At 66.7% G+C, this 114,519-nt stretch carries 97 protein-coding genes, 1 tRNA gene and 1 pseudogene (2 of these 99 cut by a window edge); 41 read left to right on the top strand and 58 right to left on the bottom strand.

The genetic code is table 11. The annotated features are described in order from the left end of the window. The 5 genes in view from AC5P6S_RS02590 to AC5P6S_RS02610 are tightly spaced (at most 37 nt apart) and all read left to right on the top strand, a layout consistent with a single transcriptional unit that may run on beyond the window. Positions 1-44: the 3' portion of a YggS family pyridoxal phosphate-dependent enzyme gene (locus tag AC5P6S_RS02590; protein ID WP_320524242.1), read on the top strand. 760 nt of this gene lie to the left of the window's left edge; the window shows 44 of its 804 coding nt (coding positions 761-804); its start codon lies off the left edge, out of view; it ends in the stop codon at positions 42-44. Further along, the gene (locus tag AC5P6S_RS02595) at positions 41-754 is read left to right on the top strand and encodes a glutamine amidotransferase (RefSeq protein WP_320524241.1); all 714 of its coding nucleotides are present in this window, start codon (positions 41-43) and stop codon (positions 752-754) included. Before AC5P6S_RS02590 ends, AC5P6S_RS02595 begins: the two co-directional genes overlap by 4 nt. Continuing rightward, on the top strand, positions 755-1,597 hold the full coding sequence (locus AC5P6S_RS02600) for a PfkB family carbohydrate kinase (protein WP_150084259.1): 843 nt from the start codon (positions 755-757) through the stop codon (positions 1,595-1,597). Then, positions 1,594-1,869: a hypothetical protein gene (locus AC5P6S_RS02605; RefSeq protein ID WP_024889575.1), complete on the top strand. Its 276-nt coding sequence runs from the start codon at positions 1,594-1,596 to the stop codon at positions 1,867-1,869. Before AC5P6S_RS02600 ends, AC5P6S_RS02605 begins: the two co-directional genes overlap by 4 nt. A gap of 37 nt (positions 1,870-1,906) precedes the next feature. Beyond that, positions 1,907-2,815: a LysR family transcriptional regulator gene (locus AC5P6S_RS02610; RefSeq protein WP_029578113.1), complete on the top strand. Its 909-nt coding sequence runs from the start codon at positions 1,907-1,909 to the stop codon at positions 2,813-2,815. 103 nt (positions 2,816-2,918) lie between these two features. Here the strand turns inward: AC5P6S_RS02610 and AC5P6S_RS02615 are convergent, their stop codons facing one another. Further along, a complete protein-coding gene (locus AC5P6S_RS02615) occupies positions 2,919-3,806 on the bottom strand; it encodes a PhzF family phenazine biosynthesis protein (RefSeq protein ID WP_134552533.1) in 888 nt (295 codons plus the stop codon). 61 nt (positions 3,807-3,867) lie between these two features. Further along, complete coding sequence (locus AC5P6S_RS02620; RefSeq protein ID WP_020649383.1) at positions 3,868-4,527, bottom strand: LysE family translocator; 660 nt, start codon at positions 4,525-4,527, stop codon at positions 3,868-3,870. A gap of 185 nt (positions 4,528-4,712) precedes the next feature. Here AC5P6S_RS02620 and AC5P6S_RS02625 point away from each other — a divergent pair, with 185 nt between their 5' ends. The 12 genes from AC5P6S_RS02625 to AC5P6S_RS02680 all read left to right on the top strand — a co-directional run bounded on the left by AC5P6S_RS02625 (position 4,713) and on the right by AC5P6S_RS02680 (position 15,271). Beyond that, positions 4,713-5,324 (top strand): RBBP9/YdeN family alpha/beta hydrolase, encoded by a 612-nt coding sequence (locus AC5P6S_RS02625; RefSeq protein WP_024889571.1) that lies wholly within the window; start codon positions 4,713-4,715, stop codon positions 5,322-5,324. Further along, entirely contained in the window at positions 5,321-5,533 is a 213-nt protein-coding gene (locus AC5P6S_RS02630; protein WP_221886791.1) for a DUF1737 domain-containing protein, read from the top strand. Before AC5P6S_RS02625 ends, AC5P6S_RS02630 begins: the two co-directional genes overlap by 4 nt. A gap of 13 nt (positions 5,534-5,546) precedes the next feature. Continuing rightward, positions 5,547-6,182: a LysE family translocator gene (locus AC5P6S_RS02635; protein WP_024889569.1), complete on the top strand. Its 636-nt coding sequence runs from the start codon at positions 5,547-5,549 to the stop codon at positions 6,180-6,182. 12 nt (positions 6,183-6,194) lie between these two features. Beyond that, entirely contained in the window at positions 6,195-6,953 is a 759-nt protein-coding gene (locus AC5P6S_RS02640) for a sulfite exporter TauE/SafE family protein (RefSeq protein ID WP_034365203.1), read from the top strand. A 214-nt stretch (positions 6,954-7,167) separates the two neighbouring features. Further along, a complete protein-coding gene (locus AC5P6S_RS02645) occupies positions 7,168-8,544 on the top strand; it encodes a CoA transferase (RefSeq protein ID WP_274753547.1) in 1,377 nt (458 codons plus the stop codon). Between the two features lie 44 nt (positions 8,545-8,588). Continuing rightward, positions 8,589-9,809 carry an MFS transporter gene (locus AC5P6S_RS02650; protein WP_495204461.1) on the top strand — a complete coding sequence of 407 codons (1,221 nt, stop codon included), beginning with the start codon at positions 8,589-8,591 and terminating at the stop codon, positions 9,807-9,809. Further along, positions 9,799-10,389 carry an AAA family ATPase gene (locus tag AC5P6S_RS02655; protein WP_495204462.1) on the top strand — a complete coding sequence of 197 codons (591 nt, stop codon included), beginning with the start codon at positions 9,799-9,801 and terminating at the stop codon, positions 10,387-10,389. The genes AC5P6S_RS02650 and AC5P6S_RS02655 overlap by 11 nt, the downstream gene beginning before the upstream one ends. Positions 10,390-10,593: 204 nt before the next feature. Continuing rightward, positions 10,594-11,031: a TIGR03757 family integrating conjugative element protein gene (locus AC5P6S_RS02660; protein WP_034365193.1), complete on the top strand. Its 438-nt coding sequence runs from the start codon at positions 10,594-10,596 to the stop codon at positions 11,029-11,031. Continuing rightward, complete coding sequence (locus AC5P6S_RS02665) at positions 11,028-11,978, top strand: TIGR03756 family integrating conjugative element protein (protein WP_031635008.1); 951 nt, start codon at positions 11,028-11,030, stop codon at positions 11,976-11,978. Before AC5P6S_RS02660 ends, AC5P6S_RS02665 begins: the two co-directional genes overlap by 4 nt. 11 nt (positions 11,979-11,989) lie before the next feature. Next, on the top strand, positions 11,990-13,387 hold the full coding sequence (locus AC5P6S_RS02670) for an integrating conjugative element protein (protein ID WP_009618111.1): 1,398 nt from the start codon (positions 11,990-11,992) through the stop codon (positions 13,385-13,387). Then, positions 13,384-13,734, top strand: coding sequence for a hypothetical protein (locus AC5P6S_RS02675; RefSeq protein WP_009618109.1), 351 nt, complete (start codon positions 13,384-13,386; stop codon positions 13,732-13,734). The genes AC5P6S_RS02670 and AC5P6S_RS02675 overlap by 4 nt, the downstream gene beginning before the upstream one ends. Before the next feature lie 13 nt (positions 13,735-13,747). Then, the gene (locus tag AC5P6S_RS02680; protein ID WP_024889562.1) at positions 13,748-15,271 is read left to right on the top strand and encodes a conjugal transfer protein TraG N-terminal domain-containing protein; all 1,524 of its coding nucleotides are present in this window, start codon (positions 13,748-13,750) and stop codon (positions 15,269-15,271) included. Positions 15,272-15,285: 14 nt separating this feature from the next. On the opposite strand, the gene AC5P6S_RS02685 is transcribed toward AC5P6S_RS02680, so the two are convergent. From AC5P6S_RS02685 to AC5P6S_RS02695, 3 genes are read right to left on the bottom strand one after another with little or no spacing between them, the layout of a single operon-like run. After that, complete coding sequence (locus AC5P6S_RS02685) at positions 15,286-15,657, bottom strand: DUF3742 family protein (RefSeq protein ID WP_024889561.1); 372 nt, start codon at positions 15,655-15,657, stop codon at positions 15,286-15,288. A gap of 56 nt (positions 15,658-15,713) precedes the next feature. After that, complete coding sequence (locus AC5P6S_RS02690) at positions 15,714-16,127, bottom strand: putative toxin-antitoxin system toxin component, PIN family (protein WP_020649368.1); 414 nt, start codon at positions 16,125-16,127, stop codon at positions 15,714-15,716. Continuing rightward, entirely contained in the window at positions 16,127-16,345 is a 219-nt protein-coding gene (locus tag AC5P6S_RS02695; RefSeq protein WP_021205410.1) for an AbrB/MazE/SpoVT family DNA-binding domain-containing protein, read from the bottom strand. Before AC5P6S_RS02695 ends, AC5P6S_RS02690 begins: the two co-directional genes overlap by 1 nt. Positions 16,346-16,676: 331 nt before the next feature. Here AC5P6S_RS02695 and mobH point away from each other — a divergent pair, with 331 nt between their 5' ends. Then, positions 16,677-18,506 carry a MobH family relaxase gene (gene mobH, locus AC5P6S_RS02700; protein WP_495204463.1) on the top strand — a complete coding sequence of 610 codons (1,830 nt, stop codon included), beginning with the start codon at positions 16,677-16,679 and terminating at the stop codon, positions 18,504-18,506. Here mobH and pdxR read toward each other — a convergent pair. Beyond that, the gene (gene pdxR / locus AC5P6S_RS02705) at positions 18,498-20,021 is read right to left on the bottom strand and encodes a MocR-like pyridoxine biosynthesis transcription factor PdxR (RefSeq protein WP_034365169.1); all 1,524 of its coding nucleotides are present in this window, start codon (positions 20,019-20,021) and stop codon (positions 18,498-18,500) included. The genes mobH and pdxR overlap by 9 nt on opposite strands. A gap of 102 nt (positions 20,022-20,123) precedes the next feature. Between pdxR and AC5P6S_RS02710 the strand changes: the two genes are divergently transcribed. From AC5P6S_RS02710 to glyA, 3 genes are read left to right on the top strand one after another with little or no spacing between them, the layout of a single operon-like run. Further along, positions 20,124-21,365: a benzoate/H(+) symporter BenE family transporter gene (locus AC5P6S_RS02710; RefSeq protein WP_495204464.1), complete on the top strand. Its 1,242-nt coding sequence runs from the start codon at positions 20,124-20,126 to the stop codon at positions 21,363-21,365. After that, positions 21,365-22,663 (top strand): aspartate aminotransferase family protein, encoded by a 1,299-nt coding sequence (locus AC5P6S_RS02715; RefSeq protein WP_329916241.1) that lies wholly within the window; start codon positions 21,365-21,367, stop codon positions 22,661-22,663. Before AC5P6S_RS02710 ends, AC5P6S_RS02715 begins: the two co-directional genes overlap by 1 nt. A gap of 42 nt (positions 22,664-22,705) precedes the next feature. After that, positions 22,706-23,977 (top strand): serine hydroxymethyltransferase, encoded by a 1,272-nt coding sequence (gene glyA, locus AC5P6S_RS02720; protein ID WP_024889556.1) that lies wholly within the window; start codon positions 22,706-22,708, stop codon positions 23,975-23,977. A 66-nt stretch (positions 23,978-24,043) separates the two neighbouring features. On the opposite strand, the gene AC5P6S_RS02725 is transcribed toward glyA, so the two are convergent. Further along, a complete protein-coding gene (locus AC5P6S_RS02725) occupies positions 24,044-24,343 on the bottom strand; it encodes a helix-turn-helix domain-containing protein (RefSeq protein WP_024889555.1) in 300 nt (99 codons plus the stop codon). Positions 24,344-24,447: 104 nt separating this feature from the next. Here AC5P6S_RS02725 and AC5P6S_RS02730 point away from each other — a divergent pair, with 104 nt between their 5' ends. Beyond that, positions 24,448-25,071, top strand: coding sequence for a LysR family substrate-binding domain-containing protein (locus tag AC5P6S_RS02730; protein ID WP_313466143.1), 624 nt, complete (start codon positions 24,448-24,450; stop codon positions 25,069-25,071). Positions 25,072-25,098: 27 nt separating this feature from the next. Here AC5P6S_RS02730 and AC5P6S_RS02735 read toward each other — a convergent pair whose 3' ends face one another. From AC5P6S_RS02735 to AC5P6S_RS02745, 3 genes are all read right to left on the bottom strand, one after another. Continuing rightward, on the bottom strand, positions 25,099-27,024 hold the full coding sequence (locus AC5P6S_RS02735) for a tyrosine-type recombinase/integrase (RefSeq protein ID WP_320524238.1): 1,926 nt from the start codon (positions 27,022-27,024) through the stop codon (positions 25,099-25,101). Between the two features lie 238 nt (positions 27,025-27,262). After that, positions 27,263-27,336, bottom strand: a tRNA-Gly gene (locus AC5P6S_RS02740). A 115-nt stretch (positions 27,337-27,451) separates the two neighbouring features. Then, entirely contained in the window at positions 27,452-29,287 is a 1,836-nt protein-coding gene (locus AC5P6S_RS02745; RefSeq protein ID WP_049460991.1) for an autotransporter domain-containing esterase, read from the bottom strand. Positions 29,288-29,493: 206 nt separating this feature from the next. On the opposite strand from AC5P6S_RS02745, the gene thiS reads away from it, so the two are divergent. From thiS to AC5P6S_RS02765, 4 genes are all read left to right on the top strand, one after another. After that, positions 29,494-29,694, top strand: coding sequence for a sulfur carrier protein ThiS (gene thiS / locus AC5P6S_RS02750; RefSeq protein ID WP_005410812.1), 201 nt, complete (start codon positions 29,494-29,496; stop codon positions 29,692-29,694). 151 nt (positions 29,695-29,845) lie between these two features. Further along, entirely contained in the window at positions 29,846-30,640 is a 795-nt protein-coding gene (locus AC5P6S_RS02755) for a thiazole synthase (RefSeq protein ID WP_107231715.1), read from the top strand. After that, on the top strand, positions 30,640-31,374 hold the full coding sequence (trmB, locus tag AC5P6S_RS02760) for a tRNA (guanosine(46)-N7)-methyltransferase TrmB (protein ID WP_005410814.1): 735 nt from the start codon (positions 30,640-30,642) through the stop codon (positions 31,372-31,374). The genes AC5P6S_RS02755 and trmB overlap by 1 nt, the downstream gene beginning before the upstream one ends. Positions 31,375-31,401: 27 nt before the next feature. Then, positions 31,402-33,249: an SLC13 family permease gene (locus tag AC5P6S_RS02765; protein WP_005414317.1), complete on the top strand. Its 1,848-nt coding sequence runs from the start codon at positions 31,402-31,404 to the stop codon at positions 33,247-33,249. Between the two features lie 376 nt (positions 33,250-33,625). Here the strand turns inward: AC5P6S_RS02765 and AC5P6S_RS02770 are convergent, their stop codons facing one another. Next, positions 33,626-33,961 (bottom strand): Rieske (2Fe-2S) protein, encoded by a 336-nt coding sequence (locus AC5P6S_RS02770; RefSeq protein WP_049448786.1) that lies wholly within the window; start codon positions 33,959-33,961, stop codon positions 33,626-33,628. Positions 33,962-34,139: 178 nt separating this feature from the next. Between AC5P6S_RS02770 and AC5P6S_RS02775 the strand changes: the two genes are divergently transcribed. The 4 genes from AC5P6S_RS02775 to AC5P6S_RS02790 all read left to right on the top strand — a co-directional run bounded on the left by AC5P6S_RS02775 (position 34,140) and on the right by AC5P6S_RS02790 (position 37,318). Beyond that, a complete protein-coding gene (locus tag AC5P6S_RS02775; RefSeq protein ID WP_005410817.1) occupies positions 34,140-34,421 on the top strand; it encodes a hypothetical protein in 282 nt (93 codons plus the stop codon). A 75-nt stretch (positions 34,422-34,496) separates the two neighbouring features. Next, the gene (locus tag AC5P6S_RS02780) at positions 34,497-35,213 is read left to right on the top strand and encodes a fumarylacetoacetate hydrolase family protein (RefSeq protein ID WP_087802752.1); all 717 of its coding nucleotides are present in this window, start codon (positions 34,497-34,499) and stop codon (positions 35,211-35,213) included. A 54-nt stretch (positions 35,214-35,267) separates the two neighbouring features. Continuing rightward, positions 35,268-35,672, top strand: a complete 405-nt coding sequence (gene mscL / locus AC5P6S_RS02785; protein WP_014038282.1) for a large-conductance mechanosensitive channel protein MscL — start codon at positions 35,268-35,270, stop codon at positions 35,670-35,672. A 224-nt stretch (positions 35,673-35,896) separates the two neighbouring features. Continuing rightward, the gene (locus tag AC5P6S_RS02790) at positions 35,897-37,318 is read left to right on the top strand and encodes a M28 family peptidase (protein ID WP_111198262.1); all 1,422 of its coding nucleotides are present in this window, start codon (positions 35,897-35,899) and stop codon (positions 37,316-37,318) included. A 161-nt stretch (positions 37,319-37,479) separates the two neighbouring features. Here the strand turns inward: AC5P6S_RS02790 and AC5P6S_RS02795 are convergent, their stop codons facing one another. The 8 genes from AC5P6S_RS02795 to AC5P6S_RS02830 form a co-directional block, all read right to left on the bottom strand. Next, complete coding sequence (locus AC5P6S_RS02795) at positions 37,480-38,313, bottom strand: TrmH family RNA methyltransferase (RefSeq protein ID WP_111189391.1); 834 nt, start codon at positions 38,311-38,313, stop codon at positions 37,480-37,482. Next, entirely contained in the window at positions 38,306-39,826 is a 1,521-nt protein-coding gene (locus AC5P6S_RS02800) for an alanine/glycine:cation symporter family protein (RefSeq protein ID WP_495204465.1), read from the bottom strand. Before AC5P6S_RS02800 ends, AC5P6S_RS02795 begins: the two co-directional genes overlap by 8 nt. A gap of 211 nt (positions 39,827-40,037) precedes the next feature. After that, positions 40,038-40,622, bottom strand: coding sequence for a GNAT family N-acetyltransferase (locus AC5P6S_RS02805; RefSeq protein WP_012481118.1), 585 nt, complete (start codon positions 40,620-40,622; stop codon positions 40,038-40,040). Next, positions 40,615-43,740 carry an efflux RND transporter permease subunit gene (locus tag AC5P6S_RS02810; protein ID WP_049448776.1) on the bottom strand — a complete coding sequence of 1,042 codons (3,126 nt, stop codon included), beginning with the start codon at positions 43,738-43,740 and terminating at the stop codon, positions 40,615-40,617. The genes AC5P6S_RS02805 and AC5P6S_RS02810 overlap by 8 nt, the downstream gene beginning before the upstream one ends. Further along, positions 43,737-44,843 carry an efflux RND transporter periplasmic adaptor subunit gene (locus AC5P6S_RS02815; RefSeq protein WP_012481120.1) on the bottom strand — a complete coding sequence of 369 codons (1,107 nt, stop codon included), beginning with the start codon at positions 44,841-44,843 and terminating at the stop codon, positions 43,737-43,739. The genes AC5P6S_RS02810 and AC5P6S_RS02815 overlap by 4 nt, the downstream gene beginning before the upstream one ends. A gap of 274 nt (positions 44,844-45,117) precedes the next feature. Continuing rightward, positions 45,118-47,187, bottom strand: coding sequence for a TonB-dependent copper receptor (locus AC5P6S_RS02820; protein ID WP_414489825.1), 2,070 nt, complete (start codon positions 47,185-47,187; stop codon positions 45,118-45,120). A gap of 71 nt (positions 47,188-47,258) precedes the next feature. Beyond that, positions 47,259-47,690, bottom strand: a complete 432-nt coding sequence (locus tag AC5P6S_RS02825; RefSeq protein WP_201861979.1) for a DUF2946 domain-containing protein — start codon at positions 47,688-47,690, stop codon at positions 47,259-47,261. A gap of 611 nt (positions 47,691-48,301) precedes the next feature. Then, positions 48,302-49,285 carry a LysR family transcriptional regulator gene (locus tag AC5P6S_RS02830; protein WP_024958695.1) on the bottom strand — a complete coding sequence of 328 codons (984 nt, stop codon included), beginning with the start codon at positions 49,283-49,285 and terminating at the stop codon, positions 48,302-48,304. A 207-nt stretch (positions 49,286-49,492) separates the two neighbouring features. Between AC5P6S_RS02830 and cysK the strand changes: the two genes are divergently transcribed. Both cysK and AC5P6S_RS02840 read left to right on the top strand, forming a co-directional pair. After that, positions 49,493-50,452 (top strand): cysteine synthase A, encoded by a 960-nt coding sequence (cysK, locus tag AC5P6S_RS02835; RefSeq protein WP_012481123.1) that lies wholly within the window; start codon positions 49,493-49,495, stop codon positions 50,450-50,452. Between the two features lie 212 nt (positions 50,453-50,664). Beyond that, the gene (locus AC5P6S_RS02840; protein ID WP_049406609.1) at positions 50,665-51,264 is read left to right on the top strand and encodes an O-acetyl-ADP-ribose deacetylase; all 600 of its coding nucleotides are present in this window, start codon (positions 50,665-50,667) and stop codon (positions 51,262-51,264) included. Positions 51,265-51,356: 92 nt separating this feature from the next. On the opposite strand, the gene AC5P6S_RS02845 is transcribed toward AC5P6S_RS02840, so the two are convergent. The 8 genes and pseudogenes from AC5P6S_RS02845 to gap form a co-directional block, all read right to left on the bottom strand. After that, a complete protein-coding gene (locus tag AC5P6S_RS02845; RefSeq protein WP_043034326.1) occupies positions 51,357-52,502 on the bottom strand; it encodes a hypothetical protein in 1,146 nt (381 codons plus the stop codon). Positions 52,503-52,631: 129 nt separating this feature from the next. Beyond that, complete coding sequence (locus AC5P6S_RS02850) at positions 52,632-53,636, bottom strand: class I fructose-bisphosphate aldolase (protein ID WP_005410832.1); 1,005 nt, start codon at positions 53,634-53,636, stop codon at positions 52,632-52,634. A gap of 196 nt (positions 53,637-53,832) precedes the next feature. Further along, on the bottom strand, positions 53,833-55,299 hold the full coding sequence (gene pyk, locus AC5P6S_RS02855) for a pyruvate kinase (RefSeq protein WP_005410833.1): 1,467 nt from the start codon (positions 55,297-55,299) through the stop codon (positions 53,833-53,835). Between the two features lie 217 nt (positions 55,300-55,516). Further along, positions 55,517-56,170: pseudogene (locus tag AC5P6S_RS02860) on the bottom strand (HAD hydrolase-like protein). Then, positions 56,167-57,342 carry a phosphoglycerate kinase gene (locus AC5P6S_RS02865; protein WP_012481128.1) on the bottom strand — a complete coding sequence of 392 codons (1,176 nt, stop codon included), beginning with the start codon at positions 57,340-57,342 and terminating at the stop codon, positions 56,167-56,169. The pseudogene AC5P6S_RS02860 and the gene AC5P6S_RS02865 overlap by 4 nt, the downstream one beginning before the upstream one ends. A 710-nt stretch (positions 57,343-58,052) precedes the next feature. Beyond that, the gene (locus AC5P6S_RS02870; RefSeq protein ID WP_495204466.1) at positions 58,053-59,429 is read right to left on the bottom strand and encodes a DUF3999 domain-containing protein; all 1,377 of its coding nucleotides are present in this window, start codon (positions 59,427-59,429) and stop codon (positions 58,053-58,055) included. Next, positions 59,426-62,089 carry a DUF2339 domain-containing protein gene (locus tag AC5P6S_RS02875; protein WP_197596194.1) on the bottom strand — a complete coding sequence of 888 codons (2,664 nt, stop codon included), beginning with the start codon at positions 62,087-62,089 and terminating at the stop codon, positions 59,426-59,428. The genes AC5P6S_RS02870 and AC5P6S_RS02875 overlap by 4 nt, the downstream gene beginning before the upstream one ends. Before the next feature lie 125 nt (positions 62,090-62,214). Beyond that, positions 62,215-63,219, bottom strand: coding sequence for a type I glyceraldehyde-3-phosphate dehydrogenase (gene gap, locus AC5P6S_RS02880; protein WP_005414333.1), 1,005 nt, complete (start codon positions 63,217-63,219; stop codon positions 62,215-62,217). A gap of 191 nt (positions 63,220-63,410) precedes the next feature. On the opposite strand from gap, the gene AC5P6S_RS02885 reads away from it, so the two are divergent. The 3 genes from AC5P6S_RS02885 to AC5P6S_RS02895 all read left to right on the top strand — a co-directional run bounded on the left by AC5P6S_RS02885 (position 63,411) and on the right by AC5P6S_RS02895 (position 65,902). Continuing rightward, on the top strand, positions 63,411-64,040 hold the full coding sequence (locus AC5P6S_RS02885) for an OmpW/AlkL family protein (RefSeq protein WP_005410839.1): 630 nt from the start codon (positions 63,411-63,413) through the stop codon (positions 64,038-64,040). A 231-nt stretch (positions 64,041-64,271) separates the two neighbouring features. After that, positions 64,272-65,090 (top strand): S1/P1 nuclease, encoded by an 819-nt coding sequence (locus AC5P6S_RS02890; RefSeq protein ID WP_012481131.1) that lies wholly within the window; start codon positions 64,272-64,274, stop codon positions 65,088-65,090. An 11-nt stretch (positions 65,091-65,101) separates the two neighbouring features. After that, a complete protein-coding gene (locus AC5P6S_RS02895) occupies positions 65,102-65,902 on the top strand; it encodes an MBL fold metallo-hydrolase (RefSeq protein WP_114619130.1) in 801 nt (266 codons plus the stop codon). 55 nt (positions 65,903-65,957) lie between these two features. Here the strand turns inward: AC5P6S_RS02895 and AC5P6S_RS02900 are convergent, their stop codons facing one another. From AC5P6S_RS02900 to AC5P6S_RS02910, 3 genes are read right to left on the bottom strand one after another with little or no spacing between them, the layout of a single operon-like run. Then, a complete protein-coding gene (locus tag AC5P6S_RS02900) occupies positions 65,958-66,521 on the bottom strand; it encodes a hypothetical protein (RefSeq protein WP_012481133.1) in 564 nt (187 codons plus the stop codon). Continuing rightward, a complete protein-coding gene (locus tag AC5P6S_RS02905) occupies positions 66,518-67,717 on the bottom strand; it encodes a M56 family metallopeptidase (RefSeq protein ID WP_099527297.1) in 1,200 nt (399 codons plus the stop codon). The genes AC5P6S_RS02900 and AC5P6S_RS02905 overlap by 4 nt, the downstream gene beginning before the upstream one ends. Beyond that, positions 67,710-68,075, bottom strand: coding sequence for a BlaI/MecI/CopY family transcriptional regulator (locus AC5P6S_RS02910; protein ID WP_012481135.1), 366 nt, complete (start codon positions 68,073-68,075; stop codon positions 67,710-67,712). The genes AC5P6S_RS02905 and AC5P6S_RS02910 overlap by 8 nt, the downstream gene beginning before the upstream one ends. Positions 68,076-68,193: 118 nt before the next feature. Between AC5P6S_RS02910 and AC5P6S_RS02915 the strand changes: the two genes are divergently transcribed. Both AC5P6S_RS02915 and AC5P6S_RS02920 read left to right on the top strand, forming a co-directional pair. Next, positions 68,194-68,751 carry a flavin reductase family protein gene (locus AC5P6S_RS02915; RefSeq protein ID WP_049406605.1) on the top strand — a complete coding sequence of 186 codons (558 nt, stop codon included), beginning with the start codon at positions 68,194-68,196 and terminating at the stop codon, positions 68,749-68,751. 34 nt (positions 68,752-68,785) lie between these two features. Then, positions 68,786-70,738 carry an acetyl-CoA hydrolase/transferase C-terminal domain-containing protein gene (locus AC5P6S_RS02920; protein WP_065183870.1) on the top strand — a complete coding sequence of 651 codons (1,953 nt, stop codon included), beginning with the start codon at positions 68,786-68,788 and terminating at the stop codon, positions 70,736-70,738. 125 nt (positions 70,739-70,863) lie between these two features. On the opposite strand, the gene tkt is transcribed toward AC5P6S_RS02920, so the two are convergent. The 13 genes from tkt to AC5P6S_RS02985 form a co-directional block, all read right to left on the bottom strand. Then, positions 70,864-72,861 carry a transketolase gene (gene tkt / locus AC5P6S_RS02925; RefSeq protein WP_005410847.1) on the bottom strand — a complete coding sequence of 666 codons (1,998 nt, stop codon included), beginning with the start codon at positions 72,859-72,861 and terminating at the stop codon, positions 70,864-70,866. Positions 72,862-73,076: 215 nt separating this feature from the next. Then, positions 73,077-74,396: a dicarboxylate/amino acid:cation symporter gene (locus tag AC5P6S_RS02930; protein WP_024958479.1), complete on the bottom strand. Its 1,320-nt coding sequence runs from the start codon at positions 74,394-74,396 to the stop codon at positions 73,077-73,079. A 57-nt stretch (positions 74,397-74,453) separates the two neighbouring features. Further along, entirely contained in the window at positions 74,454-76,169 is a 1,716-nt protein-coding gene (locus tag AC5P6S_RS02935) for a BatD family protein (RefSeq protein ID WP_180874389.1), read from the bottom strand. Continuing rightward, entirely contained in the window at positions 76,166-78,010 is a 1,845-nt protein-coding gene (locus tag AC5P6S_RS02940) for a VWA domain-containing protein (RefSeq protein ID WP_099561580.1), read from the bottom strand. Before AC5P6S_RS02940 ends, AC5P6S_RS02935 begins: the two co-directional genes overlap by 4 nt. After that, on the bottom strand, positions 78,007-79,011 hold the full coding sequence (locus tag AC5P6S_RS02945; protein ID WP_024958482.1) for a vWA domain-containing protein: 1,005 nt from the start codon (positions 79,009-79,011) through the stop codon (positions 78,007-78,009). Before AC5P6S_RS02945 ends, AC5P6S_RS02940 begins: the two co-directional genes overlap by 4 nt. Next, positions 79,008-79,457, bottom strand: coding sequence for a DUF4381 family protein (locus AC5P6S_RS02950; protein WP_076739771.1), 450 nt, complete (start codon positions 79,455-79,457; stop codon positions 79,008-79,010). Before AC5P6S_RS02950 ends, AC5P6S_RS02945 begins: the two co-directional genes overlap by 4 nt. After that, positions 79,454-80,383, bottom strand: a complete 930-nt coding sequence (locus AC5P6S_RS02955; protein ID WP_005414346.1) for a DUF58 domain-containing protein — start codon at positions 80,381-80,383, stop codon at positions 79,454-79,456. Before AC5P6S_RS02955 ends, AC5P6S_RS02950 begins: the two co-directional genes overlap by 4 nt. An 8-nt stretch (positions 80,384-80,391) precedes the next feature. Beyond that, entirely contained in the window at positions 80,392-81,417 is a 1,026-nt protein-coding gene (locus tag AC5P6S_RS02960; RefSeq protein WP_005410854.1) for an AAA family ATPase, read from the bottom strand. A 198-nt stretch (positions 81,418-81,615) separates the two neighbouring features. After that, positions 81,616-83,583, bottom strand: a complete 1,968-nt coding sequence (locus tag AC5P6S_RS02965) for a type IV pilus secretin PilQ (RefSeq protein ID WP_005410855.1) — start codon at positions 83,581-83,583, stop codon at positions 81,616-81,618. Positions 83,584-83,604: 21 nt separating this feature from the next. Beyond that, positions 83,605-84,108 (bottom strand): pilus assembly protein PilP, encoded by a 504-nt coding sequence (locus AC5P6S_RS02970; RefSeq protein WP_044571441.1) that lies wholly within the window; start codon positions 84,106-84,108, stop codon positions 83,605-83,607. A 26-nt stretch (positions 84,109-84,134) separates the two neighbouring features. Next, positions 84,135-84,791 (bottom strand): type IV pilus inner membrane component PilO, encoded by a 657-nt coding sequence (locus AC5P6S_RS02975; RefSeq protein WP_005410857.1) that lies wholly within the window; start codon positions 84,789-84,791, stop codon positions 84,135-84,137. Then, positions 84,788-85,660 carry a PilN domain-containing protein gene (locus tag AC5P6S_RS02980; RefSeq protein ID WP_049396146.1) on the bottom strand — a complete coding sequence of 291 codons (873 nt, stop codon included), beginning with the start codon at positions 85,658-85,660 and terminating at the stop codon, positions 84,788-84,790. The genes AC5P6S_RS02975 and AC5P6S_RS02980 overlap by 4 nt, the downstream gene beginning before the upstream one ends. Continuing rightward, positions 85,660-86,718, bottom strand: a complete 1,059-nt coding sequence (locus AC5P6S_RS02985; protein WP_005410860.1) for a pilus assembly protein PilM — start codon at positions 86,716-86,718, stop codon at positions 85,660-85,662. The genes AC5P6S_RS02980 and AC5P6S_RS02985 overlap by 1 nt, the downstream gene beginning before the upstream one ends. A gap of 219 nt (positions 86,719-86,937) precedes the next feature. Here AC5P6S_RS02985 and AC5P6S_RS02990 point away from each other — a divergent pair, with 219 nt between their 5' ends. Both AC5P6S_RS02990 and AC5P6S_RS02995 read left to right on the top strand, forming a co-directional pair. Then, on the top strand, positions 86,938-89,361 hold the full coding sequence (locus AC5P6S_RS02990) for a penicillin-binding protein 1A (protein ID WP_242875087.1): 2,424 nt from the start codon (positions 86,938-86,940) through the stop codon (positions 89,359-89,361). 210 nt (positions 89,362-89,571) lie between these two features. Then, a complete protein-coding gene (locus AC5P6S_RS02995) occupies positions 89,572-90,216 on the top strand; it encodes a hypothetical protein (protein WP_021203700.1) in 645 nt (214 codons plus the stop codon). Between the two features lie 177 nt (positions 90,217-90,393). Here AC5P6S_RS02995 and AC5P6S_RS03000 read toward each other — a convergent pair whose 3' ends face one another. From AC5P6S_RS03000 to gmk, 15 genes are all read right to left on the bottom strand, one after another. Beyond that, the gene (locus AC5P6S_RS03000; RefSeq protein ID WP_060380572.1) at positions 90,394-91,137 is read right to left on the bottom strand and encodes a hypothetical protein; all 744 of its coding nucleotides are present in this window, start codon (positions 91,135-91,137) and stop codon (positions 90,394-90,396) included. Between the two features lie 69 nt (positions 91,138-91,206). Further along, positions 91,207-95,640 carry an ESPR-type extended signal peptide-containing protein gene (locus AC5P6S_RS03005; RefSeq protein WP_495204467.1) on the bottom strand — a complete coding sequence of 1,478 codons (4,434 nt, stop codon included), beginning with the start codon at positions 95,638-95,640 and terminating at the stop codon, positions 91,207-91,209. A gap of 67 nt (positions 95,641-95,707) precedes the next feature. Continuing rightward, complete coding sequence (locus AC5P6S_RS03010) at positions 95,708-96,415, bottom strand: pilus assembly protein (protein ID WP_043034091.1); 708 nt, start codon at positions 96,413-96,415, stop codon at positions 95,708-95,710. A 16-nt stretch (positions 96,416-96,431) separates the two neighbouring features. Continuing rightward, positions 96,432-97,571, bottom strand: a complete 1,140-nt coding sequence (locus AC5P6S_RS03015; protein WP_495204468.1) for a CblD like pilus biogenesis initiator family protein — start codon at positions 97,569-97,571, stop codon at positions 96,432-96,434. Then, positions 97,568-100,294: a TcfC E-set like domain-containing protein gene (locus AC5P6S_RS03020; RefSeq protein WP_495204469.1), complete on the bottom strand. Its 2,727-nt coding sequence runs from the start codon at positions 100,292-100,294 to the stop codon at positions 97,568-97,570. Before AC5P6S_RS03020 ends, AC5P6S_RS03015 begins: the two co-directional genes overlap by 4 nt. Positions 100,295-100,344: 50 nt before the next feature. Beyond that, positions 100,345-100,854 carry a CS1 type fimbrial major subunit gene (locus AC5P6S_RS03025; protein WP_012481149.1) on the bottom strand — a complete coding sequence of 170 codons (510 nt, stop codon included), beginning with the start codon at positions 100,852-100,854 and terminating at the stop codon, positions 100,345-100,347. A gap of 281 nt (positions 100,855-101,135) precedes the next feature. Continuing rightward, positions 101,136-101,498: a NirD/YgiW/YdeI family stress tolerance protein gene (locus tag AC5P6S_RS03030; protein WP_005418949.1), complete on the bottom strand. Its 363-nt coding sequence runs from the start codon at positions 101,496-101,498 to the stop codon at positions 101,136-101,138. Positions 101,499-101,737: 239 nt separating this feature from the next. Then, complete coding sequence (locus tag AC5P6S_RS03035) at positions 101,738-103,015, bottom strand: citrate synthase (RefSeq protein ID WP_005418950.1); 1,278 nt, start codon at positions 103,013-103,015, stop codon at positions 101,738-101,740. 296 nt (positions 103,016-103,311) lie between these two features. Then, positions 103,312-103,554: a type B 50S ribosomal protein L31 gene (locus tag AC5P6S_RS03040; protein ID WP_005410871.1), complete on the bottom strand. Its 243-nt coding sequence runs from the start codon at positions 103,552-103,554 to the stop codon at positions 103,312-103,314. Positions 103,555-103,642: 88 nt separating this feature from the next. Beyond that, entirely contained in the window at positions 103,643-104,581 is a 939-nt protein-coding gene (locus tag AC5P6S_RS03045) for a nucleoside hydrolase (RefSeq protein ID WP_005410872.1), read from the bottom strand. A 453-nt stretch (positions 104,582-105,034) separates the two neighbouring features. Beyond that, the gene (gene recG, locus AC5P6S_RS03050) at positions 105,035-107,146 is read right to left on the bottom strand and encodes an ATP-dependent DNA helicase RecG (RefSeq protein WP_076739916.1); all 2,112 of its coding nucleotides are present in this window, start codon (positions 107,144-107,146) and stop codon (positions 105,035-105,037) included. Positions 107,147-107,153: 7 nt separating this feature from the next. Then, on the bottom strand, positions 107,154-107,540 hold the full coding sequence (locus AC5P6S_RS03055) for a RidA family protein (RefSeq protein ID WP_005410875.1): 387 nt from the start codon (positions 107,538-107,540) through the stop codon (positions 107,154-107,156). A 183-nt stretch (positions 107,541-107,723) separates the two neighbouring features. Continuing rightward, positions 107,724-109,886, bottom strand: a complete 2,163-nt coding sequence (locus AC5P6S_RS03060; RefSeq protein ID WP_005410876.1) for a RelA/SpoT family protein — start codon at positions 109,884-109,886, stop codon at positions 107,724-107,726. Between the two features lie 105 nt (positions 109,887-109,991). Beyond that, positions 109,992-110,291, bottom strand: coding sequence for a DNA-directed RNA polymerase subunit omega (rpoZ, locus tag AC5P6S_RS03065; protein ID WP_005410877.1), 300 nt, complete (start codon positions 110,289-110,291; stop codon positions 109,992-109,994). 110 nt (positions 110,292-110,401) lie between these two features. Continuing rightward, positions 110,402-111,067 (bottom strand): guanylate kinase, encoded by a 666-nt coding sequence (gene gmk / locus AC5P6S_RS03070; RefSeq protein ID WP_019661981.1) that lies wholly within the window; start codon positions 111,065-111,067, stop codon positions 110,402-110,404. A gap of 291 nt (positions 111,068-111,358) precedes the next feature. On the opposite strand from gmk, the gene fdnG reads away from it, so the two are divergent. Further along, positions 111,359-114,427: a formate dehydrogenase-N subunit alpha gene (gene fdnG, locus AC5P6S_RS03075; protein WP_171953540.1), complete on the top strand. Its 3,069-nt coding sequence runs from the start codon at positions 111,359-111,361 to the stop codon at positions 114,425-114,427. 10 nt (positions 114,428-114,437) lie between these two features. Beyond that, a protein-coding gene (fdxH, locus tag AC5P6S_RS03080; protein WP_005410881.1) for a formate dehydrogenase subunit beta crosses the window boundary here: on the top strand, positions 114,438-114,519 show its 5' portion. Its footprint extends 836 nt past the window's final position; the window shows 82 of its 918 coding nt (coding positions 1-82); the start codon lies at positions 114,438-114,440; its stop codon lies off the right edge, out of view.

Genomic DNA, 114,519 nt, shown 5'->3' on the forward strand with positions numbered 1-114,519 from the left:
ACGACCGGGCTGCGACATCGACCGCATCGGAGCAGACCGCATGAAGACCGCCCTGGCCCTGCGCCACATCCATTTCGAAGACCTCGGCACGCTCGAACCGCTGCTGCGCGAGCGTGGATTCGACGTGCGCTACCTCGACCCCGCGACGGACGACCTGGCCGGTGAGGAGGCCGCGGCAAGCGATCTTCTCATTGCACTGGGTGGGCCGATCGGCGCCTTCGACGAGCGGGCCTATCCCTTTCTTGCCGACGAACTGCGTCTGCTCGAACGGCGCTTGGCCAGCGGCCGGCCGCTGCTCGGCATTTGTTTGGGCGCGCAATTGATCGCGCGCCTGCTCGGCGCCGCCGTCGCCCCCATGGGCTTCAAGGAGATCGGCTTCGGCGCGCTGACGCTGACGGATGCGGGCCGCCGCTCGGTGCTGGCACCGCTGGCCGGCGTGCCGGTGCTGCATTGGCACGGCGACCGCTTCGAGCTGCCTGAGGGCAGTGAACTGCTGGCGAGCACCGAAAGCTGCGTGCAGCAGGCCTACGCGGTCGGCAACTGGGTGCTGGGTCTGCAGTTCCACCTGGAAGCCGATGCCAGCCGAATCGAACGCTGGCTGGTCGGCCATTGCTGCGAGCTGGGCCAGGCCGGCGTCGATCCGCGCACGCTGCGCGCGGATGCCGAGCGGCATGGGGCAACGCTGAAGGCTGCGGCCCACCACACGATCGGCGCGTGGCTGGACCGGCAGCAGGACACGGGGGGGGCGTCCTGAATGACGGTGACCCAACCTGTGCCCATCGATGTCATCAGCATCCAGTCCCAGGTGGTCTACGGGCGGGTCGGCAACAACGCGGCGATTCCCGCGTTGGAAGCCTGCGGGCTGCTTACGACCGCGGTGCCGACCGCGCTGCTCAGCAACACCCCGCACTATCCCTCGGTCCATGGCGGTGCGGTGCCCGACGCGTGGTTCGCTGGCTGGTTGGATGACCTGGAGGCGCGCGGCATCCCCGCGTGCGCTCGCGTTGTGCAGGTCGGCTTCCTCGGCGCGCCGTCGCAGGCACGGATCCTCGCATCCTGGTGGTCGACGATGCGCGAGCGCCACCCGCAACTGCGCCTGCACCTGGATCCGGTCATTGGCGACTACGACCAAGGCGTGTATGCGGCGGCTGGCATGGCCGAGGCCTGGCGCACGCTGCTGATTCCAGAAGCCCACGGCCTCGTCCCCAATCGGTTCGAGCTGGAACAGGTCACCGGCAGAACGCTGCAGGGTCTGGCGGATTGCCGCGAGGCTGCCCGTGCGCTGTTGCGCGGCCCCACCCAATGGGTGGTGGTGACCAGTGTCCAGGATGATCCTGAAAGCGCCGTCGTCCAGACGCTGCTGGAGACGCGAGAGGGGGTATCGCGCCTCTTCGAGCATCCCCACGTGCCCTGCGTGGTGAAAGGGGCCGGCGACTACTTCGCCGCGCGCCTGACCGGCCATTGCCTGCTTGGCATAGAGATGCCTCAGGCCGTCGAGCGCGCCTGCGGCGAAACCGCCGAGCAACTGACCCGCACCCGGCGCCTGGGCTGGGAGGAAATGGCCATCCACGCTATGGCCGGGAGCGTCCGGCCATGAATGCCTACCGCCTCGTGATTTCCCGGCATAGCCGGCTGCTGGGTCAGTTCGACAGCGAAACGCCCTGGGCGGGCGACGCGATCCGCGACCTGCTACAGCGACTTCCCGAATGCGATGGCTATCGCACCGAACTGTTCGTCGCGCGCGAAGAGCGCCGATTGCTCGAAAGCGGTCCTGGCGGCCTGAAGGTCCTCGGCCGCGAGCTCTTGTTCCAACCCTTGCCGATCACGGCGCTGCTGTCTGGCACGGCGCCCGAGGAGCCGCTCGCGTGAATCAAGCTCCCGGCCTCATGTACGCGTAGGTGGCGCGATGGAGCTGCGACACCTGCGCTGTTTCGTGGCAGTGGCCGAGGAACTGCACTTCACGCGTGCGGCGGTGCGGCTCCATATCGAGCAGTCTCCGCTGTCGCGCACCATCCGGGAGCTGGAGTCTGACCTCGGCGCCACGCTGTTCGAGCGCAATCGGCGCGGCACCCAGCTCACCTGGGCGGGCCAGGTCCTGCTGGAAGATGCCCGCCGCGTGTTCGCGGTGCTGGAACAGGCACGAACCAACGTCCGGGCCGCCGCCACGGGCTATCGCGGCATGCTGCGCCTCGCGCTGTCGGACGGTATCGCGCAGACACGCCTCGCGGCACTCCTGGCCCTGTGCCGGGAGGAGGAGCCCGATGTGGAAATCCGCCTGTTCGAGACGCCGCTCGCATCGCAAGTGCGCGGGTTGCGCGACGACACTTTCGATGCCGGGTTTGCGCAGTCTGACGAGGCTGGAGAGGGCATCCTGTGCGAGGCGGTCTGGTCCGATCCCATCCTGGTGGCCATTCCGACGCGCCATCCTTTGCTGGCCTTCAGGCAGGTCCCTCTGGATGAACTGCTGCGCTATCCCCTGATCAAGTGCCACCCGGAAACCTGCGAGGGTGCGTACCGGCAGATCAAACGGCTGCTCCGGACGGCCGCCATCCAGCCCCGGATCGCAGAGCGGGTCGCGACACTGGAATTGATGCTGACGCTGGTGGCCGCGGGCTACGGACTGGGTTTCGCCACGGCGGCGCAGATTTCGGTCTGCCGTCATCCCGAGGTCATTGCGCGGCCCCTGTCGGACCCGTCGGCATGCATGACCACCTACTTGTTGCGGCCGGACAGTGAGCCCTCGGAACCGCTGCAGCACTTCATCGAACGCGCCATGCTCTCGCGCGACGACAGTCCCGCCGTCGATCCGATCTAGCCCTGGGCAACAGCGTTCCTCGCAGCGCAGACCTTCGTCGGGGACGCCGCGCAGGTGCCATGGCAAGCCATGGGCGACCGAGCGGCTGAACGTGCCGCCGCGTCTACAGATGCAGGGTGCCGCTGGCGACGGTCACGGCCTGGCCACCGACGCGCACCGTCAGTTCGTCGCCGTTTCGGGTCCATTCGACGTGGATCAGGCCATCGCGTCCCATCTCGATGCCTTGCTCCGCAAGGTAGCCACCCTGGAGAGCCGATGCGTGCCGGTGCCTTGCCAGGAATGCCGCGACACACCCGTTTCCAGACCCGCAGACGGGGTCCTCGGCCACGCCTTCGCCTGGCGCAAACGTGCGCAGGCGCAAGCGTACCGGCGCGTCGGCCTCGTGCTCGGCAAAGACGGTCACGCCGACGGCACCCGATGCGCGGCAGCGTTCGGCGATGCGAGGCAGGTTGGGACGCAGCGACGCCAGGGCGGCGACGCTGCGCAGCTCGGCGATCAGCCACGGGATGCCGGTGGAGACGACTTCTACCGGCATCGCGGCCAGCATGTTCGCATCGCAGCCCAGCAGGGCCGACATTTCCCCAGGACCGATGGCCGTGTTGCGGAACTGCGGGCTGGCCTGGGTCATCCAGTAGATCGGCGAGCCCTCGGTCGGAACGACTTCGACAGGCACGATGCCGATGCCGCAGGCCTGCCGCAGCAGACTTGCATCGACCAGATCGCCACGGTGCGCACGCACCGCGCTCGCAGTGGCGATGGTGGGGTGCCCCGCGAACGGTAGCTCGCTGGAGGGCGTGAAGATGCGCACCCGATAGTCGGTGTCGGGCGATTCCGGGGCCAGCACGAAGACCGTCTCGGACAGGTTCATCTCGCGCGCGATCCGCTGCATGGTCCGCGCATCGAGGTCGTCGGCATCGAACACGACGGCAGCCGGGTTGCCCCTGAGCGGCTGGCTCGTGAACACATCGACTTGCAGGAAGGATTTGTTCATCGCTTCTCCAGGTTCGGTCGCACCGCCTGTGCTCGGTTGCGTGCGCGTGGCCGGGAATGAATCACGCGGCCAGGGCCTTGGCGCCGCTCGACGGTCTCCACAACAGAATCCATGCGGCGAATCCGAGGAAGCCGATGCCCGCCAAGCGCGTGCAGCGCTGGCGCCAGACGGAAGTGCCCAATGCTCCCCGCACCCGGCTTGCAATGGCGGCATAGCCGGTCAAGGTGGCGCCGCTGAGGATCACGAAGATCGCGGTCAGGCCCATGAACTGAGGGATGAGCGCCTGGTCGGCCCGGATGAACTGGGGGAAGAAGGCGGTGAAGAAGAGGATCGACTTCGGATTGGATGTCGCCACCAGGAATCCTTCCTTCGCCAGCGCGAAGGCCTGCACCGGCCCTGCGTCATGGGCACCGGCGTCCGGCGGCCGTGTGTGTCTGCCCTGCACAAGCAGGCGAAGACCGAGGTACGCCAGGTAGGCGGCGCCGGCCAGCCGCAGTGCGGTCATCGCGTGGGCGGATGCAAGCAGGAACAGGCCGACGCCCCACGCGGCCGCCGCGGAAACCACGAGCAACCCCAACATGTTGCCCAGCGTCGACCACAGGCTCGCGACCACGCCCTGGCGAGCGCCATTGCGCATCGCCAGCAGGATGGCCGGGCCGGGCGTAAGGATGGACAGCCAGGCCGCCAGGACGTAGGAAATCAGGAGCGGGATATCGGACATGGCGAACTCGGGGGGCTTCTTCGTCGGTTGTGAAGGAAGTGCACTTCGACGATAGCCAAGGCCATTCGAGCTGACCATTGAGCTTTTCTCGACGCTTGCTGAGACCTTCTCACTCGGCAATTCGACGCATCGGTCTTAAGGTTTCCAGCCAGACAACCTCACCCCGGATATCCGCGCACGCCACCATGAGCCACCTTCAGACCGTTCGCCTCTTGATGCTTCCCGGTATCGGCAATTCCGGGCCGGAGCATTGGCAGACGCGCTGGGCGTCGCGCCAGGAGCATGGCCGGCGATTCCAGCCTGCCGACTGGGACAGGCCGGACCTGGCCGACTGGCTGCAGGCACTCGATGCGGCTATCGACGAGTGCGGTGCGCCCGTCGTCTTGGTCGCACACAGCCTTTCGTGCCTGCTCGTCGCGCACTGGGCATCGCGGCCGGGAATCGGAGAAGACATCCAGCATCGGATCGCCCAGGTCCGGGGCGCCTTCCTGGTTGCCGTCCCTGACCCCGGCGCACCGGCGTTTCCAGGCGAGGCGAGCGAGTTCGGCCCGCCACCGACCGAACCCCTGCCGTTTCCCGCACTGGTGGTCGCCAGCAGCGACGACCCCTATGGCTCGCCGGAGCACGCCCGGCGCATGGCCATGGGTTGGGCAGCGGGATGCTTGGAAGTCGGCGCCCTCGGGCATATCAATGCCGCCAGCGGCGTGGGCGACTGGGACACCGGCTGGCATCTGCTGCAGGCATTCGGAGCGGGGCTGCGCGTCCAGATGCCGGCATCGAATCGACCGGGAGCATGAGCATGCGCGCGTACCGCTACCTGACCGGCATCGACGACGCGGCGTTCTGCCACCGCGTCACCGCGGCCCTGAACAGCGGCTGGGAGCTGTATGGCGCGCCGAGCCTGACCTACGACGCGGCGCGTGGCGCAGTGATCTGCGGCCAAGCCATCGTCAAGACCATCGAATCGACGACGTACAGCGAGTCACTGGACTTGTCTGTGCTCTGACGGAGATCCCCCAATGGATGCATCGACTGCGATCCTGGGCTTCACGCTGACGGCGCTGCTGCTCACCTTGACCCCCGGCCTGGACACGGCGCTGGTACTTCGCACGGCCGCTGTGGAAGGGGGGCGCAAGGCGATGAGGGCGGGCGGCGGCATCGTGACCGGCGTGCTGATCTGGGGGCTGATCGCGGCCCTCGGGCTCGGCGCGGTGCTCGCGGTCTCCCGACTCGCCTACACCCTGCTGCAGATCGCGGGCGCGGCCTATCTGCTCTGGCTCGGCTGGAAGCTGATCTCTGGCGCGCTCAAGAGCCGGCCGACGCTGCCCGCAGACGATCCGCCGCTCGTGCGTGGCGAGCGCTGGTTCCTGCGCGGTCTGCTGACGAATCTGCTCAATCCCAAGGTCGGGGTGTTCTACGTGAGCCTCCTGCCACAGTTCGTTCCCGCCGATGTGCCGGTGGTCGCGTTCAGCGTGCTGTTGGCCGGCATCCACGCCGCGATGGGACTGCTCTGGTTCGCCGCACTGGTGCTGGCCACGCGGCCCCTGGCACGCTGGCTGCGCCGGCCCACGGTGATGCGCTCGCTCGATGCGCTCACCGGCCTGGCACTGATGGGGTTTGGCCTGCGTCTGGCCCTGTCCAGGCCGACGAGCTGAGGTGCGAGCGGCATGGACATCGGAACCTTCCTGCTGCTGGCCGGTGCCGGCATGATCGGCGGCATCTGCAATGCGGTGGCCGGCGGCGGCACATTCTTCACCTTTCCCGCGCTGCTGGCTGCCGGCGTACCACCCGTGGTGGCCAACGCCACCAGCGCGGTGTCGATCTGGCCGGGGCATGCGAGCAGTCTGCTCGGCTATCGCAGCGAACTCGGGCGCCACCGCGCCGCGTTGCGGCGCAGCCTGCCCGTGGTCGGTGCCGGTTCGCTGGTGGGCGCCGCACTGTTGGTGTTCACCGGAGATGCGCAGTTCAGCCGTCTGGTGCCGTGGCTGATCCTCGTCGCGACCGTTCTGTTCGCCCTGGGGCCCTGGCTGCGCCAGGCCATCGAGCGGCATGCTCGCGGTCAGGTGCCGCACCTGGTGGCGGCGGGGGCGGAGTTCCTGACCGCACTCTATGGCGGCTACTTCGGAGCCGGCCTGGGCATCATGCTGATGGCGATCCTGACCTTGCTGGGTGTGCGCGATGTCCAGGAGGCCAACGCCGTCAAAAATGCGATGGCTACCGTCGTGACCAGTGCCGCGGTGATGCTCTTCGTCGCCACCGGGTCCATCGCCTGGACGCAAGGCAGTGCGGTCCTGCTGGGCGCGATCGTGGGGGGCTATACCGGCGCGCGGTTGGCGCGCTGGATTCCGCCGCTGGCGCTGCGTTGGACGATCGTGGCGACCGGCCTGGCGCTCTCTGCGTACTTCGGGCTGAAGGCGGGCGCATGATGGATCGCTTGCAGCGGGCGCGCGACGCCCACGCCTGTGCGAATACGGCGCTCCCCGGCATCGCCAATGGCGCGCGATGCTGCTTTCCGCGGTCCGCTGCGTTTGCGGACAACGCGGCGCCGACCCTGCCTCCCGCCTGGATCTGCCAACCCGACTCGGCCGACGGGGTAGCTTGTCGATTTAGTTGGCGAACTTTCTGTGAGGAGTCCATTCGATGAATCCACTCGATGCACTGACTGCGCTCTGGTCGCTGGGCGGGCTGCCGCCGCAGGCGCTGGCCGGGATCGCGCTGACGGGCAGCGACCCGGTGTTCCCCTCATCCTTCGCCGTCGGCACCGCCGCGCAGACCAGCATTGCCGCGGCTGCGCTCGCCGCCTGCGAACTCGGCCATGAGCGGGGTGCTCCGCGCCAGCGTGTCGCCGTGGACATGGCTCACGCCGCCGCCGAATGCACCGGCTGGTTCACGCTCGACGGCCAGGAGCCCGAGCTGTGGGACCCGTTCGCCGGCCTGTACCGCTGCGCCGATGGCTACGTGCGTGTACACACCAACTTCCCGCACCACCGCGATGGCGCGCTGCGCCTGCTGGGCCTGGACCCCGCAACTGCCACACGCGCCGACGCAGAGCAGGCCCTGCGGGGTTGGAAGGCGCTGGACTTCGAGCAGGCCGCGGCCGACCACGCGCTGGTGGCCACGGCGTTGCGCAGCTTCGCCGAGTGGGATGCCACGCCCCAGGGTCAGGCGGTGGCCTCGCAACCCTTGATGACCATCACCCGAATCGCCGATGCGCCACCGCGCGCACTGCCGCCCCTGGCGGCCGATGAGCGGCCGCTCGCCGGCCTGCGCGTGCTCGACCTCACGCGCATCCTGGCCGGCCCCGTCGGTGGGCGGGCGATGGCGTCGTTCGGCGCGGACGTGATGCTGGTCAACTCACCGAACCTGCCCAACATCGCCGCTATTGCCGAAACCAGCCGCGGCAAGCGCTCGGCGCACATCGACCTGCGCAGCGAGGCCGGGCGCGAAGCGCTGTGGCAGCTCCTGGAAGACGCCCACGTGTTCTCGCAGGGGTACCGGCCCGGCGGCCTGGCCGCGCTCGGCTTCTCGCCCGAGGCCCTGGCCGCGCGCCGGCCCGGCATCGTCGCCGTGTCGCTGACCGCCTACGGCACGCAAGGGCCCTGGGCCGACCGGCGCGGTTTCGATTCGCTGGTGCAGACGGCAATGGGCTTCAACCACGCCGAGGGCGAGGCGGCGGGCGACGGCAAGCCGCGCGCGCTGCCGATGCAGATCCTCGACCAGGCCAGCGGCTTCCTGATGGCTTTCGGCGCCGCCGCCGCGCTGTGGCGACAGTCGCGCGAAGGGGGAAGCTGGCACGTGCAGGTGTCGCTGGCGCAGACCGGGCACTGGCTGCGCGGGCTGGGGCGCATCGAAGAGGGTCTGCGGGCCGGCAGGCCGGACCTCAGCCCCTGGCTCGCCGACGAAGTCTCCGGCTTCGGCCTGCTGCGCGCCGTGCGCCCCAGCGCGCAAATGGCGCGAACACCGGCCGGCTATGCGCGACCGTCAGTGCCGCCGGGAACGGATCGCCCGAACTGGTGAGAGCTTGTCCGCAAGCCGAGAGTTGATACGGCCGGACCCCTTGAATGAGCAATATCCCAGGTCACCCCGGCGATGCATCGCGTGCCGCACCGATGCCTGCCACGTCAGCCTTGCCCTCCCATCTGCTGTGGACCATTGCCCTGGCGGCGGGCGCATCCGTGGCCAACAGCTACTACAACCAGCCGCTTCTCGGCGAATTGAGCCGGGAGTTCGCGCTCTCTGCGGGGACCGTGACCTGGCTGCCCGTGCTCACCCAGGCGGGCAATGCCCTGGGCGTGCTGTTCCTGGCACCACTGGGTGACCGCCTGGAGCGCAAGTCGCTCATCCTGCGAACGCTGGCGGCGCTGGTGCTCTCCCTGGTGCTGGCAGCCGCGTCCTCCGGCTTCGTTCAATTGGCACTGGCGAGCCTCGCCGTGGGTTTGTGCGCCACCGTGGCGCAACAACTGGTTCCCTTGGCCATCCACCTGGCACCCTCCCACCGCAAGGGGCAGGTGCTCGGCGTGGTGACGGGCGGCATCCTGATCGGCATCCTGGCGGCCCGTGTGGTGAGCGGCTGGATGACCGAGCTTTGGGGCTGGCGGTCCGTCTTCGGCTTTTCTGCGGCACTGATGCTGGTACTGGGCTTTCGGCTGGCATGGACGCTGCCGGTGGTACCACCGTCCTCCGATCTCGGCTATGGACGATTGCTGCTGTCGATGTGGCATTTGGTGCGCAAGCACGCTTCCTTGCGCCAGGCTGTGGCCGTCCAGTTCCTGCTGTTTGCCAGCATGATCGGCTTCTGGGCAACGTTCGCGCTCTGGCTGGAGCGGCCGCCACTGCAGCTCGGCGCGGTATCCGCCGGCCTGTTCGCGCTGGTCGGCGTGTGCGGCGCGTTGGCTGCACCGGCGGCTGGCCGGTTTGCCGACCGACGCGGACATGACGCAGTCGTTCGTGCAGGCGCGGTGGGAACCGCAACGGCATTTGCCGTGCTGTACCTGGGAGGCTCATCGATCCCCGCACTCGTCCTCGGCATCTTCTTGCTCGACGTGGCCGTGCAGTCGGCCCAGGTGGCGAACCAGACCATGGTCTATGCATTGGATGCGGGTGCGCGCAGCCGGCTGAACACCGTGTTCATGGGCACGATGCTGCTTGGCGGGGCCTTCGGCGCTGCTGCATGCGGGTGGGCCTTCACTGCCCATGGATGGGCCGGGGTCTGCGCCCTTGGCATGCTCAGCACCACCATTGCGTGGGGCCTGTCTCTTCGGCTAACCATTGATGACAAGTGAATTGACAAACCGTCTGCTGGTCGAAGCAAACCCTGACATGACGCCGATGCCACCTCAGGTGGTCATATCGGGGTGCTCCGGCGGCGGCAAGTCGACCCTGCTCGGGGAACTGCGGCGGCGTGGTCATGCGACCGTCGCCGAACCCGGGCGGAGGATCATCGCCGAGCAGATTCGACAGGGCGGCAACGCCCTGCCATGGACCGACATGGCGGCCTTTCTGCGCGAGGCGCTGAGCGTCGCCGCCATGGATTTCGAAGGCGCGGCACGGGACGCTGGTCCGGTTTTCTTCGACCGAGGGCTAATCGACGCAGCCGCAGCGCTTCAGCGACTGTTCGGTGTACCTCTGTCGGAAAGCCTGGGCGAATCCCGCCCCTATGGGCGGCTCGTGTTCCTCGCTCCGCCCTGGCCGGACATCTATTGCGCCGACGAGGCGCGGCGGCACGGCTTTCCCGAGGCTGAGGCGGAATACGCCCACCTGGATGCAACCTACCGGGCACTCGGCTACGAAGTCAGGTTGCTTCCGCGCGCCAGTGTGGCCGAACGGGCCGACTTCGTTCTCCAGGCGATTCATCGCCGCTGAAGGCGAGACCGACTTGTGGCGGCCGCCTTGGCTGTCGATCCGAACGCGGCCTTGTCGCAGGCGCACTCGCAGGCACCGTTTGGGGTGATCACGCGATGACAGGGATGGCGAAAACGGGATGAGGCGGTCTCCGGATTGTTTGTCGTGTCGAAGCCGGATTTCGGTTCGACTGTCACCGGATTGGCTTCCCTCCGGTGTTGTCTCATGGACTCTTGCGCTGTTCCTCATGCCACTCGCACCCGCCCAGCATGGCTTGCTCCGGGCATTGCCATCCTGACGTTGGCCACCCGCGCCGCCGCAGCGGAAGTATGGGTCGTTACCGACTCGCATCATCCGGTCCTTGGCCAGGCTGACCGACACCTCATCTTGGACGCGGCCGCGGTGCTCGAAGCGGAGCTGGCCGACAACCTGCCCACCGATCCTGAGCGCGCCAGCGCCATCGTCCAGCAACGCCTGAAGCTGGGCGGTACAGACCTGCAGCGAAGGATCGGCACCGCCTACCAGGGCGTTGCCGATGCCTGGAGCCTTGGCGTCGCCAAGGTTCCGGCCATCGTGGTGGATCGCCGATACGTGGTCTATGGCGAGACGGACGTGGCCCGTGCGGTTTCCCGCATCGACCAATACCGGAGGACGCAGCCATGACGAGGCGTCCGTTCGCACCATCCCGGCGCCAGCGGTTGGCCATCGCAGCGCTGTTGCTGGGGTGTTCCGCATCGTCCTTTGCACTGAACACCGCCACCATCGTGGCCTCCACCCTGTCGCCGGATTGCCTGGAGTACCGCGTCACCGGCATCTGCTACTGGCTCTATTGCACCTGGACGGGATGCACCGTGCGCACCTCGGTCAAGGTGCGCCACTACATCCCGGATGCCGTGGTGTCGAGCTACTCGAACACCGGCGAGAACCCTTGGGTCGAGGTGCGGGCGATGAGCCTGCCGAACCCGACCGCGAAGGCCGGCGGCGACGGCACCACCAACGAGGATCACGAGAACAACCTGGCGAAGTTCAAGAACGCCGACGTCATCGGCCATCCCGGTGGCCATGTGTTCAGCCAGTTCGCCAGCGCGTCCGGCTACACCTGCGAGGGCGCAGGCACCGCCTTCATGCCCTATCTGCTGAGCACGCTCGACACGCTGGCATGGCGCTACAACATCCCCGAGGCGCTGTATCCGGAAGCACTGATTCCCGGCCGGCGCGAGATCGGCACGCGCACGGCCATGAATCTCTGGGGCAACGTCTATCCGCGTGGCGGCTTCCTGCACCAGGTGGATGACCACAAGGCCGCAGCCGTGGTCGCCCAGCGCGCGGGTGACATCGTGACGCGCCGCAACCAGATCCACGTCTACCAACCGCTGCTCGCCAGTTCGCGCGATGGCTACTGGCCGGCCGGCGCCCTGATGGAAACCGATGCCGCCACGGGCAAGTGGCAGGAGCTGACCCCCACGCTGTCCAGCAGTTGCGCGGTATTCCCCCACGGCAATGCCAAGGTGCAGGCCCGGCAAGGCGACTACGCCTGGGCATTGTGGCGTCCTTATAGCTGCTGCCAGCGCCGCGGCCAGGTGTTCCTCGGCAGCGTCGATTTCCTGTGAGACCCGATGCCATGACGACTTCATTTCCGAGCGCCCGTCGATTTCTGTACGTCGCATTGGCCGTTGTCGCAGCGTTGTGCTACTCCAGCGCCGGGGCGCAGACCAGCGTCAACGAGTACGGCGTCCAGCATCAAGGCAGCGTGATAGGCGACGACGTGCTCTACAGCATTGGGGGCGGCCGCGCGGTGTCCATGAGCGGTGCGGCCAACATGCACTCCATCGGCGTTGGCGTCGGCTGGAACAGCAACCTGATCTGTGGCGACATGAGCATCACCACCACGCTGCAGAACCAGTTGAACGGCATCACCAATGGCTTCCAGGCCATCATGTCCTCGGTGATCCAGAACGCCACCGCTGCCGTGGCGTCGCTGCCCGCCTTGATCATCCAGCGCGCCGATCCAGGGCTGTACAACCTGTTGACCAATGGGGTGCTGCAAGCCAGGCTGGATTTCGATCGCAGCAAGCTGACCTGCCGTGCCATCGCCAATCGCATGGCCGACATGGCGGGTGGGCAGCTCGGCTGGGACCAGCTCGCCGAAGGCATGGCGCTGAAGCAGGCCGTCGCGAGCACCGATGCGGTCTCAGCGATCGACGACGCCGAGGCGAACCGTGGCAACAATGGCGTGCCGTGGGTCGGCGGAGACAACGCTGGCGGCGCGGGCCAACGTCCGGTGCGTGTGGTCGGCGACGTGACCCGCGCCGGCTACAACCTGCTCAATGGCCGTGGCGTCGGCGATGCCAGTTCGATTCCGCAAGCCAGTTGCAGCGGCAACCTGGCATGCCAGACCTGGAGTTCGCCCGATGCCGCCGCAGCCTGGGCCATTCGCGTGCTGGGCGAGCAGGAGCAGCGCACCTGCGATGCATGCACCAAGACCGTCACCACGCCGGGCGTTGGCCTGACCCCGCTGATTCAGGAGGAATACGAGGACAAGCTGCAGGCCCTGCAGGAGCTGGTCGCCGGCAGCCGTCCGACCACGGCGCAGAACCTGCAGGCTGCGAGTAGCGCGTCGCTGCCCATCACCCGTGGCGTGATCGAGGCGCTGCGCGACGAGACGGACCAGGACATCCTGGCTCGGCGCCTGGCCTCGGAGGTTGCGCTGGCCAGCGTGCTGGAGAAGGCGCTGCTGCTGCAACGCACGCTGCTGACCGGGCGCAAGGAGCCCAACGTGGCCGCCAACGAACTGGCCCAGAAGGCCGTCACCCACGAAAGCGACATCCTCGATCGCGAGATTCACAACCTGAAAGCAGAGCTGGAGCTGCGCCGCGAACTGGCCAGCAATTCGCCGATGGCGATCATCCAGCGCCACAGCACCCGCGCCGCCGGTGCGCGTGGCATCTACGAGGGTGACCCGGTGCGCAATCGGGTCGATGAACTGCAGCGGCCGCCGTCTGGCGGAAGCCATCCATGAATACCGTGGGGCGGTGCCTGCGCTGGCTGTCCAGCCGGCGTGCCATCCTGGTGCTGGTGTGGGCGGTGTCGCTGCTGATCGCCGCGACCGCCGTCAATGTGGTCGGCATCCGCATCGCGGGCGGCATCGAGGGCTGGCAGCGCTGGATGGCGGCGCAATCCGGGGCCTTCCTGGCCTGGCGGTTGTTGCTCTACGCCGCCACCGCCTGGGGTTGGCTCTGGATGCGACGTCGCCTGCGCGCGCGGGAACCGGAGCGCGCTGCCGGGCAACGGCTGCTGCGCGCGGAGGTTGCGGCCATCGTCGCCGTGATCGTGCTGGAAGCCAGCCTGCTGATGCAGGCACGGTAGCGCGAGGTTCGCCATGACGCTGTACACCACCGACTACCTGGAGTACTACCTGACGCTGGTGTCCTGGGTGGTCCACAACGGCATCTGGTCGGTGCTGGTCGCCAGCGGCGTGTTCGCCGTCCCGTTCCTGGCGATCGTCATCCAGGAATGGTTGAAGGCCCGCGCGGAAGGCGCGGACGAAGGCAACAAGGGCGTGCTGTCCTCGGCTCGCATCGAGAACCGCGTCTTCGTCGCCATCGTGGTGATCATGTTCGCGGGCATTCCCTTCATCGACGTCGATTTCAACACCATCAAGTACGACCGTTCGCGTTCGACCCAATGCCAAGTAAATGTCCCAGAGCCGACCGATACGGGCTGGTCGCAATCGTTTAGCACGATCAACAACCAGTCGGCCAAGGTGCCGGTGTGGTGGTTCGCCATGCACGCGATCTCGCGCGCGATCACCGGCGCTTCGGTCGCGGCCATTCCTTGCGGCACCGACCTGCGGCAGATCCGCATGGACATCGACGCGACCCGCATCGACGACCCGGTGCTGGCCCAGGAGATCAGCGACTTCACCCGCGACTGCTACGGCCCCGCCCGCGCCAAGCTGTTCATGACCCGGCCCAGCCTGAGCGAGGAGCAGATGCACGACGTCACCTGGATCGGCTCCAGCTACTTCGTCGGCACCGCCGGCTTCTACGACAGCTACCGCTCCAGGACTCCGCGCGATGCCTGGCCGTTCGACGCCACGCGCGACGCCGGCCTAGCCCAGGTGCCCGGCGGGGGCGGCTACCCGACCTGCCGGCAGTGGTGGTCCGACGGCGACCACGGCCTGCGGGCACGACTGCTGGCCCAGGTCGATCCCAGCCTGCTGACGCGACTGGTCGGCTGGGCGGGCTTCCTGAGCCAGTCCGAGGTCAACGACTCGGTGATCCGCGCCGTCGCAAGCCCTCGCCAGCAGAAGCTCAACCAGGGGGCGGTCTACACGGACTACGGTGGCCAGATCGACATGACGCTGCCCAATATCGTCACCCGCGCCGCCAGCGACGTGGGGCTGACCGTCGGATCACTGGGCTATTTCCCGGCGATGGACGTGGTGCGGCAGGCGCTGCCGATGGTGCTGTCCCTGCTCAAGATGGCGCTGGTCATCTGCATCCCGCTGGTGATGCTGACCGGCACCTATGACCTCAAGACCGTGGTCACGGTGAGCGTGGTGCAGTTCGCGCTGTTCTTCACCGAATTCTGGTTTCAGCTCGCCCGCTGGATCGACTCGACGATCCTCGATGCACTCTACGGCTGGGGGTGGGGCTGGAACCGGCCGCACACGAACTTCGATCCGCTGGTGGGCCTCAACAACACCTTCGGAGACATGCTGCTGAACTTCGTGATGGCCACGATGTTTTTGATCTTGCCCACGTTCTGGGTGGCGGCATTGGCCTGGGCTGGTATCCGTGCAGGCAACGTGCTTCAAGGATTGAGTACTGGCACGCGGGATGCCGGACAAGCCGGTGGCAGGGGCGGCGGCTTGATGATCGGTGCGGCCAAGCAGAAATAGCTCCAACCGCCGGTTCAATCGTCTTCGAATCGTGGATCTGGGTCATCGCTGTAGTTGATGGGGTCGTAGGCAAGGCTTTCGCGATGATCCAGCTCTTCGGCCTTGCGTCCGAGGAAATCATCGTCACCTTGCGGCGCTTGCTCCGCCATCCTGGCTGCCACAGCGAGAGCGACCAGCAACAGCGCCGCCCAGACCGAGACATACAGCAACACGCCGAGGGTCGCCAGCTTGACCCCCCAGATCAGCACCGCTGCACCGCCCGCCGGCAGTCCTTGCGCCATCAGCCATTGATGCACCCGACGCTCCGCGCGCAGGCAACCGCCCCATACACCGCCCAGCCAGCGGCCGAGTCGCGCTGCGGTGGTCATGCGTGCGGTGTGCTTCATGGTTGGCTACCTCATGGTCGTTCCACGGTCGTTGGGCAAGGCCGTGCCGGTTTCCTTCATGCCTGTCGCGCCGCGAATGCTTCGGCGGTCATGATCAAGCCGGGAAAGTCCTCTCGCATGGCGAGAATGTCCGCATCCCCCGTGATCAACGCATCCGCCTTGCCGACATGCGCGAGCACCAGGAACACCTGGTCCTTCTTGTCGCGGCAGACCGGCAGGTCTGGCCATGGCGCAGGCAGTTCCACCACATCGGCGTAGGGCAGAAAGTCCGCCAGCAACTCCTGCTGTTCCGAGGTCGACAGCTTGAACTTGGGATAGGCCAGGACGCGCAGGAGTTCACTGGCCGTCTCCCGGCAGACCAGCGGCTGCAACTGCTGGTGCTGCCAGGCGTGGCGTATCCAGGCCAGGCGTCCGGCACTGAAGATCAGCGCCGACAGCACGATGTTGGTGTCGAGGACGACCCTGCGCATCACTGCCGTGCCCAGGCCACGGCATCCTCAACGTCCTGCTCGGTGATCCCGAGTTGCTCCAGCTTCTCGCGCACAGCCTGTGCCTTCTGGACGCGCACGGGGGTCAGGACGATCCGACCGCCCTCGACGGTGACGTCGAAGTACTCCGCCGCATCCACGCCGGACACGGCCGCCTTGGGCAGCGTGATCTGATTTTTCGATGTGAGCTTGGCAAGCATGGGAGGCCTCCATAAGTTTCAAAGGAAATCTTACTTCCTTACTTCATTCTCGACAAGCATGCCTTCGGGCGCAGGGGTTTCAGGGCCTGCTGCGCTTTCAGCGCCGGTTGAAACGGACTGATCTGGTGAAAACACAGTGCCTGTTCCGCTCGATCCTGGAGCGCACCGGCTCCGCATTGATTGCGGCACACGAAGCCGACTGCCCCTATATCAAAGGGCTTGTCGAAGGCCAAAGGGCTGGGGATGGAGCAAGGGAATGGCCTCAAGGGGAAAGGCCCTACCCGAAAAGGCCAAAAGGCTCCTCCGGCCAGCCCATCACCAGGATGTCGCCATGCTTTCGCTGTTCCAGCGCAAACGGGTGCCGCTGGCCACCGCCGCCGCGCCACCTCCTGCCGAGCCTGCCAAAGGGCTGACGCCACCGCAGTCGGCCGCAGCGCTGCTGGCGGAGCCGCGCCGGCAGCGGCTGCTGGAACACATCTGGCAGCGCACCTCGCTGTCGCGTCGGCAGTTCCGCTCGCTGTACCTCGCGCCGCTGGAGCGCTACGCCGAGCTGGTCCAGCAGTTCCCGGCCTCGGAGGCGTATCACCATGCATGGCCGGGCGGCATGCTGGACCACGGCCTGGAGATCGTGGCCTACGCGCTCAAACTGAGGCAGTCCCACTTGCTTCCGGCCGGCGCCTCGCCCGAGGCCCAGGCCGCGCAAGCCGAGGCCTGGACCGCCGGGACCGCCTACGCCGCGTTGCTGCACGACATTGGCAAGATCGCGGTCGACCTGCACGTCGAGCAGGCCGATGGCCTGGTCTGGCACCCCTGGCACGGGCCGCTGCGGCAGCCGTACCGCTTTCGTTACCGGACGGATCGCGAGTACCGGCTGCATGGCGCCGCCACGGGACTGCTCTACACCCGTGTGCTCGATGCCGGCATCCTCGACTGGCTGAGCGACTACCAGGACCTGTGGTCGGCGCTGCTGTACGTGCTGGCGGGCCAGTACGAGCATGCCGGCACGCTTGGAGAGCTGGTCGTCAAGGCTGACCAGGCATCGGTGGCCTTGGCGCTCGGCGGTGATCCGGCCAGGGCGATGGCGGCGCCGAAGCATGCGTTGCAGCGCAAGCTGCTGGATGGCCTGCGCTACCTGCTGCGCGAGGAATTCAAGCTGAACCAGCCCGGCGGCCCGTCGGATGGATGGCTGACCCCGGAGGCACTCTGGCTCGTCAGCAAGACGGTCAGCGACAAGCTGCGCGCGCACCTCCTGTCGCAGGGCATCGAAGGCATTCCATCGAACAACACCGCCGTCTTCACGGTGCTCCAGGACCATGGGATCGTGCAGCCCGCCCCGGATGGGAAGGCGATCTGGCGGGCCACCGTCACGAGCGGCACCGGCTGGTCGCACAGCTTTACCTTCCTGCGCCTGTCGCCGGCCTTGATCTGGGAGTCCGGCGAGCGTCCCGCACCGTTCGCCGGCACGGTCACGACGGAAGAGGCCCTCCCTGGCGATGAGGCAGCGCCGGCCTCCGCCGGCATCCCGGCCACCTCACCGTCCCCTGGGGTGGCGGATTCCCCGGCCGGGATCGCGGACCCGGTCTCCGATCTGCTGTCGATGCTTGATGCGTCCGACGCAACCACCACCAGTGCATCGTCCGCCAGCGCGGAACCGCCATCACCATCCGCCGCCGCAACTGCGGCAGTGACTCATTTGGCGCCGACCAGTCCTGCCACCATGCCGGCTCCCACCAAGGCCACGCCGTCCGGGGAAGACTTCATTGCCTGGCTCAAGCAAGGCATCGAATCGCGCAAGCTCATCATCAACGATGCGAACGCACTGGTGCATACCGTCGTTGGCACGGCGTACCTGGTCAGCCCCGGCGTTTTCCAGCGCTACGTGCAGGAACATCCGGAGATCCAGGTGCTGGCCCGGCAGGACAATCTGCACGACTGGCAATGGGTGCAGAAGCGCTTCGAGAAGCTGGGACTGCACCGCAAACAGGACAGCGGCCTGAACATCTGGACCTGCGAAGTCACCGGGCCGCGCAAGTCGCGGCGGTTGCACGGCTATCTGTTGGCGACGCCTTCGACATTGTTCGCGGAAGTCCCGCCGGACAACCCCTACCTGTCCCTGACGCGGAGCTGGCAGCACGAAAGGCGCCAGCGCGCCTCATGGTGATCGGCGACACAGCGCACGCAGCACGCTTGCCAGCTTCTTGACAGCGATCTCCAGTTCATGGGGTGCATGGGCAGCAAATCCCATGAGGAAACCGGCCCCATCCCTGCCCGATGCATGGCGGCGCGATGCATGCAGCGCGGTCAGCCCCAGCAGGTCGATGCCGACCCGCCGTGCCGATTCCACCGCCTCGCGCTCGGGAATGTCGCGGATGAACACGCAAGGCATCTGCATCCCGCCAGCGGGCACCCTGGGCTCCACGAAGTCGGCCAGGTGCTGGCGCACCAGCTGCGCCAGCACATCGCGGCGTTCCGCATAGACGGCCCGCATGGTTCGCACATGGGCTCCGAAATGCCCACCCTCGATGAAGCGAGCCAGGGTGAGCTGCGGGATCGGTGCGCTGTGCCCATCCAGCAGGGTGCGGGCCACGGTCATGGGCGACACCAGAGCCTCCGGCAGCACCATGTAGCCGATGCGCAGGCCGGGGAACAGCGACTTGGTGAAGGTGCCGATGTAGATCGTGCGGCCGTGGGGGTCGAGCCCCTGTACGCATGCGGTGGGCTTTCCTTCGTAGTGGAATTCGCTGTCGTAGTCGTCCTCGATGATCCAAGCCTGGTGCTGGCGGGCCCATTCGATGACGGCCAGGCGCCGGTCCAACGCCAGCGTAGCCCCGGTTGGGAACTGGTGCGAGGGCGTCAGGAACACCACCCGGGCGGCATTGCAAGGGGTCTGCGCCTTTGCCAGCAGGTGCGCTATCTGCATGCCTTGGTCATCCATCGGCACGGGCACGCAATCCAACCCGGCGGCGTCAAATGCCTTGCGCGCCCCGTGGTACACGGGGTCTTCGATGAAGATGCGCTCGCCAGCATCGAGCAGCACGGTGGCGCACAGGGTCATGGCCTGTTGGGAACTGGTCAGCACCAGCACGCGCTCGGGTGTGGCCTGCGCGCCTCGTTCGAGGTTGACGTAGGCGGCAATGGCGCGTCGCAACGGCTCCATGCCCTGCGGTGGGCTGTGCAGCAGCGCCAGGGTGCCGTACTCCTTCAACACCTGCCGCTGCAAGCGCTCCCAGGTTGGCAGCGGAAAGCTGCGCGTCTCCGGCACGCCGGGCGCGAAGGGGCGCGACATCAGGAAGTCGCGCACGCCGCCGCCCTGGAGCATGGCATCGCCGCGCCGGCTCAGGCGCAGGGGTGCCTTGCGATCCACGCTCGTGCGCCGTGGTCTGCCGCGCCCGGGCAGCCACCGGGCCTGCTCGGACACGAAGCTGCCACTGCCGACCCGCCGCTCAATGAAACCTTCGGCGTGCAACTGGCCATAGGCCGACTCCACCGTGTCGCGGGACACCCCCAGCGACTTCGCCAACGCGCGCGACGCGGGCAGGGGGCGGCCTACATCGAGCGCGCCATCCAGGATCAACTGGCGAATGGCCCGCTGTACCCGTGCATGCAGGGGCAACGCGCCGTGCGCGGGGTCGCCGAGCCAGGCTTTGACGGATTCAAGTTGGGCATGCTTGAACAATTGGTAGGTACTTCATCTGGAAATTGGTAGGGAACATCATGCCATTACAAGTCTATCGTCTCATGGTCATTTCATCCCCATGCCAGGAGCCCAATTCAGATCATGCCGTCGGATCCTTCAGCTTCGCCCGTTCGTTGGAACGATCTCACCCATCCCGTCGTGGCCGGACTGATTTCGGTCATCGTCAACTATGGCGGCACTTTCATCCTGGTGTTCCAGGCAGCCAAGGTCGCGGGCCTGAGCCCGGAGCTGACGGCCTCGTGGGTGTGGTCGATTTCCATTGGCGTGGGCGTGACAGGCATCATCTTGAGCTGGGTATCCCGCGAACCGATCATCACCGCCTGGTCCACGCCGGCAGCGGCGTTTCTGGTCACAGCACTGGCAACCACACCTTATGCCGAGGCCGTCGGGGCATACCTGATCTCGGCTGCCGCCTTTGTGCTGCTGGGCCTGTCGGGTTGGTTCGAGCGCGTTATCCGTTTGATACCGCCAGGCGTGGCTGCCGGGCTGCTGGCCGGCATCCTGCTGCAATTCGGCACTGGCGCCTTCGGCGGCTTGAGCGTCGATCCGCTGCTGGCGGGACTGCTGATCGCCGCCTATCTGGTGTTCAAGCGCTATTCCGCGCGCTATGCGGTGGTGGGCATCCTGGTGCTGGGATTGGTATTCCTGCTGGCGCAGGGCCGCGTCGATCTGTCGGGACTGAGCCTGAAACTGGCCGCGCCGGTGTTCACCATGCCCGCGTTCTCGCTCAACGCCTTGTTGAGCGTGGCGTTGCCGCTGTTCCTCATTACCCTGACCGGGCAGTACATGCCGGGCATGCTGGTATTGCGCAATGACGGCTTCAAGACCAGCGCCAACCCCATCGTGACCATCACGGGCCTGGGTTCGCTGCTGATGGCGCCGTTCGGTTCGCACGCCTTCAACATCGCGGCGATCACCGCCGCCATCTGCACGGGCCGGGAGGCACACGAAGACCCGTCCAGGCGTTGGATCGCGGGGATGGCCGCTGGGGTGTTCTACGTTCTGATCGGCGTGTTCGGGGTGACGTTGGCCGCGGTCTTCATGGCCTTCCCGGCGACCTTCATCACCACGCTGGCGGGCCTGGCCCTGCTGGGGACGATCGGCGGCAGCCTAGCCACCGCCATGTCCGATGCCAGGACCCGGGAAGCCTCACTGATCACGTTTCTGGCGGCCGCCGCCAACATCACCCTGCTGGGCATTGGCGGGGCGTTCTGGGGGTTGGTGCTAGGGCTGGCGGCGCATGCTGTGCTCAACGGGCGGGTGCTGCTGCGGGTACGTACATCGGTCATTACGCCTACGCCTGCAAACGAGAGGGTGAAGTGATGACCGAGGCTTTCAACACACGGACTGACGGTTACGCCAACCGTGCCGAATTCGAGGAATCTCCCATGCAGACGACCGCCCCTCACCTGATGCGCGCCTACGCCCGCCAACCTGTCTCTTTCGTGCGCGGTAACGGCGCGCGGCTCTGGGACGATCAGGGTGTGGAGTACCTAGATGCCATTGCCGGTGTCGCGGTTACCAGCCTGGGTCATGCCCACCCGGAAATCGCGGCCGTCATCGCCGAACAGGCCGGGGCGCTGCTGCACACTTCCAACGTGTTCCGCATCGACTGGCAGGAGCAGTTGGGGGAACGCCTGTGTGCGCTGACCGGGATGGAAAGCGCCTTCTTCTGCAACTCGGGTGCGGAAGCCAACGAAACCGCCCTCAAGTTGGCCAGGCTGCATGCCCATCGCAGGCAGGTGGCACGACCGCAGATCCTAGTCATGGGCAACGCCTTCCATGGCCGCACGCTGGCCACGCTCGCCGCCACAGACAACGCGGCCAACCAGCAGGGTTTCGGGCCGTTGCTGCCTGGCTTTCTGCGTGCTCCCTACGGTGATATCAGCGCGGTACGCCAGGCGGCAGAACAATCCCCGGACATCGTGGCGGTGTTGATCGAATCTGTACAGGGCGAGGGCGGCATTCGGGTGGCCAGTGCCGAATACTTGCGCGAACTGCGCGCTTTATGCGACCAGAGGGACTGGTTGCTGATGCTCGACGAGATCCAGGCCGGCATGGGGCGCACCGGCGCGTGGTTCGGATACGCGCACGCGGGCATCTCACCGGATGTGGTGACCCTGGCGAAAGCGCTGGGCAATGGCTTTCCCATCGGCGCGTGCCTGGCGCGCGGTATTGCGGCAGACCTGTTCTCGCCGGGCCAGCACGGCTCGACCTTCGGCGGCAATCCGCTGGCTTGCCGGGTGGCCTGCACCGTCCTCGACATCATGGCCCGTGACAGGATGCCCGAGCGCGCCATGGTGCTGGGCGCTCGCTTGCTGGTGGGCCTGCGCAAGGCGCTGGCAGGTCACCCGCACGTCCTCGCCATTCGCGGCCTGGGACTGATGGTGGGTATCGAACTGGACCGGCCCTGCAAGGAACTAGTTGGGCGCGCGCTGGCTGAGCAGCGCCTGCTCATCACCGTGACCCGAGACACCGTGATCAGGCTATTGCCACCATTCGTTTGCGACGAGCGTCAGATTGACGACATCGTGGTGCGTGTAGCGCGCCTGCTTTCATCGGACCTGGTTGATTGCGAGGTTTGGTCTGTTCCGGCTCAGCCGATGGACATCACCGTATGACGTCCAACCCCAACCGCTATCCGCCCGACCAGGACGCACACCATGTATGACACTTCTGTTGCCCTCGCCGATTTCGACCCGGAACTTGCCCTGGCAGTCCACCACGAAGCGCGCCGTCAGGAGGATCATGTCGAACTGATCGCCTCCGAGAACTACGCGAGCCCTTTGGTGATGGCCATCCAGAATTCGGTGTTCACCAACAAGTACGCCGAGGGTTACCCAGGCAAGCGCTACTACAGCGGCTGCGAGCATGTGGACGTGGCCGAACGCTTAGCCATCGAGCGGCTCAAGGTGCTATTCGACTGTGATTGGGCCAACGTCCAGCCCCATGCCGGCGCCCAGGCCAACGCAGCCGTGTTTCTGGCGCTGGCCAACCCCGGCGATACCGTGATGGGCATGAACTTGGCTCAGGGTGGCCACCTGACCCACGGTAACCCATCCAACTTCTCCGGCCGCCATTACAAGATCGTGCCCTATGGACTCGACCCCCTAACCGGGCTGATTGACTACGACGAGATGGAGCGCATCGCGATGCAGGCACGGCCGAAACTGCTGATCGGCGGCTTCTCCGCCTATTCGCGGCACAAGGACTGGGCACGCATGCGCGCCATCGCCGACAGGGCGGGTGCCATCTTCTGGGTGGACATGGCCCATGTCGCCGGCCTGGTGGCGACAGGCGAGTATCCTGACCCGTTGCCCCACGCTCACGTGGTCACCAGCACCACCCATAAGACCCTGCGCGGCCCGCGTGGCGGTATCATTCTCTCGAAAGGGCAGGACGAGGGCCTTTACAGAAAGCTCGACTCCGCCGTATTCCCCGGCGTCCAGGGCGGGCCGCTGATGCATGTTATCGCCGCCAAGGCGGTGGCGTTCAAGGAGGCGCTGCAACCTGCATTCAAGGCCTACCAGCGCCAGGTGGTGGCGAACGCTCGCGCCATGGCCGCCGTGATCCAGCAGCGCGGCCACAAAATCGTTTCGGGCGGTACCGACAATCACCTGATGCTGATCGACCTGTCCGCCAGGCCCTACACCGGTAAGGATGCGGACGCGGCGCTGGCCGATGCCTGGATCACCACCAACAAGAACAGCGTGCCGGGCGACCCGCGTTCGCCGTTTGTGACCTCTGGCGTGCGCATCGGCACGCCCGCCGTGACCACGCGCGGCTTCGGCGTGGCCGAGTGCGAGGAACTGGCCGGCTGGTTGTGCGACGTGCTGGATGCATTGGAAACCGGTGGTGTTGGATTAATTGCCGTGCGGGATCGAGTAAGACAGCAGGTGGCGGATCTGTGCCGTCGCCATCCCGTCTATCGATAGGTAGTCACTGACGGCAATGCGGCGCCTGCGTACTACCTCGTTGTAGGTGAGAGACGCAACGCCGACCTAGACAGCGTCTTCCTGTTTTTCGGACAGTTGCGCCTCGGTCGCAGCCATCAGTGCCGCGGCCGAGCAACCCAGCCCCTTCGCGATCCGCAGGATCAACACTAGCGTGGGCATGTGCTCGCCGCGCTCGATCTTGCCCATGTGCGATCGCGCGATACCCGCCTGTTCCGCCAGCACCTCCTGCGCCAGCGCCTTCGCGGACCGTGCCTCGCGCACGGCAACGCCGAAAGCGCGCGCTGGCTCGCTTTCATAGGTTCTTGTTCCCGCAGGTCTCCCGCGTTGCACTGATCGCTTCTGCATCAACAGAAGCGTCACGTTTCACGCGAATTTAAACCACGTTAAACTTATCTCATTGACCGATGGCACGCGGTTTTTTCCAGTGTCGGCGTTGTGCGGGTGACACGATGATCGCTTCCGATCCTTTGAACATTGCCCTGTCGGACTGCCTGGCCTATCCTAGGTTGTCGGTACCGATGGCGGTACACCGTCGGCGCTATCCGGACAACCCGATTCGTCTTCACGAAGAGCGCTTGGAGGATCAGCATCGAGGACTGCTCGCGGGGGCTTTCGAGGCAGGCCTCTGCCAATCGCCCGCAGCCCCTGAAGGCATCGATGTCCGACCCGTCTGGCGCGATGCGCTGGCATTGGCCGTGTCGGCCCATCACCCCTTGCTGGCCTTTGCGTCAGTGTCCCTGGAGCAGGCGGCCGACCACCATTGGATCGCCCTGGATGGGCGCGACTGTGTCGGCTACTGTGGGCAAATCGACTCACTGCTGACGGCAGCCGGCGTCGTCCCCTCGGCCGTCACGACGGCCACATCGTTCGGGTTGATGATGACCTTGGTGGCCGCCGGCTACGGTATCTGCTTGGCACCCGCCACCCGCATTGAGGGCCATCGTTCCCTTGGCGTTGTCCAGCGTCCCTTGCAAGAGGGCGCGCTGACGCTCACCACGTACTTCCTGAGCCGTCGAGATACGGGCAGCGCCCGCCTGGAGCCGTTCTTCCACGCGCTCCAGGCAAGCGCCTGACCGAACTTCGGCGCGCCCCTGGCTTGATCAGTCTCCGGGCGCCACTTCGGCGGCATCGGCAGCGACGGCTTCGCGCACCAGCCGCTGCACGCTTTGCCGGACCTGCTCAGGGAACTCTGTCGTCACGACTGGCTCGCTCGCCTGCATGCACTGTGCGGCCACCAGCCGCGCGGCAAGGTGCAGGTTCGTTGGGTTGACGGCTTCGATGGCCGGCCGTGTCCCGAGAGCCTCGTACGAGCGCAGGAGTGCGTGGTAGATGTCCCAGGTGTCGACGCCCCGTGGCAGTTGCTTCAGGACAGACTGGACCAGCCTGCGCTTGAGCGGATCGAGCTGCCAGTCTGGCACGCGCTGCCCGCGGTGCCCCATGTGGATCGACAGCAGGTTGCCGGCCTGGATCTCGTAGGTGATCCAGCGGCGCGACTTGCCCGCGAGCTTGGCGTAGTCCGCCACCGAGAGGTTGTGCGGCGCCTCGAAGGTCTCCAGCACCTGCAGGCGTCCGCGCTGCACCTCCGACAGGCGCGGCCGCGCGTACTCGGGCATGCGCACGGCCGACAGCCGCTGCACCGATGCCGGCGCTTCGGGTTGGTTGGACGTCGGCGCGGTCACGATCAGCTGCGGCGCGGTGAGGTCGACCACCGGCGGCTGCACGGCCCCCTGGCCGGCGATGGTCGGCAGGCCCTGGAGCGTGATGGTCAGATGCCGGCTGGCAACCTCGACCTGGTTCTGCTCGAACAGGTCCAGGCGATCAGCCCAGTCCTGCATCATGACGCGGCGTTGCTCGACGTATTCGGCATGGTTGTAGGTCGCGCTGATCTTGTCTGGATCGGCATGCGATAGCTGGGCATCCACCCATTTCTTCGGGTAGCCGAGTTCGTTCAGCGCCGTCGAGATCGTCGCCCGGATGCCATGCCCCGTGAGCTGGTCCTCGTAGCCCATGCGCTTGAGCGCGGCGTTGAGCGTGTTCTCGCTGATCGGGTTCTTCAGGCACCAGTCGCCTGGGATGAGATGGACCTGGGCAGGCTTGCATTGGTCCAACAGGTGGCGAACGATCTCCTGCGCCTGCACCGACAGCGGCACGATGTAGGGCGGGATGTCGATGAGACGCTTGCGCTTCTTCTTGGTCAGCAGCGCGCGCTGCTTGAGCCTGGCCACCGGGATGACCCACAGGCCCCGGTCGAGGTCGAACTGATCGGGCGTGGCGAAGCGAAGCTCGCCGGTGCGCACACCAGTGAGCATCAGCAGCCGGATGCCCAACTGCGTGTTCAGGCGCCCGCGGTACTTGCGCAGTGTCTGCAGCATAACCGGCAGCTCGTGCATGCGCAGGAACGGGTTGTGTTCGACAGGCGGCAATGGCAGCGCGACCACTTCCAGGTCCCTGGACGGGTTATCGCCCATGTTGGGAATCGCCACCGTGGCGTAGGTGAACAACTGGGTGAACCAGGTCCTCAGCTTCTCGGCCACGGACAGCGAGCCGCGCTTCTCCACCTTGCCGATGATGTCCAGCAGGTGCGCGCGGGTGATTTCGTAGATGGTCAGGTGCCGTAGCGAGGGGAACACATCTTTCTTGAAGACGCGCCCGATCTGTTCCAGGCTGGTCTGCCGTCCTTCCTCCAGCGAGAGCCGGCGATGGGCCAGCCATTGCTCGTAGACGGCCATGAAGGTGTGCTCGCCGGCCAGGACGATCGCGTGCCGCTTGCGCTTGCGTTCGCTGTGGGGATTGACGCCCTTGGCGAGCAGCGAGCGGGCTTCATCGCGAAGTGCACGGGCGTCCTTCAGGGAAAGCGCCGGATAGTTGCCTAGGGTGATGCGCTCACGCTTGCCAAACCACGAATAGCGGAAGTGCCAAGCCTTGGTGCCGATGGCGGAAACGTAGAGATAGAGGCCGTCGAAGTCGGCCAGTGCGTATGGCTTGCCGGTGGACTTGGCCTGCCGGGCCATGAGGTCTGAAAGCATGATCCCAACTCCATGAAAGCGAGTTGAGTGCCATGTTTCCCATCGGACCTCGGCTCCTCCAGCAACAATGCGGCAGGGGAAGTTCGCGCATTGTTTGGGCCACTTTTTGTACCAGTTTGGGCCGGCCGTCAGTGGATTTCGCTGGACGTCACTGGAACGGCTTTTCTGGAAAAGCCGAACCGTGACAATGACTTGCAACACTCCATGGACGTCCTTGGAACACCATGGAAAGCTGAAGTGGAGCGGGCGATGGGAATCGAACCCACGTCAGTAGCTTGGGAAGCTACAGCTCTACCATTGAGCTACGCCCGCGTTGCGGTGGGAAGTCTATGCGCTGGGCCCCGTGTTGCGCAATGGTGCCCATCGCATCAGGCCGGGGGTCAAAGCCCTCTCGTTGCCGAGAGGGCCGACCCCGCCTGGTTTCTGCTTAGAAGGTGCCGCTGAAGTTGGCGAACAGCGTTGCGTCCTGGGCACGCTTCTGCCCGGCCGAAGCGCTCAGGCCGAAGTTGCTCTGCAGCCCGAACAGTTCGGTGCGGGCGCCCAGCACGACGGTCGCGTAGTCCTTGTCGAACTTCAGGCCCGGCACACGGTAGCTGCCCAGTTCCGGCAGGGTCTGCAGCCACGCGCTGCCCTGCTTGGTGTCTTCGAACTCATGGTCGTAGGTCAGCTGCGCGTACGGCTTGAGGGTGCCGCCATCGAAGCGGGCCTGCCAACCGATGCGACCAACGGTCGAATCAACGTTCTGGCGGTCGTAGCCCAGCGCGGTGGCCAGGGTGCCTGCCGCAGCGCTTTCGGTGTAACCATCGATCTTCACCTTCTGCCAGATCACCGAAGCGATCGGGCCGTGGCGGAAGCCGCCTTCGGTGCCGAACTCGTAACCGGCGTTCAAGGCGGCGGTCAGGTTGCTGCCGTCCGGCGAACCACCGTGCTCGCGGGTGGCCGGGCCGAGCTGGACCTTGCGGTTCACGTCATACGACAGCCAGGTGTAGCTGACCTGGCCGTTCACCCAGATGCGATCGCCGTACCAGCCGGCGAACAGACCGGCGGTGGTGTCCTTCTGGGTGAAATCGCCACGGCTGTTGCCGAAGTCGGCGTTGAGGCGGCCGAAGCCGGCGAAGCCGCCGACCACCATGCCGTCGCGCGCCCAGTCGATGCCGAACAGGCCGGCCGGCGCCAGGCCATCGTACAGATCCGCGTGGTCGTAGCGCTGCAGGTCACCGCGGACGCCGCCCCACCAGGACAGGCCGTCGGCCGGACGACCGCCCAGGTGCATGCTGACCTGATCGGCACGCGAACGACCGATGGTCTGTGCCGAGTGGCTCAGCACCTGCTGCAGGCGCGGGGCTTCCAGCACAGAGACCGCGTACTGGCCCAGCAGCTGGTGGCCCGCCGTGGTCGGATGCACGCCATCGGCGAACAGATAGGTGTTGGCCGCATCCGGGCTGACGTAGCTGGTCGGATTGCAGGTCAGGATGCTCTGGGTCGAATTGGCCGGATCGATCTTGCAGGCGGTGCTGGTGACGTTGGTGAAGCCGTACATGGCCGGATTGGCGGCGACTTCGCCCAGCACGGTGAAGGTATCGAGCGGGATGAACTCGATGCCGGCCTGCTTCAGGCCACCATAAAGAGCCTTGTTGTAGCCGGCTGACAGCGCGGTGGCGGTGGCCGCGTTCGGGCCGCGGAAGGCCGGGGTCAGGCCGACGTTCGGCAGGTTCGGCACCAGCACGTACTGCGCACCGGCCTGCTTCAGCGCACCCACCAGAGCGATCTGGTCGGTGACGGCGGCGCCGATGATGGCCTGTGCCTGCGTCGGCGCAGCTGCGGCGGCGAACAGGTCATTGGCGCCGCCCCACACCGTGTACAGGACATTGCCGTCAGCCTTGCCGCCGTTGGCGGCCAGATAACGGGCCGCCTGCGACTTCAGCGAGGGGATAGTCCCCATTGCGCTCGGCACGTCCACGCCAACGCGGGCACCACCGACCGCGTAATTGTCACCGTTCTGGCCGTTGCCATTGGCGGCGCCATTGAGGCCATAGTAGTTGGCGACCTGCTGCGACCACACCCAGCCCGGGTTGGTGGTGAACTGGCCGGTCACCGGACGCACATCGGCCGGCAGCAGCGGGCGGAAATAGCCGGCATCGGTCAGGCTGTCGCCGAAGAACACGGCCTTGGAATACGGGGATTCGCCTGCCATGGCCGGAAGCGCGGCCAGCGCGATCGCGGCCGCCATCAGGGTGCGGATCGGGCGTTTGCTGAGCAGCATGAAAAAACTCCTGTGGGGATATCGTTGAGGACCCGGCGGACGTACGCCGGCGCACGGTGAATGGTTTCACTGCGCCGCGTTTTGCTCACGCTGCGCCGCCGCATGGATTGTCGCCCGATCGCCGGGAAACCTGCTGTGCCGGAGCTGGCGCCCCGTTCAATTTGCAAGTGTTCCGATCCCGGCGGGCTATCGGCGACAATGCACGGATGAACATCCAGCTCAATGGCGAACCCCGCGCCCTGCCCGCTTCGGCAACCCTCCACGACCTGCTCGAGGCCGAACAGTTGCTGCAGCGCCGGGTGGCGGTCGAGGTCAACGGCGAGATCGTCAGCCGCAGCCGCCACGGCGAGCACGTCCTGGCCGAAGGCGACGTGGTGGAGATCGTGCACGCGTTGGGCGGGGGCTGAGACCTCCGGGTGGTGCTGGCCGCTGGCCGGCAATCCGACGCTGTCAGGCACCCTGCATGTGCCGGCCAGCGGCCGGCTCTACCCTCGCTCTCCTGCGGACAGCACCGCCTTGCGTGATCCCATCTTCAGGCGGATAGGCGATAATCGCGCCATGAACGCTCATGTCTCCCCCGATTCGCTGGTGATCGCCGGCAAGACCTATGGCTCGCGGCTGCTGACCGGCACCGGCAAGTTCAAGGATCTGGAAGAAACCCGCCTGGCCACCGAGGCCGCGGGCGCCCAGATCGTCACCGTGGCGATCCGCCGCACCAACATCGGGCAGAACCCGGGCGAGCCGAACCTGCTCGACGTGCTGCCGCCGGAGCGCTACACCATCCTGCCCAACACCGCCGGCTGCTACACCGCCGAAGACGCCGTGCGCACCTGCCGCCTGGCCCGTGAGCTGCTGGACGGCCATAACCTGACCAAGCTGGAAGTGCTGGGCGACCAGAAGTCGCTGTACCCGGACGTGGTGCAGACCCTCAAGGCTGCCGAGCAGCTGGTCAAGGACGGCTTCGAAGTGATGGTCTACACCTCCGACGATCCGATCCTGGCCAAGCGCCTGGAAGAGATCGGCTGCGCTGCGGTGATGCCGCTGGCCGCGCCGATCGGTTCGGGCCTGGGCATCCAGAACAAGTACAACCTGCTGCAGATCATCGAAGACGCCAAGGTGCCGATCATCGTCGACGCCGGCGTCGGTACCGCGTCGGATGCCGCGATTGCGATGGAACTGGGCTGCGACGGCGTGCTGATGAACACGGCCATTGCCGGTGCGCGCCACCCGGTGCTGATGGCCAGTGCCATGCGCAAGGCGGTCGAGGCCGGCCGCGAGGCCTTCCTGGCCGGGCGCATCCCGCGCAAGCGCTACGCCAGCGCCTCCTCGCCGGTGGATGGGCTGATCGGCTGATGACCAATCCTTTCGACAGCGCCGGTTCCAAGGCTCCGCCCAAGCCCTTCACCGTGAGCGAGGGCCGCCGCGAGGTGCGCAGCTTCGTGTTGCGCCAAGGCCGCTTCACCCCCGCCCAGCAGCGCGCGTTCGACGAACGCTGGCCGCGCTTCGGCCTCGACTACACCGGCCAACCGCGTGACCTGGACGCCACCTTCGGCCGCCCGGCACACAAGGTGCTGGAAATCGGCTTCGGCAACGGTGCCGCGCTGCGCTTCGCCGCCCAGCACGACCCGTCACGCGATTACATCGGCATCGAAGTGCACGCCCCGGGCGTGGGCAGGCTGCTGAACGCGCTGGCCGACGACAACGCCGACCACGTGCGCCTGTACCACCACGACGCGGTTGAAGTGCTGCAGAACGAGATCGCCGATGGCGCGCTCGATGAAGTGCGCATCTACTTCCCGGACCCGTGGCACAAGAAGCGCCACAACAAGCGCCGCCTGCTGCAGCCGGCGTTCGCCGAACTGCTGGTGCGCAAGCTGCGCCCGGGCGGCCGCCTGCACTGTGCCACCGACTGGGAGGACTACGCCGAGCAGATGTGGGACGTGCTCGATGCCACCGCGGGCCTGGTCAACCGTGCCGGCCCGCGTGGCAGCGTGCCGCGCCCGGACTGGCGCCCGCAGACCCACTTCGAGACCCGCGGCCAGAAGCTCGGCCATGGCGTCTGGGACCTGCTGTACGACCGCACCTGACGATCGCCTGAGGACGCCGCGCCCCACATGGATACCGCGCTGACGCTGACCAACGACATGAAGCTCGTGCTCGGGCTGGTCGGCTTCACGATGGCGATGTTCCTGTTCGAGCGCATCCGCGCCGACGTGGTCGCGCTGGTGGTACTGGTGGTGCTCGGTGTCACCGGGCTGATCGCGCCGGAGGAAATCTTCGGCGGCTTCTCCGGTAACGCGGTGATGAGCATCATCGCCACCACCATCCTCGGTGCCGGCCTGGACCGCACCGGGGCGCTGAACCGGCTGGCCGCGTGGCTGCTGCGACGCGGTCATGGCGTCGAGCAGCGGCTGCTGATGATGACCACGGCCATTGCCGGCCTGAACTCGTCCTTCATGCAGAACCCGTCGGTGATGGCGCTGTACCTGCCGGTGGCTTCGCGACTGGCAGCGCGCACCGGCCTGACCCTGCAGCGCCTGCTGCTGCCGATTTCGGCGGCGATCGTGATGGGCGGTGCGCTGACCATGGTCGGCAATTCACCGCTGATCCTGCTGAACGACCTGCTGGCCTCGGCCAACAACAACCTGCCCTCGGGCCTGGCCACCATCGAGCCGCTGCGCATGTTCGCGCCGCTGCCGATCGGCGTGGCGCTGCTGATCGCCTCGCTGCTGTACTTCCGCTACTACGGCGACCGCAAGCTGATCGAGGAAGAGAACCTGGCCAACGACGGGGTCACCCCGGCGCGCACCGAAAGCTACTTCGCCAAGACCTATGGCATCGAAGGCGATGTGTTCGAGCTGGTGGTCAGTGCCGAAAGCCCGCTGGTGGGCATGACCCTGGGCGAGGCCGAGAACCTGCACGATGCCCCGCTGCTGCTGGCCCTGAAAACCGGCAACGACACACGCCTGGCGCCGCCGGCGGAGATGCGCATCTGGGTGGGCAGCGTGCTCGGCGCAATGGGTCCGCGCGAGCAGATCAACGACTTCGCGCAGAACCAGTTCCTGCGCATGTCTTCGCGCCTGAAGCACCTGGGTGACCTGTTCAACCCGAGCCGCGCCGGCATTTCCGAGGCGGTGGTACCGCCGACCTCGAATGTGATCGGCAAGAGCGCGGCCGACCTGCGCCTGCGCAAGGAGCGCGGCATCAGCCTGCTGGCGATCAACCGCGACAAGCAGGTGATCCGCGAGGACGCGCGCGACGTGCAGTTGCGTGCCGGCGACATGCTGGTCTTCCACAGCATCTGGACCGACCTGGCACAGGCGGCCAAGAGCCGCGACTTCGTGGTGGTGACCGACTACCCGACCGGCGAACAACGCCCGCACAAGTTCAAGATCGCCATGGCGATCTTCGCGTTGACCATCCTGATCGCGCTGACCAGCAAGCTGCCGGTGGCGCTGACGCTGATGACCGGCGTGGCCGGCATGCTGCTGACCGGCGTGCTGCGCATGGACGAGGCCTATGCCTCGATCAACTGGAAAACGGTGTTCATGATGGCCGGGCTGATCCCGCTCGGCTGGGCGATGGACTCCAGTGGTGCGGCGGCATGGGTGGCCGGCCACACCATCGACAAGCTGCCCACCGGCATCCCGGTGTGGGTGCTGGAGGTGGCGCTGGCGCTGCTGACCACGGCGTTCTCGCTGGTGATCAGCCATGTGGGCGCGACCATCGTGATGGTGCCGATCGCGGTGAACCTGGCACTGGCGGCGGGCGGCAACCCGACCGCGTTCGCGCTGATCGTGGCGCTGTCGGCGTCCAACAATCTGATGACGGCCTCCAACCCGGTGATCTCGATGATCACCGGCCCGGCCAACTACACCCCGCGCGAGATGTGGCGGGTCGGCGGACCGCTGTCGCTGATCTACACCTGCGTGGTGGTGTTGATGATCAACCTGATGTTCTGAGGGTTGGGTTTGTTGGCAGGGCTGCGCCCTGCACCCGCCGAATCAACGTCAACGTCAACGTCAACGTCGAAGGCTGGCATTCCGTGGGATGACGGGGTGGGTCCGGTTGCGGGGGACGCCGTAAACCCGTCCGTGGGGGCTTGGCCGCGGCATCCATGCCGCGGCCCCCCCCGCAACCGGACCCACCCCGCCTTCGACAGTTTCACGCGGCTGGTGGTGGGTGCCGACCGTTGGTCGGCACCGATCTCGCTCTGGTAGCTGTCGACTTGGTCGACACCGTAGATCCACGCCATGCGTGGATGAATCTCTGGATACCCATTGATGTGGATACCCATTGAGCCTGTGGGTGCGAACCTTGGTTCGCACACCGGTTGCCTCAAGCCAGGTAAACCTGCCCGTCGCGCACGTCCACCGGCACCACGCGCAGGCGGTCGCCCTTGCAGGGTCCGGCGATGCAGTCGCCGCTGTCCAGCGCGAACGAGGCGCCATGCGCGGCGCAGACCAGGTGGCCTTCACGGCTCTTCAGGAACTGGCCCGGGGCCCAGTCCAGGCGGCGGCCGGCGTGCGGGCAGATGTTCAGGAACGCACGCACCTGCGCGCCGTCGCGGTACAGCACCAGCGATTCGGCATCGCCATCAACCACCGCTTCGACCTCGGCAAACGCGCCATCGGCAATGGCATCAAGGGCGATCAGGGCGGCAGGGGCAGTCATGGCGAAGGCTCGGACAGTAAACCCGCATTGTCGCACGCCCACTCAGGTGACTGGCTGCGACATGAACACAAGTCATTGATCCGTAATAAGCACAGGCTATATTTAACGAGTTTTTCACTCAATGACAGTGGCGCGTACCGATACTCTGGTTTCGCTGATCCCAGCCTATCGAGCCGCCATGTTCAATCGCGCATCCGCCTTCAACCAGTTCCGCACCCTGTTCGCGCCGCGCAAGCCGCGCCACCCGCTGGTGCGCGTTGCCGTGGGCCTGCTTGGCCTGGCGATCCTGGCCGCGATGGTGTTCATCGGCGTGTTCGTCGGTGCGGCGATGATCCTGGTGGGCCTGGCGTGGAAGCTGCTGGCCTCGCGCAAGCCGGGTGTTGCCCGTCCGGTCGACCCGACCGTGGTCGAAGGCGAGTACCGCGTGGTACGCAAGCCGGTGTTGCCGGCCTCGCGCTGATCCACCTCCTGCGCGCCCGCTGACGGCGGGCGCCATGCGTTCTAGACTGCGGGCATGCCCTTCCTGGATGCCCGCATGTCCGATGTCTCCGATGTGATCCCTGCCATAGCCCTGCCGCGTGTACCGGTGGTGGGCGGTGGCAGTTTCCCCGTGCACCGCATCTACTGCGTCGGCCGCAACTTCGCCGACCACGCCCGCGAGATGGGCGCGGCGGTGCCGGCAGCCGATGACCGCGGCCGCCCGATGTTCTTCAGCAAGCCGGCCGATGCGATCGTGGTCGGCCATGACGATGCCATCCCCTACCCGCCGGCGACCGCCAACCTGCACCACGAAGTGGAGCTGGTGGTGGCGATCGGCCGTGATGCGCCCGCTGGCGAACTGGCCGTGGCCGATGCCGAAGCACTGGTCTACGGCTACGCCGTCGGCCTGGACCTGACCCGCCGCGACCTGCAGGCTGCGGCCAAGGACAAGGGCCACCCGTGGGATGCCGCAAAGGGCTTCGACGCCTCCGCGCCGATCAGCGAAATCGTCCACGCCGAAGAGGTCGGCGACCTGGCCGCGCTCAACCTGTCGCTAGAGGTCAACGGCGAGGTGCGCCAGCAGGCGCTGCTGGACCAGATGATCTGGAACGTGCCGGAGATCCTGCACGAGCTGTCCAAGCTGTGGCAGCTGCGTGCCGGCGACCTGGTGTTCATGGGCACCCCGTCCGGCGTGGCTGCACTGAAGCCCGGCGACCGCTTCAGCGCGCGCCTGGAAAATGTGGCCGAGCGCCACGGCGTGATCGCCGGCTGACATTACCTGCGCTACCCTGCGCGCTGTCCACTTCCCCACCGGAGAAAAACAACAATGGGAATGCTCACCGAGTTCAAGGAATTCGCGATGCGCGGCAACGTCATCGACCTCGCCGTCGGCGTGGTGATCGGCGCGGCCTTCGGCAAGATCGTGACGGCGCTGGTCGAGAAGATCATCATGCCGCCGCTGGGCTACCTGATCGGCCGCGTGGACTTCTCCAGCCTGGCCTGGACCCTGTCGCCGGCCCACCTGGGTCCGGATGGCAAGGAGATTCCGGCCGTGGTGGTTGGCTACGGCGACTTCATCAATACCATCATCCAGTTCGTGATCGTGGCCTTCGCCATCTTCATCGTGGTCAAGGCGATCAACCGCCTCTCGCGCAAGCAGGAGGCTGCACCGGCCGCACCGGCCGAGGAAGTGGTGCTGCTGCGCGAGATCCGCGACAGCCTGAAGAAATAAGGCGGCAGAACGGTAGTGCCGGCCGCTGGCCGGCAATGTCGGAACATGCGGAAGCCGGCCAGCGGCCGGCACTGCCGCGACTGCGCGAAAGCCCCGCTCCGGCGGGGCTTTCGCATTGCCGGACATGGCGGAAAACAGCGTTCGCGCCAGCCATGACCTCCCGCCCATGCGCCGGGCTGAACGACTGTTAAGCTCCAAGGCTTGGTCCCTTCCCGGAGCTGTCCATGCGTCGCCGCGTCCTTGCCATCGCATCCTCCCTCGCCCTGCTGGCCACCCCGGCCTTCGCGGCGCCGCATACCACCACCCTGCCCCCGGCGTCGCTGGCCACCGCCGCACAGCTGCGCGACCAGGCGCTGGCCGATGACACCGGCTGGAAGGTGGTCGAATCGCTCACCACCGAAATCGGCCCGCGCATCGCCGGCAGCGAGGCCGACGCCCGCGCCGTGGCCTGGGCCGAAGCCAAGTTCAAGGCATTGGGCTTCGACAAGGTGTGGAAGGAACCGGTGACCTTCCCGAAGTGGGAGCGCCGCAGTGAACACGCTGCCGTGACCGGCAGGAACCCGCAGCCGCTGCAGATCACTGCGCTGGGCGGCAGCCCGGGCGGCACGGTGGAAGCGGAGGTGGTGCGCTTCGCCGATCTGGCCGCCTTGCAGGCGGCACCGGCCGGTTCGCTGAAGGGCAAGATCGCCTTCGTCGATTACCAGATGCTGCCGTTCCGCGATGGCCGCGACTACGGCCGCGGCGGTGCAATCCGCAGCAAGGGACCGTCAGAAGCGATCCGCAAGGGCGCGGTGGGCTTCCTGATGCGCTCGGCCGGTACCGACTCCCACCGCGTGCCGCACACCGGCATCACCCGTTTCGATGATGGCCTGACCCCGGTGCCGTCGGCGGCACTGTCGGTGCCCGATGCCGACCAGCTGGCGCGCCTGCTGGCACGTGGCAGCACCACGGTGAAGGTGGCGCTGGACTGTGGCTGGGATGGTACGGCGACCTCGTACAACGTGATCGGCGAGATCACCGGCCGCAGCCTGCCGAAGGAAGTTGTGGTGATCGGCGGCCATCTGGATTCGTGGGACCTGGGCACCGGCGCGGTCGATGACGGCGCGGGCGTGGGCATCACCATGGCCGCCGGCCACCTGATCGGCCAGCTCAAGCAGGCACCGAAGCGCACCATCCGCGTGATCGCCTTCGCCAACGAGGAACAGGGCCTCTACGGCGGCAAGGCCTATGCCGAGGCACACGCCAAGGACGTGGCCCTGCACCAGCTGGCCGCCGAGAGCGACTTCGGCGCAGGCCGCATCTACGCCTTCAATACCGGTTCACCGAATCCGGAAGGCTCACGTGAAGCGACGAAGCAGATTGCCGAAGTGATGAAGCCGCTGGGCATCGAGTACCAGGCCGACAAGGGTGGCCCGGGCCCGGACGTCGGCCCGCTGGCCGCCAAGGGCGGTGCGTGGGCGTGGCTGGCGCAGGACGGCTCGGACTACTTCCACCTGCACCACACCGCCGACGACACGCTGGACAAGATCGACCCGAAGGCGCTGGCGCAGAACGTGGCCGCGTATACGGTGTTCGCGTACCTGGCGGCGGAAGCCGATGGCAGTTTCGGCAGCGAAGCCAAGGCGACCACGCCACCGAACGAGTGATGCGGTAGTGCCGGGCCGTGCCCGGCAAGCGCAGCGGCAGGAGCGGTGCGAACCAAGGTTCGCACCCATCAAGGCGGGTCCTGAATCAGGAACCCGGCAGGGTCAGAGCCCTCGCCTGCGGCGAGGGATCCGACCCCGATCATGCGAGCCCGGATACGGGATCACCCGCGTCGACTGGCCCACTGCGCCAGCAGCACGGCCGTGGCCGAGGCCACGTTCAGGCTCTCCACCGCGCCACTGCCGGGAATCGAGACCCGCATGTCGCATTCGCTGGCCAGGCCGCGGTCCATGCCCTCGCCTTCGGCGCCCATCACGTACACCAGCCGCTCCGGCAGCGACGCACGGAACACGTCGTCGCCACCCTCAACGAGGGTCGCCGCCAGCCCGAAGCCGGCCGCACGCAGCTGCGCCATCGCCTGAGCAGTCTCCGGCAGCTGCACCAGCGGCACCGACTCCGCCCCGCCTTCGGCCACACGTGCGGCAGCACCGGACAGCGCCAGCGTGCTGCCGGCCGGCAGCAGCAGCGCCTTGACGCCGAAATGCGCGGCCGAGCGCAGGATCGCGCCGAAGTTGTGCGGGTTGCCGACACCATCCAGCCACAACGCCAGCACCGGGCCCTGCTCCAGATCGGCCAGCCACTGCGCCAGCGGCACGACCGGCGCACGCAGCACGTCGGCCACCAGGCCTTCGTGATGGGTCGTGGCAGCCAGCTTGTTGAGATCGCCTTCCTCCACCACGCGATAGCCCACGCGGTTGGCCACGCACCACTTCAGCACCGGCTGCATGCGCGGAATCAGCGCGTCCACCAGGTACAGCTTGCGCAGCGCCTGCGGGCGATTGGCGAACAGGGCCTGTACGGCGTTCCAGCCATACAGGCGCAGTTCGTCGTTGCCGCGCCCCGGCGGCGGCGGGGTGCCGCCCTCACGCGGTGGCAGCGGGGTGGCCCGCGGCGGTCGCGACGACGGGCGGCGGGCATTCTTCCAGGGATCATTCACTACGGGACAACTCCAGCTTGCGTTGACGCCAGAAATCGGCGTTCTTGATGCCCAGGGCATCGGGGTCGAAGATTGGATCGAGGCCGAGCTTCTTCTGTCGTTCGTAATCACGCAGGGCGAGCATGGCCGGCTTCTGGATGATGAGGATGGCAATGATGTTCAGCCAGGCCATCAGGCCGACGCCGATGTCACCCAGCGCCCAGGCCAGGGTTGCATTATGGAACGCGCCGAACACCACCATGCCGATGATGCCCAGGCGCAGCACCAGCACGGTCAGCGGGCGCTTCCTGTTGTGGTTCACATAGCTGAGGTTGGTCTCGGCCATGTAGTAGTACGCCATGATGGTGGTGAAGGCGAAGAAGAAGATGGCGATGGACACGAACGCCGAACCCCAGCCCGGCAGCACGGCTTCCACGCCGGCCTGGGCGTAACCGGCGCCTTCGGGAATGCCGGCCAGGCCCTGGAAGATCGGCGGGGCGCCGGCACCTGCCGGCGAGTACACGTTGTAGGTGCCGCTGGCCAGGATCAGGAAGGCGGTGGCGGTGCACACCATCATGGTGTCGAAGTAGATGGCGAAGGCCTGCACGTAGCCCTGCTTGGCCGGGTGCGAGACTTCCGAGGCGGCCGCTGCATGCGGGCCCGAACCCTGGCCGGCTTCGTTGGCGTAGATGCCGCGCTTGATGCCCCACTCCACTGCCAGGCCCATCATCGCGCCGAACGCGGCGTGGGTGCCGAAGGCGCTGCTGAAGATGATGTTGAACATCTCCGGCACGCGGTCGTAGTTGATGATCATGATGATGATGGCCATCAGGATGAAGCCGGCGGCCATGAACGGCACCACCACTTCGGCGAAGTTGGCGATGCGCTTGACGCCGCCGAAGATCACCACGCCCAGCAGCAGCGCGACCACGATGCCGATGCCCAGCTTCAGCGCCTGCACCGATTCCATGCCGAAGGCCTGGCCATCGAGCGGCCCGCACAGCGCGGTGCCGCGGCAGGCGTTGATGATGCTGTCGGCGATCGCGTTGGCCTGCACGCCCGGCATCAGGAAGCCGGCGGCGATGATCGTGGCGATGGCGAAGGCCAGCGCGTACCACTTCAGGCCCATGGCCTTTTCGATGTAGTAGGCCGGGCCACCGCGGTAGCGGCCTTCAGCGTCCTTGGTCTTGTAGATCTGCGCCAGGGTGCATTCCACGTACGACGTGGACGCGCCGAGGAAGCCCATCACCCACATCCAGAAGATCGCACCGGGGCCGCCGAAGGCGATGGCGGTGGCCACGCCGGCGATGTTGCCGATGCCCATGCGGCCGGCCATCGACATGGCCAGCGCCTGGAACGAGGACACACCGGCGTCGGATTTCTCCCCCCTGACGGTGAGGCGGCACATCTCGAAGAAGCCACGGATCTGCATGAAGCGGGTGCGCAGGCTGAAGAACAGGCCGGCGCCCAGGCACACGAAGATCAGTGCCTTGCTCCAGATGATGCTGTTGATGAAGTGTACGGTTGCTTCCACGCGCGCTCTCTCCAGTCGGCGGGTTGTAAGGACGTCCCGTCGGCTGGAGGGGACCGGTCGATTCTCCCTGATCGCAGGCCGCTGCGGTAGCGCCAGAAGACAAGGGGTCGGATCCCTTGCGCGCCGCGCGAGGGCTCCGACCCCGGTTCGCCCTTATGGCGGGTTGGGGTCAGAGCCCTTTTCTGGCGAAAAGGGATCTGACCCCGAGGGCTCACGGCAGTTGCGTGCGCACCCGGGCGAAACGGCGCAGGTCGTGCAGCACGCCGCGCTTGTAGACCGCGCAACGCTCCACGCCCTCTTCCTGGAAGCCGTTCTTCTCCAGCACCCGGGCCGAGCCGAGGTTGAAGTCGACCACGGTGGCCTGGAGCCTGAACAGGCGCAGCTCATCCATCACCCACGGGGCGAACAGGCCGACCACGCGGGTCATCACGCCTTGGCCCCAGTAGGCCTGGCCGAGCCAGTAACCCAGTTCGGCGGTATGCCCACGCTCGGCCACGCCCTGCTGGGCACCGACGCTGCCGCAGGCCTGGCCGTCGATCTCGATGGCCAGGTTCAGCGTGCCAGGGGCCAGCACGCGGCCCGCCAGGAAGGCCTCGCCATCCTCGCGCGTGTACGGGTACGGAAAGCGATCACGCAGGCCCCGCGATACCTCGGCGTCGTTGGCATGGCGCAGCAGGGATTCCAGGTCTTCCGGGCGCCAGGGGCGCAGTCGGAAACCTTCTCCCTGTAGTGGCGGGGTCAGAGCCCTTTCCCTTTGGGAAAGGGATCCGACCCCGTCGGCGTGCCGGTCAGGCATGCCCGCCCACCGAGGGCGATTCGGCTTCCTGCTTCTCCAGTTCGCGCTTCACCGCTTCCGGCGAGCGGGTGTACGGGGCTAGCCGCGCGTAGAACGCCGGCACCACGAACAGCGACAGGAACGTCGAAAGAGTCACGCCGAAGATGATCACGATGCCGATCGTGCCACGGCTGGCCGAGCCGGGGCCACCGGCCACCACCAGCGGAATCGCGCCGACCACGGTGGCGATCGAGGTCATCAGGATCGGGCGCAGGCGCACCATCGCCGATTCGATGATCGCCTCGCGCACGGTTCTTCCGTCGTCGCGCAGCTGGTTGGCGAATTCGACGATGAGGATGCCGTTCTTCGCTGCCAGGCCGACCAGCATGACGATGCCGATCTGGCTGAACAGGTTCACCGTGCCGCCGCTCACCCACAACCCGACCAAGGCACCGAGCACGCCCAGCGGCACGGTCAGCATGATGGTGAGCGGGTGGATGAAGCTCTCGAACTGCGCGGCCAGCACCAGGTAAACCACCAGCAGGGCCATGGCGAAGGTCAGCAGCACCGCGCCACCCGCACTCTGGTACTCGCGCGATTCGCCCTTCCAGTTCACCTGCGCGTACTGCGGCAGTTCCTCGCGGGCCACGTTCTGCGCCCAGGCGATGGCCTCGCCCAGCGGATAGCCCGGTGCCAGGCCGGCGGTGATGGTGATCGAGCGCAGGCGGTTGAAGCGGTTCAGCGTGCCCGCCTCGGCCACTTCACTGAGCGTGACCAGGTTGGACAGCGGCACCAGTTCGCCGGAGGTGGCGCGCACGCGGATCGCGGCCAGGTCGGCCGGGCTGGCACGGCCATCGCGACCGGCCTGCACCAGCACGTCGTACTCCTCGCCGTTGTCGACGAAGGTGGTAACGCGACGCGAACCCATCATGGTTTCCAGCGCCGAACCGATCGCGGTGACCGGCACGCCGAGATCCGCCGCACGCTGGCGGTCGATGTTCACCCGCATCTGCGGCCGGGTTTCCTTGTAGTCCGAATCCGGGCCGACCAGGCCGGGATTGTCGGCCATGCGCAGCAGGATGCGGTCACGCCACTGCGCGATCTCGGCGTATTCCGGGCCGCCCAGCACGATCTGGAATGGCTGGCCGCCACTGCGCACCAGCCCGCCGCCCACCTGCGTACGCACGCGCACGCCGCGGATGGTGTCCAGTTCCTTCTGCAGTGCGTTGGCCACGTCCGGCGTGGCCTCGCTGCGCTGGCGCCACGGCTGCAGGAAGATGCTGACGCGGCCGGTGTGCATTTCCTCGCTGGCACCGAAGCCGCCGGGCACGCGGGGGTTGGCACGCACGATCGGCTTGTCCGGGCCGACGTGAGGGGCCAGCAGCGCTTCCACCTGCTGTACCTGCTGCACGGTGTAGTCGTAGCCGGCGCCTTCCGGGCCGTCGATCATGATCTGGAACGAACCGCGGTCTTCGGCCGGCGCCAGCTCCGACGGCAGCAGTTTCAGCAGGCCCCAGCTGGCGGCCAGCGCGGCCACCATCACCAGCAGGTAGATCCAGGTGCGGTCCACGTGATGGTCGAGCACGCGACCATAGCCGGAGGCCAGGCGCTCCAGGTTGCGGTTGACGAAGCCATGCAGGCCGCGCGGTGCCTGCCCGGTGTGCGGCTTGAGCAGCTTGGAGGCCATCATCGGCGTCAGCGTCAGCGCCACGAACGCGGACAACGCAACCGCCGCCGCCAGCGCCACCGCCAGTTCGCGGAACAGGCGGCCGGTATTGCCTTCCAGGAAACCGACCGGCAGGAACACCGCCACCAGCACCGCGGTGGTGGCGATCACCGCGAAGGCGACCTGCGTGGTGCCACGCTTGGAGGCCACCAGCGGGGGCTCGCCCAGGTCGATGCGGCGCTGCACGTTTTCCACCACCACGATCGCATCGTCCACCACCAGGCCGATGCACAGCACCAGGGCCAGCAGGGTCAGCAGGTTGATCGAGAAATCGAACGCATACAGCGCGATGAACGCCGCGACCAGGCAGACCGGCACGGTCACGGCCGGAATCAGCGCAGCGCGGAAACTGCCAAGGAACAGCCAGATCACCGCCAGCACCAGGATCATCGCTTCCACCAGCGTGGCGTAGACGCGATCCACCGCCGCTTCGATGAAGGTGGTGTTGTCGAAGGCGACGAAGATCTGCGTGCCCTTGGGCAGGGTCAGCGCCACCCGCTCGGCTTCAGCGCGCGCGGTACGCGCCACGTCCAGCGAGTTGGCAGTGGAGGTCTTGACGATGCCCAGGCCGATGCCCGGCTCGCCGTTGCTGCGGTAGTACGCGCGACGCTCGGCCGAAGCCAGTTCGATCTTCGCCACGTCGCCCATGCGCACCACGTAACCGTCGCGGCCCTTGCCCAGCGGGATGGTCGCAAAGTCTTCCGGCTTGATGTAGTTGCGCTCCACGCGCAGGGTGAAGTCGCGGTCGGTCGACTCGATGCGGCCGGCCGGCAATTCCACATTCTCGTTGCGCAGCGCGGTTTCCACGTCGCCAGTGGTCAGCCCGCGTGCGGCCAGCTGGTCACGGTCCAGCCAGATGCGCATCGCGTAGCGCTGGCGGCCACCGATGCGGACCTGGGCCACGCCATCGAGGCTGGAGAAACGATCGACCACGTAGCGGTCGGCGTAGTCGCTCAGCTCCAGCGTGTCCATGGTCGAGGAGACCATGTTGAACCAGATGATGGGGTCGGCATCGCTCTCGACCTTGGCGATTTCCGGCGGACGCGCTTCTTCGGGCATGCGGTCGGCGACGCGGCTGACCGCATCGCGCACGTCATTGGCCGCCGCTTCGATATCGCGGTTGGAGGTGAACTCGATGCTGACCTGCGAGCGGCCGTTGGTGCTGCGCGCATTGATCGTATCGATGCCTTCGATGCCGGCCAGCGCATCTTCCAGCACCTGGGTGATGCGGCTTTCGATGACCGCCGCCGAGGCGCCGGTGTAGTCCACCGACACCGACACGATCGGCGGATCGATGGCGGGCAGTTCGCGCAGGGTCAGGCGGGTGAAGGACATCACGCCCAGCACCAGCAGCAACAGGCTCATCACCACGGCGAACACCGGCCGCTGGATGGAGATGTCGGACAGCTTCATCCGCCGTGGCCCTCGGCCGCGACCGGCACCGGTGCATCCGCCGGCTTGGCACCGCTGGCCGGGGCCGCATCCTTGGCCGCGACCTTCAAACCCGGGCGCAGCTTGCCGGTGCCATCGACCACGATACGCTGGCCGGCTTCCAGGCCCTGCTTGATCTCAACCACGCCGGCGCGGCGCGCACCGGTCACCACGTCCACGCGCTCGACGCTGTCGTCGCTCTTGATGCGGTACACGAACGTGTCGCGGCCCACCTGCACCACGGCGATTTCCGGCACCACCAGCGCCGGGCGCTCGGGGCGGAACAGGCGCACGTCCAGCAGCATGCCCGGGCGCAGCGCATGGTCGCTGTTGGCGAAATCGCCGCGCACGGTCACCGCACGGGTCGCCGGGTCGATGCGTGCGTCGATGGTACTGACCACGCCCTCGAAGGTGCGGCCCGGCCACGCCACGCTGGTGGCGCTGACCTTGTCACCGACGCCCAGTGCGGCCAGTTCCACTTCCGGCACCTGGAAATCGATGTGCATGTGCTCGATGTCGTCGAGCGTGGCAATGACCGTGGTCGGGGTCACCAGCGAGCCGGGGCTGACCTGGCGGATGCCGAGCACGCCGGCGAACGGTGCGCGCACACGCCGATCACCGATGTCGGCCTGCATCTGCATCACGCGCGCCTCGGCGGCATCACGGATCGACTTCTGCGTATCCAGCGTGGCGCTGGACACCAGCCGCTGGGAGGCCAGCTCGCGCTGGCGCTTGTACAACTGGTCGGCCTCGTGGAAGGTGGCCTGCGCCTGCACCAGCGCCGCTTCCTGGGCCTGCCCGCGCAGCGTCACGATCGGTGCGCCGGCGGCGATGTGCTGGCCGCTTTCGAAATGCACCTTCTCGACGATTTCGCTGACCTTGGCGGTGACGCTGATCGACTCGCGCGCCTTGGCCGTGCCCAGCGCCTGCAGGGTGTCGTTCCACTGCATGGGCTGCACCACCTGCGCCGTGACCGGCACTGCTTCGCCCTGCCGACGCGCGGCGGCCTCCTGTTTGCCTGCGCACCCGGCCAACACGGCCAGGCTGAGGCCAAGGGCCAGGGTCGAAGCGATACGAGCCAACATGAATGGTCCTGATTGATCCACGGCCGCCGAGTGTAGGCAAGGCCCCGCAAAAGCGGTATGTGCCAAGCGTTTACCATCGTGGAACCGAAGCCGTGATAGCGCCTTGAACCCGTTCCGTGCAAGGCTGCCCTTGGCGGTGTCGGCGTGTGTCGGGGTGTATCCAGCCGTGCACCACGGGCGTTGCCATCGTAGAGTCGAAGCTGCCCGACAGAGGGCGTCGGGCGGGGACGGATCCTGGCGGGGATCCGGCCCCGGTTTTTTTTCACCCGGCGGATCAGTACCGGTAGTTCACCTTCATCCACAGGCTGCGCCCGGGCTCGTTGATGCGCACCGGGTCGGCCGGGAAGCCGAAGTCGGCACTGCCGGCCAGGTTCAGGTGCTCGCTGTAGGCGCGGTCGAACAGGTTGTCGACGCCCGCGCTGAGCTGCAGCTGCGAACTGAAACGGTACGCGGCGTTGAGCGCGAACGTGGCGAAACCTGCACTCGGCCCGAGGTCCTGTGCGACCACGTTGCCCTGGCCCTCGGCCACGCGGTGCTGGTGGGTCACCGCACGCAGCAGTGCCCCGGCACTCCAGCTCTGGCCTTCCCAGTTCGCGCTCAGGCGTGCTTCCAGTGGTGGCATCTGCGGCAGCGGACGCTGCTGGTCGCGGTTCTCGCCCCAGGCATAGGCCAGCGTGCCGCCCAGCTTCCACTGCCCGGCCAGGCTCACTTCCAGGCCCGCCTCGGCACCGGCGATGCGCGCGTCGACATTGCGGGCCTGGCTCATGCCCATCATGCCGCTGCCGTGGTACGTGAACAGGATGTAGTCCTGGATCTGCCCGGCGTACGCCGAAACCCACGTCTGCACGCGCGGTCCCTTGTACTGCAGGCCGACGTCGAGCTGGGTGGTGCGTTCGGGCTGCACGCCGGTGAACGCGTTCACTGCGCCGGCCGGGCCATGGTTGGGCGAGAACAGCTCCCAGTAGTCGGGCATGCGTTCACTGTGGCCGAGCCCGGCGTACCAGGTCAGGCCGTCGGCCAGGTCCTGCTCGTAACGCAGGAAACCACTGCCCAGCCATTCCTTGCGGCGCTGGCCCGCAGTCGGATTGGGCCTGTTCCCCATCATTCCGCGGATCGATTGCCGCTCATCGCGGACGCTGGCGCGGTCGATGCGCAGGCCACTGATCCACCGCTGATCGGTGCCGGCGCCGAGGGTCAACTCGGTGAACACGCCGTAGCGGCGGAACTTGGCATCGGTCTCCCAGGCGGCCTGGCGGTAGGTGTTGCGGCCCATGCCCATGCGGCCACGATGGCGACTGTCTTCGCCGTCCACACCCGCCACCAGTTGCACGTCCTGCCAGTGCCACTCGGAACTGACCCGGCCGCCCTGGGTACGGCGGTCCACGTTCGACGCCATCGGCATCGGCATCGGCATCATGCTGTTGGGATTCGGCGTGCGCAGCGTGTAGTTGTCCATCACGTGGTCGGCTTCGTTGTAGTACACGTTGGCCTGCAACGTGTCCCACGCACCGGGCAGATTTCGTTTTTCGAAGCGCGCGGCATAGCTGGTGCGTTCGAACGCGGCACCGTCCATGCCGCGCCCGGCGTAACGCGCGATGGCATCGCCGGCACCGGCGGAAATCTCCAGCAGCGTGTCGGCATCCGGCGTCCAGCCGATGGCCACGTCACCGTTCCACTTGCGCCACTTCGACGGCACCACGTCACCGTGGCCGTCCTTGTAGTCATCGGCTTCGGAGCGGTTGCCGCTGGCACGCACGTAGCCTGTCGGGTTGCCCAGGGTCAGGTCCAGCACCTGGTCATTGCGGTTGCGCGAACCGACCAGCGCACTGGCATCGGCACGCAGGCCGGGTTCATCGAAGCGCGGCGTGTCGCGCTCGAAGCGCACGGTACCGGCCGAGGCACCTGCGCCCCAGCGCACGCTCTGCGGGCCCTTGATGATGGTCAACCGGTCGAAGCTTTCCGGCGCGATGTAGGACAGCGGATTGTCCATGCGCGACGGGCAGGCACCGATCAGGTTGCCGTCGTTGCTGAGGATGTTCAGGCGCGAACCGAACATGCCGCGCAGCACCGGGTCGCCGTTGGTGCCGCCATTGCGGATGGCAGAGAAGCCGGGAACGGTTTTCAGGTAATCGGCACCATCACTGGCCGGCACCGGCTGCCGCGGCAGGCGCGGATCGGTCACCCAGTGCAGCGGCGAGGACGGTGCGGCGGCGGTGACCACCATCGTGTCGAGGGTGCGCGCCTCTTCGGCGGGCGCAGCGTAGGCCAGTGACGTGGCCACGGCCAGGCCAAGGGCAACCGGCAGGCGCGCGCAGGCGCCCGCGGGGCGGGAAGTCATTTTCATCGGAACAGCTCCAAGGTACGCACGCGCGCACGGCGCCCGGTCAGGCGTCGTGCGGCAGATCCACGGGGATATCAGCGGACGATGGAGACGCGCGGTGGCCCACGTGCGGCGTGTGCGGGCCAGTGCGGTGCGGGCAGCACCTGTTGCGACCACGGGAACACCAGGCGCGGCCGCCACAGCAACGGCAACAGCAGTACCAGCACCGCCAGCCAGGGCAGCAGGCGCATGGCCAGTACACAGTATTCGCAGGCCTCGCCATGCATGGCGTGGGGATCGGCCGGGCGGTCAGGCGCTGCCGGCGCGGCGCCGTGCTGATCGTGCCCGGCCATGGCCATGTCGTGCATGTCATGGCCCATGGTGGCGTGGTCCATGCCCGCCATTGCAGTGTGGTCCATCGGCGGCGCCTGCAGCGCGCGGCTGACCAGCGGCGCAAGCACCATCAGCAGCGTCGCCAGGATGGCGAGCTGGAGCAGAAGACGCTGCGGGCGGGACAGGCGGGTCACCCCGCTAGTGTAGAGGCGGGTCCAGGGTTGCCCGTGCGACGAACCGTCGCAGGAGGGGGTTTATCGGCAGGGCTGCGCCCTGCACCCGCTGCGAGCTGGAGCAACAGCAAGAGCCGAAGCAACATCAAAAGCTGGCTTCCTGTGAGTTAGGCGGGGTGGGTCCGGTTGCGGGGGGCGCTGCAAGTACGTCCATGTAAGCTCGGTCGCCGCATCCATGCGGCTCACGCCCCCGCAACCGGACCCACCCCGCCATCGACAGATTCTCGCGATCTGCTGTAGATCCACGCCATGCGTGGATGAATCTCCATCGGAATCGAATATTTCGAACTGGAATCGAAAAGCATCCACGCATGGCGTGGATCTACCGTGTCGACCAAGGTCGACACCTACCAACAGCCGCCGGAATCTGTCAGAGGTGGGGCGGTGTCGGAGTGCGGGGTGTCAGCCGCATGGATGCGGCTGCCAAGCTTACAGGGACGTACTTGCAGCGTCCCCGCACTCCGACACCGCCCCGCCAACCCACGGAATGCCGCTTCTGCTGTTGCTGTTGCTGTTGCTGTTGCCTTTGTCCGCAGCAGGTGCAGGGCTGCAAGCCCTGCTCGACCAACCCCTCACACCGTGATGGTCTGGGTCAGTGACTCCCAGGTCGGTGGCACCGGCCACGCGGCGGCCTGGTTGCCATCCAGCACCCTGCGCAGATCGCGCGGATCAATCTGCGGTGCCAGCACGTGCACCAGCTCCAGCGCGTAATCGCGCAGCACCCGGTCGCGCGGCAACACCGCCCAGGCAATGCACTCGCTGATCGGGTCCGGCGCCGGCCACGAGCGCAGGTCTTCGTCGTTGGAACTGACCGCCATCTCGGCCAGCAGGCCCACGCCCAGCCCGGTACGCACATAGGTCTTGATCAGGTCCGCATCGAGCGCGGTCAGCGCCAGGTCCGGCGCCAGGCCGTTTGCAGCGAAGGCGCGCTGCAACGAGGAATTCGGGCGGGTCGAGGATTCGTAGCTGATCAGCGGCTGCCGGGCCAACGCGGCCAGGTCCGGTGCGCGGCCGGCGCGGTCCAGCGGGTGCCCCTTGGGTACCACCACCAGGCGTCGCCAGCGGAACAGCGGCACCGCGATGCCATCGGTGGGCTCACTGCCGGCGGTGCTGATGATCGCGATATCCGCGTCACCCTGGTTCAAGCGGTCCAGCGCGTCGGTTTCACCGGCCTGCTGCAGGTGCACGCTCACCTGGGGATAGGCCTGCTTGATCGCTGCCACCGCCGGCGGCAGCACGAAGCGCGCCTGGGTGTGGGTGGTGGTCAGGATCAGCTGGCCCTGGCTCTCGCGGCGCTGGTTGGCCGCGTAGGTGCGGATGTTGTTGGCCTCGGCCAGCACCGCGCGGGCACGAGCGATCACCTCGGTGCCGGCCGGGGTGACCGACTCCAGGCTGCGGCCCTTGCGCACGAACAACAGGAAGCCGAGCTCGTCTTCCAGCTGCTTGAGCTGCTTGGACAGGCCGGGCTGGGTGGCGTGCACGCGCGAGGCGGCCAGCGTGATGTTCAGCTCGGCGTCGGCGATGGCGACCAGGTAGCGCAGCTGGGTCAGCGTCATGGGAGGCGGGCGGCGTGGGGCGGAGGTCCACTCTAGGGTCAATTGCCGTCACCAGCTTATAACCAAAGGTTGTTTAAGAAAGGTATCTGGTCATTTCCGGGCGTCATATGCCGGCGCTACGGTCAGCCGGCAGCCGCTGGCCTGAACAGCCAGCCCTCCCCTTCTGCCCGCCGGCGTCCGGCGCGGCCCTGTTTCCGGAGCGCTTCCATGGCCCTGTACGACTCCATCCTCGATACCGTCGGCAACACCCCCATCGTCAAGCTGCAGCGCCTGGCGCCGCCGCAGGTCAGCGTCTACGCCAAGGTCGAGTCGTTCAACCCGGGCGGCTCGGTCAAGGACCGCCTGGCGCTGGCGATCATCCTCGACGCCGAAGCACGTGGCCTGCTCAAGCCGGGCGACACCATCGTCGAAGCCACTTCTGGCAACACCGGCGTGGCGCTGGCGATGGTCGCCGCCGCGCGCGGCTACAAGTTCGTGGCGACCATGGTCGAGACCTTCTCGGTGGAGCGCCGCAAGCTGATGCGCGCCTATGGCGCCAAGGTGATCCTGACCCCGGCCGCCGAACGCGGCAGCGGCATGGTGCGCAAGGCGCGCGAACTGGCCGAGCAGCACGGCTGGTTCCTGGCCAGCCAGTTCGCCAACCCGGCCAATCCGGCGTATCACCGCAACACCACCGCCGCCGAAATCCTGCGCGACTTCGCCGGCAAGCGGCTGGACTACTTCGTCAGCGGCTGGGGCACGGGCGGCACGCTCACCGGCGTGGGCGAAGTGCTGAAGGTCGCGCGTCCGCAGACCCGCATCATCGCCACCGAGCCAGCCGGCGCCGCACTGCTGAAGGGCGATGACTGGAAGCCGCACAAGATCCAGGGCTGGACCCCGGACTTCGTGCCCGACGTGCTCAACCGTGATGTGGTGGATGAACTGGTGACGGTGGAAGATGACCGCGCGATCGCCACCGCGCGCCGACTGGCTGCGGAAGAAGGCATCTTCGTCGGCATCTCCGCCGGCGCTACCGTGGCCAGCGCACTGGATGTGGCCGCACGTGCCGAACCGGGTTCAGTGATCCTGGCGATGCTGCCGGACACCGGTGAACGCTACTTCTCCACGCCGCTGTTTGCCGACGTGAACGAGGGTTCCGACGACGACTGGTTGGCCGGCCTGCCGTAACACCCCGGGGTCGGATCCCTTTTCCGCAGGGAAAGGGCTCCGACCCCCTTCTGCTTCAGCCTGCATGAAGGCGTCGCCCGCCATCGTGCGTGAAGGCCGTCGGATCGCAGCGCGTGAGACGGTCATGACGCAGTATCGATGCCCTGTCCCCTACCGTGGGAACAGCCGGCGCAGATGCTGCGCGGATCACCTCACAGGCAGGAGACGGACGCATGAAGATCGAAGTTTGGCAGGGCGACATCACGACCCTGGCGGTGGATGCGATCGTCAACGCGGCCAATGAAACGCTGCTCGGTGGTGGCGGTGTCGACGGCGCGATCCATCGTGCGGCCGGGCCCGCGTTGCTGGCCGAATGCGCGCAGCTGCCGGAACTGCGCCCGGGCGTACGTTGCCCGACCGGAGAAGTGCGCGCCACCAGTGCTTACGCTTTGCCTGCACGCTACGTACTGCACACGGTGGGCCCGGTCTGGCACGACGGCCAGCGCGATGAACCGGCGTTGCTCGCCAACTGCTACTGGAAGTCGCTGCAGCTGGCCGAATCGCTGGGCGTGCAGTCGATCGCATTCCCAGCCATCAGCTGCGGCGTATACGGCTATCCGCTGTACCAGGCCGCGCAGATCGCAGTGACCGAAACACTGGCCTGGCAGCGCAGCCACGCGCAACCGATGCGCATCGTGCTGGTGGCGTTCAATACCGCTACGGCCAAGGCCTACCAGCAGGCGTTGAGTGCCGCCGGGCAAAGCGCCGACAGCGAACCGCGCGGGTCGATGCTGCCGCCCCTGGGTGACGCGGGTTTTGCCGCCGCGCATTGAATCGCGATGCAGCGCGAAAAGGAAAAGGCCGGGCATTGCCCGGCCTTCTCAGTTACACCATTGATGTCATCCACGCATGGCGTGGATCACGCTCAACGACTGGCAGCTTCCACCGCAGCGGCGTCATCGGCCACGGCGGCTGCAGCGTCGGCAGCGGCACGTGCAGCCGATGCCGCAGCACCCTCGGCGCTGGCCCCTTCCACCTGCACGCGCACCTCGACCATGCCTGCGCCATTGTTCAGGCTGGACACGTCGACGGTGTAATGACCGGCCGGCAGAGTCTCCTCCAGGCGCGAGTTGGTACCGTTGCCACCGTCGTCGTCGGTCAGCTCGACATCGCCACCGACCACGCGCAGCACGGTATCGACCTGGCTGGAAATCGCGTCCAGGCGCACGTCGGCCGGCCGGTCCAGGGTCAGCAGGAAGCGGCGACGGCCTTCGTTGTCCAGCATGGTGTACACGCTGCCCGACTTCGGCAGGGCGGTGCCATCGCGCTCGACCAGATTCCCCGGCAGTTCGATGCGGGTGGCAGACAGGGTGAACATGCCATTGACACCGCTGCCGAGGCCGCGCGCGGTCAGGGTGTACTTGCCCGGCTTCAGCGACAGGGTCAGCCGCGAGTTGGTGCTGTCGTTGCCATCGTCGTTTTCGGCTTCAACGCCCTGGCCCGACAGCTTCAGCACCGGATCGAAGACATCCGACACCAGGCGGATTTCGTACAGGCCGGCCTTGTCCACCTGCAGGGTGTAGTCCTGCGAATCACTGGCCAGCATGTCCACGATTTCGCCACTGCCCGCCAACGGCTTGCCGTCGTAAGGTTTCAGCTTCTCGGCTCGCAGGCGATACGGACCAAAGGCGGTCGGGCCATCGGCATTGACCGCCACCTGGTAGGTGCCGCCGCCATTGGCACGGAACGCCAGCGAGACGTCGCCTTCGCGTTCGTAACCGGTGTTGCTGGTGGAAACAAGACTGCCGTTGTTGAACACGGCGATCGAGCCGCTGAGGGCACCAGTAAGTTTCAGGCCGACCAGATCCTTGTCTTCCAGCTTGATCTGGTAGAGCTGGTGATGGCTGCCATCATTGAAGTTGATGCCGCTGCGCGAGGTGATCTCGCCGGACACCGGCTTGTCGAAATCGAGCGACGCGGCCTTGCCTGCCTCTGCGCCGCCGCCGATGCGGTTGCACCCGCCGGCGACCAGGACCGTGGCTACGGCCAGTGTGATTGCTGCCAAACGCATGTTGTTTCTCCTTGGCCTTCCATGTGGTTCCCGCGTACCGGCCGGGCACGCGGGGGCGGAAAAGATACCCGCAAAAGCAAACGCCGGCGTGATGCCGGCGCTGCCTTGTTCATCCAGCGATGGGACGGATCAACCGTTCCACTTGCCCAGCGCAGCCAGGCCGTTGTCCTTGGCACGCTCGTACACGGTCTTCTGGGCGGCTGCGTAGTTGCCCTTCATGTCCTTGGCCCACAGCTTCAGCGCGGCCTGCTGCATGGCGCGACCGTAGGAGAAGCTCAGCGGCCACGGCAGGTTGCCCAGCTGGTTCATCGCGTTCAGGTGCTCGGTGGACTGCTCGTCGCTCTGGCCACCGGACAGGAACACCACGCCCGGCAGGATGGCCGGCACGGTGCTCTTCAGGCACATCACGGTCGACTCGGCCACTTCCTCGACGTCGGCCTGCTCATCGCAGTTCTTGCCGGAGATGACCATGGACGCCTTCAGGATGGTGCCTTCCAGCAGCACGTTCTGCTGGTACAGCGCGTCGAACAGCGAACGCAGGGTGGCTTCGGTGACTTCGTAGCAGGTCTCGATGTCGTGGTCGCCGTCCATGATCACTTCCGGCTCGACCATCGGCACCAGGCCGCATTCCTGGCACAGGGCGGCATAACGGGCCAGCGCATGGGCGTTGGACTCGATGCAGGTGCCCGACGGAATGCTCTCGCCGATGTTGATGACCGCACGCCACTTGGCGAAGCGCGCACCCAGCTTGTAGTACTCCTGCAGGCGCTCGCGCAGGCCGTCCAGGCCTTCGGTGACCAGCTCGCCCGGGCAGCCGGCCAGCGGGTGCGCACCCTTGTCCACCTTGATGCCCGGAATCATGCCGTGGTCGGCCATGTACTTGGCGAACGGCACGCCGTCCCTGGTCGACTGGCGGATGGTTTCGTCGTACAGGATGGCGCCGGAAATGTGCTCGTTGAGCTTCGGCGTGGTCAGCAGCAGCTCGCGGTAGGCACGACGGTTCTCCTCGGTGTTCTCGATACCGACGCCGGCGAAACGCTTGGCGATGGTAGCGGTGGATTCGTCGATCGCGATGATGCCCTTGCCCGGGGCGACCATGGCCTGGGCGGTTTCGGCCAGCTGTTCGATGCTCATGTATTTCCTGTGGCGGGTGCGGGAAAAACGTAAGTATAGCCCCGCCGCCCGTTGCCCCGGTGTCGAGGCCAGGATGGAAACGATTCCAATGTCCACGCAGGACAAGGGATGTCCTGCGGCATGGGGTCAGAGCCCCTTTGGGGATCTGACCCCGGGTCGGATGCGCGCAGCGGCTCCGACCCGAGGCCGACTGGGTTTACAGATCGCCCAGCCCAATGGCGCGGCCGTCTTCACCCACTTCCAGCAGGCGCAGGGTATTGGTGGCACCGTGGGTTTCCATGTGCTCGCCGCTGGTGAACACGACGCGGTCACCGGCCTGCAGCAGTTCGGCTTCCACCAGCAGGCGGATGCTGCCGCGCGCGGCTTCGCGCGGGGTCAGGCCGCGGCTGTCGAAGTTGATCGGGAACACATCGCGCATCAGCGCCATCTGCCGGCGCGCGCCGTCATGGCGGGTCACCGCGAACACCGGCGCCTTGGCGCGGAAACGCGACAGGTAACGCGCGGTGCCACCGGACTCGGTCATTGCCACGATCGCGCGCACGCCCACGTGCTGGGACAAGAACATGGTGGCCATGGCAATGGCCTGGTCGGCACGCTCGAGGTTGCGCGGCGAAGCGTTGAAGTCGGTCTCGGTCTGGAACTGGCGCTCGGCCCCCAGGCAGATGCGCGCCATTGCTTCGACCGCCTTGACCGGCCAGGCACCTGCAGCGGTCTCGGCCGACAGCATCACCGCATCGGTGCCGTCGATGACCGAGTTGGCCACGTCCAGCACTTCGGCACGGGTCGGAATCGGGCTTTCCACCATCGACTGCAGCATCTGCGTGGCGGTGATCACCACCTTGTTCTGTGCCAGCGAGGCCTTGATGATCTTCTTCTGCAGGCCCGGCAGTTCGGCATCGCCGATCTCCACGCCAAGGTCGCCACGGGCGACCATCACCACGTCGCTGGCCTCGACGATTTCTTCCAGGTTCTCGATGGCCTCGGTGCGCTCGATCTTCGACACCAGCGCAGCATCACAGCCATGCGAGCGGGCGATGTCACGCGCATCGTTCATGTCCTGTGCGTTGCGGCAGAACGACACGGCGATGAAGTCGACACCGATCTTGGCGACGATGCCGATCAGCTCCTTGTCGCGCTCGGTCAGCGCGCCCAGCGAGAGGCCGCCGCCCTGCTTGTTCAGGCCCTTGCGGTCGGACAGCACACCGTCGTTCAGTACGGTATTGATGATGCGTTCGCCCTGCACCTCCACCACCTGCAGCTGCATCAGGCCGTCGTCGAGCAGCAGGACGTCGCCCGGACCCACGTCCTGCGGCAGGCCGAGGTAGCTCACACCCACCTGGGTGGCATCACCCGGGCCGGCGCTGGTGCTGGCGATCAGGTCGAAGCGGTTGCCCGCCTTCAGCTGCACCTTGCCTTCTGCGAAGCGCTCGATGCGGATCTTCGGGCCCGGCAGGTCGGCCAGGATGCCCACTTCCACGCCGACGCGGGCGGCGGCGGCACGCACTTCGGCGGCACGCTTGGCCTGGCCGGACGGGTCACCATGGCTGAAGTTGAGGCGCACCACGTTGACGCCGGCGCGGAACAGATCCTCCAGCACGCCCGGCGGATCAGTGGCCGGACCGAGGGTGGCAAGGATCTTGGTGCGACGCTGACGCTCGAACATGGTGAATGGGCCTCTCCCGATAAAGAACGGAAATTAGCACATCCTTCACGCCGCATGTATACGGTTACAGCCTTGTGCTGCCTGACTTCGCGGGTCATGGATCGGACATCACCCGGACATACGCTGGCGCAGGGCGTTCTGTAGAGCCGGGCCCATGCCCGGCTGCGCCGTTGGCCGCAATCAGCCGAGCGTGGGGCCAGCTCTCCAGGCGGGGCGGCTAGGCCAACAGCGTCGTCAGCTGTGCCGGCTCGCGAGCCAGCTGGCCCGCACCGGCTTCGGTCAGTTCGGCCTCACCGCCAAAGCCCCACAGCACGCCCACGCTGCGCAGGCCGTGGTGGCGTGCGCCCTCGATGTCCATGCGGCGGTCGCCGATCATCCAGCACTGTGCGGGCTGCAGCTGCAGGCGGCGCAGTGCCTCCCCGACCAGCTCGGGCTTGTGGCTGCGCGAGCCGTCCAGGGTCGAACCGACGATCTCCTCGAACAGCCCGCCAAACGGCAGGTGCGCAAGGATGCGGCGCGCATGCGGCTCGTTCTTGGCGGTGACCACCGCCAGGCGGTGGCCTCGGCCATGCAGCGTGCGCAGGGTGTCTTCCACCTGCGGGTACACCGTGTGTTCGCGCCAGCCTTCGGCATCGAAGCGCTCGCGGTAATAGCCCACCGCCTGCTACACCCGCGCTGGTTCGACGAACAGTGGCGTGAAGGTGGTACGCAGCGAAGGACCGATCCAGCCCAGCAGCGTCTCCTGCGGCGGCACCGGATGGTCCATCTTCTGCAGCGCATAGGCGATGCAGGCGGTGATGCCCACCTGCGAGTCGATCAGCGTGCCGTCCAGGTCGAAGAACAGGACATCCTTGCCGTGCCCGGCACTCATGCGCCGCGCGCGTCGAGTGCGGCCACCGCCGGCAGGGTCTTGCCCTCCAGGAACTCCAGGAACGCACCACCGCCGGTGGAGATGTAGCTGACCTGCTGGGCGATATCGAACTTGTCGACCGCCGCCAGGGTGTCGCCGCCACCGGCGATGGAGAACGCCCTGGAGCTGGCGATGGCGCGGGCCAGTGCTTCGGTGCCCTTGCTGAAGGCCTCGAACTCGAACACACCGACCGGGCCGTTCCAGACCACGGTACCGGCCTTGTCGATCAGCTGCGCGTACTGCGCCGCGGTCTGCGGGCCGATGTCCAGGATCAGATCATCTTCGGCAACGGCGTCGACTGCCTTCACCTCGGCGACCGCGTCGGGCATGAACTGCTTGGCGGTCACCACGTCCACCGGCAGCGGGATGTCGGCGCCGCGCGCCTTGGCATCGGCCACGATCTTCTTCGCGGTGTCCAGCAGGTCCGGCTCGTACAGCGACTTGCCGACGTTGTAACCGGCGGCAGCGATGAAGGTGTTGGCGATGCCACCACCGACGATCAGCTGGTCGACCTTGCCGACCAGGTTGGCCAGCAGTTCCAGCTTGGTGCTGACCTTGCTGCCGGCCACGATGGCCAGCAGCGGCTTGGCCGGTGCATCCAGCGCCTGCGCCAGCGCGTCCAGTTCGGCCATCAGCAGCGGGCCACCGGCAGCAACCGGGGCGAAGCGGATGACACCGTGTGTGGAGGCCTGCGCACGGTGCGCGGTGCCGAAGGCGTCCATCACGAACACATCGCACAGGGCGGCGTACTTCTTCGACAGGGCTTCATCGTCCTTGCCCTCGCCGACGTTCATGCGGCAGTTTTCCAGCAGCACCAGCTGGCCCGGCTGGACCTCGACGCCGTCGACCCAGTCGCGCACCAGCGGAACCTCGCGACCGAGCAGCTCGGACAGGCGCTGGGCCACCGGCGCCAGCGAATCGGCTTCGCTCCAAACACCTTCCTTCGGGCGCCCCAGGTGCGAGGTGACCATCACCGCCGCGCCCTGCTCCAGCGCGCGCTTGAGCGTCGGCAGCGAAGCGGTGATGCGCTGTTCGGAAGTGATGCGGCCATTCTCGATCGGCACGTTCAGATCCTGGCGGATCAGCACGCGCTTGCCGGAGAGGTCGAGGTCGGTCATGCGGACGATGGACATGGGCAACTCTTTGGCTCGGGGACAGGATGCCGGGATGCGGCAGGCGGCCATTGTATCGGGTGCGGGTGGAGGGAGGGCCGATGCCTGCGGCAGGCAGAGGCGCACAGCAACAGCAACGGCAACAGCAACTGCCAAAGCGCTGACGCTTCATGATGCTGGGGGTGGGCCGGGGCGGTGTGGGCTGGCAGGGGGCGCCGTGAATCCGTCCATGGAGGCTTGGCAGCCGCATCCATGCGGCTGACACCCCTGCCAACCCACACCGCCCCGGCCTCGACAGGTTCATGTGACGGAGCGGATGGCAAAGGCAAGAGCGGTTTCTGATGTCGGATGGAGAAAGAAGGGGTCAGATCCGTTTTCCTGCGGAAAACGGATCTGACCCCGAGGGCCCCGCTGTTCTGTAGAGCCGAGCCCATGCTCGGCTGGAGATTTCGCGGAGAGCAGCCGAGCGTGGGCTCGGCTCTACAAGAAGCGCCCAGCGAAGCTGCTTTGCTCTTGCTCTTCTTCTTTCTCTTCCGTGGGTGGAAGCAACCGGAAACTGTCAGAGGCCGGGCGGGGTGGGTTCGCGGGGGTGTCAGCCGCATGGATGCGGCTGCCAAGCCTACAAGGACGTACTTGCGGCGTCCCCCGCGAACCCGCCCCGCCCGGCCAAGCGCTGCTTTTGCTTTGCACGACCACCCCCACCCACGAGGGGCTGCGCCGTTCGCCGGAACCTACGCCGAAGGCGCCGGCTTCTGCCGAAGCAGGCTGACCGCCAGGCCGCCAACAATCAACACACCCAGCCCCAGCAACGCCCACAGCAACCACGCCTTCCAATCGTGCTGCGGCTTCAGCGCCGCGTCACCGGCCAGCGGCTCCGGGCTGCCCTCCAGGCGCGCGAGCGTCGGCTGCCACGACGGATCATTGCGCTGCCGCAGTTCCTCGATCAACACACCAATCGGCGCTTCCATGCGGCGCGCGGTCGCGCTGCCCACTGCCAGTGCATACGGCGCTGCCCCTTGGCTCAGGAACACCAGTACTTCCGGCTGGTAGCCCAAGCGCAGGGTCGGTGCGGTCGCAGTTTCCGCCGGGTTCGCCACCAGCTTCCAGTAGCGGTCACGATGCACGCCCCCCAGCGGCTGGGCCGCTGATTGCTGGCGCTGGCCCTGCGCGCCCTGCTGCAGTTGGTACGCAATCCATGGCGCACTGCGGCGCTGCCATTCCGCACTCTCGTCATCGCGGCTGAACAACGTCCACTGCACCAGGCTGTTGTCGGTGCTGGCCACATCCGCGCGCGCTACCGGGAAACGGCCGTCGAGTTCGAAGGTGTATTCACCCTTGCCCTTCGAGGTCGGTTCCAGCGACAGCCACTCCCACGGCAGCGTGGCCGGCGCCGGCGGCAGCTCGGCCAGCACGCTGCGCAGCGTCGGCAGGCGCGCATCGCCCTGCGCCAGCACGCGCAGATAGCGCGCCTCGCCGTCCACCTGCAGGCGGCGCTGCAGCAGGCGCTTGCCAGCACGCTGCAGGTCGACCAGCGGGATGTCACGCCCGATCGGACGCCAGTGCTGCAGGTCGTCGCTGGCATCCAGCTGCACCTGCGACTGCAACGGCTGTCCGCTGTCAGCCCAGTCCAGCACCAGTGCCGCCAACGGTTGCTGGCCGAGCACGCTGGCATCGATCAGCCAACCACCCTGCCCGTTCGCTGCCGCACCGCCGCTCACGCGTGCTTCGACGCGACGGACACGGCCATCGGTATCGCGCTCGGTCAGCAACTGCAGATCGTTGCGCTGTGCTTCGGCCAGCGGCGGCAGCGCGAACCACGGCAGCTCACGCTGCACCGGCGGCTGTGCCAGCGGCTGGTCGGGCGCCAGCAGCGCCGATGGCAACGATTGGCCGGCGGCGTTGAACACCTGCAGGTCACCCAGGTCTGCGGCACCTGCACGGCGATAGATCGTCGGTTCCAGAACCACCCTGTACGCACCGGACTGTGCGCTGGACAGCGTCAACGGCCACTGCTCGGCGTACTGCGTGCGGTAGTCGGCGGCCTGCACCGCGACGGCGGCCAGCATGCCGAACATCGCCGGCAGCAGCGCCCTGCTCCACTTCCTCATTGTTTTTCCTCCACGGACGGCGCCGCGCTGGGCGGTGCCGGTGCCAGATAACCCACGACCGTGCACAGCAGGCCGTAGGCGATGAACGATGCGATGCCCAGCAGGTTGCCCAGATGCTGGCGATCGACGATGACCAGCTTGGCCAGCACCACGCCCATCAGCACGGCACCGACCATCCACAACACGCGCTGGCCACGGCGCGATCCCCACACCCAGGCAATCACGCCGAGCACGCTCCACAGCACGGTCAGGCTGGTCTGCGCCAGGCTGGAACGCATCATCGACGCACTCCACGACAGGCCGCCCCACTGATGCACGCCATGCAGCACCACGCTGGTCAGCGCGACGAACGTTGCCAGTGACAGCAGCGGCATGCGGATTCCCGACAGGGTCTTCGGCGCCTGATCGCTGTACAGCCAGCGTGCAAGCAGCAACAGGCTCAGCCACTGTCCGAGCTCGGCCGGATTCAATACCGGCAGCCAGAGCAGCGGCGCAGCATCGCCCGGCAGCAGCTGTCCGAACAGCCAGCCGATCGACAACAGGCCGAACAGCACGCACTGCAGCGGCTGGCGCACGCGATCGAACGCTGCACCCAGCGGCCAGCGCAGCGCATTCCAGCGCCACAGCGACAGCGCCGCCATCAGCAGCCACGGCACCGTCACCAGCAACGTGGTCCAGCCCTGTGCCAGCCCGGCCTCGCCACCGCCCCACAGGGCCAGCAGCGAAAGCAGAGACGGCCACAACAGCCACCACAGGAACTGCGCGATGCGCGCCACGCTGTCGCCCCCCTGGCGCAGGCAGAGCAGCGTGCGCACGCCCATCACCGCGAACACCGCCCAGGCCAGCGCACCGTAGCCGGCGAACGGCTGATGGTGCGCGTCGCTCTGCATCAGCGCCAGCGGGAAGCCCAACGCCAGCATGGCCAGCGCGGTCACGCCCAGTGCGCGTGCCGGCTGACGGCGCTGCATTTCGGCGGCCAGCCAGGCAGTGACGGCGGCCAGCACCAGCAACGCGTCCACTTCGGTGCGGTACGGGAAGAAGCGGGTGATCTCATGCACCATGCCGCCCAGCCACCACAGCAGGCCCCACAGGTAGTAGACCAGGGCGATCTCGTGGCGCGACCTGCGCTGGTAGCTCCAGGCCGACGCGAAGCCGGCCAGGGCCAGCAGCAGCGCCCCGATGGCAGTCGGATTGATCAGGAAGCGCAGGTCCTCATGCCAGTGATCGCCACCGGCCACGAAGGCGAACGCAGCGCCCATCTGCAGCAGCGCGCCGGACACCTGCGGCAGCCAGCGCTTCTGGCGCAGGCCCAACCAGGCCAGTCCGGCGCCTTCCAGCGCGAAGACCGCGCCGGTGGCCCGCGCCGACAAGGCCAGCGGCACCGCCAGCGTGGCAAAGCCCACCGCCAGCACCGCGTGCGACTGCGCCAGCACGGTGTACGACGCGCGCCTGATCAACGCCCACGCCAGCGCCGCGTAGATCGCGGCCAGGCCCAGTGCGCACAGCGCCAGCGTCATCGGCTGCTGGTACAGCATCCCCGCCTGCAACGAGAACGCGACCAACGGCGTACCGAACACCAGGCTGCCATCGACCAGGTCACGCTGCCCGGCGGGCTGCCGGCGTGCGTAGAGCAATGGGATCAGCAGGTAGAAGGCGAAGAACAGCAGCAGGAACGGCTCGGTGCTGCTGAACTTGTCAGGCGCGTACTGCAGCACGCCCCAGAACGTGCCGATACCGAAGGTGAAGGCGAAGCCCAGCAGGTTCAGCGCGCGCCACGGTCGGAACCAGGCAATGGCGAAGATACCGGCGTTGAGCACGGCGTAGTAGCTGAACAACCCCACGTGGTTGCCGCTGCCGGTGGACAGCCACAGCGGTGCCATGAAGCCGGCGAGGATGCCCAGCACCGCCAGCGTGCGCGAGTTCTGCACGACCGCCAGCACGCACAGCGCGGCCACCAGTGCAATGGAGCTGACGAAGGCGAAGCCCGGCGGAATCAGCTCGAAACGCTTGAAGGCCGCGAAGATGGTCAGCAGCAGCACGCCGATGGCACCGCCCTGCAAGGCCAGCGCAAACAGGCGCCGGCGCTCGCGCTGGTGCCAGCCGAACGCCAGCAGGCCCAGTGCACCGACGGTGACACCGGCCAGGCGCAGCTCGATCGGTAGCACCAGCCAGCCCTGGTCGCTGACGTACTTCAGCAGCGCAGCGACACCGGCCAGCAGCACCAGCATGCCGATCTTCACCGGCACGTTGCCCTCGGTGAACCAGCGCTTGACCGCGCCAATGCCGCGCTCGATGAAGTTCGGCAGCGCCGGTCCGGAAGGCAACGGTGGCTGCATCGGCGCGGGTGGCACCGGCGGTGGTGCGATCGCGCGCGGCGCCTCCGTTGCCGCAGGCACCGCTTCGCGCACCGGCGTTGGCTGAGGCGGAGGCGGAGGCGGTGCAGCAGCCGCCACCGGCCGCAGGAACGGTGGATCGGCACTGGCCACAGGGGGGGCCGCAGGCCGTTCAGGCGCGTGCATGGCGGCGACCGGCGCGGCAGCCATGGCGCTTTCCAGCGCGGCGACGCGGCGGCGCAGGCCGGCAATCATCACCAGCGCCACCCCCAGCAGCAGCGGGATGGCCAGCAGGACCAGTACGACCAGGGCAATCAGTGCTTCCATTGCGTGCTTCCATAGCGTTCCCGCGCCCCAGCGGCAGCGGTCGACCGGCCCATGCTACGACAGGGCCGGCCCCATAAACGACGAACCCCGGCCAGGCCGGGGTCCGTGTGCGATCTTCGCCGGCCTTACTTGGCGGCGATGACCTTGGCCATTTCCAGGCACTTGTTCGAGTAGCCCCACTCGTTGTCGTACCAGGTGACCAGCTTGACGAAGGTGCCGTCCAGGGCGATGCCAGCGTCGGCGTCGAACACCGAAGTGCAGGTTTCGCCGCGGAAATCGGTGGCCACCACCTTGTCTTCGGTGTAGCCCAGGATGCCCTTCAGCGGGCCTTCGCTCTGTGCCTTCACTTCCGCGCAGATCTCGGCGTAGGTGGCTTCCTTTTCCAGTTCGACGGTCAGGTCGACCACCGACACGTCCGAGGTCGGGACGCGGAAGCTCATGCCGGTCAGCTTCTTGTTCAGTTCCGGGATGACCACGCCGACGGCCTTGGCCGCACCGGTGGACGACGGGATGATGTTCTCCAGGATGCCACGGCCACCGCGCCAGTCCTTGTTGGACGGGCCATCGACGGTCTTCTGGGTGGCGGTTGCCGCATGCACGGTGGTCATCAGGCCGCGCTTGATGCCCCACTTGTCATTGATGACCTTGGCCAGCGGGGCCAGGCAGTTGGTGGTGCACGAGGCGTTGGAAATGATCGCCTGGCCGGCGTAGGTCTTGTCGTTCACGCCGTAGACGAACATCGGCGTGTCGTCCTTCGACGGCGCCGACATGATGACCTTCTTGGCGCCGGCATCGATGTGCTTCTGCGCGGTTTCCTTGGTCAGGAACAGGCCGGTGGCTTCCAGCACCACGTCGGCACCGACTTCATCCCACTTCAGGTTGGCCGGGTCGCGTTCCTGGGTCAGGCGGATCTTCTTGCCGTTGACCAGCAGGTCGTTGCCCTGCACTGCCACGTCGGCCTTGAAGCGGCCGTGCACGGAGTCGTACTTGAGCATGTACGCCAGGTAGTCCGGCTCCAGCAGATCGTTGATGGCCACGATTTCGATGTCGTCGCCGAAGTTCAGCACCGCCGAGCGCAGGACGTTACGCCCGATGCGACCGAAACCGTTGATACCAACCTTGATTGCCATTTCTCAAGCTCCTGCGGCCGCTACGGGTGCGGCGGGATGGATAGGGCCCACAAGTCTAGCAAACCGGGGCTGGCCACCGTGGGCCAGCGCCCGGGCCAGAGGGCCGGCGGACAGGATTTGATCCGGATCAAAGCGTTAGCACGGCGTGAGGCCGAGACTGTCGCCATCCACCCAGCAACGAGATCCCCCCCATGCGCAAGACCTCCCCCCTGATCCTGGCCGGCCTGGCCGCCGCCCTGTCCCTCGCCGCCGCCCCGGCCATGGCCCAGTCCAAGGGCGACTGGACCGTCTCGGCCGGCGTCCACCAGGTGGCGCCGAAGTCGAACAACGGCTGGCTGGCCGGCCACACGCTGAAGGTCGACGTCGACAACGACGTCAAGCCGACCATCACCGGCGAGTACTTCATTGCCGACAACCTGGGCATCGAAGTGCTGGCCGCGCTGCCGTTCAAGCACGACATCAACATCAATGGCCTCGGCCGCGTCGGCAGCACCAAGCAGTTGCCGCCGGTGGTGACCCTGCAGTACCACTTCAACAGCAAGGGCAAGGTCTCGCCGTTCGTCGGCGCGGGCGTGAACTACACGACCTTCTTCAGCGAAGACACCACCGGTGCGCTGGCCGGCAGCAAGCTGAAGCTGCAGGATTCGTGGGGTCTGGCCGCGCATGCGGGCATCGACTTCGCGATCGGCGAGAAGGGCGCCCTGCGTGTGGACATGCGCTGGATCGACATCGACAGCAAGGTGAAGTTGAACGGCGAGAAGATCGGCACGGTCAACATCGATCCGCTGGTCTACGGCGCTTCGTACGTCTTCAAGTTCTAAGCGGTGTGTTGGGCGCGGGGGCTTCGCCCCCGCTCCCCCGCTACACGCAAAACCCTCGCAGCATGTTGCCCCGGTGATTGCCGGGGCTTTTTTGTGCCTGGGACTGAAGCGGTTCCGGAGCTGGGGCGAGGCGGGGAGCAGAGCCGGGACACGCCGCGCCTCCCGCTGCGCTCCCGCTTCGGAACAGGAACGCGCCGCTCTTCAATCCACCTACCCCGCTAGAATGTGCACATGAAAGCCCTGCATTCCCTGTTCCTCGCCGCCGCCCTGGCGCCGGCCCTGCTGTCCGCTTCCGCCCCGGCCCATGCCTGGGGCGCGCAAGGCCACCGCCTTGTCGCCGAAGTCGCCGACGCCCGCCTCAATCCCACCGCCCGTGCCGAAGTGGATCGCCTGCTGGCCACCGAACCGGACGCCACGCTGGCCAGCATCGCGCCCTGGGCCGACCAGTTGCGCGCCAAGGACCCGGGCCTGGGTCGTCGCTCGGCCGGCTGGCACTACGTCAACATCGCCGAAGACAACTGCCATTACGAAGCACCGAAGCACTGCAGGAACGGCAACTGCATCGTCGAAGCCCTGAAGGCGCAGAGCACCATCCTCGGCGACCGCAGCCTGACCGATGGCGAGCGCCTGCAGGCGCTGAAGTTCGTCGTGCACCTGGTCGGCGACATCCATCAGCCGATGCACGCCGGTTACGCGCACGACAAGGGCGGCAACGATTTCCAGCTGCAGTTCGGCAACCGCGGTACCAACCTGCACTCGCTGTGGGACAGCGGCATGCTCAACACCCGCAAGCTGGACGACGCGGGCTACCTGCCGCTGCTGCAGAGCCAGCGCGCGCCGAAGCTGGCGCGCCAGTCCAACCCGCAGCGCGACCCGCAGACGTGGGCCGAGGCCAGCTGCCGCATTTCCATGCAAGCTGGCGTTTATCCGGCCACGCGTAAAATCGGTGATGAATACACCGAGCGCTACCGGCCGCTGGCCGAAGCGCAGCTGCGACTGGCCGGCGAGAACCTGGCGCAGTTGCTGAACCGCGTGCTCGGCACGCGCTGAGGAGCGTTCCAATGTCAGTCCAGGTGCAGTCGTTCTTCCACCGTGACAGCAATACCTTCAGCTACCTGGCCAGCGACCCGGCCAGCGGCGAGGCGGCGCTGATCGACCCGGTCCTGGACTACGACCCGGACACCGACGCCAGCAGCGAGTCACCGCTGCGCGACGTGCTGCAGGCCATCGAACAGCAGGGCCTGCAGCTGCGTTGGCTGCTGGAAACCCACGCCCACGCCGACCATGTGTCGGCGGGGCGCCGCCTGAAGCAGCGCTTCCCGCAGGCCACGCTCGCCATCGGCGAAGGCATCCGTGCGGTGCAGGCGACGTTTGCACCACGCTATGGCCTGCAGCTTCCTGCCGCAGATGAAATCTTCGATCACCTGTTCAGCGACGGCGAAACCTTCGCTCTGGGCGAACTGCGCTGCCAGGTGATCGCCGTGCCCGGCCACACCAGCGACAGCATCGCCTACCTGATCGGCGACGCACTGTTCACCGGCGACTCGCTGTTCATGCCCGACGGCGGCACCGCCCGCTGCGATTTCCCGGGCGGCGATGCCGCACAGCTGTACCGTTCGATACAGCGCCTGCTGGCCCTGCCCGATGCGACCCGCGTATTCGTCTGCCACGACTACGGTCCGGGCGGCCGTGATTTCGCCAACGAAACCACCATCGGCGAACAACGCGCGCACAACATCCACGTGCATGACGGCGTAGCCGAGGCGGAGTTCGTCAGCGTGCGACAGGCACGCGATGCCACGCTGGAAGAACCGAAACTGATGCAGCCCGCAGTGAAGGCCAACATCCAGGGCGGGGCCTGATCGACGCCGTTGTACTGGCCGGGCATGGCCCGGCGCTACCCGGCATCACGCGCGATCATTTTCCCTGCGTGCGGACCGTCTGCTGGCCCTTCACGACCTCGAAAGTGAAGGCGTACTGCAGGGTGACGGCCACCGGTTCGACCCGCTCGGCACTGCGGCAGTCGCCGCGATCAGCCGGCACTTTGCCTGCAGCGAAGTGACAGACTGCGGCGGACGAGTACTTCCACATGGCAACCGCCTCCTGCGCTGCCTGCAGCAAGGGCGCATTCTCCGGTGCCTCACCCGCACTGCATTCGCTGCGGTCGGTCAGCGGGATGCTGCGCTCAACGCTGCCCTGCGCATCCACCACCACCTGCAGGCAGACCGTAGTCGGCGGCAGCGAGGTGCGTGGATCACGCTCGCCCACTACCGGGTCCGGTGCCGTATGCAGTTGTGGCATGCGGTAGCCTTCGCTGGCGGCCAGTGCGTAGGGCTGGATCTGGCCGGTCCCTCCCCCCGCATCGGGTCGCAGGCGCTGGTGACCGACATTCTCGCTGCGGGTATCGGCGGTGGTCAGGCGATCCTGGGTTGCACATCCCGCCAGCAGCACGGCCATCATCAGCAGCGGCGCTCGCTTCACTTCGTGTCCTCGGTGTCATCCATGGCGTAGGTAATCGGGACGCGCACGGCACCGGCCACCGGCTTGCCGTTCTTCACTGCGGGCCGATAGGTCCAGCTGCGCGCCGCAGCAATCGAGACAGCATCGAACACCCCCGGATTGGTGGCGCTGAGCACCTGGACGTCGGTGGGACGGCCTTGGGCATCCACTTCCACGCGCAGGTTCACCACGCCCACCTGGCGCTGCTCGACCGCAGATTTCGGATAGGACGGCGGCGGCATCTTGTCGACCTGGATCTCCCGATCCATGACGGACCCTGCCGGGCCTCCCGCGCCTCCGCCCTGGCTGGCCCACGCCACCGCTCCCATTCCCAGGCACAACCCGACCACCAGTACCTGTCCCGACACCCACGGCAATGCCTTCCGCTTGGACTGCCTCAACATGGCGATGCGCTCCTTCAACACGGGTTGGCTGCGCCAATGGCAGACCGCGGGCGCAACCGGGTGGACCAGCTGCGCCTTCAGCAGCGTGCTGGCGTAGAGGCCGCGCAGCGCAGGCTGCGGGCCGATGGTGCGGGCATCGCAGGCCAGTTCCTGGTCGCGCAGGAAGCGGCGTGCGGCCCATGGCAGCAACGGGTGGAACCAGAACAGCGCGCGCACCAGCAGCAGCGCGCCGTTGGCCCAGTGGTCGCCATTGCGACGGTGGCTGCGCTCGTGCTGCAGGATCAGGTGCTGTTCCTGTGCACTGAAGTGCTGGTCGAAGTCAGGGCCGACCACGATGCGCGGCCGCCACAGGCCAACCAGCGCTGGCAGGCCCGGGTCGGCGCTGGCCTGCCAGCTGCCATCGGTGCGCGGCGTCAGTGGACCCATGCGCCGTTCGAATCGACGCTGCGCGCGCAGGTCGCGCAGCAGGCAGAGGCCCGTGCCCACGGCCCAGAATGCCAGCAACAACCCGGCCCATGGCAAGGACTGGCCGGCCGCGCCATCAATGGCACCGGGCAGCACTTTCAGCGGCAGCGTGGGTACCTGCTGCAACAACGCAACCTGCGGCAACGGCAGCATCAGTGCCAGCAGCAGCATCGGCAGCAGCCACCAGCTGCGGTATGCCAGACCAGCGCCCCCCAATCGCACCAACAGCGGCCGCATCACCGCCAGCAGGACCGCGCCCACCGCCAACCACAGGCTGGCCTGCCACACTCCGTTGAGCAGCTCAGTCATGGTCCAGCTCCTGGATCAGTTTCTTCAGTTCGGCGATGTCCTGCGCACTCAACTGGCCGCGTTCGCTGAAGTGCGCGACCAACGGCGCAACGCGCCCTTCAAAGACACGGCCGATGAAGTCCTGGCTCTGCGCCTCCACCCACGCCTGGCGCTGCAGCAGCGGCCGGTACAGGTAGCGCCGGCCATCACGCTCGGCAGCAATCGCGCCCTTGGTCAGCAGACGATTGAGCAGGGTCTTGATGGTCGGTTCGGCCCAGTCGCGGTGGGCCAGTGCGGCGACCACTTCATCGGCGCTACGCGGTGCCTGCTGCCACAGCACCTCCATCACAACGGCTTCGGCTTCGCTGATCGGGGTCATGGTTTACATCCGTAATCGACGCAACGATTACGCGCGTAATCGAATCGTCTGTCAAGCCCCTCGACTCCAGGTTCATCCCGGCTGCGCCAGCATCGATGCCTCCCGCTCCAGGCCCCGGATGAAAGCGCTGCCCAAGAAGGATTTCCCGGTCGAGCAGGCCCGCCGCTTCCTCGAACCTGGCCCGATCGTGCTGGTCAGTACCGCCTGGCGTGGCCAGCGCAACCTGATGACGCTGGGCTGGCACATGGTGATGGGTTTCTCGCCGTCATTGGTCGCTACCTACCTGTGGGACGCGAACCACAGCCACGCGCTGGCCCGTGGCAGCGGCGAGTGCGTGATCAATGTGCCCGGCGTGGAGCTGCTCGACACCGTGGTGGACATCGGCAACTGCAGCGGCCGCGAGGTCGACAAGTTCGCCCGTTTCGAGCTCGATGCGCTGCCCGCGCGCGAGGTCGGCGCGCCGCTGGTCGGCCAATGTCATTCGTGCTTCGAATGCCGACTCTACGACGACAGCCAGGTGCAATCGAGCAACCTGTTCATCTGGGAAATCGTGCGCGCCCACGTCGCGCCCCGGCCGAAACTGCCGCGCACGGTGCATTACCGGGGCGATGGCCAGTTCATGGTGTCCGGCGCCGAAGTCTCGCGTCGACGGCGGTTCAAGCCCGACATGCTGTAATGCCAACACTCCCCCACACGCAGGACCGCCGCGCATGACCGAACACCTCACCGACCTGGACGCCGCCGTCGACTGGTTGTTTGCGCGCGTGGACGGGCCGCTGCGGATCGGGGCACCGCTGGCACTGGGCAAGCCGCATCGGCTGCTCAATGCCCTTTATGCACGCGTCGAGCACGATCCATCGCGACCGCTGCAGCTGTATACCGCGCTGTCGCTGAACCCGCCGAAGGCGCGCGGCAACGGCCTGGAAGCGCGCTTCATGGCGCCGTTCGCGCAGCGCCATTTCGGCGACGATTTCCCGCGCCTGGCCTATGCCGATGCGATCGCGCGCGATGCGCTGCCGGCACATGTGCAGGTGGAAGAGTTCTACATGCAGTCCGGCGCCCTGCTCGGTTCGCGGCAGGCGCAATCCAGCTATACCAGCCTGAACTACACCCACGCCGCCGATGCGGTCGCGCAGCGCGCGCCGCAGGTGATCGTGCAGAAGGTGGCGATGCGGCCGAACGATCGCCGGCTTTCGCTGTCGTGCAACAACGACATCACCCAGGACACGCTGGATGCGATGACCGCGCGCGGGCTGCCGCGCCCGTTGCTGATCGCCGAGATCGATCCGCAGCTGCCTTACATGGGCGGCTCGGCCACGGTCGATGTGTCGTTCTTCGATCTGGTGATCACCCCGCCGCCGCCGTACCCGGCGCTGTTCGGGCTGCCGCGGCAGCCGGTGGGCGATGCCGACTACGCCATCGGCCTGTACGCCAGCACGCTGGTGCGCGACGGCGGCACCCTGCAGATCGGCATCGGCACGCTGGCCGACGCGCTCAGCCATGCGCTGGTGCTGCGCCACACCGACAACGCGCGCTACCGCCGCGTGCTGCATGCGCTGGATCCACACCTGGCCAGCCACCCGCTGGTGCAGGAGATCGGCGGACTGGATCCGTTCGAGGTGGGCCTGTACGGCTGCAGCGAGATGCTCAACGAAGGCTTCCGCCGGCTGGTGCAGACCGGGGTGATCAAGCGCAAGGTGCACGACGACCTGGCGCTGATGCAGCGCATCGAGAACGGCAGCACGCTGTCCATCGACCACGCCACCCTGGCCGCCGAGGGCGAGTACCTGCACGGCGCGTTCTACCTGGGCTCGCCGGAGTTCTACGAGTGGCTGCGCACGCTGCCGGAAGACGAATGCCGTGCGATCGGCATGCGCCGCATCAGCGAAATCAACCAGCTGTATGGCGGCAACGAGACGCTGGAGCGCCTGCAACGCCGCCATGCGCGCTTCTTCAACTCCTGCATGATGGCCACTGCACTGGGCGCGGCCGTGTCGGATGCGCTGGACGACGGACGTGTGGTGTCCGGCGTGGGTGGCCAGTACAACTTCGTGGCGATGGCACATGCCCTGCCGGAAGCGCGCAGCGTCTTGATGTTCCGCGCGGCGCGCGATGACAAGGGCCAGCGCGAATCCAACGTGCGCTGGAACTACGGGCACACCACCATCCCGCGCCACCTGCGCGACATCTACCTCAACGAATACGGCATCGCCGATCTGCGCGGCCTGACCGACGAGGACTGCGTGCATGCGATGACGGCGATCACCGAAGCCCCGTTCCAGAGCGGCCTGCTGCAGCAGGCACAGGCCTCGCGCAAGCTGCTGGCAGCCACGCAACCGGATCCGGAGCGCCAGCAGCGCAACACGCCACAGGCGCTGGCCGCGGCGCTGGCACCGTTCCGCGCCGACGGCAGCCTGCCGGACTATCCGCTGGGCAGCGACTTCAACGAGATCGAGCAGGTGCTGGTGAAGGCGCTGGGTTGGCTGAAGGCCAACACGCAGACCCGCGGCGACAAGCTGCGCACGGTCTGGGCGGCTCTGCGGCAACCGGCCGGCGACGGCGATGCGGTGTACCTGCAGCGCATGGGTCTACAGGCCCCGAAGGACTTCGCCGAGCGCCTGGACGCGCGACTGCTGCGGCTGGCGCTGGCGCGTACCGCCTGAGAAAAGGGGACGGAGGGGATTAAGTCGCATGTGCACAAACGACTTGATCCCCTCCGTCCCCTTTTTCCTGCGGCAAAGAAAAGGCCGGCGTGCGCCGGCCTTTCCTCATTACGCCGCGAAGCTGTTTACAGCGACTTGGCCGCTTCCACCACGTGGGCAGTGGTGATGCCGAAGTGCTTGTACAGCTGGTCGGCCGGGGCCGAGGCACCGAAGGTGTCGATACCGATCACGGCACCGTCCAGGCCGACGAACTGGCGCCAGAAACCGGTGACGCCGGCTTCCACCGCCACGCGCTTGCGCACGGCGTTCGGCAGCACCGATTCACGGTAGGCCGCATCCTGGCGCAGGAACACGTCGGTGGACGGCATCGAGACCACGCGGGTCTTGAGGCCGGCCGCGTCCAGCTGGGCCTTGGCTTCGGTGGCCAGCGAGACTTCCGAACCGGTGGCGATCAGGATCACGTCCGGGGTACCAGCAGCATCGGCCAGCACGTAGCCACCGCGCTCGATCTGGGCGATCTGCTCGGCGTTGCGCGGCTGGTGCGGCAGGTTCTGGCGGCTGAACACCAGGCAGCTCGGGCCATCCTGGCGGGTGATCGCAGCCTTCCAGCTCACCGCCGACTCGACCGCATCGCACGGACGCCACACGTCGTTGTTCGGGATGTAGCGCAGCGAGGCCAGGTGCTCCACCGGCTGGTGGGTCGGACCGTCTTCGCCCAGGCCGATCGAGTCGTGGGTGTAGACGTGGATGGCGTGGGCCGGGATCAGCGCGCTCATGCGCACGCCGTTGCGGGCGTAGTCGCTGAACACCAGGAAGGTGGCGTCGAACGGAATGAAGCCACCGTGCAGGGCCAGGCCGTTGGCAATGGCGGTCATGCCGAACTCGCGCACGCCGTAGTACACGTAGTTGGCGTTGGCGTCGTCGCTGGCAACCGATTTGCTGCCCTTCCACAGGGTCAGGTTGGAGTGCGCCAGGTCAGCCGAGCCGCCGACGATTTCCGGCAGCAGCGGTGCATAGGCTTCGATGGCCAGCTGCGACGCCTTGCGCGAGGCAATCGTCGGGCCTTCGGCGGCCACCTGGGCGATGTAGGCATCGGCCTTGGCAACGAAGTCGGCCGGCAGTTCGCCATGCGAGCGGCGGGTCAGTTCGGCCGCTTCAGCCGGGTACTGGCTGGCGTACTTGTCGAACAGCTGTTCCCATTCGGCCTGGCGCAGCGTGCCGGCGCCGTTGGCGCGCCAGCCGTCGTAGATCGCCTGCGGGATCTCGAACGGACCGTATTCCCAGCCCAGCTGCTTGCGGGTGGCTTCCAGTTCGTCCTTGCCCAGCGGTGCGCCGTGGCTGGATTCCTTGCCCGCCTTGTTCGGCGAACCAAAGCCAATGGTGGTGCGGCAGCAGATCAGGGTCGGCTTGTCGCTCTGCGACAGCGCGGCCTCGATGCCGGCCTTGATGCTCTCCGGGTCATGACCATCGACATCGCGCACCACGTTCCAGCCATAGGCCTCGAAACGCTCCGGGGTGTTGTCGGTGAACCAGCCCTCGACGTTGCCGTCGATGGAGATGTGGTTGTTGTCCCAGAAGCAGACCAGCTTGTGCAGGCCCCAGGTACCGGCCAGCGAAGCGGCTTCATGCGACACGCCTTCCATCAGGCAGCCATCGCCCATGAACACCCAGGTGCGGTGGTCGACCACTTCCAGCTCCGGGCGGTTGAAGCGCTGTGCCAGCAGCTTCTCGGCCAGGGCGAAGCCCACGGCATTGGCGAAACCCTGGCCCAGCGGGCCGGTGGTGGTTTCCACGCCCGGGGTCTCGTGGCGCTCCGGGTGGCCGGCGGTGTGGCTGCCCAGCTGGCGGAACAGCTTCAGCTGCTCGATCGGCAGGTCGTAACCGCTCAGGTGCAGCAGCGCGTACTGCAGCATCGAACCGTGGCCGTTGGACAGCACGAAACGGTCGCGGTTGAACCAGTGCGGGTTGCTCGGGTTATGGCGGAGGTAGTCGTTCCAGAGGACTTCGGCGATGTCGGCCATGCCCATGGGCATGCCGGGGTGGCCGGACTTTGCGGTTTCAACCGCATCGGCGGCAAGGAAGCGGATGGCGTTGGCCAACTGGCGACGGGTAGGCTGCGTCATGGTTCTGTCGGAATCGGGAGGCGGCCGCGGACGTGCGGGCGGCCTATTGTCCCATAGTCGCCGGGCGGGGGGTCGGTTCACCTTGCCCGGTCGTGCCGGCCGCTGGCCGGCAACGTCGTCATCTCCCCCGGATTCCGCATGTGAAGCGGGGTCGGAGCCCTTTCCTTGCGGAAAGGAATCCGACCCCGATCAGGTCGCCAGCAGTGGCGTTGGACTCAGTCCTGCTGCGGGCCCAGCGCCGGGCCGTCGTGCGATTCGCCCTTGGCCACCAGCGTGGTCAGGGCCAGGTCGCCGGTCACGTTCAGCGCCGTACGGCACATGTCCAGGAAGTGGTTCACGCCCAGGATCAGGCCAATGCCCAGCGGGTTCACGCCCACCATCGCACAGATCATCGCCACCACCGGCAGCGAGCCCGACGGCACGCCGGCGGTGCCGATGCCACCGAGGATGCAGACCGCCATCACCATGATCTGCTGGCCGATGCTCAGGTCCACGCCGAAGAACTGGGCCAGGAAGATCACCGTCACGCCCTCGAACAGCGCGGTGCCGTTCTGGTTGGCGGTGGCGCCCACGGTCAGCACGAAGCGCGACACGCGCTGCGGCAGGCCCATCTGGTCGGCCACGCGCAGCGCGGTCGGCAGGGTGGCGTTGCTGGAGGCGGTGGAGAACGCCATCACCGTCGCTTCCTGGGTATCGCGGAAGAACGACAGCGGCGAACGGCCGGACAGCCACACGGCGGTACCGTAGGTCACGATCATGTGCAGGCCGAGTGCCAGCACCACCACGCCCACGTAGGCACCGAGGCGGATGATCAACTCGAAGCCGAACAGCGCGGCCAGGTTGAACATGAAGCAGGCCACCGCATACGGGGCCAGGCGGATGACCAGGTTGATCAGGGTCATCGAAATTTCGAACACGCCTTCAATGGCGCGGCGCAGCGGCGCGACCTTCTCATCGTCGGTCAGCACCATGCCGATGCCGAACATCAGCGCGAAGAACATCAGCGACAGGATCGCGCCGTTGTCGGACGCGGCCTGCAGCACGTTGCTCGGCACGATCGACAGCAGCATGTCCATGCCCTTCGGCGTGCCATGGATGCCAGCAACGATTTCCTTGCTGCGCTCGGCGTTCTCCGAGAGCATCATCGCAGCGACCTGCGGATCGACGCCGGCACCCGGCTTGAGCAGGTTGACCAGCACCAGGCCGATGCCCACGGCAATGCCGGACAGCAGCACGGTATACGCCAGGGTCTTCCAGCCGATGCGGCCAAGGGCACGGATGTCGCCCATCTCCGACACGCCCATGATCAGCGCCGAGAAGATCAGCGGCACGATCAGCATGAAGATCAGGTTGAGGAACAGGCCCGACGCCGGGGTGGTGATGTAGTCCATTACCCACTTGGCACCGGCCTGCAGACCATCGACGCTGCCGCCCAGGGCGTGCACGATCAGTCCCAGGATCAGGCCGATCGCAAAGCCGATGCCCATCTTCCAATGCAGGGGCAACTTCTTCTTGTCGGCAGCAGCTGCTGTCATGCGCGGATTTCCTCGAAAAATGAATGCACTCTAACAAAGCGCGCAAGCGGCGCCGGTTCAGGTTCGCCGCGTTGGATACAGCGGCGCCAGGCCAGTGTCAGCGGCGCCGGTAGCCGCCGACCAGTGCGGTCCGTCACGGAAGACCTCGCGCAGACGCGCGCGCAGCGATGCCAGGTCGCCCTGCCCGCCCCAGCGTGCCTGCTGCAGGTCCTGCAGCACCTGGCGCTGGCCAGGGTCATCCAACCGCGCGATGACCTGCTCGATGCGCTCAACCCCGGCCATCGCGCACAGCTGCGCTTCCACCTGATCGAAGCCTTCGCCATCCAGCGTGCGGCGCAGTTCGGTCAGGCCGGCACGTCCGCGCGCCACAGTCGGCACAGAGGGCTTGCCGGCTGCAGGCGTCGCCGCATGCGGTCGGCGGCCTCGCTGCCAGCCCCACAACAGGGTCAGCAGCCACAGCAGCGCCAGTCCGATGGCCGCGCCCATCCACGGCCACGGGCGTTCGGCCAGGCCGCTGGCGCGCGGATCGGTCGCGGCGATGCGGCTGTCCTGGCCATCGCCACCCGGCAGCGCAGCATCGGTGTCGATCGGCGGCAGCGGCGCAGGTGAAGCACTGCCACCGCCACTGCCGGCTGCGACAGCCAATGTCAGGTCCGGCAGCTTCGCTTCCTGCGCCTTGCCTGCGCGCACATCCCACCACGGCAGGCGCGGCCCCGGCACCACCAGCGAGCCTGGCTGGCGCGGCACGATCGAATAGCGGCGGGTGATCTTCAGCCGCGGCGTGCTGCCATTGAACGATTCTTCGTACTGCGCAGGTTCGGCGAATACCTGCGCATGGGTGCCCAGATCCGGCACCGGCAGGTCGGTGAACTGTGCACGGGTTGCCCCTTCGGCAATCGCCTCGACCACCACAGTGGCGGCCTCACCGGTACGGGCGCTGGTCGGCGCACTGGTGTAGCGCAGCTGGAGGCTCTGCAGCGGAAGCCATGGCTGCGGCGCCTGTGCCGGTTGCGCCTGTACCTGCAGCGTGCGATCGGCGCCGGTGGCATTCATGCGGCCGTCGCCGCCGCCGAAGAAGTCGTCGAAGAAGCCACCGGCACTGCGCCCACTGAAACGCGCACCGGCCAGCCGAAGTGCACCGCTGCGCTCGGGGATCAGCAGGAAGCGGCGCTCGACCACGTTGTAGCGGCGGCCGTTGACCTGCCGCACATCGGTGCGGTCATCGCCTACCCGCTGCAGCGACGCACCCGCCGGGGTATCCAGCACCAGTTCGCCAGAGGCCAGCTGAGAGGCGAAGAACAGCCTCACCACCACGCCTACACTCTGCTGCACATACGGCGTTTCGTCATCGACAACGGTTTCGATGAATGCCACCGCATTGCTGTCGGGGCCGGCCACGGCAGCGGCATCCACCTGCAGGGTCAGCGGCGCGGTACGGACGCTGCCCACCTGCAGGCCCGGCACCACCAGTGCACCACTACGCCGTGGCGTCAGCGCCACGCCATACAGGTTGCGCTGCTGCATGCTGCCGTTGCTCCACTCCACCTGGCGGCTGCTGGTCTGCCCGCTGAGGTCGAAGTCGGTACGCAACGGTGTGAAGTCAGGGGCACCCTGGTCGCTCTCGACATTGAGCGTGACCGTGTCGCCCATCGCGATGCGGTCGCGGTCCAGCCACGCGCGCGGCTGCGCCCAGGCCAGCAGCGGCAGCCACAGCAGCAGCGCCGCCAGTACCTGTCGGGGCCAGTGCCCGTGCATGTTGATCGCCCGCGTCATCGCCCTTCCCTCTTCCTGCGTTCATTTTCCAGCTGGAACTTGGCCCGCAGCAATGCGCCCGGATCATCCGGCACGCGCCGCATCCACGCCTCCACCGCCTGTTGCTCCTCGCGTTGGCGCGGAGTAGTGCCGTCACTGCCTGGCACGGGTTTGCCATCCTGTCCGCCCTTGCCCTCACGTGCCTGCTGCATCGCCTGCTGCATGCGCTGGCGCTGCTGCTTATCAGCCTGGGCCTGCGCCTTGGCATCCTCCACCTGTGGTGGCGCCTGCTGTCCATCTCGGCCACGCTCGCCGGGCTGAGGCGCCGACTGCGCGTCGTCGTCACCCGCCTTGGGCTGCCCCTGCTGGCCCTGCTGAGATGGTGGCTGACCCTGTCCTGGATCCTTCTGGCCCTGCTGCGGTTGCTGGCCCTGCGGGTTCCGCTGGCCCTGTGAATTGTTCTGCTGCTTCTGCTGCCCGTTCTGCTGCGGTTTCTGCTGGTCCTGGCCCTGCCCCCCCGACTGCTTGCGCTTGCGTGCGGCATCAACCACGGCACGGTTGGCGACCGCATCGGCCATGCCGGGATGCAGCGCCAGCGCGCGGTCGTAGGCGGCGATGGCTTCGTCGTAGCTGCCCTGGCGCGCCAGCGTGTTGGCCAGGTTGTACCAGCCCGCATCACTGTCGATGCCCTCGAACTGCTTGCGCGCAGTGGCGAAGTCGCCCGCGCGATAGGCCTGCACGCCGTCGGCCAGGCGCTGGTGCTGCAACTGGTCGGCGCGCTTCCACAGCGTGCCCTGCGATGGCGGCGAAGCGGGCGCTGGAGCTGCCTGCGCCTGCACATCCCCCATCCATGGCAGCAGGCCCACCGCCAGTACTGCGGCCAGCAGCGCGCGGCGGCGGAAGGCGAGCAGCGCCAGCAGCATCACCGGTGGCAGCAGCCAGAATCCTTCATCGCGCCATTGCCTGCCCTCGCCGGGCCGCTGCGCCGCAGTACCTTCGCGTGCATCAAGCACACCCAGTGCGCGCAGGTCACTGCCATCGGCGGTGATGCGCGCATAGCGACCGCCACCTGCCGTGGCCACCGCACGCAGGCGACCTTCGTCCAGCGCAGCCTGACGGATCTGTCCGCTGTCGTCACGATACGCCGCACCCGCCGGTGTACCGAGCCCCAGCACCGACACCTGCAGGCCGAGACCACGTGCCTGCGCGGCCGCCAATGCAGCTTCACCATCGGCTTGATCGGTGACCAGCAGGATCTGTCCCTGCGGTGCAGCGATCTGCCGCATCAGCCGCGTGGCCCAGTCGATGCCACGGTCGGCACGCTGGCCATCACGCGGCATCACATCCGGCGACAAGGCATCCAGATACAGCGCGACGTTGCTGCCGTCATCGGTCAGCGGCGCGACGGTGTAGGCATCTTCGGCGTACACCACCAGCCCCACCTGCCCACCCTTGCGTGCGCGCAGGAGCTCGCCGACCTTGGCCCTTGCCTGCAGCAGGCGCGACGGTGGCAGGTCGGTGGCAGTGATGCGGCTGGACAGATCCAGCACGATCAGCAGCGGTGCGCTGGGCTGGAACATCGGCTGTGCCTGCTGCCGCCAGCTCGGCCCCGCCATCGCCAGTGCTGCCAGCGTCCAACCCAGCAGCACTGCCAATGGCAGCCGCACGCGACGGCGAGCACCGGCGGCCAGCAGATGCGGCAACAGGTGCGCATCCACCGCCTGCCGCCACGCATCGCTGCGCCGCTGCCGGTACAGCGCCACGGCGAGAATCACCGGCAAGGCCAGCAAGGCCCACAGCCATTCCGGGCGCAGGAAGTGCAGTGCATTCCAGTCGGGAAGATGGGATGCCAACGCGATCATCGACGGCGCTCCGGCCACACCCATGCCAATGCCCCCAGCAGCAAGGCCAGGCCCAATGGCCACGCATAGCGCTCCTCGCGCGGGCGCAGGCTCGGCCCCTTCGCAGCGATCGGCTCCAGACGATCCAGTTCGGCGTAGATGCCGGCCAGCTGCGCGGTATCGCGTGCGCGGAAGAACTGGCCACCGGTCAGGCTGGCAATCTTCTTCAACGTGGCCTCGTCGACCGGGTCCTGGTCAGCGGAAATCGGAATACCGAGGAAGCGCATGCTGCCATCGCCACCGAACGCGACGGTGTGGATGCGCACCCCTTCAGCTTGCGCGACTTCGGCCGCACGCAGCGGTTCCAGCACGCCGGCATTGCTGACGCCGTCGGTCAGCAGGATCAGTACACGTTGCCCTTCCGGCTGGCTGCGCAGGCGCTTCACCGCCAGGCCGATGGCATCACCGATGGCCGTCTCGCGCCCGGCCAGGCCGACCACGCTGTCGCGCAGCTGGTCGCGCACACTGGCCAGGTCCGCAGTGAGTGGCGTGAGCGTATAAGCGCGGTCCCCGAAGATCAGCAGGCCGATGCGATCGCCGGCACGACGATCCAGGAAATCGGCCAGCACGGCCTTGGCTGCGGTGAGGCGATCCACCGCCTGCCCCCCCAGCACCATGTCGCCCTCGCCCATGCTGCCGGACACGTCCATCGCCAGCATCATCTGCCGGCCCTGCTGCGGTGGCGTGATCGCTTCGCCCAGCTGTTGCGGGCGAGCCAGTGCGACACACAGCGCGCACCAGCCCAGCCACAACAGCAGCGTACGCAGCCACGACCCATCGACGCGGCCGCCACCGGCCAGCGCTTCCAGTTCCGTCGCCGCATAGGGCACGCGCAGCGCAGCGCCGGGATCGGCACGACGCTTCCACCAGCGCATCAGCAACGGCAACGGCAGCGCCAGCAGGGCCAGCGGCCACGCCAGCTGCAGGTCGGGCCATGGCCAGTAACTTGCCAGCAGGTTCATCGGCGGCGCTCCAGCAGCATCGCCAGGTAGCGCTCGCGCGCCCAGCTACGCACGGCCGCCACTTCGCTGGCGTCCACGCGGGGACGATAGGCACCTTCGGCCAGGAGGTTGCGGCGCGCATCCGGCAACGTGCCCTTCGGATCCACGCGCTGCCACCAGGCATCGTCACGCAGGGATTCACTGCCGGGCTGTGCCTGTCGCGCGGCGCGACGCAGCAGGCCGGCGATCGCCGCCAGTTCCGCGGTGGCATCGGCGGTGGTGGCCAGCTCCTGGTCGAACGCCTGTAACCAGCGTTGGCGACGACGGCGGCGCTGCCACCACAGCAGGGCCAGCGCCAGGATCACCAGCAACACCGCGCCACCGACCATCAGATAGCCGGGGGCCGGCGGCCACCACGACGGTGCCGGCGGCAACTGCACATCGCGCAGCGGAAGGTTGGCGCTCATGCCGGCACCTCGGTTACCGGTGGTGCCAACCAGGCGTCGCTGGGCGCATCGGTGGACAACACCTGCACGTCAACGCGGCGTGCGCCGAGCTGGCGGCGCAGCGCCTGCAGTGGTTCGACGAAGTGCGCCTGCCAGTGCGCCTGCACCTCGCTGCGACGCAGGTCGAGGCCAATGCGCTGCTGCGCGGTCTGGAACTGCAGGGCCGCCGAGGGCGGTTGCAGTTCGAGGGGATCGACCAGCAGCACCAGGCTGAGGTCATGGTGCTGGGCCAGCGCGCTCCAGCGCACGACGGGAATCCGCGCGGCCTGCTGCGGATCGGCCAGCACCAGCATGCGCGCCCCGGGGCGCAGCACGCGGGCGGCATGGTCCAGCGCGCGTTCCAGGCCGAGATCGTCGGCGGGTGGCTGTGTGTACCAGCGGGTGAGTGCGTCGAGCACACGCAGTACACCACGCGGCCCACCCGCAGGTGCAATCGGCGCTTCGCGGTCACTGCCGCGCAGGGCACCCACGCGGTCACCGCGACGCTGCGCCGACCACGCGGCGACGGCGCCCGCGCGTGCCGCCTGCACCGACTTGAATCGCACGCGGGTGCCGAAATACAGCGCCGGCGACGTATCGGCCACGATCAGGCTGACCCGCTCGCGTTCGGCCTGGAAAAGCTTGGTATGGGCACGGCCGGTCCGCGCGGTCACGCGCCAGTCGATATGCCGTGCATCATCACCGGCCACGTACTCGCGTGACTCGGCGTACTCCATGCCACGCCCACGCAGCGGCGACGGCGCCTGCCCGGCGTTGCCGGCACGGCCACGGCGTGGCGGCGGCGGCCGCTGTGCCAGCCGGCGCAGGGCTACCAGTTCGGACAGGTGCGGGCGCAGTCCGTCGCCATCACTGACGGTGGATGCGGCTTCCAGGGATGGATCGGTCATGCGCGGGCTCAGGGTGCCGGCACCCGGGCCAGCAGCTCCTGCACCAGGCGTTCGCCATCCCAGCCTTCGGCGGTGGCTTCGTAGCTGGGCAGCACGCGATGGCGCAGCACGTCGGCGGCAACCGCACGCACATCGTCGGGGGTGACGAAGTCACGGCCGGCCAACCAGGCGCGTGCACGGGCGCAGCGTTCCAACGCAATGGAACCACGCGGGCTTGCGCCCCAGGCGATGCGGCGCCCGAGGCCGGCGTCATAGCGCGACGGATCACGCGAGGCCAGCACAAGTTCGACCAGGTAGCGCTCCAGCGCCGGCGCCATGTGCAGGTCCAGCACTTCGCGGCGGGCATCGAACACATCCTGCATCGGCAGCTTCTCCGGTGCGGGTGCCGCCTCGCCCAGGGCGCCACGGGCACGCTCGCGGGCGAGCCGCAGGATCTCCGATTCGGCGGCCTGGTCCGGATAGCCGATGCGTACGTGCATCAGGAAACGGTCCAGCTGCGCTTCCGGCAGCGGGAAGGTACCTTCCTGCTCGATCGGGTTCTGCGTGGCCATCACCAGGAACAGCGGCGGCAACGCATAGGTGTGGCGGCCAACCGTGACCTGGCGCTCGCCCATGGCCTCCAGCAGCGCCGACTGCACCTTGGCCGGCGCACGGTTGATCTCGTCGGCCAGCAGGATCGGGTGGAAGATCGGGCCAGGTACGAATTCGAAGCGCCCTTCCTGCGGGCGCCAGATCTCGGTGCCGGTCAGGTCGGCCGGCAGCAGGTCGGGGGTGAACTGCACGCGGGCGAAATCCGCCTCCAGGCGCGAGGCCAGTGCGCGGATGGCCGTGGTCTTGGCCAGTCCCGGGGCGCCCTCCACCAGCAGGTGCCCGTCGGCCAGCAATGCGATCAACAGGCGTTCGACCAAAGCCGCCTGGCCGACGATTTCGGCCGACAGCGCGTCGCGCAACTGGTTGAAGGCGCCATGCAGGCGGGAGGCGGCCGGCGCGGGCGGCGGCGAGACGGTTTCGGGCATCGGCGGTGGCAGGTTCATGGGGGCCTTTGACCGGCGCGGGACGGCACGGGTTCCCCACATCATCGCAGGGTGCCCTGCGATTGGCATCAAGAACGGCTGAACGGGCCTCTCCTCCACGCATGGCGTGGATCTACCGGATCATCCGCGGACTACGTCCGGCATGAACGAAGAAGGGCCGCACATGGCGGCCCTTGTTCGTGTCGCGGGTTCGCTGGCTCAGTTCTGCCTGGCCACGCGCAGCACCTTCGGGGTGACGAACACCAGCAGCTCGGCCTTGTCCTTGCTGCGGCCACGCTTCTTGAACAGGTTGCCCAGGAACGGTACATCGCCCAGGAACGGAACCTTGCTGATGCTGTTGCGGTCGGTGAACTCGTACACACCACCGATGACCACGGTCTGCCCGTCCTCGACCAGCACTGCGGTGTTCACTTCGCGGCGGTTGATCGACGGCACGGTGCCATAGCCTTCCAGCTGGATCAGCCGGTCCACTTCGTCCTTCTTCACCTGCATGTTGAGGAACACGCGGTTGTCGTTGGTGATGGTCGGGGTGACCTTCAGTTCCAGCACCACTTCCTTGAACTGCACGTTCGGCGTAGCGACACCGCCCGCACCGGCGCTGATGGTCACATAGCCGATTTCCTTACCCTGCTTGATCAGGGCCTCGCGCTGGTTGGTGGTGACCACGCGCGGGTTGGAGATCACTTCACCACGCGACTCCTCCTGCATGGCCGACAGCTCGACGTCCAGCAGGTAGCCGGCATTGAGGATCGACAGCGCAAGCGAGCCTGCCGGGTTGGTGGACGCCGCCGGCATGGCCCAGTTCAGGCCACGGGTGATTGCCGAGCCGACCGGCACCGGCGCCGGGCCCGTACTGCCACCGGCCAGCCAGTCGCGGTAGGCCTTGGCGTTGGTCGCATTGGCTTCGACCTGCGACTTGCGGGTTGCCTCGTTGGCTTCCAGATTGCCGCTGAAGTAGGCGTTGTCGCGGCTGCCACTGATGCCGAACCGCGCGCCCAGCTCACGCGCGAACGTATCGGTGGCGATCACGATGCGGCTTTCGATCAGCACCTGGTCGACCGGGCGGTCGATCACGTTGATCAGCTCACGCATGCGCGCGATCTTCTTCGGAATGTCGCTGATCATCAGCGTGTTGGTGCGCTCGTCGGCAACGATGCGGCCACGGCCGGACAGGAAGCCACTCTCCTCCTGCGACGACCCACCACCACCGCCACCTGCGCCACCACCGCCACCACCGCCGATGCCCTTGGCTTCGGTCAGGGCTTTGAAGATCTGGGTGGCGCTGTGGTAGTTGATCTGGACGTAATCGGTCACCAGGTCTTCGCGGTTCTCGATGGCGATGCGCGCGTCTTCCTTCTCCTGCTCGAACTTGGCCAGCTCGGCCTGCGGGCCGACCCAGATCACGCTGCCATCGCGTCGCTTGTCCAGGCCCTTGGCACGCAGCACGATGTCCAGTGCCTGGTCCCACGGCACGTTGACCAGGCGCAGGGTCACATTGCCCTGCACCGAGTCGGAGGCCACCACGTTGAGGTTGGACTCTTCGGCGATCAACTGCAGCACGGTGCGCACTGGCACGTCCTGGAAATTGAAGGTCACCGGCTTGCCGGTGAAGCCACGCTGGCCGACGGCCTTTGCGGCCTGGGTGACGCTGCCGGCGGTCACTGCACCGACGGCGGCCGGAGCCTGCCGCGCGCTGATCTCCACCACGTATTCGTTGCCGCTCTGGTAGGCCAGTGACTCCACCGCACCGCCGGTGCTCAGCACCAGCTGGGTGCCGGCGCCGGACGGCTTGGCGTCGATGCGCTGCACCGGCGTGGCGAAGTCGACGACGTTCAACGGCTTCTGCAGGTTGGCCGGCAGGCGGGCATTGCCCACGTCGACCACCACGCTGTTGCCCTGCGTGCGCAGGTCCGGGATCGCGCCCTGGCCGTCAAACTGCACGATCAGGCGGCCCGCGCCATCATCGCCGCGCTTGAAATCGATCTTGGCCACCGACAGGCCGGCCGGTGCCGCGGCCGGTGCGACGGTGGTGCCCACCGGCTTCTCCGCCGGTGCGGCGGCCAGCGCCGGAGCGCAGGCCAGCATCAGCGCGACTCCCAACGCGCTGACACGGTTCAAGGTAGAGCGCCGGTTGGGACGCAGCCCCTTGGCTTGGTGAAAGGTCATCGTGCTATCCCCAGTAAACGATCATTGATCTTCAAGCGAGAGCGTTGCCGGCCGTTCCAGCCAGCCACCCGCGCCATCCGGCACCAGTTCGATCAGCTCCACACGGTCTTCGAAGACCGCAGTGACCCGCCCGTCGCTCTGCCCCAGGTAACCGCCCGGGCGCACCCGGTAGGTCACCTTGTCCGGTCCCATCACCAGTGCGACGGTGCCGCCGCCGGTGCCGATGGTACCGACCATGTCCAGTGCGTCCAGCGGGAAGCCCTCCAGGGGCTCCTTGCGCCGGTTCGGATCCGGCCGCAATCCGCCATTCCCCTGCGGATTGGTCCAGGCATCGGTGAACGGATCACGCAGGCCCTGCGCGGAGTATTCGAAGGTCTCGAACTGCTGCATCACAGGCAACGGTTCCAGCGGCTGCGCCGGCCGGGCACGTTCGCCTTCCACCCACTTCTCGAGATTCGGCGCATCGCCCGGCGTGCTGGTCACGCCACGGCCGCAGGCGGCCAGCAGCAACACGGCAGCGGCCATCCCGCAGCGTGCAAAGAAGGAACGGATCACTTGCTGCCCTCCTTGCCGGCTTCAGCCTTCTGCTGTTCCTGCACCTCGGTTTCGTCGAGATACCGGTAGGTCTTGACCGTGCCGGACAATTCCAGCGCACCGGCACGCGAACCACCGCCAGCCTTGTCCGCCGGCTTCAGGTTGATGTCGTGCATGGTCAGGATCACCACGCGCGGCAGCGAGGCCACGCCACTGACGAACGCACCGAACTGGTGGTAGCTGCCCACCATCTTCAGCTTGATCGGCTTCTCGGCGTAGAACTCCTTGACCTGCTCCTGTTCCGGTTCGAACAGCTGGCTGGTCAGGCCGCTGGACAGCGCGGTCTGCGAAATGTCGATGATCAGGTCCGGCATTTCGGTCTTGCTGGGCAGCTGCCGCAGCATCTGCTGCAGCACCTGCTCCATCTGCGCCAGCTGCTGCTTCAGCGGCCCCAGGTTCACCGCGCGTTCCTGCTGCTTGGAGAACTCGGTGCGCAGATCGCTTTCCTTCGATTCCAGGCTGGCCAGTTCATCGCGCTTGCCGCTGATCAGCAGCATCCATGCAACGAACATGATGACCAGGGCCAGCAACGAACAGAAGACGATCTTGGCCTTCTGCGGCCAGTTGCCGATGTCGTTGAAATCCAGGTTCTTCAGATCGATTTTCTGGCTCATGCGCGGTCCCCCTGCAGCGGGGCGTAAGAGGCCTGCGGCGGCTGCGCCAGGCGGCTGCCCTCAGGCCTGGCGGCCGGGGCCGGTGCGGCGGGCTGGTTCGGCTTGGCCGGTGCAGGCGCCGGTGCGCTGGCGGGTGCTGCGGCCGGGGCCGCCGCCGGTTGGGCCGGGGCCGGTGCTGGTGCAGCAGCCGGGGCCGCCGCATCGGGGCCGGCGGCAAGCGGCGCCACGGCGGGCGTCGCAGCCGGGGCGGCCGCCACGCTGCCATCCGCGTTCAAACCGGCAGTGCCTGTCTCTTCACTCTGCGCCGGCAGCTTCACCGTGACCTTGAACATGTACGGCAGTGCCTTGATGTCCGATACCGGGCCGGCTGCAGTCTTGTCGCCGGCACTGGCCTGGATGATCGACAGCTCCGGGTTGGTCATCCAGCCGGAGGTTTCCAGGTTGCGCATGTAAGCCGACACGCGTGCATTGGACTGGGTGCGTCCCTCGAGGGTGAGCATGTCCCCCTCCTGCTGCAGGGCGGTCAGCACCACGCCGTCAGGAATCGTGCGCACCAACGCGTCGAACAGGTGGACCATCTGCGAGCGCTTGGCCTGCAGTTCCTCGATCACCTTCTTGCGGGCCAGCAGGCGGTCCTTCTGCGCATCGAGGCGGTCGATCTCCTTGTTCTGTTCCTTGACCTTCTCGATCTCGGCTTCCAGATAGGCATTGCGGTCCATCTGGCCGCTCACCTGGCGGTCGTAATAGAACCAGATCAGCAGCGACAGCAGCAGGCCACCAATCGCGGCCATGCCCAGCATTGCGTAGAACTCGCGCTGGCGTTGCTTGCGCCGCTCGGCGCGCCAGGGCAATAGATTGATGCGTGCCATCAGTCGAAGCTCCTCAGCGCCAGACCGGTGGCGATCATCAGCGCGGGGGCATCCTGGGCCAGCGCATGCGCGTTCACCTTCGGGCCCAACGTCATCTGTGCCAGCGGGTTGGCGACCACGGTCGGCACGCCCAGCTGCTCCTCGACCATTTCCGGCAGCCCGCCCAGCACGGCGCAGCCGCCGGCCAGCACGATGTGATCAACGCGGTTGAACTCACTGCCTGCATAGAAGAACTGCAGCAGGCGGCTGATCTGCTGGACCGTGGCTTCCTTGAACGGCTCCAGCACTTCCATCTCGTAGCTTTCCGGCAGCCCGCCCTGGCGCTTGGCCAGGCCGGCCTCCTCGTAGCTCAGGCCGTAACGGCGCATGATCTCGTCGGTCAGCTGCTTGCCACCGAACACCTGTTCGCGGCTGTACAGGCTGCGGCCGCCGCGCAGGACGTTGAGGGTGGTCATGGTGGCGCCGATATCGACCAGCGCGACCACGCCGTCGATGGACACCGGCAGCTCGCTGGCGACCAGGGCGTAGGCGTTCTCGACCGCGAAGGCCTCCACGTCCATCACCTTGGCCTGCAGACCACCCAGTTCCAGGGCCGACTGGCGCAGTTCCACGTTCTCCGAACGCGACGCGGCCAGCAGCACCTGGACCATCTCCGGGTTGTTCGGGATCGCCCCGATCACCTCGAAGTCCAGGTTCACTTCCTCGATCGGGTACGGAATGTAGTTGACCGCTTCCAGCTCGATCTGGGCTTCCATGTCGTTCTCGTCGAGCTCGGCCGGCATCGGGATCACCTTGGTGATCACCGCCGACCCGGCGACGGCGGCAGCGGCCAGCTTGGCCTTGCTGCCTGAACGGTTCATGGCACGGCGGATGGCCTCACCCACGGCCTCCACTTCCACGATGTTCTTCTCTACCACCGCATTCGGCGGAAGAGGTTCCACAGCGTAATGTTCCACACGGAAACGATTGCCGCTGCGGGACAGCTGCAAAAGCTTTACCGCAGTCGAACTGATGTCGACGCCTACAAGCGGCGACTGACTTTTTGGGATGAGCCCCACGGTTTCTCCCCTGCCGACGGGCACTTGGACGCAAGACCTGCGCCCGAGCATTAATAACGTATTCTTAGCAAATGGCAACGGCCCTGCTGTGAAGTTCCTCACGGATTCACGATGCAGCCCCTGACTGTTCCCCTTGCGCTCCCCGGTGCCGACCCCAGCCGCCACCTTGCGTAATCTATACTCTGCGACCACGAAATTCGCAATCGGAATCTGAACCCGATGACTCGACTCCGCCGCTGGCTGCGCTGGATCTTCCTGATTGTCCTGGTCCTGGCGCTGATCGGCGCGGCCGCCGTGGGCGGTCTGTACTACGCTGTGTCCTCCAAGCTTCCCGACGTGCAGACCCTGCGCGACGTGGAAATGCAGGAGCCGATGTACGTCTATGCTGCCGACGGCAAGCTGATGGCGGTGTTCGGCGAGACCCGGCGCACCCCGATCACCATGAAGGACGTGCCCGAGCGCCTGAAGCAGGCCTTCCTGGCCACCGAGGACGCCCGCTTCTACGAGCATGGCGGCGTGGACTACATGGGCATCGGCCGTGCGGTGTGGCTGCTGGCCACCACCAACGACAAGCGCGTGCCGGGTGGTTCCACCATCACCCAGCAGGTGGCCCGCCAGTTCTTCCTCAGCTCCGAGTACAGCTACACCCGCAAGCTGGCCGAGATCCTGCTGGCACGGAAGATCGAGTCCGAGCTGAGCAAGGACGAGATCTTCGAGCTGTACCTGAACAAGAGTTTCTTCGGCAACCGTGCCTACGGCGTGGCCGCCGCCGCCGAGTTCTATTACGGCAAGAAGCTGAACGAGCTGGACCTGGACGAGATGGCCTCGCTGGCCGGCATCCCCAAGTTCCCCTCCTCGGGCAACCCGATCTCCAACCCGGAGCGCGCCCGCCAGCGTCGTGACAACTATGTGCTGCAGCGCATGGCCGACCTGAAGTTCGTCAGCCAGGCCGAGGCCGACGCGGCCAAGGCCGTGCCGATGCACGCCACCGCCCATGAGCCGCCGGTGCAGGTCGACGCGCCGTACGTGGCCGAGCTGGTGCGCCAGGAAATGATCGCCCGCTTCGGCGGGGATGTGGTCAACAAGGGCTACCACGTCACCACCACCATCGACTCCACCCTGCAGACCGCCGCCAACCAGTCGGTGCGCGACGGCCTGCTGCTGTACGACCACCGCCACGGCTGGCACGGCGTGGAGAAGCAGGTGCAGGTGGGTGCGGGTGAAGACGCCGCCGCCCTGGCCGAGCACCTGCGCGGCATGTACGGCCAGGCCGGCCTGCTGCCGGCGATCGTCGCCAGCACCGGCGCCGATGGCAGCGCCACCGTGGTGCTGGCCAACCGCAGCGAGATCGTGCTGCCGGCCGGTGCCGCCAAGTGGACCAACAAGACCCCGGGCAAGCTGGTGCAGCGCGGCGACATCGTGCGCGTGCGCGCCGGTGCCAAGGAAGGTGAGTGGCTGTTGGACCAGATCCCGCGCGGCCAGTCCGCGCTGGTCTCGCTGGATGCCCACAGCGGCGCGCTGAAGGCGCTGGTTGGCGGTTTCAGCTTCTCCGGCAACAAGTTCAACCGTGCCACCCAGGCCCGCCGCCAGCCGGGTTCGAGCTTCAAGCCCTTCATCTACGCCGCGGCCTTCGACAAGGGCTACAACCCGGCCTCGATCGTGCTCGACGCCCCGGTCGTGTTCCGCGACCGCCGCGGCAAGACCTGGGCCCCGCAGAACGACGGCGGCGGTTTCCGCGGCCCGATGCGCCTGCGCGAAGCGCTGGTGCAGTCGCGCAACCTGGTCTCGGTGCGCCTGCTTGATGGCATGGGCGTGGACTACGCGCGCAAGTACATCAGCGAATTTGGTTTCGCCGAATCGGAACTGCCGCCGAACCTGTCGATGTCGCTGGGTACCGCCTCGCTCACCCCGCTGTCGGTGGCCCGTGGCTACGCCGTGTTCGCCAACGGCGGCTCGCGCGTGGACACCTGGCTGATCGACCAGGTGAACGACCGCGACGGCAACCTGGTGTTCAAGGAAAACCCGGCGATGGCCTGCCGCGACTGCGCCGGCAGCAGCGACCAGCCGGTCAACCAGGTGGTGGACGGCTTCAACTTCGGCGCCCCGGCCCCGAAGGTGGACCCGGCCGCTGCGGCCAAGGCCGAAGCCAAGACCGAAACCCCGGCCGCGCCGGCCAACCCCGATGCCCGCACCGCCCCGCGCGCGATCGACGCCCGCACCGCCTACCAGCTGGTGTCGATGATGCGCGACGTGGTCCAGCGCGGTACCGGTGTGCAGGCCAAGGTGCTCGGACGCGAGGACGTGGGCGGCAAGACCGGCTCCACCAACGACCACCGCGACGCCTGGTTCTCCGGCTTCGGCGGCCCGTACGTGACCACCGTGTGGGTGGGCCGCGACGACTTCCGCTCGCTGGGTTACCGCGAGTACGGTGGCAAGGCCGCCCTGCCGATCTGGATCGACTACATGCGCACCGCGCTGAAGGACACCCCGATTGCGCAGAACGAGCCGCCCAGCGGCATGGTCCAGGCCACCCTCAACGGCGCGACCGAGTGGGTGAAGGTGGAAGACATGGACCGCCTGACCGACTACGACCTGAACCTCAATACGCCGCAGGCCGACGCCGCCGCGTTCGATATCTTCTGAGGAAGGATTCGGTGGGTGCCAACCGTTGGTTGGCACCGCCTCTGTAGAGCCGAGCCCATGCTCGGCTCCATGCGCCGGCGGTAGAGCAGCCGAGCATGGGCTCGGCTCTACAGGATCAACGGCACCCGCTTGCTCGCCTCCGTGAAATACCCACGCGGATGTCACATCCGTGCGCTACTCTGTAGCCAGGTCGCAACAGGGAGTCATCGCATGCATCGCGCCCGTCAGCATGCTGCCAGCCAGACCCGCGAGCGGCGTCACCGCCTCGCCCACGAAGCCGCCCGCCTGATGGCCGAAGGCGGCATCCGCGACTACCACCAGGCCAAGTTGAAGGCCGCCAGCCGGCTCGGCATCCACGACGATGCCTCCCTGCCCCGCAACACCGAGATCGAAGACGCCCTGCGCGAATACCAGCGGCTGTTCGCTGGCCCCCAGCACGGCAGCGAGCTTCAGCGCCGCCGCGAGGCTGCCATGCGTGCGCTGGAGTTCCTGCACGGCTTCTCCCCGCGCCTGGCTGGCCCAGTGTTGGAGGGCACCGCCGACGCCAACAGTCCCGTGCAGCTGCACCTGCACAGCGACGACCCGGAAGCCGTGCACCGCTTCCTGGAGGAGCACGGCATTCCCGCCGAATCGCGGACGCGCCGCCTGCGCATGGACCGCGAACGCTGCCTGGACGTGCCGGTGTGGGTGTTCAGTGCCGAGGAGCTGACCTTCGACCTGGCCGTGCTGCCGTACGACGCCCTGCGCCAGGCCCCACTGTCACCGGTGGATGAGAAGCCGATGCGACGTGCGTCCGTGGCGCAGTTGCGGCAGGTGCTGGCCGAAGCGGAGATCAGCGCGTACATCGGCGGATGACGGTAGCGCCGGCCCATGGGCGGCGAGCGCAGCGGTACCTGCCAGTGATGGGTGCGGACCGTTGGTCCGCACCGTGCTTCAGGCATTTCGATTGCTCGCCGGAGAGCAGTCGAGCACGGCTCGACTCTACAAAAGCTGCGCTATCTGCGCTGGCAGATGATGCCCATCATGCTCCCGCTACCAGACAAAACGGGTATCGCGCAGCGGGTCGCTGAGCAGCCGCGGCAGCCACGGTACTGGGGCTCGCTGCGGATACTCCCGCATCATCTGTGCATGCATGACCTGCAGGCCCCGCAGCAACCAGATCTGGTCATAGATGTCGTTGAACCCATCCGACCACCCACTCTTCACCCGCTCATGCTCAACCGCCTCCAACGACGGCATCTGGTCCAGCGACACCTCCAGGATCGTCAACAGTGCTGTGTTGATCTGCGCATTCTCAACACCCGCCCTGCGCACATCCTCCAATCGAGCGCGAATCCGTCGGCAGTCGTACGGGACGCACCCACCCGTGGCGGTGATGTAGTCGGCGATGTCCGCCAGCATGTCGGCTTTCAGCCGCCACACCACTTCGCTGTCCATCACCTGCCGCACCCGCATCGTGCGCAACGTGCTCGCCCTTACCTCCTCCGGCGTGGTGAACGGTGCACCCGGCGTGCGGCCCGCGTGGCGCACCAGCACGATGCGATGGATCGCCTCGCTGGTGACGCCCTCGATCCGCAGCGCCGCTGCCTGAGGATGCACGCGCGGCGGCGGCACGCCCAGCATCTGCCACAGGTACCACAGCACCAGCAGCAGACCGGCGATGCATAGCCCGCTCATCAGCGTCCACAGGTCCAGGTTCCGGGTGTAGTAGCGAAAGCGCGCCCGCCAGATATAGAACGTGCGATAGCTGACGATTCCACTTACCCATCTGTACATTGCCTTCTCCTCGGCAAGGACCCCGGCGCGGCGGGGTTCATTACGCGCACCACGCCGGGGCCGCATGGCTTACCAGCCGATGCCCACGCCGACACCCATGCTGCGTTCGCCGCTGTTGGTGAACGCGCCATTGAGGCTGAAGGTGGCCGAGCCCTTCTCGTTGAGCACACGCTGGTAGCCCACCGCCATCGCCGACTCACCCTCGCTGTAGCCCACGCCCGCACCCAGGCGGTTGTAGGTGGCCAGGCCGGCGGTGTTCATCGCCATCGCGGTCTGCGCGCTGCTCATTGCCGCCATGCGGTTGAAGCGCTTGTCCATCTTGTCCAGGCGACGCTCGAAGTTGCTGATCGCGCCATCGGTGTACTCGTTGGCGCGGGCCAGCATCTTCTCCAGCTCGGCGGTGTCGACCTGCGGCTTGGGCGTGTCTTCCTGCTTCGTCTTCGGCTGCGGTGCGGGTTTCTCACCGTCGCCTGCCGACGCCACCTGCTGACCGCCTTCGGCCTGCGGCACCAGCACGTCCGACTCCGGCGCCGAAGCGACGGCCATTGCCTGCGGCTGCGGCGCATCGATGCGCTGCTCCAGCCCGTCCATGCGGCCGTTGAGCTGCTGCTGCATCGAGTGCAGCTGGCCGCCATTGACTGCATCACGACTGCCAGCCGCAATCAAGCCATTGGCCACGTTGGAAATGACCATGCCGTGGGTTCCGGCCAGGGTGAGCTGGTTGAGACCGTCGGCGCGGACGGAGGGCGTGTCCTGGAACACGCTGCGCAGCTGCGACTCGACCTGGTTCACCCTCGAGCGGTTGCTGACCACTGCGCCGTCGAGCGCTTCCAATGCACCATTGAGCGTGGACTGAGACTGGCCCTGCACGGTGAAGCTGGGACCGACGATGTTGCCGTTGGCATCGACCTCACCGCCGAGCGCAGACAGCGCGCCGCGCAGCTGGCCGACGGTGGCGGCGTTGTGGTTGGCGGTGCCGTTGGCGATGTTTACGAGGCGGCGCCCCACTCCTGATGCACCAAAGGAAGCGGTGCCGGCATCCGTGGCCTCAGAGCCGGCCCCAAGAGCGAGAGAACCTTCAGCCCCCAATGAAACCTTGGCTCCAGAACCTATTGCAACGCCATTGGAAGCGTGAACATTCGAACCTGCTCCCACTGCAAAGCCATTCACCGCCATCTCAGAAACACTGGATGCACGACCAAGTGCGATTCCATTCCGCCCCAGAGATGTGGCAAATGCGCCTACTGCAGTTGCACCCTCCCCATCCGCTCGAGCAGAGTCGCCGATTGCAACGCCTAGTCGGCCGGCAATTGCATCTCTACTAAGACCATCAGTATCAATTTTGAAGAATCGCGCCTGCTTCTCAATCGTTGAGACTCGGTCGCTGACGCCATGCAGCTGTCCGCCATTGACTACATCCCGACTGCCGTCTGAAACCTCTCCATCTGACACGCCAGTCAAACGCGCACCGCCGTAGTCGATGACGCTCGCATCCAATCCACGCATCGCCTGCCGCCCCATCTCCCTCTCCTTGCGCATCGCCTCCAGATCATTCCGATTCTGCGAGATCTTCTGCTCTGCGGCGTACAGCTGGCTACCGGTTACAGCATCACGACTTCCTGGCGCCACTCGTCCATCAGCCAAGTTGGTCAGCACCATGCCGTTCGCGCCACTGAGCGCGATCTGATTCATGCCATCGGCACGGGCCGACGGCGAGTCCTGGAAAATCGAGCTAAGCTGATCTTCCACCTTGCCCGCGCGACGACCTGCAGTGATGACGGCGCCATCAAGCGCCATCAGTGCGTCTTCGACCGTGCTCTGCGTTCCGCCCTGCACCGAGTACGTTGGGGCGATGATATTTCCGCTGGCGTCCATGCCTGCTCCGCCGCCGAGGGTAGCGAGGGAATCTTTGAGCTGAGAGACAGTGGAAGCGTTGTGGTCGGCGGTGCCACGAGCGACATTGGTAAGACGACGTTGGGCTTCGGCACTACCAAAAGATGCCGTGTAAGCCTCATCAGCGACCGAGGAATCTCCCAGAGCCAATGCACTGGTCGCCCCCTTCTTGACAATACTGTTCGACCCGAGTGATACCCCACCCACTTCTTCAACTGAAGCGAGAACACCCAGAGCAAATCCATTGTCCGCAGCCTCATTTACCCGCGCAGCCCTCCCCAAAGCAACGGAGTTCTTACCGAGAGCTGCGGAGAAACTACCGACGGCAACTGCCCCCTCACTTGAAACTGAGGCCTCGGCGGAATCACCAATAGCGACACCAATCAGTCCTGCTCGAGCTGCTCCCTGAGGTCCACCTTTGCCACTCGCAAAGTATCGAGAGCTCTCAACAAGACCTTCGATTCCCTTCATAGCTTCGTCCGCAACAGTCTTTGCCGCCTGCGCAGACTGCTCTACGATATATAGTTGACCACCATTCACCACATCGCTGCTGCCAATCTCCAGCAATCCATCCGCCACACCACTGATCTTCCGGTTGGCATTGGCGCTATTGCGAACATCCAACGTCGTTCCGCTGTTCCTTTCGCCCAGACGCACATTGCCAGTCGTAGACACTTGTGCCACCAGCCCGCCAAGCGCCGCGGTTTCGACCAACGCCTTGGCTGCATCCGTCTTTGCCGCCGCCGCTTCTGTGCCCGCAGCCCTGGCAATACTCTCCACCGCCGCCACCTTGTCATTAGTGGCATTGAGCTGCCTGCCGTTGACGGCTTCATAACTGCTGGCATTGACCAGACCATCGGCCACACCAGTCAGCTTTCGATTCGCATTGGCGCTATTGCGCACATCCAACACCGTTCCGCTGTTCTTTTCACCCAGACGGACATTGCCGGTTGCAGACACCTGCCCGACAAGGCCGCCCAGCGTCACCACCTGAGTCAGCGCCTTGCTCGCATCAGCTTTGGCCTCTCCCGCAGCGGTCTGTGCCTTGGCAACATTCTCATTGGTCGTGTTCAACTGCCTGCCGGTCACCGCTTCCGTGCTGGAGGTGCTCAGCGTGGCATCGGCCACACCGGTCACCTTGCGGTTGGCATTGGCACTGTTGCGGACATCCAGCGAGGTACCGCTGTTCTTCTCGCCCAAGCGGACACTGCTGGTGGACGAAGTCTGGCCGATCAGGCCGGTCACCGTGGTGACCTGGGCCAGCGCCTTGCTGGCATCAGCCTTGGCCGCATCCGCAGCGGTCTGCGCCTTGGTGACATTACCATTGGTCGTGTTGAGCTGGCGTCCGTTCACAGCGTCGGTGCTGGTCGTCGTCAGCGCGCCATCGGACACGCCGCTCACCTTGCGCGTGGCCAGCACCGCGTTGCGCATGCTGACTTCCGAGCCGGTGTTGCTGTTGGCGATGCGTACGATGCCGCCTGCGGAATCCTGCTTGATCATGCCGTCAACCCGCTCGTTCATGGCATGCAGCTGCTTACCGGTGACCGCATCGGTGCTGGAGGCGGTGACACGACCATCGGCCACGTTCACGATGCGACGGCGCACCGAGGCGCTGCCTACCGACACCGTATTGGCTTCCGTGGCCACCGAGCGGACACCCAGGGCTACAGCGCCCTGTGCGGACGCAGACGCCGCATAGCCCAGCGCAACGCCGTCGATGTACGCGCGCGTATCGCCGCCGATGGCGATGGCACCGGTGTAGCCCAGGCTTCCCGCACGGGCACCGCCACCGATGGCGACACCACCCGTGCCTGCACCGGTGTCGACCATTGCCTTGGCACCAAGCGCCACCCCACCAGCACCGTTTGCGATCGTGCTCGCGCCCAGGGCAACTGCGTCCTCCTGCTGCGCCACGGAACTCAACCCCAGGGCGATGGCATTTGTACGGCTGGCAGACGCCTTTGCACCAACCGCCATCGAACCCGCGGCCGAAGTGCTGGAGTTGGCACCGAGCGCAAGGGCATCCACGCCACGCGACGACGAGCCGCTGCCGAGTGCGATGGCATTTGCTGCCCTGGCCTCTGCCTTGTTCCCCAAGGCAGTGGCACCAATGTAGGCGGCATAGGCATTGGCACCAACGGCCACGTTGTGGCCGCCATCAGCGGTGGTTCTGGCGTTGTAGCCCACCGCCACGCTATCCACGGCATAGGTGCTTGCCTTGAATCCGAAGGCAGCGCTGTTCTGACCGTTGATCCGGGCACCAATGCCAAATGCGGTGGTGTTGTCGCCTTTCATGTTCACGCCTGCACCGTAGCCAAGCGAGTTCAGGCCGTTGGTCAGTGCATAGCCGACGAACATGGTGTCGTCATAGCGGCCAGCAATGGGCGAGCAGGAAACAAACTCGCCATTTCCCAGATTGAAGGGATCGCACCCAATGTAGTAACGGGTCTTGGCGTGCACCTCTCCGCCCGCCAACAGCAGCGCGACCATCAGCAGTCCACCGGCGCCGGTTATGCGGCTCGATTTCCTGCCGCAGGGCCTGGTCAACTCGCTGGCCACCTCCCAGCAGCCTTTGGCGTGATTCCAGATACGACGATAGATTCGATTCATGTGTTTCTCCTTAACAGGACAAGGAAAGTGAGCCCCGTGCCGGGCACGGGGCGGGCAAAGTGCGGGTTCAGGTCGCCGTCGGTTCGATCGTCCGCACGTGTTCGCGATAGCCATCGCGGGTGAGCCGGTAACGCAGTTGCAGCGAGTTGCCCGGCTGAAGCTGGAACGGCAGCGTCAGTGCGGCATCGGGATAGAGGCTGTGCGACACGGGGTGTGGCGTGCAGGTGCCCGCGGCCGTGCACTCCTCGGCACCGATGATTCCCACGCGCAGCGTGCCGGTGTTGTGCAGCGTGTTGTCCTGGAGGCGCAGGTCCACCACACCGTCGTCGGGGGTGACGTTGACCAGCGCCCCCCAGACCAGGCTGACGCCGATGTTTGCCTGTGCGCCTTCGCCGTCTTCGAGGGGAGCGTCATCCGGCCCGCGCACGCCTTCGAAGTAGAGGCGGTAGGCCGTTTCCTTCTGGACCTGCTGCAGCGGAATCACCCGGATCAGCCGGTTGCCGCCGCCGGAAAGTGCGAACTTGCCGGGGGTGATGGCAATCGCCGCATCCGAGGCTTCCATCTCCTGTTCTTCTTCGGCAGGCGTGGCAGGATTGACGATGCGCCGCAGGCGGGTCTGCACGTACTGCGGAATGGTCGACTGCGAGTACACGCGGATATGGGTGCCGCGCTTGGCATCCACCGCTGCGCGCATCGGGTGGATGGATAGATTGGCGTATGCCGGCAGTGCAAGCAGGGCGCTCACCGGCAGCAGGCAGAACAGCAGCTTCTTCATGGCAGGCTCCTCGGGATCAGGGTTTGGCAGTGGGGACATCGAGCACCACGGTCAGCTCGCCCTCGTACAGGCCGGGGCGCTGGCTGGCGATAGGGGTAGGCGGTGTTTCCAGGGTCAGCGGCGTGGGCACGCAGTACACCGGCTGGCTGATGCCCGGCAGCATCACCAGCCGCAGCTGTGCGCTGTCGATGCCGCGCAGCTGCTGCTTGACGTTGTGCTTCATCGCCAGGCGGTGGCCGCCGTAGTCCAGGTGGACGCGGTAGTCCAGGCGCTGGCTGGCATCGCTGCCGCCATCGCGGTGCCAGAGCGAGAAGTCCGACCCTGCAGGTGGGCGTGGACCGCTGTCGCGAACCGTGACGTCGAGGTATTCGCTCTGCGAACCCAGGCCGTCGTACAGGCACATATCCAGCTGTTTCCTGCCACCCACCACCTTCTGGATGGGGTCGTAGCGCAGATCGAGATTGACCAGCGACGCGACGGTGTCGAAGGTCGGGAAGTAGATCGAGATCGCGTCGTAGTCGGTGACGGTGAAATCGAAGTTGAAGACGTACTTCGCCAGATGCCTACCTGGTGGCATTCTTAGATTAAGTACGAGACTCCCTTTCCAACTGCCAGCCACCAGGCGCGCAACGCTATCCCCAGCAATTGAGACAGCCAGACCCGTGCCGACCGCGTAGTCGATGCCACAAGGTCTGGAATGCGACGACCAGATCGCATATCTGGTATCTCGCCAGTAGTCGAGCGAGCAAACTTGGGTGGAATCCGCTCTATAGATTGAGGCAGCGAAATTGATCGCTCCCGGGGTTCCCGTACGCTCTTCTATCGCACGCACCGGTATCACACTCGTTACACCACCACTTTCTGCCTCCGTGTCTTCGGTACGGCACATTCCAGATGCGGGATCAGTGGACGATTCACACGTCAGAAATAGCTCGCCGTACTGCTTACTCAGATCTATGTCGTACGCGATCAAAGTCTTTGGCGCCCATATCTCAATATCTCCGGGCATCGCTGAGCGATCCCAGCTCATGACAATGTCCTGGGTAATGACGCCAGTAGGTGGATCTGTATCCGGAGGCCGTTGCGCCCACGCCCGCGGCATCACCAGCACGAGCGCACACACCAGCATCAACACGAACATCCAACGCCGGTTCATGGCGTACCTCCTGCAGCAGCGGTCCGGGGCGTGGCGGCAATCAACGCGCGTTCCTGCAGCAGCCGGGTCACGCGGGCCTGCTGGCGGATCTCGGCCGGCAGCTGGGCCACGGCCAGCGGCTCGCAGTGCACGGCGCCGACCAGCAGCACCACCTGGCGGCGCTCGCGCACCTGCAGCGGGCAGTGCAGCAGGCGGTCGTCCTGCAACAGGTACAGCGTCGTTTCGCGACGCGGGAAATCGGCGACGAAGCCGCCGTTGGCGCTGGTGCCGGGCACCGGCGCGTTGAGAATGCGGGCGCCGCCCAGCGGCGCACCAGCCAGGTCGCGGGCATGGCCGATGAAGGTGTAGGTCACTTCGATCGGCACCGGCATGCGCATCAGCTTGCCGGGCGTGAGGAACATCGGCCGTGCACCGCCCACGCCGGTCACGCGGATGGCGGCGATGCTGTCCAGCGTGCTGGCGTCCTGCACTTCGGCACGTTGCGATTGATAGGCCGGCAGCGGCAGCAGCCGGCGTTCGCCGATCTGCAGGCGTTGCCTGCGCAGCCCGCCCACCTGCAGTTCGGCGGCCACGCCGCGCAGGTCGGCGTCGTCGGTATCGGCCACCTGCACGGCAAGGCCGGCATCGGCGCCGTTGGCACCGCTCCAGTAGAAGCCGCGACGGCCGAGCGCGAAGCCGGAACTGTGTGCGCCGCTGTAGCCGGTTTCGCTGCGGCCACGCTGCTGGTAGCGCGCCACGCTGGCGCTGGTGTGGCCGACGCCATTCTGCAGCTGGCCACCCAGTGAAGCGCTGTAGCGCTCGTTGTTGTTGGCGCGCAGCTCGCCCGACAGCTCGCGGTACTGTGTATCCAGTTCCTGGCGCAGGCTCTGGCCAACGCTGTAGTCGATCGCCGGGCGCTGATGCTGCGGCTGGCGCACATCCACGGCATAGCGGCGCTGCCCATCACCGGCAGCGCTGCGGTGCCGACGGCTCAGGCTGAGGTTGACGTAGATGCCACGGTCGCGCTCGGTACTGCCACGCACGCTGTCGGTGCTGTGCTGCCGCCACACACCCACGCGCGTGGAGACGCTGAAATCCTGCCAGCGATGGCTGCGGCTGAAGCTGGCCTGCCAGGTGCGGCTGAGCAGCGGCTCGCGGCGCGGTTCCAACGGCCCCGGCGGCAACAGCGGCTCAAGCCCGAACAACGGATCCTGCTCGAACTCTGGCCGGTGCCAGCCGGTGCGCCAGGTCTGGCGCCGGGTGTAGCCCACGTAAACATTGCCGCCCGCCAGCGGCAGCGACATCGAGCCACTGAGCGCATTGGTGCACCCCAACTGGTCGCGCGCCTCGGCCTCGAACTGGCAGGCCTTGCCACGCATGCGCTGCTGGTAGAGATTCCACGACGCCGTGCGCCGGTACGACAGCTGGTGCTGCTGCCCGTTGCTGCCGTCGCTGCCACGCATGCCGCTGAAGGTGGCGCGTACTTCCTGCGTGGCCATCACCCTGCGCAGGTCCAGGCGGAGCTCGCCGTAGCGGTGCCCGCCGAACGTGGCGGCACCGGCGGTCATCGCCGCGTCGCGGCCCAACGGCACGCGCACGCCGGCCATCGCGATACGCTCGCCATCGAAAGCATCGCTGCGGCGTTCGTTGCGGTGGCCACCCTGCACGAACCATTGCCACTGGCTGTTGGTCCAGTCGCCGCCCTTGTCGAAGGGCGCCTCCTCGGTGCGCACCAGCACACCGTCCTCGTAGATGCGCATGCGCACCAGGTAGTTGCCGAACGGGAAATTGCGGGTGTCGATCTGGTTGATGCCGGCCTGCAGGTAGAAGGTCTGCAGCAGGCGCTCGCCATCGAACACGTCCACCCGCGCATCGCGCGCCAGCAGCACGGTCAGCGGGCTGGCCTGCACCGCCGCGTCGGTGTCCACATAGGCCTGGGTGGTACCGAGGCGTGCGCCCTGGAAGCGGTCCAGCGGCAGCATGCTGAAGCTGAAAGTGCCGCCCTGCGGGCTGGACAGGTTGCGGCGGTCCATGCGCCCGGCCTGCAGGTAGTGCGCCGGCCCCAGGTCGTGGCGGTAATAGACGTTGTCGAACTGGAAATCGTCGTCGCTGTGGCTGCGATAGCGCTGCTGGTTGTAGTACCACTCGGCCGACAGGTGGCCGCGATCGAACAGGCCCAGCGTGCCGACGCCGCGTGCCGACAGCGACTGGTAGTCACGGCCACCACTGAGGTTGAGCGTCTGCTGATGCAGGAACGCGTTCTCGGCATTGGCGGTGACCGTGTGGAAACGCTCGGCGGCAGGCTTGCCGGGAATCCACTGGCGCGCCACGAACAAGCGCACCGCGCCCTCGCCTTCGTCATACAGCGCGCGCACCTCGTCGGGAGCTTCCGGCGGATCGATGTAGCCGCAGCCGGCGCTGGCACCACCGAAGCGGCAGGCCAGATGGCTGTTGCGCGGCAGCGGCTGCGACAGCGCAGGCAGCAGGGCGGCCTGCGCCTCGGCAGGCAGGTCCAGTGACTGCAGCACGCGCGCGGGATCTTCCAGCTGCACGTGCTCCAGGGTCACGCGCACCGGCGACAGCCCGGCCGAGCGGCCGAACAGCTGGATGTCGAGTTGTTCGGTCTGGCCTTCGACCAGATCTTCAAAACCGGGCGGGACGCCGCGCGCGGCCGCCAGCGGAGTGGACAACGCCAGGGCGAGCGCGACCGCCAGCCGGGTGACGGCGGGGGCGTGTAGGGTCATGGGGGCACCGCTGCAAGCGGCCGGCCCGGGATGCGGGCCGGCGCGGGGGATTACGGCGTAGCCGCCTTCTGGTTCAGCACGACGTTGACCAGGCCGCTGTACGCGCCCTTGGTGAGGATCGGCGCCGGCGTGGTCTGTGCGATGGTCAGCGGCATCGAGATCGAGGCGCCCGGGGTCGAGCCCGCACCGTTGAACAGGTCAGCGGCCTTGTACTCGATGGCGGCTGCACCCAGCGCGCGGTTGTTCAGGCTGATGGTCATCGGCACGGTCACGGTGCCGGTCTCGTTGGCCAGGAAGAAGCTGCCATCGATACGCGCTTCGATATCCGCCTTGTCATCGTTGGAATGGATACGCACGCGCTGCGTGTTCGGAATCAGGCCGCGCAGCGGGTCGTGGGTGAGGGTGACCATGTCCGGCAGCGGCGTGCCGTCGTCGCGCAGCAGCGCCAGGGTCGGGTCGACGTCGGCGTAGACGGAGATCTTGGTTTCCACGGCGTGCGCGGACAGCGAAGCAGTGGCCAGCGCTGCAGCGAGCGCGGCCTTCTTGATAATGGCGTGCATGATTGTCTCTCTCGGACAAAGGGGGAATATGAAAGCTCCCCTCCCCAAGGAGAAAAGGGAGGGAAGCATCGCCCGCGGGGATGGGTGCGGGCGACGGAGAGAATGTTAGAAATCCATTGCCATGCAGGCCATTCAAGCATTCCTAAAACGTTGAACGTTAAGGAGAATTCTTGAATTCGCTCAATGTTTGAGGGTTATGCAATTTCCCTCACTGCTTCAATGCAACAAACCTCATTGCATTGAATTTGTAGAGCCGAGCCCACGCTCGGCTACCGTTGGCTTCAACCTGCAGGCACGACGGTGACGTGATCGACATCGATGTCGGTGGGCTTGAAGCGATGCGTGTCGACCTTGCCACGCAGCTCGACCACGGTGTCGGCACCGATGGCCTGCGGCGGCAGGTCTTCGTCATCGATCTCGACCTCGATCTGGCCGCTGGCATCACGGAACTGGTAGCGCTCGTCACCGATCTTGGCGGTGAGGGTGCCACGCAGCACCACCGGATGATCATCGCGCTGCGCACGTGCGTCAGCGACGGTGCTGGCAGCGGCCCCTGCCCCCGGCCCGGTGTACTGCGCGAAGGCCTGCGGGCTCAGCAGGGCCAGCGGCGTGGCGATGAAAGCGATGGCGATCAGTCGGTTCATGGCGTTCTCCATACAGGGATCAGTACGCACAGGTTCTATCGCCTTCGACGTGATACCCATGCAATAGATCCGAAAAGATGTGAATGCGACATTCATTGTCAGAACGCGTTCAGATCCGGAAGCGGGCTCTTATCGTGCGGACCAACGTTCCGCGGTCGCCATCCGCCGAAGCCGATCAGGGCACAAAAAAAAACGCCCCGCAGATGCGGGGCGTTCTCGGCACAACCTACGCGGGGCGATCAGCCCTGGTAGTCGCGCACGTCGCTGCCGGTGTAGACCTGGCGCGGACGGCCGATCTTCATTTCCGGGTCGACCTGCTGTTCCAGCCAATGCGACACCCAGCCGGAGGTACGGCCCAGGGCGAACATGACGGTGAACATCTCGGTCGGGATCTGCAGCGCCTTGTAGATGATGCCGCTGTAGAAATCGACGTTCGGGTACAGCTTGCGGGCGACGAAGTACTCGTCCTGCAACGCAGCCTGTTCCAGCTTCACGGCCACGTCCAGCAGCGGATCCTGCACGCCCAGCTGCTTGAGCACCTTGCTGGTCATCTCGCCGATGACCTTGGCGCGCGGGTCGAAGTTCTTGTAGACGCGGTGGCCGAAGCCCATCAGGCGGAAGCCGGAGGTCTTGTCCTTGGCCTTGACCACGGCGGACTCGACGTTGTCGGCGCTGCCGATCTCTTCCAGCATCTTCAGCACGGCTTCGTTGGCACCGCCGTGGGCCGGACCCCACAGCGCGGTGACGCCCGCAGCGACCGACGCGTACGGGTTGGCACCGGTCGAGCCGACCAGGCGCACGGTCGAGGTCGAGGCGTTCTGCTCGTGGTCGGCATGCAGGATGAACAGCAGGTCCAGTGCCTTGACCACGTCCGGGTTCAGGTCGTACTGGCCGTCAGCCGACTCGAAGGTCTGCTTCAGGAAGCGGCTGACGTAGTCCAGCGAGGTGTCCGGCTTGTTGGCCGGCAGGCCCTTGCCATGGCGGTAGATCAGCGCCGACAGGGTCGGCACCTTGGCGATCAGGCGCACGGCGGCCTTGCGGCGCTGCTCGGCGTCGGACAGGTCCAGCGAGTCGTGGTAGATGGCCGACAGCTGCGCGATCGCGGCCGCCAGGATCGCCATCGGGTGGGCATCCTTGGCGAAGCTGCCGATCAGGGTGTTGATCGAATCGTCGACGTTGGCTTCGGCGGTCAGCTCATCGGTGAAGGCCTTCAGCTGCTCGGCGCTCGGGCGCTCGCCGTTGATCAGCAGGTAGGCCACTTCGACGTAGCTCGACTTTTCCGACAGCTGTTCGATCGGGTAGCCGCGGTACAGCAGCACGCCCTTGTCGCCGTCGATGTAGGTGATGGCGGACTTGCAGCTGGCCGTCGCGGTGAAGCCGGAATCGTAGGTGAAGAACCCCGTTTCCTTGGTCAGCTTCGCGATGTCGACGCAGTCGTTGCCAAGGGTGGGTTTGATGACGGGCAGAACGACCGACTTGTCGCCGGCGTTGAGCGTGACCTGATCAAGATCGGACACTGTGTGCGCTCCTTCATGGGAAGGCGCCTGCCCAAGCGCATTGGTCAGGCACGTGAATGACGTCCTCGGCCTGTGCCGGGGATCAGGTCATTATCGCACAGCAGCATTTGCCCGGCGCTAGACAGAAGTCGTATACGACAGGCAGCCAGACACCGGCCGTTGAGCGGCCCGGATCGGCAAAAGCGTTGTCACACGAACGCAGTGTTCCGCCCATCCAAACGCCCGTTGGGTTGGCGTTGGGGAAAAACAAACGGCCGCGCAGAGCGCGGCCGTTGGTTCGAAGCTGGATCGACAGATCAGCGCGCGTAGCGCTTCTGGAACTTGTCGATACGGCCCGAGGTGTCGATGACCTTGTGCTTGCCCGTGTAGAACGGGTGCGAAGCCGAGGAAATTTCAACCTTGACCAGCGGGTATTCGTTGCCGTCTTCCCACTGGATGGTTTCCTTCGTCGCCATGGTCGAGCGGGTCAGGATCTTGAAATCGGAGGTGACGTCATGGAAGACGACGTCGCGGTAGTTCGGATGGATATCGGCCTTCATGGGCTCACACCGTAAATGGGCTGGTGGTCAAGAGCGGCATTATAAGCACCGGTTGCCGCCCGGGGCAACCGGTGCCGGTCAATCGACGTCAGTCCGCACCCAGGGCCTGGCGCACCAGGGCCTCGAAACGCTGCTGGTCGTAGGCCATCAGCAGATCGCAGTTGTCCGGCTGGCCGGTCTGGCGGTTCCAATCGACGATGGTGGCGCCGCGGCTGAACGTGCCGTTCAGCTCCACGTTCAGCGGGCGCGACTCGACCCGCAGCTGCCCTTCGGGGTTCAGCGCCCAGGCCATGGCCACCGCATCGGCGGTGTACCAGCGCCCGCCCTTGCTGTCTTCGGACAGGCCACGGGTCTTGCGCGAGATCAGTTCGTAGAAGCGGGCGCGATCGGAATCGGCCTGCAGCCACTTCTCGGCGTCCTGCAGCGGCAGGCCATGGGCGACAGTGGCCTCCCAGTCCGACACCAGCAGGTGCTTGAACGAGGTGAACACCACGTGCGCCGCTTCCGGGTCGAACGCAATGTTGAATTCGGCCGCCGGGGTGATGTTGCCGTGGCAGGTGACCGCGCCGCCCATCACCACGATGCGCTTGATGCGCTCGGGCAGGGTCGGGTCCAGCTTCAGTGCCAGGGCAAGGTTGGTCAGCGGGCCCAGCATCACCAGCATCAGTTCGCCGGCGTGCTCGTGCGACAGGCGCAGGATGGCCAGTGCGGCGTGTTCGGCTTCAGCCTGGCGGCTCGGCGGCGGCAGGTCCACGTCGCCGTAGCCGTCACGGCCATGCACGTGGGCAGCGTCAACGGAGGGATGCAGCAGCGGATCCGGGCTGCCGGCAAACACCGGTACGTCGGTGCGGCCGACGATGTCGCAGAGCTTGAGGGCGTTGCGGACGGTGTACTGCAGGCCGACGTTGCCGGCGGCGATGGTCAGGGCGACCACGTCATGCCGTTCGTCGGCAAAGGCCATCAGCAGGGCCAGGGCGTCGTCCACACCGGGGTCGGTGTCGATCAACAGGGGGATCTTGTGGGTCATCGTTGCCGTCTTCAGATCGGCAACGAAGTGTGGACCGGGATGATGACCGTTGCAAGTACGGGGGTTGGGGTTCGGCAGGGCTGCGCCCTGCACCCGCCGAATCAACGGCAAAAGCGGGTTTCCTGGGGGATGGCGGGGTGGGTCCGGTTGCGGGGGACGCTGCAAGTACGTCCATGTAAGCTCGGTCGCCGCATCCATGCGGCTCACGCCCCCGCAACCGGATCCACCCCGCCTTCGACAGATTTCCGCGGCTGTTGGTGGGTGTCGACCTTGGTCGACACATCCATGCAATGCGTGGATGAACATGGAAATGATCCAAAGCGCTGTCTGTAGAGTCGAGCCTTGTCCGACTCCCGCGCGCAGCGCGAGGTAGATCCACGCCATGCGCGGATGAGCATCCCGGAAATGGGGTCAGAGCCCTTTGCTGCACAAAGGGATCCGACCCCTGGGTACTTACGCCGAGGCGTAACGCACGGCGGTGCCGATCCAGCGCTGCACCACACGATCGGCCAGCGTGGGTTGCTGGTCCAGCAGGCGCTCGGCCAGGTCGTGCACGCCGGGCAGCAGGCCGGCGTCGCGGGCCAGGTCGGCGATGCGGAAACCGGCCAGGCCGGTCTGCCGGGTACCCAGCAATTCACCGGGACCACGCAATTCCAGATCCTTCTCGGCAATGACGAAACCATCGTTGGTTTCGCGCATGGTCTGCAGGCGCTCGCGTGCCATCTGCGAGAGCGGTGCCTGGTACAGCAGCACGCAGCGCGATACCGCCGAACCACGGCCGACGCGGCCGCGCAGCTGATGCAGCTGGGCCAGGCCCAGGCGCTCGGCATTCTCGATCACCATCAGCGAGGCGTTCGGCACATCCACGCCCACTTCAATCACCGTGGTCGCCACCAGCAGGTCGATGTCGCCGGCCTTGAACGCCACCATCGTCGCCAGCTTTTCGGCGGCTTTCAGACGGCCATGCACCAGCCCCACGCGCACGCCCGGCAACAGCGCCTGCAGCGATTCGTAGGTGGCCTGCGCCGGGGTGGCATCCAGTTCTTCGCTTTCCTCGATGAGGGTGCACACCCAGTACACCTGCCGCCCTTCCTGGCAGGCCAGTGCGATGCGCTCGATCAGCTCGGGACGACGATCGTTGTTGAGCGCGACGGTCTGCACCGGGGTACGGCCCGGCGGCAGTTCGTCGATGGCCGACACATCCAGGTCCGCGTATTCGGACATCGCCAGCGTGCGCGGAATCGGCGTGGCGGTCATCACCAGCTGGTGTGGCACGCTGTTGCCGCCCGCGCCCTTGTCGCGCAGCGCCAAGCGCTGGTGCACGCCGAAGCGGTGCTGCTCGTCGACGATGGCGAGCGCCAGATCCTGGAACACCACCGCCTCCTGCATCAGCGCGTGGGTACCAACCACCACCTGCGCTTCGCCGCTGGCGACCTGCTCCATCACCTTGGCGCGCGCCTTGCCGGTGACTTTGCCGGCCAGCCAGGCGATGCGCACACCGAGCGGTTCCAGCCAGCCGCGCAGGTTGTTGAGATGTTGTTCGGCCAGCAGCTCGGTGGGCGCAGCCAATGCAACCTGCTTGCCCTGCTCCACCGCCAGCATCGCCGCCAGCGCGGCGACCACGGTCTTGCCGGAGCCCACATCGCCCTGCACCAGCCGCAGCATCGGGCTGGGCCGCGCGAGGTCTTCGCGGATCTGCTTGAACACGCGCGCCTGCGCGCCGGTGAGCGCGAACGGCAGCTGCTTCAGCAGCGCCTTGGCCAGCTTGCCAGGACCGGCCAGCGGCGGCGCATGGTGTGCCTGCAAGGCAATGCGCTGGCGACGCAGGCTGAGGTGATGGGCCAGCAGTTCTTCCATCGCCAGGCGGCGCTGCGCCGGGTGGGTGCCGGCGGCCAGCGCGGCCAGATCGGCATCTGGTGGCGGCCGGTGCACGGTCAGCAGCGCGCTGCGCAGTGACGGCAGCCCGAGGCCATCGAGCCAGCCGCTGGGCAGCAGTTCCAGCGCGCTCTCCTCGGGCAGGCGGTCCAGCGCCTGGCCGATCAGCTTGCGCATGGTCATCGGACCGACGCCTTCGACGGTGGGATACACCGGGTCGAGGCGGTCGCCGAGTTCGGGATCGTCGTTGCGGCCCAGCACCTGGTAGCTGGGGTGGACGATTTCCAGGCCGAGCTGGCCCGGTTTGGGCGTGCCGAAGCAGCGCAACCGGTTGCCGACCGCGAACTGGCCGACCTGCTGCTGGCGGAAGTGGAAGAAGCGCAGCACCAAAGTGCCCCGCCCTTCGTCTTCCACCGCCACTTTCAGCATCGGCCGGTAGCGCATGCCGCGCTCGACCGCGACCACCCGCCCTTCCACCTGCGCCGGCACGCCGTTGCGCAGGTCTTCAATGCGGGTCAGCCGGGTCCGGTCTTCATAGCGCAGCGGCAGATGAAGCCAGAGATCCTGCAGGGTGGCCAGGCCACGCGCCTGCAGTTTGGCGGCCACGGCCGGACCGACGCCCGCGAGCATCGCCAGGGATGCTTCGCCGGACGGTGACAGGACCGGGGTGACCGCCGCCTTGCGTGCCACGTGGCGGTCAGTCGATGACCATCACCGCGTCGACCTCGAAGTTGGCGCCCTTCGGTAGGCCGGAGACTTCGATGGTGGAACGGGCCGGGTACGGGGCCTGGAAGTAGTCCTGCATGACCGCGTTGACCTTGGCGAACTCGCCCAGATCGGTCAGGTACAGGCCCAGACGCACGACCTTGTCCAGCGAGCCGCCAGCGGCTTCGGCCACGGCCTTGAGGTTGTCGAAGGCGCGGCGGGCCTGTGCTTCGACGTCGCCGGCGCCGACGATGTCGCCGGTGGCCGGGTCGAGCGGGATCTGGCCGGAGAAGTACACGGTGTTGCCGGCGCGCACGGCCTGCGAGTACGGGCCGATGGCGGCGGGGGCCTTTTCGGTGTTGATGATCTGGCGGGACATGGGTCGCTCCGGTGCTTGGGGGAAAACAGAGCGGTGATTGTACCGGGTGGGCGCGGCATCGGCTGGGGTCGGATCCGTTTCCCGGCGGGAAACGGCTCTGACCCCGTGCATGCGATCGGGTCACGCGATGGGGTCAGAGCCCTCTCCGTTGGAGAGGGATCCGACCCCGGATCCGAAGCAGGGTTATTGGCGGCGTACCGATTGCACGACCGACAGGCGGCGCAGGCGGCGCATCACTTCGGCCAGGTGGTTGCGGTCGCGCACCTGGATGTTGAACGCCAGCACGGCGGCGTTGAAGTCGCGGTCCAGGTAGTCCACGCGCTCGATGTTGGAATGGCTCTGGGCGATGGCGGCGGCCAGCTGCGCCAGCACGCCGGTGCCGTTCTCTACTTCCACCACCAGCGAAGTGTCGTAGTCGCCGGAAACGGTGGTGTCCCAGCCGATCGGCACCCAGCGCTCGGGCGACTTGCGCAGCTCGGCCAGGTTCGGGCAGTCCATGCGGTGCACCACGATGCCCTTGCCGGCGGTGTGGTAGCCCATGATCTCGTCGCCGGGAATCGGCTGGCAGCAGCCGGCGAAGGTGACCACGCCGCGCTCGCTGCCGTTGATCAGGATCTTCTCCTGCGAATGGTGGCGCGAATGCGGGCCGCCACGCAGTTCGGCGTAGGCCATCAGCGCCTGCGCGGCCTGGGTCGGCATCCAGTTGCCCAGCGCGACCTCGGCCAGCAGCGCCTCCAGGCGCGGGAAACGATGCTCGGCCAGGAACGCATCCAGGCGCCCCTTCGGCAGCCGTTCCAGCGACGAATCCATCGCCTCCAGCGCACGGTCGAGCATGCGGTGGCCCAGCTGCACGGCATCTTCGTGTTCCAGCTGCTTGAGCTGGTGGCGGATGGCAGTGCGCGCCTTGCTGGTAACCACGAATTCCAGCCACTGCGGTTTCGGCGTGGCCGAGCGTGCGGTGATGATCTCCACCGACTGCCCCGACACCAGCTTGGTGCGCAGTGGCACCAGCTTCTTGTCAACGCGCGAGGCCACCGCCATGTTGCCGACATCGGTATGCACGGCGTAGGCGAAATCGAGCGCGGTGGAATTGCGCGGCAGGGCCAGGATCTTGCCCTTCGGGGTGAACAGGTAGACCTCGTCCGGGAACAGGTCGACCTTGACGTTGTCGAGGAACTCCAGCGAAGAGCCGGCAGCGCGCTGCGAGTCGATCAGTTCGACGATCCAGGCGTGGGCACGGCTCTGCGCGCTGTTGGGCGAATCGCCACCAAACTTGTAGGTCCAGTGCGCGGCCACGCCGCGCTCGGCGATCAGGTCCATTTCCTCGGTACGGATCTGCACTTCGATCGGCGAGCCATACGGCCCGAACAGCACGGTGTGCAGCGACTGGTAGCCGTTGGCCTTGGGAATGGCGATGAAATCGCGGAAGCGGCCATCCAGCGGTTTGAAGGTGGCATGCACCGAACCCAGCGCGTGGTAACAGCTGGGCACGCTGCGCACGACCAGGCGGAAGCCGAACACGTCCATCACCTGGTCGAAGGATTTGTTCTCGTCGCGCATCTTGTTGTAGATGCTCCACGGGGTCTTGATGCGGCTGATCAGCCGATGCTCGATCCCCTCCTTGGCCAGGCGCTGCGACAGCTGCACTTCCACCTGCGCCATCGCCTCGCGGCGCACCACCGGCTGGCTGCGGATGTGTTTTTCAATGATGGCGTGGCGCCACGGGTAGAGCGCCTTGAAGCCGAGGTTCTGCAGCTCGCTCTTGACCAGGCTCATGCCCAGGCGCTGGGCGATGGGTGCGTAGATCTCCAGCGTCTCGCGGGCGATGCGGCCGCGCGCTTCGCGGCTCTGCGCGCCCAGCGTGCGCATGTTGTGCAGGCGGTCGGCCAGCTTGATCATGATCACGCGCAGGTCGCGCGACATCGCCAGCAGCATCTTGCGGAAGCTCTCGGCGGCCGCTTCCTGGCGGTCGCGGAACTTCAGCTTGTCCAGCTTGGTCACGCCGTCGACCAGTTCGGCCACGGCCTCGCCGAACTCGGCAGCCAGCGCCTCGCGGGTGAGCGGGGTGTCTTCGATGGTGTCGTGCAGGATCGCGGCGATCAGCGCTTCCACGTCCAGGCCGAGCTCGGCCAGCACCTGGGCCACGGCCACCGGATGGGTGATATAGGGCTCGCCCGACTTGCGCGTCTGCCCAGCGTGCGCGGAGGCACCGACTTCCCAGGCACGGCGCAGCAGCGGCAGCTGTTCCGGCGGCAGGTAATGGGCGGCGCGTTCAAGCTGGAGGACGTAGTCGGGTACGGCGGCAGCGGGGGCTGCGGCGACCTTGGCAGTGGGGCCTGGGTTCATGCCCGAAGCCTATTCCAGCGCGACGTTTACGGCAAATCCTGAATGCGAAACAGCCCGCACGGGGCGGGCTGTTCGGCGATCCAGCAATGACGTTGATCGATGCGATCAATCGTCGTTCTTGGACATGTCTTCGTCGGCGACCACTTCGGCGGCAGCCCACTCCAGCGCTTCGCGCTCGGCGCGCTCACGCTCGGCCTTCTCGACTTCGTCGATCAGCGCGTTGTCGATCTTGCGGGCGGCGATTTCGCGCAGCGCCAGCACGGTCGGCTTGTCCTCGGTCTCGCTGTTGTCCAGCGTGGCCTGCACGCCGTTGGCGAGCTGGCGGGCACGCTTGGATGCCATCATGACCAGTTCGAAACGGTTGTTAACGACTTCCAGGCAATCTTCTACGGTGATGCGGGCCATACGGGCTCCCGGCGACCGGTCGGCCGCTCAGTCGAATGAGGGAAAGGGGACGGAGTGTACTGGCAGGAGCTGGACAAAATCAAGCCAACCCCCACCCGATTCTTTTGGAATCAGTCAGTTGCACCCGGATCGGGGGTCAGCAACGCCTGGATCAGGCTGGCGTGGCGGACCTTCTGGGCCTCCCGTCGCAGGCGGCTGGCGGTGAAGATGGCGCACAGCTCGTCCACCGCAGTGTCGAACACCTCGTTGACGATGACGTAGTCGAACTCGTTGAAGTGCAGCATTTCATCGCGGGCCGCGCCCAGGCGCTGGGCGATGACCGCCTCGCTGTCCTGGCCGCGCTTGCGCATGCGGTCCTGCAGGGCCTGCTTGGATGGCGGCAGGATGAACACGGTAACCGTGCCCGGCACCAGCTGGCGCACCTGCTGCGCGCCCTGCCAGTCGATCTCCAGCAGTACGTCCTGGCCGGCGGCCAGCTGCGGCTCCACCGACTGGCGGGCAGTGCCCTTCCAGTCGCCGTGCACCCAGGCGTGTTCGAAGAAGTCGCCGGCGGCGATCATCTGCTCGAACTTCTCGGCACTGACGAAGTGGTAGTGCTGGCCATTCACTTCACCGGGGCGCATTGCGCGCGAGGTGAAGGAAATCGACAGGGCGATCTGCGGGTCACGCGCCAGGGTGGCATTGACGATGCTGCTCTTGCCGGCGCCAGACGGGGCGGCCACGATGTACAGCGTGCCGCGCGCAACGGTGTCCGACGGCTTCGACGGGGCGCTCATGCGGGGGATCCAACGGTTTGATTTCGCAAACTTTTTTCCTCGGTGTTCCAGGTCCGGCGCGGCGGATCGCGCCAGGACGGCGGGGGCTGCGCGGAACATCCTGGAACCAGGCCCGGCAGACGCTTCCCCGGGGTGCGGGCACGCAACTTTACCAGAGGCGCCCGTTTGCGCGCCTGCCCGGCAGGCGCCGGGCCTTGTGCCACATGGGTATGCGGGTGCCTGTGCTATAACCGGGCCGTACCCAACGACAGCCCGGAGGCCTGCGCCTCCCCGCCATCCCAGGAGAACGGCATGCCATCGATGAGCCGCCGCCAGTTCCTGAAAGTGACCGGGACAACCCTGGTCGGCTCCAGCCTGGCATTGATGGGCTTCGCGCCCGGCATCGCGCTCGCGGAGGTCAGGCAGTACAAGCTGACCCGCGCGACCGAGACCCGCAACACCTGTACCTACTGTTCGGTGGCCTGCGGCATCCTGATGTACAGCCTCGGCGATGGCGCCAAGAACGCCGAGCCGAGCATCTTCCATATCGAAGGCGACCCGGACCATCCGGTCAACCGCGGCACGCTGTGCCCGAAGGGTGCCGGCCTGGCCGACATCATCCACAGCAAGTCGCGCCTGCTCTACCCCGAGTACCGGGCACCGGGCTCGAACGAGTGGAAGCGGCTGAGCTGGGACGATGCGCTGGACCGCATCGCGCGGCTGATGAAGGAAGACCGCGACGCCAACTTCGTGCAGAAGAACGAGGCCGGGCAGACGGTCAACCGCTGGCTGACCACCGGCATGCTGGCGGCCTCGGCCACCAGCAATGAAACCGCGGTGCTGACCCACAAGGTCGTCCGCTCCCTCGGCATGCTGGCATTCGACAACCAGGCACGTGTCTGACACGGCCCGACGGTGGCAGGTCTTGCCCCGACGCTAGGCCGTGGTGCGATGACGAATCACTGGGTCGACATCAAGAATGCCGACCTGATCCTGATCATGGGTGGCAATGCCGCCGAGGCGCACCCGTGCGGGTTCAAATGGGTGACCGAGGCCAAGGCGCACAACAAGGCCCGGCTGATCGTGGTCGATCCGCGCTTCAACCGCTCGGCCGCGGTGGCCGACGTGTACGCGCCGATCCGCACCGGTACCGATATCGTGTTCCTGGGGGGCCTGATCAACTACCTGTTGACCGAGGACCGCATCCAGCACGAGTACGTGCTGAACTACACCGACATGTCGTTCCTGGTGAAGGACGAGTTCGCCTTCAAGGACGGCCTGTATTCGGGCTACAACGAAGAGAAGCGCAGCTACGACCGCTCCAGCTGGGACTACGCCTACGGTGACGATGGCTTCGTGCGCAGCGACCCGACGCTGAAGGACCCGCGCTGCGTCTACAACCTGCTCAAGCAGCACTATGCGCGCTACACGGTGGAGATGGTCGAGCGCATCTGCGGCACTCCGGCCGACAGCATCCGCCAGATCTGGGACATGATCGCGTCCACCGCCGTCAAGGACAAGGCGATGACCATCCTGTACGCGCTGGGCTGGACGCAGCACTCGATCGGCGCACAGAACGTGCGTGCCGGCACCATGGTGCAGCTGCTGCTGGGCAACATCGGCGTGGCCGGTGGTGGCATGAACGCGCTGCGCGGGCATTCCAACATCCAGGGCCTGACCGACATCGGCCTGATGTCCGACCTGCTGCCCGGCTACCTGACCCTGCCGAAACAGGACGAACAGGACTACGACGCCTACATCGCCAAGCGCACGCAGAAGCCGCTGCGCGCCAACCAGATGTCGTTCTGGCAGAACTACCCGAAGTTCCACGTCAGCCTGATGAAATCGTGGTGGGGCGACGCCGCCACCGCCGACAACAACTGGTGCTTTGATTACCTGCCCAAGCTGGACAAGCCGTACGACATGCTGCAGGCGTACGAGCTGATGAACGAGGGCAAGATCCATGGCTACATCTGCCAGGGCTTCAACCCCCTGGCCTCGGCGCCGAACAAGGGCAAGCTGATCAGTGCGTTCTCCAAGCTGAAGTTCATGGTCAGCATGGACCCGCTGGAAACCGAGACCATCGCCTTCTGGCAGAACCACGGTGCGTTGAACGACGTCGACCCGAGCACGATCCAGACCGAAGTATTCCGTCTGCCGACCACCTCCTTTGCCGAGGAGAACGGCGCGGTGGTGAATTCCTCGCGCTGGCTGCAGTGGCACTGGAAGGGGGCCAACCCACCGGGCGAAGCGCGCAGCGACATCGAGATCATGTCCGAGCTGTTCCATCGCATCAAAGCGATGTACGAGAAGGATGGCGGTGCGTGGTGGGAGCCGGTACGCGACCTGGCCTGGAAGTATTCCAACCCGGAGCTGCCGACGCCGGAAGAACTGGCGATGGAGTACAACGGCAAGGCGCTGGTTGACGTGTTCGATCCGAAGGATCCGACCAGGCTGGTGCGCAAGGCCGGCGAGCAGCTGGCGACGTTCGGCGACCTGCGCGACGACGGCAGCACCGCCTCCGGCTGCTGGATCTACATCGGCGCCTGGGGCCCGACCGGCAACATGATGGCGCGGCGTGACAACAGTGACCCGACCGGCATCGGCAACACCCTGGGCTGGGCCTGGGCGTGGCCGGCCAACCGCCGCGTGATGTACAACCGCGCCTCGTGCGACGTCGCCGGAAAGCCATTTGATCCACGGCGCACGCTGCTGGCGTGGAACGGGAAAAACTGGGGCAGCGTGGACGTGCCCGACTTCAAGGCAGACGAAGATCCCGCCGGCGGAATGGGCCCGTTCATCATGAACCCGGAGGGCATCGCGCGCTTCTTCGCCAAGGCCGGCATGGCCGAAGGCCCGTTCCCGGAGCACTACGAACCGTTCGATACACCGCTGCGCAGCAACCCGCTCAGCCCCGGCCAGGCACTGACGCTGAACAACCCGGCAGCGCGCGTATTCGCCAGCGATCGTGCACAGATCGGTTCGCCGGACGAGTTCCCGCATGTGGCCACCACCTACCGCCTGACCGAGCATTTCCACTTCTGGACCAAGCACGGCAAGCTCAACGCCATCATCCAGCCCGAGCAGTTCGTCGAGATCGGCGCGGCGTTGGCCGACGAGCTGGGCATCAACAACGGCAGCCGCGTGCGGGTCAGTTCCAAGCGCGGCCACATCGAAGCGGTCGCCATGGTGACCAAGCGCATCAAGGCCCTGCAGATCGATGGCCGGACCGTGCACCAGGTGGGCGTGCCGATCCACTGGGGCTTCCTCGGTGCGGCCAAGCCCGGATACATCGCCAATACGCTGACCAACGCCATCGGTGACGGCAACTCGCAGACGCCCGAATCGAAGTGCATCCTGGTCAAGGTCGAGAAGGTGTAGGAGACACGCCATGTCACTGCAATCCCTGGACATCATCCGCCGCTCGGCCACCACCACGCCCTCGCCGGAGGCACGTGGTGCGCACACCGGCC

The sequence above is a fragment of the Stenotrophomonas sp. YJH_SMC_119 genome (assembly GCF_059368315.1).

What these genes read in the sequence shown, in the direction of transcription:
- AC5P6S_RS02595 (WP_320524241.1), top strand. Translation starts at nt 41, where the DNA reads ATGAAGACCGCCCTGGCCCTGCGCCACATCCATTTCGAAGACCTCGGC.
- AC5P6S_RS02600 (WP_150084259.1), top strand. Translation starts at nt 755, where the DNA reads ATGACGGTGACCCAACCTGTGCCCATCGATGTCATCAGCATCCAGTCC.
- AC5P6S_RS02605 (WP_024889575.1), top strand. Translation starts at nt 1,594, where the DNA reads ATGAATGCCTACCGCCTCGTGATTTCCCGGCATAGCCGGCTGCTGGGT.
- AC5P6S_RS02610 (WP_029578113.1), top strand. Translation starts at nt 1,907, where the DNA reads ATGGAGCTGCGACACCTGCGCTGTTTCGTGGCAGTGGCCGAGGAACTG.
- AC5P6S_RS02615 (WP_134552533.1), bottom strand. Translation starts at nt 3,806, where the DNA reads ATGAACAAATCCTTCCTGCAAGTCGATGTGTTCACGAGCCAGCCGCTC.
- AC5P6S_RS02620 (WP_020649383.1), bottom strand. Translation starts at nt 4,527, where the DNA reads ATGTCCGATATCCCGCTCCTGATTTCCTACGTCCTGGCGGCCTGGCTG.
- AC5P6S_RS02625 (WP_024889571.1), top strand. Translation starts at nt 4,713, where the DNA reads ATGAGCCACCTTCAGACCGTTCGCCTCTTGATGCTTCCCGGTATCGGC.
- AC5P6S_RS02630 (WP_221886791.1), top strand. Translation starts at nt 5,321, where the DNA reads ATGAGCATGCGCGCGTACCGCTACCTGACCGGCATCGACGACGCGGCG.
- AC5P6S_RS02635 (WP_024889569.1), top strand. Translation starts at nt 5,547, where the DNA reads ATGGATGCATCGACTGCGATCCTGGGCTTCACGCTGACGGCGCTGCTG.
- AC5P6S_RS02640 (WP_034365203.1), top strand. Translation starts at nt 6,195, where the DNA reads ATGGACATCGGAACCTTCCTGCTGCTGGCCGGTGCCGGCATGATCGGC.
- AC5P6S_RS02645 (WP_274753547.1), top strand. Translation starts at nt 7,168, where the DNA reads ATGAATCCACTCGATGCACTGACTGCGCTCTGGTCGCTGGGCGGGCTG.
- AC5P6S_RS02650 (WP_495204461.1), top strand. Translation starts at nt 8,589, where the DNA reads ATGAGCAATATCCCAGGTCACCCCGGCGATGCATCGCGTGCCGCACCG.
- AC5P6S_RS02655 (WP_495204462.1), top strand. Translation starts at nt 9,799, where the DNA reads ATGACAAGTGAATTGACAAACCGTCTGCTGGTCGAAGCAAACCCTGAC.
- AC5P6S_RS02660 (WP_034365193.1), top strand. Translation starts at nt 10,594, where the DNA reads ATGGACTCTTGCGCTGTTCCTCATGCCACTCGCACCCGCCCAGCATGG.
- AC5P6S_RS02665 (WP_031635008.1), top strand. Translation starts at nt 11,028, where the DNA reads ATGACGAGGCGTCCGTTCGCACCATCCCGGCGCCAGCGGTTGGCCATC.
- AC5P6S_RS02670 (WP_009618111.1), top strand. Translation starts at nt 11,990, where the DNA reads ATGACGACTTCATTTCCGAGCGCCCGTCGATTTCTGTACGTCGCATTG.
- AC5P6S_RS02675 (WP_009618109.1), top strand. Translation starts at nt 13,384, where the DNA reads ATGAATACCGTGGGGCGGTGCCTGCGCTGGCTGTCCAGCCGGCGTGCC.
- AC5P6S_RS02680 (WP_024889562.1), top strand. Translation starts at nt 13,748, where the DNA reads ATGACGCTGTACACCACCGACTACCTGGAGTACTACCTGACGCTGGTG.
- AC5P6S_RS02685 (WP_024889561.1), bottom strand. Translation starts at nt 15,657, where the DNA reads ATGAAGCACACCGCACGCATGACCACCGCAGCGCGACTCGGCCGCTGG.
- AC5P6S_RS02690 (WP_020649368.1), bottom strand. Translation starts at nt 16,127, where the DNA reads ATGCGCAGGGTCGTCCTCGACACCAACATCGTGCTGTCGGCGCTGATC.
- AC5P6S_RS02695 (WP_021205410.1), bottom strand. Translation starts at nt 16,345, where the DNA reads ATGCTTGCCAAGCTCACATCGAAAAATCAGATCACGCTGCCCAAGGCG.
- mobH (WP_495204463.1), top strand. Translation starts at nt 16,677, where the DNA reads ATGCTTTCGCTGTTCCAGCGCAAACGGGTGCCGCTGGCCACCGCCGCC.
- AC5P6S_RS02710 (WP_495204464.1), top strand. Translation starts at nt 20,124, where the DNA reads ATGCCGTCGGATCCTTCAGCTTCGCCCGTTCGTTGGAACGATCTCACC.
- AC5P6S_RS02715 (WP_329916241.1), top strand. Translation starts at nt 21,365, where the DNA reads ATGACCGAGGCTTTCAACACACGGACTGACGGTTACGCCAACCGTGCC.
- glyA (WP_024889556.1), top strand. Translation starts at nt 22,706, where the DNA reads ATGTATGACACTTCTGTTGCCCTCGCCGATTTCGACCCGGAACTTGCC.
- AC5P6S_RS02725 (WP_024889555.1), bottom strand. Translation starts at nt 24,343, where the DNA reads ATGCAGAAGCGATCAGTGCAACGCGGGAGACCTGCGGGAACAAGAACC.
- AC5P6S_RS02730 (WP_313466143.1), top strand. Translation starts at nt 24,448, where the DNA reads ATGATCGCTTCCGATCCTTTGAACATTGCCCTGTCGGACTGCCTGGCC.
- AC5P6S_RS02735 (WP_320524238.1), bottom strand. Translation starts at nt 27,024, where the DNA reads ATGCTTTCAGACCTCATGGCCCGGCAGGCCAAGTCCACCGGCAAGCCA.
- AC5P6S_RS02745 (WP_049460991.1), bottom strand. Translation starts at nt 29,287, where the DNA reads ATGCTGCTCAGCAAACGCCCGATCCGCACCCTGATGGCGGCCGCGATC.
- thiS (WP_005410812.1), top strand. Translation starts at nt 29,494, where the DNA reads ATGAACATCCAGCTCAATGGCGAACCCCGCGCCCTGCCCGCTTCGGCA.
- AC5P6S_RS02755 (WP_107231715.1), top strand. Translation starts at nt 29,846, where the DNA reads ATGAACGCTCATGTCTCCCCCGATTCGCTGGTGATCGCCGGCAAGACC.
- trmB (WP_005410814.1), top strand. Translation starts at nt 30,640, where the DNA reads ATGACCAATCCTTTCGACAGCGCCGGTTCCAAGGCTCCGCCCAAGCCC.
- AC5P6S_RS02765 (WP_005414317.1), top strand. Translation starts at nt 31,402, where the DNA reads ATGGATACCGCGCTGACGCTGACCAACGACATGAAGCTCGTGCTCGGG.
- AC5P6S_RS02770 (WP_049448786.1), bottom strand. Translation starts at nt 33,961, where the DNA reads ATGACTGCCCCTGCCGCCCTGATCGCCCTTGATGCCATTGCCGATGGC.
- AC5P6S_RS02775 (WP_005410817.1), top strand. Translation starts at nt 34,140, where the DNA reads ATGTTCAATCGCGCATCCGCCTTCAACCAGTTCCGCACCCTGTTCGCG.
- AC5P6S_RS02780 (WP_087802752.1), top strand. Translation starts at nt 34,497, where the DNA reads ATGTCCGATGTCTCCGATGTGATCCCTGCCATAGCCCTGCCGCGTGTA.
- mscL (WP_014038282.1), top strand. Translation starts at nt 35,268, where the DNA reads ATGGGAATGCTCACCGAGTTCAAGGAATTCGCGATGCGCGGCAACGTC.
- AC5P6S_RS02790 (WP_111198262.1), top strand. Translation starts at nt 35,897, where the DNA reads ATGCGTCGCCGCGTCCTTGCCATCGCATCCTCCCTCGCCCTGCTGGCC.
- AC5P6S_RS02805 (WP_012481118.1), bottom strand. Translation starts at nt 40,622, where the DNA reads ATGCCTGACCGGCACGCCGACGGGGTCGGATCCCTTTCCCAAAGGGAA.
- AC5P6S_RS02810 (WP_049448776.1), bottom strand. Translation starts at nt 43,740, where the DNA reads ATGAAGCTGTCCGACATCTCCATCCAGCGGCCGGTGTTCGCCGTGGTG.
- AC5P6S_RS02815 (WP_012481120.1), bottom strand. Translation starts at nt 44,843, where the DNA reads ATGTTGGCTCGTATCGCTTCGACCCTGGCCCTTGGCCTCAGCCTGGCC.
- AC5P6S_RS02820 (WP_414489825.1), bottom strand. Translation starts at nt 47,187, where the DNA reads ATGAAAATGACTTCCCGCCCCGCGGGCGCCTGCGCGCGCCTGCCGGTT.
- AC5P6S_RS02830 (WP_024958695.1), bottom strand. Translation starts at nt 49,285, where the DNA reads ATGACGCTGACCCAGCTGCGCTACCTGGTCGCCATCGCCGACGCCGAG.
- cysK (WP_012481123.1), top strand. Translation starts at nt 49,493, where the DNA reads ATGGCCCTGTACGACTCCATCCTCGATACCGTCGGCAACACCCCCATC.
- AC5P6S_RS02840 (WP_049406609.1), top strand. Translation starts at nt 50,665, where the DNA reads ATGAAGATCGAAGTTTGGCAGGGCGACATCACGACCCTGGCGGTGGAT.
- AC5P6S_RS02845 (WP_043034326.1), bottom strand. Translation starts at nt 52,502, where the DNA reads ATGCGTTTGGCAGCAATCACACTGGCCGTAGCCACGGTCCTGGTCGCC.
- AC5P6S_RS02850 (WP_005410832.1), bottom strand. Translation starts at nt 53,636, where the DNA reads ATGAGCATCGAACAGCTGGCCGAAACCGCCCAGGCCATGGTCGCCCCG.
- pyk (WP_005410833.1), bottom strand. Translation starts at nt 55,299, where the DNA reads ATGTTCGAGCGTCAGCGTCGCACCAAGATCCTTGCCACCCTCGGTCCG.
- AC5P6S_RS02865 (WP_012481128.1), bottom strand. Translation starts at nt 57,342, where the DNA reads ATGTCCATCGTCCGCATGACCGACCTCGACCTCTCCGGCAAGCGCGTG.
- AC5P6S_RS02870 (WP_495204466.1), bottom strand. Translation starts at nt 59,429, where the DNA reads ATGAGGAAGTGGAGCAGGGCGCTGCTGCCGGCGATGTTCGGCATGCTG.
- AC5P6S_RS02875 (WP_197596194.1), bottom strand. Translation starts at nt 62,089, where the DNA reads ATGGAAGCACTGATTGCCCTGGTCGTACTGGTCCTGCTGGCCATCCCG.
- gap (WP_005414333.1), bottom strand. Translation starts at nt 63,219, where the DNA reads ATGGCAATCAAGGTTGGTATCAACGGTTTCGGTCGCATCGGGCGTAAC.
- AC5P6S_RS02885 (WP_005410839.1), top strand. Translation starts at nt 63,411, where the DNA reads ATGCGCAAGACCTCCCCCCTGATCCTGGCCGGCCTGGCCGCCGCCCTG.
- AC5P6S_RS02890 (WP_012481131.1), top strand. Translation starts at nt 64,272, where the DNA reads ATGAAAGCCCTGCATTCCCTGTTCCTCGCCGCCGCCCTGGCGCCGGCC.
- AC5P6S_RS02895 (WP_114619130.1), top strand. Translation starts at nt 65,102, where the DNA reads ATGTCAGTCCAGGTGCAGTCGTTCTTCCACCGTGACAGCAATACCTTC.
- AC5P6S_RS02905 (WP_099527297.1), bottom strand. Translation starts at nt 67,717, where the DNA reads ATGACTGAGCTGCTCAACGGAGTGTGGCAGGCCAGCCTGTGGTTGGCG.
- AC5P6S_RS02910 (WP_012481135.1), bottom strand. Translation starts at nt 68,075, where the DNA reads ATGACCCCGATCAGCGAAGCCGAAGCCGTTGTGATGGAGGTGCTGTGG.
- AC5P6S_RS02915 (WP_049406605.1), top strand. Translation starts at nt 68,194, where the DNA reads ATGAAAGCGCTGCCCAAGAAGGATTTCCCGGTCGAGCAGGCCCGCCGC.
- AC5P6S_RS02920 (WP_065183870.1), top strand. Translation starts at nt 68,786, where the DNA reads ATGACCGAACACCTCACCGACCTGGACGCCGCCGTCGACTGGTTGTTT.
- tkt (WP_005410847.1), bottom strand. Translation starts at nt 72,861, where the DNA reads ATGACGCAGCCTACCCGTCGCCAGTTGGCCAACGCCATCCGCTTCCTT.
- AC5P6S_RS02930 (WP_024958479.1), bottom strand. Translation starts at nt 74,396, where the DNA reads ATGACAGCAGCTGCTGCCGACAAGAAGAAGTTGCCCCTGCATTGGAAG.
- AC5P6S_RS02935 (WP_180874389.1), bottom strand. Translation starts at nt 76,169, where the DNA reads ATGACGCGGGCGATCAACATGCACGGGCACTGGCCCCGACAGGTACTG.
- AC5P6S_RS02940 (WP_099561580.1), bottom strand. Translation starts at nt 78,010, where the DNA reads ATGATCGCGTTGGCATCCCATCTTCCCGACTGGAATGCACTGCACTTC.
- AC5P6S_RS02945 (WP_024958482.1), bottom strand. Translation starts at nt 79,011, where the DNA reads ATGAACCTGCTGGCAAGTTACTGGCCATGGCCCGACCTGCAGCTGGCG.
- AC5P6S_RS02950 (WP_076739771.1), bottom strand. Translation starts at nt 79,457, where the DNA reads ATGAGCGCCAACCTTCCGCTGCGCGATGTGCAGTTGCCGCCGGCACCG.
- AC5P6S_RS02955 (WP_005414346.1), bottom strand. Translation starts at nt 80,383, where the DNA reads ATGACCGATCCATCCCTGGAAGCCGCATCCACCGTCAGTGATGGCGAC.
- AC5P6S_RS02960 (WP_005410854.1), bottom strand. Translation starts at nt 81,417, where the DNA reads ATGAACCTGCCACCGCCGATGCCCGAAACCGTCTCGCCGCCGCCCGCG.
- AC5P6S_RS02965 (WP_005410855.1), bottom strand. Translation starts at nt 83,583, where the DNA reads ATGACCTTTCACCAAGCCAAGGGGCTGCGTCCCAACCGGCGCTCTACC.
- AC5P6S_RS02970 (WP_044571441.1), bottom strand. Translation starts at nt 84,108, where the DNA reads ATGGCCGCTGCCGTGTTGCTGCTGGCCGCCTGCGGCCGTGGCGTGACC.
- AC5P6S_RS02975 (WP_005410857.1), bottom strand. Translation starts at nt 84,791, where the DNA reads ATGAGCCAGAAAATCGATCTGAAGAACCTGGATTTCAACGACATCGGC.
- AC5P6S_RS02980 (WP_049396146.1), bottom strand. Translation starts at nt 85,660, where the DNA reads ATGGCACGCATCAATCTATTGCCCTGGCGCGCCGAGCGGCGCAAGCAA.
- AC5P6S_RS02990 (WP_242875087.1), top strand. Translation starts at nt 86,938, where the DNA reads ATGACTCGACTCCGCCGCTGGCTGCGCTGGATCTTCCTGATTGTCCTG.
- AC5P6S_RS02995 (WP_021203700.1), top strand. Translation starts at nt 89,572, where the DNA reads ATGCATCGCGCCCGTCAGCATGCTGCCAGCCAGACCCGCGAGCGGCGT.
- AC5P6S_RS03000 (WP_060380572.1), bottom strand. Translation starts at nt 91,137, where the DNA reads ATGTACAGATGGGTAAGTGGAATCGTCAGCTATCGCACGTTCTATATC.
- AC5P6S_RS03005 (WP_495204467.1), bottom strand. Translation starts at nt 95,640, where the DNA reads ATGAATCGAATCTATCGTCGTATCTGGAATCACGCCAAAGGCTGCTGG.
- AC5P6S_RS03010 (WP_043034091.1), bottom strand. Translation starts at nt 96,415, where the DNA reads ATGAAGAAGCTGCTGTTCTGCCTGCTGCCGGTGAGCGCCCTGCTTGCA.
- AC5P6S_RS03015 (WP_495204468.1), bottom strand. Translation starts at nt 97,571, where the DNA reads ATGAACCGGCGTTGGATGTTCGTGTTGATGCTGGTGTGTGCGCTCGTG.
- AC5P6S_RS03020 (WP_495204469.1), bottom strand. Translation starts at nt 100,294, where the DNA reads ATGACCCTACACGCCCCCGCCGTCACCCGGCTGGCGGTCGCGCTCGCC.
- AC5P6S_RS03025 (WP_012481149.1), bottom strand. Translation starts at nt 100,854, where the DNA reads ATGCACGCCATTATCAAGAAGGCCGCGCTCGCTGCAGCGCTGGCCACT.
- AC5P6S_RS03030 (WP_005418949.1), bottom strand. Translation starts at nt 101,498, where the DNA reads ATGAACCGACTGATCGCCATCGCTTTCATCGCCACGCCGCTGGCCCTG.
- AC5P6S_RS03040 (WP_005410871.1), bottom strand. Translation starts at nt 103,554, where the DNA reads ATGAAGGCCGATATCCATCCGAACTACCGCGACGTCGTCTTCCATGAC.
- AC5P6S_RS03045 (WP_005410872.1), bottom strand. Translation starts at nt 104,581, where the DNA reads ATGACCCACAAGATCCCCCTGTTGATCGACACCGACCCCGGTGTGGAC.
- AC5P6S_RS03055 (WP_005410875.1), bottom strand. Translation starts at nt 107,540, where the DNA reads ATGTCCCGCCAGATCATCAACACCGAAAAGGCCCCCGCCGCCATCGGC.
- AC5P6S_RS03060 (WP_005410876.1), bottom strand. Translation starts at nt 109,886, where the DNA reads ATGAACCCAGGCCCCACTGCCAAGGTCGCCGCAGCCCCCGCTGCCGCC.
- rpoZ (WP_005410877.1), bottom strand. Translation starts at nt 110,291, where the DNA reads ATGGCCCGCATCACCGTAGAAGATTGCCTGGAAGTCGTTAACAACCGT.
- gmk (WP_019661981.1), bottom strand. Translation starts at nt 111,067, where the DNA reads ATGAGCGCCCCGTCGAAGCCGTCGGACACCGTTGCGCGCGGCACGCTG.